At 40.2% G+C, this 109,733-nt stretch carries 94 protein-coding genes, 1 tRNA gene and 2 riboswitches (1 of these 97 only partly in view); of the genes, 33 read left to right on the top strand and 62 right to left on the bottom strand.

The features are described from left to right. Positions 1-116 precede the first annotated feature (116 nt). Together envZ and ompR are read right to left on the bottom strand one after the other, a co-directional pair. Positions 117-1,424, bottom strand: coding sequence for a two-component system sensor histidine kinase EnvZ (gene envZ / locus BTO22_RS18140; protein ID WP_105056700.1), 1,308 nt, complete (start codon positions 1,422-1,424; stop codon positions 117-119). Positions 1,425-1,886: 462 nt separating this feature from the next. After that, positions 1,887-2,606, bottom strand: a complete 720-nt coding sequence (gene ompR / locus BTO22_RS18135) for an osmolarity response regulator transcription factor OmpR (RefSeq protein WP_105056699.1) — start codon at positions 2,604-2,606, stop codon at positions 1,887-1,889. Positions 2,607-2,814: 208 nt separating this feature from the next. Between ompR and BTO22_RS18130 the strand changes: the two genes are divergently transcribed. Continuing rightward, positions 2,815-3,555 (top strand): ParA family protein, encoded by a 741-nt coding sequence (locus BTO22_RS18130; RefSeq protein WP_105056698.1) that lies wholly within the window; start codon positions 2,815-2,817, stop codon positions 3,553-3,555. Positions 3,556-3,576: 21 nt separating this feature from the next. On the opposite strand, the gene pyrE is transcribed toward BTO22_RS18130, so the two are convergent. Continuing rightward, positions 3,577-4,218, bottom strand: coding sequence for an orotate phosphoribosyltransferase (pyrE, locus tag BTO22_RS18125; protein ID WP_105056697.1), 642 nt, complete (start codon positions 4,216-4,218; stop codon positions 3,577-3,579). A gap of 236 nt (positions 4,219-4,454) precedes the next feature. Then, the gene (gene rph, locus BTO22_RS18120; RefSeq protein WP_105056696.1) at positions 4,455-5,171 is read right to left on the bottom strand and encodes a ribonuclease PH; all 717 of its coding nucleotides are present in this window, start codon (positions 5,169-5,171) and stop codon (positions 4,455-4,457) included. 172 nt (positions 5,172-5,343) lie between these two features. On the opposite strand from rph, the gene BTO22_RS18115 reads away from it, so the two are divergent. After that, positions 5,344-6,207: a YicC/YloC family endoribonuclease gene (locus BTO22_RS18115; RefSeq protein ID WP_060993371.1), complete on the top strand. Its 864-nt coding sequence runs from the start codon at positions 5,344-5,346 to the stop codon at positions 6,205-6,207. 81 nt (positions 6,208-6,288) lie between these two features. Here BTO22_RS18115 and BTO22_RS18110 read toward each other — a convergent pair whose 3' ends face one another. Further along, complete coding sequence (locus BTO22_RS18110) at positions 6,289-6,717, bottom strand: phosphate-starvation-inducible protein PsiE (protein WP_105056695.1); 429 nt, start codon at positions 6,715-6,717, stop codon at positions 6,289-6,291. A 241-nt stretch (positions 6,718-6,958) separates the two neighbouring features. Between BTO22_RS18110 and gmk the strand changes: the two genes are divergently transcribed. The 4 genes from gmk (at position 6,959) to trmH (ending at position 11,091) form a co-directional block, all read left to right on the top strand. Further along, positions 6,959-7,582, top strand: a complete 624-nt coding sequence (gmk, locus tag BTO22_RS18105; RefSeq protein ID WP_105056694.1) for a guanylate kinase — start codon at positions 6,959-6,961, stop codon at positions 7,580-7,582. A gap of 108 nt (positions 7,583-7,690) precedes the next feature. Beyond that, on the top strand, positions 7,691-7,963 hold the full coding sequence (rpoZ, locus tag BTO22_RS18100) for a DNA-directed RNA polymerase subunit omega (protein ID WP_005416998.1): 273 nt from the start codon (positions 7,691-7,693) through the stop codon (positions 7,961-7,963). A 51-nt stretch (positions 7,964-8,014) separates the two neighbouring features. Beyond that, positions 8,015-10,141, top strand: coding sequence for a bifunctional GTP diphosphokinase/guanosine-3',5'-bis pyrophosphate 3'-pyrophosphohydrolase (spoT, locus tag BTO22_RS18095; protein ID WP_105056693.1), 2,127 nt, complete (start codon positions 8,015-8,017; stop codon positions 10,139-10,141). Positions 10,142-10,401: 260 nt separating this feature from the next. Then, positions 10,402-11,091, top strand: a complete 690-nt coding sequence (gene trmH / locus BTO22_RS18090) for a tRNA (guanosine(18)-2'-O)-methyltransferase TrmH (protein WP_105056692.1) — start codon at positions 10,402-10,404, stop codon at positions 11,089-11,091. 319 nt (positions 11,092-11,410) lie between these two features. On the opposite strand, the gene BTO22_RS18085 is transcribed toward trmH, so the two are convergent. The 4 genes from BTO22_RS18085 to typA all read right to left on the bottom strand — a co-directional run bounded on the left by BTO22_RS18085 (position 11,411) and on the right by typA (position 16,034). Next, positions 11,411-12,310: a bifunctional GNAT family N-acetyltransferase/hotdog fold thioesterase gene (locus BTO22_RS18085; protein WP_105056691.1), complete on the bottom strand. Its 900-nt coding sequence runs from the start codon at positions 12,308-12,310 to the stop codon at positions 11,411-11,413. A gap of 320 nt (positions 12,311-12,630) precedes the next feature. Then, positions 12,631-13,065: a D-aminoacyl-tRNA deacylase gene (dtd, locus tag BTO22_RS18080; protein ID WP_105056690.1), complete on the bottom strand. Its 435-nt coding sequence runs from the start codon at positions 13,063-13,065 to the stop codon at positions 12,631-12,633. Further along, positions 13,037-13,969, bottom strand: coding sequence for a virulence factor BrkB family protein (locus BTO22_RS18075; RefSeq protein WP_105056689.1), 933 nt, complete (start codon positions 13,967-13,969; stop codon positions 13,037-13,039). The genes dtd and BTO22_RS18075 overlap by 29 nt, the downstream gene beginning before the upstream one ends. A gap of 229 nt (positions 13,970-14,198) precedes the next feature. Continuing rightward, positions 14,199-16,034: a translational GTPase TypA gene (gene typA / locus BTO22_RS18070; RefSeq protein WP_105056890.1), complete on the bottom strand. Its 1,836-nt coding sequence runs from the start codon at positions 16,032-16,034 to the stop codon at positions 14,199-14,201. Positions 16,035-16,592: 558 nt separating this feature from the next. Between typA and glnA the strand changes: the two genes are divergently transcribed. The 6 genes from glnA (at position 16,593) to add (ending at position 25,452) form a co-directional block, all read left to right on the top strand. Beyond that, the gene (gene glnA / locus BTO22_RS18065; protein ID WP_060993380.1) at positions 16,593-18,002 is read left to right on the top strand and encodes a glutamate--ammonia ligase; all 1,410 of its coding nucleotides are present in this window, start codon (positions 16,593-16,595) and stop codon (positions 18,000-18,002) included. Between the two features lie 370 nt (positions 18,003-18,372). Further along, positions 18,373-18,912 carry a DUF4124 domain-containing protein gene (locus BTO22_RS18060; protein WP_105056688.1) on the top strand — a complete coding sequence of 180 codons (540 nt, stop codon included), beginning with the start codon at positions 18,373-18,375 and terminating at the stop codon, positions 18,910-18,912. A gap of 121 nt (positions 18,913-19,033) precedes the next feature. Then, complete coding sequence (gene glnL / locus BTO22_RS18055) at positions 19,034-20,077, top strand: nitrogen regulation protein NR(II) (protein WP_105056687.1); 1,044 nt, start codon at positions 19,034-19,036, stop codon at positions 20,075-20,077. Between the two features lie 73 nt (positions 20,078-20,150). Then, positions 20,151-21,551: a nitrogen regulation protein NR(I) gene (gene glnG, locus BTO22_RS18050; RefSeq protein WP_105056889.1), complete on the top strand. Its 1,401-nt coding sequence runs from the start codon at positions 20,151-20,153 to the stop codon at positions 21,549-21,551. Positions 21,552-21,763: 212 nt separating this feature from the next. Continuing rightward, complete coding sequence (locus BTO22_RS18045; protein ID WP_105056686.1) at positions 21,764-24,316, top strand: EAL domain-containing protein; 2,553 nt, start codon at positions 21,764-21,766, stop codon at positions 24,314-24,316. Between the two features lie 134 nt (positions 24,317-24,450). Next, entirely contained in the window at positions 24,451-25,452 is a 1,002-nt protein-coding gene (gene add, locus BTO22_RS18040; protein ID WP_105056685.1) for an adenosine deaminase, read from the top strand. 140 nt (positions 25,453-25,592) lie between these two features. On the opposite strand, the gene BTO22_RS18035 is transcribed toward add, so the two are convergent. Beyond that, on the bottom strand, positions 25,593-26,228 hold the full coding sequence (locus BTO22_RS18035) for a bifunctional 4-hydroxy-2-oxoglutarate aldolase/2-dehydro-3-deoxy-phosphogluconate aldolase (RefSeq protein ID WP_105056684.1): 636 nt from the start codon (positions 26,226-26,228) through the stop codon (positions 25,593-25,595). 146 nt (positions 26,229-26,374) lie between these two features. Between BTO22_RS18035 and BTO22_RS18030 the strand changes: the two genes are divergently transcribed. Together BTO22_RS18030 and BTO22_RS18025 are read left to right on the top strand one after the other, a co-directional pair. Next, positions 26,375-27,391 carry a COG3650 family protein gene (locus tag BTO22_RS18030; protein ID WP_105056683.1) on the top strand — a complete coding sequence of 339 codons (1,017 nt, stop codon included), beginning with the start codon at positions 26,375-26,377 and terminating at the stop codon, positions 27,389-27,391. A 2-nt stretch (positions 27,392-27,393) separates the two neighbouring features. Then, positions 27,394-28,014 (top strand): tRNA-uridine aminocarboxypropyltransferase, encoded by a 621-nt coding sequence (locus tag BTO22_RS18025; protein WP_105056682.1) that lies wholly within the window; start codon positions 27,394-27,396, stop codon positions 28,012-28,014. Between the two features lie 12 nt (positions 28,015-28,026). Here BTO22_RS18025 and BTO22_RS18020 read toward each other — a convergent pair whose 3' ends face one another. The 4 genes from BTO22_RS18020 to ftnA form a co-directional block, all read right to left on the bottom strand. Continuing rightward, positions 28,027-30,513, bottom strand: coding sequence for a bifunctional diguanylate cyclase/phosphodiesterase (locus tag BTO22_RS18020; RefSeq protein ID WP_105056681.1), 2,487 nt, complete (start codon positions 30,511-30,513; stop codon positions 28,027-28,029). Between the two features lie 113 nt (positions 30,514-30,626). After that, positions 30,627-31,811 (bottom strand): BaiN/RdsA family NAD(P)/FAD-dependent oxidoreductase, encoded by a 1,185-nt coding sequence (locus BTO22_RS18015; protein WP_105056680.1) that lies wholly within the window; start codon positions 31,809-31,811, stop codon positions 30,627-30,629. Between the two features lie 50 nt (positions 31,812-31,861). Continuing rightward, complete coding sequence (gene uspB / locus BTO22_RS18010; protein ID WP_060993392.1) at positions 31,862-32,200, bottom strand: universal stress protein UspB; 339 nt, start codon at positions 32,198-32,200, stop codon at positions 31,862-31,864. Positions 32,201-32,304: 104 nt separating this feature from the next. Continuing rightward, positions 32,305-32,832: a non-heme ferritin gene (ftnA, locus tag BTO22_RS18005; RefSeq protein ID WP_105056679.1), complete on the bottom strand. Its 528-nt coding sequence runs from the start codon at positions 32,830-32,832 to the stop codon at positions 32,305-32,307. Positions 32,833-33,014: 182 nt separating this feature from the next. On the opposite strand from ftnA, the gene BTO22_RS18000 reads away from it, so the two are divergent. Further along, positions 33,015-33,440, top strand: a complete 426-nt coding sequence (locus tag BTO22_RS18000; protein WP_065594478.1) for a universal stress protein — start codon at positions 33,015-33,017, stop codon at positions 33,438-33,440. On the opposite strand, the gene BTO22_RS17995 is transcribed toward BTO22_RS18000, so the two are convergent. After that, positions 33,437-34,219 (bottom strand): class I SAM-dependent methyltransferase, encoded by a 783-nt coding sequence (locus BTO22_RS17995; protein WP_105056678.1) that lies wholly within the window; start codon positions 34,217-34,219, stop codon positions 33,437-33,439. The genes BTO22_RS18000 and BTO22_RS17995 overlap by 4 nt on opposite strands. Positions 34,220-34,371: 152 nt before the next feature. Here BTO22_RS17995 and asnC point away from each other — a divergent pair, with 152 nt between their 5' ends. Then, entirely contained in the window at positions 34,372-34,833 is a 462-nt protein-coding gene (asnC, locus tag BTO22_RS17990; RefSeq protein ID WP_105056677.1) for a transcriptional regulator AsnC, read from the top strand. A gap of 245 nt (positions 34,834-35,078) precedes the next feature. Here the strand turns inward: asnC and hemN are convergent, their stop codons facing one another. From hemN to BTO22_RS17965, 5 genes are all read right to left on the bottom strand, one after another. Next, complete coding sequence (hemN, locus tag BTO22_RS17985) at positions 35,079-36,452, bottom strand: oxygen-independent coproporphyrinogen III oxidase (RefSeq protein ID WP_105056676.1); 1,374 nt, start codon at positions 36,450-36,452, stop codon at positions 35,079-35,081. A 106-nt stretch (positions 36,453-36,558) separates the two neighbouring features. Beyond that, positions 36,559-37,050, bottom strand: coding sequence for a DUF2489 domain-containing protein (locus BTO22_RS17980; protein WP_105056675.1), 492 nt, complete (start codon positions 37,048-37,050; stop codon positions 36,559-36,561). A gap of 2 nt (positions 37,051-37,052) precedes the next feature. Continuing rightward, positions 37,053-37,607 (bottom strand): Der GTPase-activating protein YihI, encoded by a 555-nt coding sequence (gene yihI / locus BTO22_RS17975; protein WP_105056674.1) that lies wholly within the window; start codon positions 37,605-37,607, stop codon positions 37,053-37,055. Next, on the bottom strand, positions 37,607-38,248 hold the full coding sequence (locus BTO22_RS17970) for a class I SAM-dependent methyltransferase (RefSeq protein ID WP_060993400.1): 642 nt from the start codon (positions 38,246-38,248) through the stop codon (positions 37,607-37,609). The genes yihI and BTO22_RS17970 overlap by 1 nt, the downstream gene beginning before the upstream one ends. 153 nt (positions 38,249-38,401) lie before the next feature. Beyond that, positions 38,402-39,019, bottom strand: a complete 618-nt coding sequence (locus BTO22_RS17965; RefSeq protein WP_060993401.1) for a c-type cytochrome — start codon at positions 39,017-39,019, stop codon at positions 38,402-38,404. Between the two features lie 288 nt (positions 39,020-39,307). Between BTO22_RS17965 and yihA the strand changes: the two genes are divergently transcribed. After that, positions 39,308-39,955, top strand: a complete 648-nt coding sequence (gene yihA, locus BTO22_RS17960; RefSeq protein ID WP_105056673.1) for a ribosome biogenesis GTP-binding protein YihA/YsxC — start codon at positions 39,308-39,310, stop codon at positions 39,953-39,955. A gap of 403 nt (positions 39,956-40,358) precedes the next feature. On the opposite strand, the gene BTO22_RS20450 is transcribed toward yihA, so the two are convergent. From BTO22_RS20450 to recQ, 5 genes are all read right to left on the bottom strand, one after another. Further along, positions 40,359-40,406: a hypothetical protein gene (locus tag BTO22_RS20450; RefSeq protein ID WP_438616993.1), complete on the bottom strand. Its 48-nt coding sequence runs from the start codon at positions 40,404-40,406 to the stop codon at positions 40,359-40,361. Positions 40,407-40,645: 239 nt separating this feature from the next. Continuing rightward, positions 40,646-43,450 carry a DNA polymerase I gene (gene polA, locus BTO22_RS17955; RefSeq protein WP_105056888.1) on the bottom strand — a complete coding sequence of 935 codons (2,805 nt, stop codon included), beginning with the start codon at positions 43,448-43,450 and terminating at the stop codon, positions 40,646-40,648. 699 nt (positions 43,451-44,149) lie between these two features. Next, positions 44,150-44,821 (bottom strand): 7-cyano-7-deazaguanine/7-aminomethyl-7-deazaguanine transporter, encoded by a 672-nt coding sequence (locus BTO22_RS17950; protein ID WP_105056672.1) that lies wholly within the window; start codon positions 44,819-44,821, stop codon positions 44,150-44,152. 138 nt (positions 44,822-44,959) lie between these two features. Beyond that, positions 44,960-45,250 carry a DUF3630 family protein gene (locus tag BTO22_RS17945; protein WP_105056671.1) on the bottom strand — a complete coding sequence of 97 codons (291 nt, stop codon included), beginning with the start codon at positions 45,248-45,250 and terminating at the stop codon, positions 44,960-44,962. A gap of 3 nt (positions 45,251-45,253) precedes the next feature. Beyond that, complete coding sequence (gene recQ / locus BTO22_RS17940; protein WP_105056670.1) at positions 45,254-47,089, bottom strand: ATP-dependent DNA helicase RecQ; 1,836 nt, start codon at positions 47,087-47,089, stop codon at positions 45,254-45,256. Positions 47,090-47,269: 180 nt separating this feature from the next. On the opposite strand from recQ, the gene rarD reads away from it, so the two are divergent. Continuing rightward, on the top strand, positions 47,270-48,184 hold the full coding sequence (gene rarD, locus BTO22_RS17935; protein ID WP_105056669.1) for an EamA family transporter RarD: 915 nt from the start codon (positions 47,270-47,272) through the stop codon (positions 48,182-48,184). Between the two features lie 404 nt (positions 48,185-48,588). On the opposite strand, the gene uvrD is transcribed toward rarD, so the two are convergent. Next, the gene (gene uvrD, locus BTO22_RS17930; RefSeq protein ID WP_105056668.1) at positions 48,589-50,793 is read right to left on the bottom strand and encodes a DNA helicase II; all 2,205 of its coding nucleotides are present in this window, start codon (positions 50,791-50,793) and stop codon (positions 48,589-48,591) included. Between the two features lie 152 nt (positions 50,794-50,945). After that, positions 50,946-53,468, bottom strand: a complete 2,523-nt coding sequence (locus BTO22_RS17925) for a class I adenylate cyclase (RefSeq protein WP_181044703.1) — start codon at positions 53,466-53,468, stop codon at positions 50,946-50,948. A 256-nt stretch (positions 53,469-53,724) separates the two neighbouring features. Between BTO22_RS17925 and hemC the strand changes: the two genes are divergently transcribed. From hemC to BTO22_RS17905, 4 genes are read left to right on the top strand one after another with little or no spacing between them, the layout of a single operon-like run. Continuing rightward, positions 53,725-54,660: a hydroxymethylbilane synthase gene (hemC, locus tag BTO22_RS17920; RefSeq protein WP_105056666.1), complete on the top strand. Its 936-nt coding sequence runs from the start codon at positions 53,725-53,727 to the stop codon at positions 54,658-54,660. A 1-nt stretch (position 54,661) separates the two neighbouring features. Further along, on the top strand, positions 54,662-55,423 hold the full coding sequence (locus tag BTO22_RS17915; RefSeq protein WP_105056665.1) for a uroporphyrinogen-III synthase: 762 nt from the start codon (positions 54,662-54,664) through the stop codon (positions 55,421-55,423). Next, positions 55,420-56,643, top strand: a complete 1,224-nt coding sequence (locus tag BTO22_RS17910) for a uroporphyrinogen-III C-methyltransferase (protein WP_105056664.1) — start codon at positions 55,420-55,422, stop codon at positions 56,641-56,643. The genes BTO22_RS17915 and BTO22_RS17910 overlap by 4 nt, the downstream gene beginning before the upstream one ends. Then, a complete protein-coding gene (locus tag BTO22_RS17905) occupies positions 56,640-57,824 on the top strand; it encodes a heme biosynthesis HemY N-terminal domain-containing protein (protein WP_105056663.1) in 1,185 nt (394 codons plus the stop codon). Before BTO22_RS17910 ends, BTO22_RS17905 begins: the two co-directional genes overlap by 4 nt. A 73-nt stretch (positions 57,825-57,897) precedes the next feature. On the opposite strand, the gene fre is transcribed toward BTO22_RS17905, so the two are convergent. The 6 genes from fre to trxA all read right to left on the bottom strand — a co-directional run bounded on the left by fre (position 57,898) and on the right by trxA (position 64,078). Further along, positions 57,898-58,608 (bottom strand): NAD(P)H-flavin reductase, encoded by a 711-nt coding sequence (gene fre, locus BTO22_RS17900; protein WP_105056662.1) that lies wholly within the window; start codon positions 58,606-58,608, stop codon positions 57,898-57,900. Positions 58,609-58,705: 97 nt separating this feature from the next. Beyond that, positions 58,706-58,969 carry a 2Fe-2S iron-sulfur cluster-binding protein gene (locus BTO22_RS17895; protein ID WP_105056661.1) on the bottom strand — a complete coding sequence of 88 codons (264 nt, stop codon included), beginning with the start codon at positions 58,967-58,969 and terminating at the stop codon, positions 58,706-58,708. A gap of 182 nt (positions 58,970-59,151) precedes the next feature. Beyond that, positions 59,152-60,996 carry a 4-hydroxy-3-polyprenylbenzoate decarboxylase gene (gene ubiD, locus BTO22_RS17890; protein WP_105056660.1) on the bottom strand — a complete coding sequence of 615 codons (1,845 nt, stop codon included), beginning with the start codon at positions 60,994-60,996 and terminating at the stop codon, positions 59,152-59,154. Between the two features lie 99 nt (positions 60,997-61,095). After that, positions 61,096-62,091, bottom strand: a complete 996-nt coding sequence (locus BTO22_RS17885) for a hypothetical protein (RefSeq protein ID WP_105056659.1) — start codon at positions 62,089-62,091, stop codon at positions 61,096-61,098. Positions 62,092-62,252: 161 nt separating this feature from the next. After that, positions 62,253-63,512, bottom strand: coding sequence for a transcription termination factor Rho (rho, locus tag BTO22_RS17880; protein WP_105056658.1), 1,260 nt, complete (start codon positions 63,510-63,512; stop codon positions 62,253-62,255). Between the two features lie 239 nt (positions 63,513-63,751). After that, positions 63,752-64,078 (bottom strand): thioredoxin TrxA, encoded by a 327-nt coding sequence (gene trxA, locus BTO22_RS17875; RefSeq protein ID WP_005416871.1) that lies wholly within the window; start codon positions 64,076-64,078, stop codon positions 63,752-63,754. A 112-nt stretch (positions 64,079-64,190) separates the two neighbouring features. Here trxA and rhlB point away from each other — a divergent pair, with 112 nt between their 5' ends. Both rhlB and gppA read left to right on the top strand, forming a co-directional pair. Beyond that, positions 64,191-65,495 carry an ATP-dependent RNA helicase RhlB gene (rhlB, locus tag BTO22_RS17870; protein ID WP_060993418.1) on the top strand — a complete coding sequence of 435 codons (1,305 nt, stop codon included), beginning with the start codon at positions 64,191-64,193 and terminating at the stop codon, positions 65,493-65,495. Positions 65,496-65,527: 32 nt separating this feature from the next. Beyond that, positions 65,528-67,024, top strand: coding sequence for a guanosine-5'-triphosphate,3'-diphosphate diphosphatase (gene gppA / locus BTO22_RS17865; protein WP_105056657.1), 1,497 nt, complete (start codon positions 65,528-65,530; stop codon positions 67,022-67,024). Positions 67,025-67,299: 275 nt separating this feature from the next. On the opposite strand, the gene hemB is transcribed toward gppA, so the two are convergent. Continuing rightward, positions 67,300-68,313, bottom strand: coding sequence for a porphobilinogen synthase (gene hemB / locus BTO22_RS17860; protein ID WP_105056656.1), 1,014 nt, complete (start codon positions 68,311-68,313; stop codon positions 67,300-67,302). A gap of 135 nt (positions 68,314-68,448) precedes the next feature. On the opposite strand from hemB, the gene BTO22_RS17855 reads away from it, so the two are divergent. Then, positions 68,449-69,210 (top strand): TatD family hydrolase, encoded by a 762-nt coding sequence (locus BTO22_RS17855; RefSeq protein WP_105056655.1) that lies wholly within the window; start codon positions 68,449-68,451, stop codon positions 69,208-69,210. Between the two features lie 1,869 nt (positions 69,211-71,079). On the opposite strand, the gene tatC is transcribed toward BTO22_RS17855, so the two are convergent. The 7 genes from tatC to rmuC are packed head-to-tail and all read right to left on the bottom strand — an operon-like array spanning position 71,080 to position 77,129. Beyond that, the gene (tatC, locus tag BTO22_RS17850; RefSeq protein ID WP_061005007.1) at positions 71,080-71,835 is read right to left on the bottom strand and encodes a Sec-independent protein translocase subunit TatC; all 756 of its coding nucleotides are present in this window, start codon (positions 71,833-71,835) and stop codon (positions 71,080-71,082) included. Positions 71,836-71,837: 2 nt separating this feature from the next. Beyond that, entirely contained in the window at positions 71,838-72,215 is a 378-nt protein-coding gene (gene tatB / locus BTO22_RS17845; RefSeq protein WP_060993423.1) for a Sec-independent protein translocase protein TatB, read from the bottom strand. A gap of 3 nt (positions 72,216-72,218) precedes the next feature. Then, positions 72,219-72,470 (bottom strand): Sec-independent protein translocase subunit TatA, encoded by a 252-nt coding sequence (tatA, locus tag BTO22_RS17840; protein ID WP_105056654.1) that lies wholly within the window; start codon positions 72,468-72,470, stop codon positions 72,219-72,221. Positions 72,471-72,524: 54 nt separating this feature from the next. Then, positions 72,525-74,156 carry a ubiquinone biosynthesis regulatory protein kinase UbiB gene (gene ubiB / locus BTO22_RS17835; protein WP_060993425.1) on the bottom strand — a complete coding sequence of 544 codons (1,632 nt, stop codon included), beginning with the start codon at positions 74,154-74,156 and terminating at the stop codon, positions 72,525-72,527. After that, a complete protein-coding gene (locus tag BTO22_RS17830; RefSeq protein ID WP_061005014.1) occupies positions 74,153-74,776 on the bottom strand; it encodes a ubiquinone biosynthesis accessory factor UbiJ in 624 nt (207 codons plus the stop codon). Before BTO22_RS17830 ends, ubiB begins: the two co-directional genes overlap by 4 nt. A gap of 11 nt (positions 74,777-74,787) precedes the next feature. Then, positions 74,788-75,552, bottom strand: a complete 765-nt coding sequence (gene ubiE, locus BTO22_RS17825) for a bifunctional demethylmenaquinone methyltransferase/2-methoxy-6-polyprenyl-1,4-benzoquinol methylase UbiE (RefSeq protein ID WP_060993427.1) — start codon at positions 75,550-75,552, stop codon at positions 74,788-74,790. Between the two features lie 56 nt (positions 75,553-75,608). Further along, a complete protein-coding gene (gene rmuC / locus BTO22_RS17820) occupies positions 75,609-77,129 on the bottom strand; it encodes a DNA recombination protein RmuC (protein WP_061005016.1) in 1,521 nt (506 codons plus the stop codon). Between the two features lie 127 nt (positions 77,130-77,256). On the opposite strand from rmuC, the gene BTO22_RS17815 reads away from it, so the two are divergent. Further along, positions 77,257-78,153 carry a DMT family transporter gene (locus BTO22_RS17815; RefSeq protein WP_105056653.1) on the top strand — a complete coding sequence of 299 codons (897 nt, stop codon included), beginning with the start codon at positions 77,257-77,259 and terminating at the stop codon, positions 78,151-78,153. A gap of 154 nt (positions 78,154-78,307) precedes the next feature. On the opposite strand, the gene tsrA is transcribed toward BTO22_RS17815, so the two are convergent. Together tsrA and BTO22_RS17805 are read right to left on the bottom strand one after the other, a co-directional pair. Continuing rightward, positions 78,308-78,592, bottom strand: coding sequence for an H-NS-like global regulator TsrA (gene tsrA / locus BTO22_RS17810; protein ID WP_065594514.1), 285 nt, complete (start codon positions 78,590-78,592; stop codon positions 78,308-78,310). Between the two features lie 118 nt (positions 78,593-78,710). Beyond that, entirely contained in the window at positions 78,711-79,940 is a 1,230-nt protein-coding gene (locus tag BTO22_RS17805) for a multidrug effflux MFS transporter (protein ID WP_105056652.1), read from the bottom strand. A 97-nt stretch (positions 79,941-80,037) separates the two neighbouring features. Here BTO22_RS17805 and BTO22_RS17800 point away from each other — a divergent pair, with 97 nt between their 5' ends. The 3 genes from BTO22_RS17800 to BTO22_RS17790 all read left to right on the top strand — a co-directional run bounded on the left by BTO22_RS17800 (position 80,038) and on the right by BTO22_RS17790 (position 83,298). Beyond that, entirely contained in the window at positions 80,038-81,000 is a 963-nt protein-coding gene (locus BTO22_RS17800) for a LysR family transcriptional regulator (protein ID WP_105056651.1), read from the top strand. Positions 81,001-81,082: 82 nt separating this feature from the next. Then, positions 81,083-82,876 carry an aminopeptidase P family protein gene (locus tag BTO22_RS17795; protein WP_105056650.1) on the top strand — a complete coding sequence of 598 codons (1,794 nt, stop codon included), beginning with the start codon at positions 81,083-81,085 and terminating at the stop codon, positions 82,874-82,876. A gap of 35 nt (positions 82,877-82,911) precedes the next feature. Continuing rightward, positions 82,912-83,298 carry a hypothetical protein gene (locus BTO22_RS17790; RefSeq protein ID WP_258132688.1) on the top strand — a complete coding sequence of 129 codons (387 nt, stop codon included), beginning with the start codon at positions 82,912-82,914 and terminating at the stop codon, positions 83,296-83,298. 110 nt (positions 83,299-83,408) lie between these two features. Here the strand turns inward: BTO22_RS17790 and thiH are convergent, their stop codons facing one another. From thiH to BTO22_RS17725, 13 genes are all read right to left on the bottom strand, one after another. Further along, positions 83,409-84,521 carry a 2-iminoacetate synthase ThiH gene (gene thiH / locus BTO22_RS17785; RefSeq protein WP_105056649.1) on the bottom strand — a complete coding sequence of 371 codons (1,113 nt, stop codon included), beginning with the start codon at positions 84,519-84,521 and terminating at the stop codon, positions 83,409-83,411. A 22-nt stretch (positions 84,522-84,543) separates the two neighbouring features. Further along, positions 84,544-85,314, bottom strand: coding sequence for a thiazole synthase (locus BTO22_RS17780; protein WP_105056648.1), 771 nt, complete (start codon positions 85,312-85,314; stop codon positions 84,544-84,546). A 1-nt stretch (position 85,315) separates the two neighbouring features. Then, positions 85,316-85,528, bottom strand: coding sequence for a sulfur carrier protein ThiS (gene thiS / locus BTO22_RS17775; protein ID WP_181044697.1), 213 nt, complete (start codon positions 85,526-85,528; stop codon positions 85,316-85,318). Next, complete coding sequence (locus BTO22_RS17770; protein ID WP_105056646.1) at positions 85,521-86,363, bottom strand: HesA/MoeB/ThiF family protein; 843 nt, start codon at positions 86,361-86,363, stop codon at positions 85,521-85,523. The genes thiS and BTO22_RS17770 overlap by 8 nt, the downstream gene beginning before the upstream one ends. Next, on the bottom strand, positions 86,356-87,039 hold the full coding sequence (gene thiE, locus BTO22_RS17765) for a thiamine phosphate synthase (protein ID WP_105056645.1): 684 nt from the start codon (positions 87,037-87,039) through the stop codon (positions 86,356-86,358). Before thiE ends, BTO22_RS17770 begins: the two co-directional genes overlap by 8 nt. Positions 87,040-87,121: 82 nt before the next feature. Beyond that, complete coding sequence (gene thiC, locus BTO22_RS17760; protein ID WP_105056644.1) at positions 87,122-89,056, bottom strand: phosphomethylpyrimidine synthase ThiC; 1,935 nt, start codon at positions 89,054-89,056, stop codon at positions 87,122-87,124. Positions 89,057-89,247: 191 nt separating this feature from the next. Continuing rightward, a riboswitch (TPP riboswitch) is annotated at positions 89,248-89,358 on the bottom strand. Positions 89,359-89,627: 269 nt separating this feature from the next. Beyond that, on the bottom strand, positions 89,628-91,010 hold the full coding sequence (locus tag BTO22_RS17755) for a voltage-gated chloride channel family protein (RefSeq protein ID WP_105056643.1): 1,383 nt from the start codon (positions 91,008-91,010) through the stop codon (positions 89,628-89,630). A gap of 126 nt (positions 91,011-91,136) precedes the next feature. Next, a riboswitch (Fluoride riboswitch) is annotated at positions 91,137-91,203 on the bottom strand. A 101-nt stretch (positions 91,204-91,304) separates the two neighbouring features. Next, positions 91,305-91,499 (bottom strand): hypothetical protein, encoded by a 195-nt coding sequence (locus BTO22_RS17750; RefSeq protein WP_105056642.1) that lies wholly within the window; start codon positions 91,497-91,499, stop codon positions 91,305-91,307. Positions 91,500-91,603: 104 nt separating this feature from the next. Further along, positions 91,604-94,360: a M16 family metallopeptidase gene (locus BTO22_RS17745; protein ID WP_105056641.1), complete on the bottom strand. Its 2,757-nt coding sequence runs from the start codon at positions 94,358-94,360 to the stop codon at positions 91,604-91,606. Between the two features lie 418 nt (positions 94,361-94,778). Then, a tRNA-Trp gene (locus tag BTO22_RS17740) sits at positions 94,779-94,855 on the bottom strand. Positions 94,856-94,973: 118 nt separating this feature from the next. After that, positions 94,974-95,498, bottom strand: coding sequence for a menaquinone-dependent protoporphyrinogen IX dehydrogenase (hemG, locus tag BTO22_RS17735; RefSeq protein WP_105056640.1), 525 nt, complete (start codon positions 95,496-95,498; stop codon positions 94,974-94,976). 32 nt (positions 95,499-95,530) lie between these two features. Next, positions 95,531-96,988, bottom strand: a complete 1,458-nt coding sequence (locus tag BTO22_RS17730) for a TrkH family potassium uptake protein (RefSeq protein WP_105056639.1) — start codon at positions 96,986-96,988, stop codon at positions 95,531-95,533. Positions 96,989-97,041: 53 nt separating this feature from the next. Then, positions 97,042-97,656 carry a YigZ family protein gene (locus tag BTO22_RS17725; RefSeq protein WP_105056638.1) on the bottom strand — a complete coding sequence of 205 codons (615 nt, stop codon included), beginning with the start codon at positions 97,654-97,656 and terminating at the stop codon, positions 97,042-97,044. 243 nt (positions 97,657-97,899) lie between these two features. Here BTO22_RS17725 and fadB point away from each other — a divergent pair, with 243 nt between their 5' ends. From fadB to acuI, 3 genes are all read left to right on the top strand, one after another. Beyond that, the gene (gene fadB / locus BTO22_RS17720) at positions 97,900-100,080 is read left to right on the top strand and encodes a fatty acid oxidation complex subunit alpha FadB (protein WP_105056637.1); all 2,181 of its coding nucleotides are present in this window, start codon (positions 97,900-97,902) and stop codon (positions 100,078-100,080) included. 13 nt (positions 100,081-100,093) lie between these two features. Next, complete coding sequence (gene fadA, locus BTO22_RS17715; protein WP_105056636.1) at positions 100,094-101,257, top strand: acetyl-CoA C-acyltransferase FadA; 1,164 nt, start codon at positions 100,094-100,096, stop codon at positions 101,255-101,257. Between the two features lie 759 nt (positions 101,258-102,016). Then, positions 102,017-102,997 carry an acrylyl-CoA reductase (NADPH) gene (gene acuI / locus BTO22_RS17710; protein ID WP_105056635.1) on the top strand — a complete coding sequence of 327 codons (981 nt, stop codon included), beginning with the start codon at positions 102,017-102,019 and terminating at the stop codon, positions 102,995-102,997. A gap of 113 nt (positions 102,998-103,110) precedes the next feature. Here the strand turns inward: acuI and BTO22_RS17705 are convergent, their stop codons facing one another. Next, complete coding sequence (locus tag BTO22_RS17705; protein WP_105056634.1) at positions 103,111-104,052, bottom strand: LysR family transcriptional regulator; 942 nt, start codon at positions 104,050-104,052, stop codon at positions 103,111-103,113. A gap of 163 nt (positions 104,053-104,215) precedes the next feature. Continuing rightward, positions 104,216-104,407 carry a hypothetical protein gene (locus BTO22_RS17700; protein WP_105056633.1) on the bottom strand — a complete coding sequence of 64 codons (192 nt, stop codon included), beginning with the start codon at positions 104,405-104,407 and terminating at the stop codon, positions 104,216-104,218. Positions 104,408-104,591: 184 nt separating this feature from the next. Between BTO22_RS17700 and tusA the strand changes: the two genes are divergently transcribed. Further along, the gene (gene tusA / locus BTO22_RS17695; protein WP_105056632.1) at positions 104,592-104,843 is read left to right on the top strand and encodes a sulfurtransferase TusA; all 252 of its coding nucleotides are present in this window, start codon (positions 104,592-104,594) and stop codon (positions 104,841-104,843) included. A gap of 40 nt (positions 104,844-104,883) precedes the next feature. On the opposite strand, the gene BTO22_RS17690 is transcribed toward tusA, so the two are convergent. The 4 genes from BTO22_RS17690 to glyQ form a co-directional block, all read right to left on the bottom strand. Then, the gene (locus BTO22_RS17690; protein ID WP_105056631.1) at positions 104,884-105,144 is read right to left on the bottom strand and encodes a hypothetical protein; all 261 of its coding nucleotides are present in this window, start codon (positions 105,142-105,144) and stop codon (positions 104,884-104,886) included. A gap of 151 nt (positions 105,145-105,295) precedes the next feature. Further along, entirely contained in the window at positions 105,296-106,933 is a 1,638-nt protein-coding gene (locus tag BTO22_RS17685) for an alpha-amylase (protein ID WP_105056630.1), read from the bottom strand. 143 nt (positions 106,934-107,076) lie between these two features. Next, positions 107,077-109,158, bottom strand: a complete 2,082-nt coding sequence (glyS, locus tag BTO22_RS17680; protein WP_105056629.1) for a glycine--tRNA ligase subunit beta — start codon at positions 109,156-109,158, stop codon at positions 107,077-107,079. 2 nt (positions 109,159-109,160) lie between these two features. Beyond that, positions 109,161-109,733: the 3' portion of a glycine--tRNA ligase subunit alpha gene (gene glyQ, locus BTO22_RS17675; protein ID WP_060993456.1), read on the bottom strand. It continues 360 nt past the right edge of the window; 573 of the gene's 933 nt are visible here — the last part of the coding sequence; the start codon falls outside the window, past its right edge; it ends in the stop codon at positions 109,161-109,163.

Here is a 109,733-nt window from a genome sequence, read left to right as displayed (position 1 = left end):
TTAAGGGGAGGGAACTGTATTGCGCATGCTGCAAGCAAGGCGATCTAAATTCTAGCTCTTCCGCTTTTTCTCTCCCTCACCCCTCGAGCGAAGCGTCCTCGAATCTCGTCCCTACTCTATCTCCCCAATGGAAACTCAACCTGAACCTTCAAACCACCTTCTCGACGGTTCGACAAGTTCACTTCACCTTGATGCTGAGTTACAATACGCTTAACTATCGCTAAACCTAATCCTGTACCTTCACTTCCTCGGGCGGTATCTCCACGAGTAAAAGGTTCGAAGACAGATTCTAGCTGTGCTTCATCGATACCGGGACCATTGTCTTCAATAATTACCCATGCAGTTTTACGATCAGCAGATACTCTTGTCGTTACTGAGATTAAATCACCACCATAACGAATCGCATTAACGACTAAATTAGTAATAACTCGTTTTATCGCGATCCCATTACCATGGATAGGTTTTGGTATATCCACCAAGTTGGTTTTAATCTCTCGTTCATAACCACCCTCAGATAAAATCACTTCATTAACAATGGTATTAATATCAACATCAATAAAGTCTTGTTTCGCAACAGGCTTTAAATAATCCATAAATTGACCGATGATCTCATTACACTCTTCAGTGTCTTTAATCATGCTTTCTGCAAGATAATCATCTTGAGGCGACATCATTTCTGTAGCCAAACGAATGCGAGTTAATGGGGTTCGAATATCATGACTGACCCCTGCCATTAACAAAGCACGGTCTTGCTCTAGCTGTTGAATACCTTTGGACATTTGGTTAAAAGCTCGAGTTACTGCTTGAATCTCTGATGCCCCTCTTTCTGGTAATGGGTCAGGAATTTCACCTTTACCCACTTTACGAGCCGCAGTTTGAAGCGCCATGAGCGGTCTATTTTGAATTCGTATAAATGCCCAGCCACCAAGAATAACAAGTAAGGCTATGATTAAGCTGTTTCTAAATAAGGGGGCAAAGTCTTCTTCTTGTAATTCAGAAAGAGGAATTCGCATATAATATTCAGGCATAGCGTCACTCTTCATCCATAAAACATAGCTATCAGCACCTAAAATTAAACGAACTTCAGTGGGTGAATCTAACTCTTGTGTCATTTCTTCACTCAGAAAAGCGATTGGGCTAGCTTGGTAATATTCTCTTAGCTCAGGATCATTCTCAGAATGAATACTCACCCCTAATTGCTCTAATAATTGGCGACGTAAAGGCTGATCTAAATGAATATTTTCTCCATCATCCAAAGTAACGTCTTCTGACAGCATCAAGCGCACTTCATAAGCTAAGATCCGATTAAACTGCTGTAAACTTGGTAATAGTGCATAGTTAAACACAGCAAGATAAGAAAATATTTGACTAGCAATGAGAAGTGATGCGAGGAGTAATAGTGTTCTGGCGAAGGTACTTTTCATGGGAGTTCTCGTGGTTGTTAATTTGAAGAGAGCTAGAGACTATACGCTACGCTAGCTAGAAACTATAAGATCGAGTATGGGTAGTGTAGTAAATTCTAGGTTTCAGGGCGCTTCGCTTGCAGGTTTCAGGAAGAGCAGAGTTCATAGGTAGTGGCTTTTAGCTCCTCCCCCTTACTAAGGGGGAGGCAGGGAGGGGGTCAAGAACTAACAACAAATAAATAAATAAAGTTAACTATGAATAAAATCAACCTTCATCGCAATAACCCCTCCCTAGCCCTCCCCTTATCAAGGAGAGGGAACTGTATTTTACACGCTGCAATCACAACAATCGCCTCTGAAATCTGCAGGGAGCTTGCGACCGATCTGAACTCTGCCTTTGCTCTTTACTTCCTGAAACCTGTTTTTAACGCTCTTCCTCGCCCCTTAAGCGAAGCGTACTCGATTCTCGTCCCTGCTCTTGCTCTACGCTTCTGCCCCATCCGGCACAAACACATAGCCTAATCCCCATACCGTTTGAATATAACGAGGGCGACTTGGATCTTCTTCAATCATACGGCGAAGACGAGAAATTTGAACATCGATAGAGCGTTCCATTGCTGAATATTCACGACCGCGAGCCATGTTCATTAACTTATCACGCGACATTGGTTCTCGCATGTTCGTTACCAATGATTTAAGTACTGCAAACTCACCAGATGTTAGTGGCATCGGCTCTTCGTTGCGGAACATTTCACGCGTACCTAAATTTAGACGGAACTCACCAAACTCAACCATTTTATCTTCAGCACTTGGTGCTCCTGGTGCTTCAATAACTTGACGACGAAGAACAGCACGAATACGCGCTAACAGTTCACGCGGGTTAAATGGCTTCGGTAAATAATCATCCGCACCCACTTCTAAACCAACAATACGATCAATCTCATCGCCTTTTGCTGTCAGCATTAAAATTGGCAGCATATTATTATTACTACGCAAACGACGGCAGATAGATAATCCATCTTCGCCCGGTAACATTAAGTCCAATACCATTAGGTGGAACGTTTCTCGTGCCAACAGACGATCCATTTGTTCGCTATTTGCCACACTACGAACTTGGAAGCCTTGCTCTGATAAATAACGCTCTAATAAAGAACGAAGACGAGCATCATCATCAACAACTAAAATCTTATGGTTTTCTTGCATGGGCTTAACCTCAATATATGTCTTATTTCAGTTTACTCATAAGTGAGCGCAAAAGAAGAACTATTTCATGAAAAGTGAGAGGTGAAATTGTTACTTTTTATGTAACAGCTTCAAATTTTAAACATAGAACGCAGTACTATAGGTTATTTACATGGCATATTGATTGCTTAGTTAATAGATAATCAATAAATCTAGCAGGTTCACTGATATGTTAGTCGGATATAAACGAGCACAATGTAAAAAGGTTCTTGTCATCAACCGTAAAGGTGGTGCAGGTAAATCCACCTTTGCAATTGCAATGGCGTCTTTTTATGCTCATCAGAATGTGAAAACTGAAATCATCGATCTTGACCCGCAAGGAACCAGTCATTTTTGGGGAAGTAAAAACGATGGTGTTAGAACAACTAAGTTCTTACCCTCTTCTAATGTTCCTTTCTCTCTGGCTTTACGATTAGAGGCTGACACCAGAATTACGGTCATTGATTCTCCCTCTAACTTCAGCCAATTTGAAATGGAAAAATATATCTCGATGGTGGATAAAATCGTCTTTCCGGTTCAACCCTCACCGATTGATGTTCACTCTATGCTGGGGTTTATTAAAGACTTAATTAAATCGCCTGCTTTTAGAAACAATAAAGTTGAGTTGGCATTTGTTATTACTCGCTGCAAAGAAGATAAACAAGGCACTGAGTTTGTTCATAAAGTATTGCAACACATGAAGTACCCGCTATTAGGTACTATGTCTGAGAGTCAGGCGTATCAAAATATGTTTTCTGAAAAGAACAGTTTTTTGATTAACCATCCTGAATTAGATAAAGAACTTTGGCAGAAGATGAAACAATGGCTTAATGTCGATATGACGCCACCACAAACGCCAGCCCTAGAAACAAAAAAAGTGGCTGAGCCGAAGCCAACCACTTATCGTTCTTTACTTAAAAAACGCTATTAACACATTTGTTTGAATCTACAGTTAGATACCAAACTCAGCACGGTACGCTTTTACTGATTCAAGTTGATCGGCATTGCCGCCCTTCTCTTCTAAGAAAGAGATCAGGTCAGTTAAACTTACGATTGAGATAATTGAACAGCCAAAATCACGTTCAACTTCTTGAATCGCAGATAACTCACCCTTGCCTTTTTCTTGGCGATCGATTGCCACAAGAACACCAGCAAGATCAGCACCGTTTGCTTGGATAATTTCCATTGATTCACGGATTGCAGTACCTGCTGTGATCACGTCATCCACTAGCATAATACGACCTTCAAGAGCACTACCGACTAGGTTGCCACCTTCACCGTGATCTTTTGCTTCTTTACGGTTAAAGCAGTATGGCTTGTCTGTGTCGTGGTGATCCGCTAACGCTACAGCTGTTGTCGTTGCAATTGGAATGCCTTTGTATGCAGGGCCAAATAGCACATCGTAATCAATACCTGATTCAACTAGTGCTGCTGCGTAAAAGCGACCTAAACGCGCTAAATCACGACCGGTATTGAATAGACCAGCGTTGAAAAAATATGGGCTTGTACGGCCTGACTTTAAAGTAAACTCACCAAACTTTAATACTTCTTTCTCAAGTGCAAATTCAATAAACTCACGCTGGTATGCTTTCATTTTCATTCTCTCTTTTTGATATTGTGATATTTCAAATAAAAAACTATACGCTACGCTAACTATATTGCTTCGCTCTAGATACTATAAGAGCAAACATCGATATCTTAAACATTAGCACTCACATAATCAGTGCTCTTGCTTTTATAGTTTCTAGCTAGCGTAGCGTATAGTTTCTAGCTGTTTCTTTTTGACACATAAAAAAATAGCCCCTGAATCAGGAGCCATTAAAAAATCAATTATTCGGCCAACGCCGCTTTCTGCTTCTCAATGATATCATTGATTCCCTGTTGCGCCAGAGCCAACATGTCTAACAATTCTTGATGAGAGAACGGCGCTTCTTCTGCCGTGCCCTGCACTTCAATCATCTTACCATCCTCCATCATTACGACGTTCATATCGGTATCGGCTGCTGAGTCTTCTAAATACTCAAGGTCACAAATCGCTTCGCCGTTGTAGATACCAACAGAAACCGCAGCAACATGACCTTTCATTGGGTTTGTTTTTAACTTACCCGATGCAATCATGTGGTTGATAGCGTCTGCTAATGCAACACTTGCGCCTGTGATAGAAGCAGTACGTGTACCGCCATCTGCTTGGATAACATCACAATCGACCGTGATCATTTGCTCACCTAACGCTTCTAGGTCAACAGCAGCACGTAGGCTACGAGCGATCAGACGTTGGATTTCCATCGTACGACCACCTTGCTTACCACTTGCCGCTTCACGACGGTTACGTGTGTGCGTTGCGCGAGGTAGCATGCCGTATTCAGCCGTTACCCAACCTTTACCTTTGCCTTTTAACCAGCGAGGAACATTTTCTTCAACACTTGCAGTACAAATTATTTTTGTATTACCAAATTCAACTAATACAGAACCTTCTGCGTGCGCAGTAAAGTTACGAGTAAGAGTAATTGGACGGACTTGCTGAGCTGTTCTTCCGCTAGGACGCATGGCAGATACCTTAATTATGACAAATTGTCGGCGATTATACCCAAGTACAAGAATAAAGCATAGCGTCGGTTTCTTTGATAAGCGCCACTTACTTCCTAAAGCGCTTATCTGCTATAGTATGCCCAATATTTTTATTCATCATCCTTCCTATTGATGATTTGAGGACGCTTACATGATCTACAGTATGACAGCTTACGCACGCCGCGAAGTAAAAGGCGATTGGGGAACTGCTGTGTGGGAAATCCGCTCAGTGAACCAACGCTATTTAGAAACGTATTTTCGCATGCCGGAACAATTCCGCGGTTTAGAACCTGTATTACGTGAGCGTTTCCGTAAGCGTCTTGCTCGCGGTAAAGTGGAATGTCACTTACGCTTTGAAGCAAACAATGCAGCAAGCAGTGAATTAAGAATCAATGAAGACCTAGCTCGCCAAGTAATTAAAGCGGCGCAGTGGGTGAAAACAGAATCTGGCGAAGGCGGCATTAACCCTTTCCAAGTTCTTCAATGGCAAGGTGTAATGGAAGCACCAGAGCAAGATTTCGACTCTATCAATAAAGAATTATTGGCGGAATTTGAACTGGCTGTGAATGATTTTGTTGAAGCACGTGCGAGCGAAGGCGAAAACATGAAAGCACTGATCGTTCAGCGTTTAGATGCGATCACAGAAGAAGCAGCAAAAGTTCGCGCTCGTATGCCAGAGATTCTAGAATGGCAACGTAACCGTCTTCTAACTAAATTTGAAGATGCGAAAATTGAATTAGATTCTTCTCGTGTTGAACAAGAGCTTATCCTTCTTGCTCAAAAATCTGACGTAGCTGAAGAATTAGACCGTTTAGATTCACACGTAAAAGAAACCACTAATGTAATGAAGAAAGGCGGCGCTTGTGGCCGTAAACTTGATTTCATGATGCAAGAATTTAACCGTGAAGCGAATACGCTAGCGTCTAAATCTATCAGCACTGATGTAACGGCATCTGGCGTTGAGCTTAAAGTACTTATCGAACAAATGCGTGAACAAATTCAGAACATTGAATAATCAATTCTGATTGTTAACCATTAAAAAAGCCTCGTTGATATAATCAGAGAGGCTTTTTGTTTATCTAATGGTACCTAAATACTACTCGTCGTATTTTTTATTATTTTCATGGACCTCATACGGCCAATAATGATGCCCTACTCGGATCAATAATGTTGCCGCAGCAAGAATGAATGCTGCCAATGCCAACCATACAATTAATACCGCATCTAATTCTTTCATTCCAAGCGTAATGTAACGCGCGATAGCCATCATTGCGATATAGATAGGATAACGTACAGGAATTTTACCGTTCATCACAAATTGTTGCACCATAGCCAACACTTCGAGATAAATAAACATCAATAATATGTCGGTAAGTTGAATTTGTTGTTCTACAAAAACATGAACAAACTCATTCATCATGGCAAATAAAGTGGCGAGTGTTATTGCAACCAATAAAACCGCCTCTAAAATATGAAATACCTTTAAGAAAGGTTTACTAAACGACTTAGGTAAATGTGAAGGCATAAAGGGTTATCCACCGTTACTGCTATAATAAATATGATAATTAGTTGGTTACACTCTAATGATAGTGCTAAGACAAGTTAACACAAAATTATTATTTCAATTAGCGTATTTATTTCATTCAAATTGATTCTTGATTGTGCTATTCTTCGCCACCCAATTTTCTATGCTTCGCATCCATCTTTTTTTTACCTTTTAAAGTGTAACGTAAAGAGAAATGCCATAACTCCCAAGAGAATCTATCATGAGTAAAGGTACACTTTATATTGTGTCAGCGCCAAGTGGTGCTGGTAAGTCGAGTTTGATCTCGGCACTGTTAGAAAGCAACCCAACTTATGCTATGAAAGTCTCTGTGTCTCATACTACTCGTGGTATGCGCCCAGGAGAAAATGATGGTGTTCATTATCACTTTATTCAGAAAGAGCATTTTGAAGAACTGATTCAAAAAGGTGAATTCTTAGAATATGCCGAAGTGTTCGGTAACTACTACGGAACATCTCGAGTATGGATCGAAGAGACCCTTGATAAAGGTATTGATGTGTTCTTAGATATTGACTGGCAAGGTGCTCGTCAAATCCGTGAACAAATGCCTTTAGCAAAAAGCGTATTCATTCTGCCTCCATCAAATGGAGAACTAGAACGACGCCTAAATGCACGTGGCCAAGACAGCGACGCTGTTATTGCTAAGCGCATGAGCGAAGCAAAATCTGAAATTTCACATTACGATGAATACGATTATGTGATCATTAATGACGATTTTGATACTGCACAAATGGACTTCCGTTCAATTATCCGTGCAGAGCGCTTAAAGCAAGACAAACAAACAACGAAATATAAAGGCATGTTAGAAGCGCTATTAGCGGACTAATTTCTTCATATTTCTACGAGTATCTTGTAACCCTAGCTAGAAACTTATACGGGTTACTTGTATACTTTCTCATCATATAACTATTTTTGTTAATAAATTGGAGTCCTCATGGCACGTGTAACCGTTCAAGACGCAGTTGAGAAAATCGGCAACCGTTTCGATCTAGTACTTATTTCTTCTCGTCGCGCACGTCAAATGCAAACTGGTGGTAAAGATGCGCTAGTGCCTGAAGAGAACGATAAAACAACTGTTATCGCTCTTCGTGAAATTGAAGAAGGCCTAATCACTAAAGAATTACTAGATGCTCGTGAGCGCCAAGAGCAACAAGAGCAAGACGCAGCTGAATTAGCAGCAGTAAGCTCAATCACACACAATCGTTAATCTTTATAATCTCTTGTAGATTGTAAAACAGCAAACCTGACGGGGCGAAATTTGGATTTATTCGATAGCCTGAAAGATGTTGCCAAAGATTACCTGCCAGAGCCTCACATTGAGGCTCTTCGTCGATCTTATCTGGTAGCAAAAGAAGCCCATGAAGGGCAAACTCGCTCAAGTGGCGAACCTTATATCATCCACCCAGTAGCTGTGGCTCGAATCCTTGCAGAAATGAAGCTCGACCATAAAACGCTGATGGCTGCGCTGCTTCATGATGTTATTGAAGACACAGAAGTAAGCAAAGAAGAGCTCGCTGAGCAATTTGGTGACACGGTTGCCGAATTAGTGGATGGTGTTTCTAAGCTGGACAAACTTAAGTTCCGCGATAAAAAAGAAGCACAGGCTGAAAACTTCCGAAAAATGGTCATGGCGATGGTGCAAGACATCCGCGTTATATTGATCAAACTTGCTGACCGAACTCATAATATGCGCACACTGGGTGCTTTACGCCCTGATAAACGTCGCCGCATTGCTCGTGAAACTTTAGAAATTTTCTCTCCTTTGGCGCATCGCCTTGGTATCCATAATATTAAAACTGAGCTTGAAGAGCTAGGTTTTGAAGCCCTTTACCCAAATCGCTATCGCGTATTAAAAGAAGTAGTAAAGTCAGCTCGTGGTAACCGTAAAGAGATGATCCAAAAAATCCACTCTGAAATCGAAGGCCGTATTGCTGAAGCTGGCATTAAAGGTCGTGTGATTGGTCGAGAAAAAAACCTGTTCGCTATTTACAATAAAATGAAAAATAAAGAGCAGCGTTTCCATACCATTATGGATATCTACGCGTTCCGAGTGATTACTGACAATATCGATACTTGTTATCGCGCACTAGGTCAGGTTCATAGTATTTATAAACCTCGTCCAGGCCGTATTAAAGATTACATTGCTGTGCCAAAAGCCAATGGTTACCAATCTCTTCACACCTCAATGGTTGGTCCTCACGGCGTTCCAGTTGAAGTTCAGATCCGTACTGAAGACATGGAACAGATGGCAAATAAAGGCGTAGCAGCACACTGGTCGTACAAAGAGGGTGATAACTCTAGTACTACGGCACAGATCCGCGCTCAGCGTTGGATGCAAAGCTTACTTGAACTGCAACAAAGTGCAGGTAGCTCATTTGAATTTATTGAAAACGTAAAATCGGATTTATTCCCGAACGAAATTTACGTTTTCACACCAAAAGGCCGTATTTTTGAATTGCCTGTTGGTGCAACAGCGGTTGATTTTGCTTATGCCGTTCACTCTGATGTTGGTAACAGCTGTGTTGGTTCTCGTGTTAACCGTCAGCCTTATCCATTAAGTAAACCTCTTAAGAGCGGTCAAACGGTCGAGATCATCAGTGCTCCTGGCGCGCGTCCAAACGCAGCTTGGTTGAACTATGTAGTGACATCAAAGGCCCGCACTAAAATCCGCCAAGTTCTTAAGACAATGCGTAAAGAAGATTCTGTGATTTTAGGTCGCCGTCTACTTAACCATGCGCTTGGTCATAATGTATCGCTTGATGATGTTTCACAAGACAACATCAACCATGTTCTTTCTGATCTAAAACTTGCCGAGTTTGATGATTTACTCGCAGCCATTGGCTTAGGTGAGTTAATGAGCATTGTGGTTGCTCGCCGTCTTCTTGGTGATGCGGATGAACTAACAGAGCAAGACTCTTCAAGTATCGAAACGTCTACAGGTAAGAAATTACCAATTCGTGGTGCGGACGGTATTTTACTAACCTTTGCAAACTGTTGTCGCCCTATTCCAGGTGATCACATTATTGCTCATGTAAGTCCTGGTCGTGGTCTTGTGGTTCATATGGAAGAGTGTGCCAACGTTCGTGGTTATCAAAAAGAACTAGATAAATACATGGGTGTTGAGTGGGCTGATGAATTTGATCAAGAGTTTGCTACTGCATTAGATATTGATATTCAGAACCACCAAGGTGCACTAGCTGATTTAGCGAATGTAATCGCAGACACTGGCTCTAATATCCGCGGTATTACTACCGAGGAAAAAGACGGACGTTTGTATACTATAACTATTGAGTTAACGGCAAAAGATCGCAAGCATTTAGCTGAAATCATGCGCCGTATTCGTGTCATGCCACACGCACTTAAAGTTCGTAGACATAAGAACTAGAAGCAGAAAATGAAGGGACGAGGTTCGAGTACGGACTTCGTCCTTTTAGTAAGAGCTTACGCTGCGCTAACTAGAACGCTTCGCTCTAGAAACTATAAAATCAAAAGCATTACCCATTTAAGAATGACATTCAACTTTAGTCATATAATGCCCTTATAGTCTCTAGCTAGCGCTAGTGTATAGTTTCTAGTTCCATTTTGGCTACCTCTTTCTCGTCCCTAGAACCTAGTCCCTCTAACCTATTCCAAGAAATAAAAACCATGAACTTAGAACGCTATCAACGAATTACTTCTGTATTAAAATCTCGTCAAACTGACCTTACACTCTGCCTAGAAGAAGTGCATAAAGCCAATAATGTCTCTGCGATTGTTCGCACTGCTGATGCGACTGGCGTACATAAAATTCATGCCGTATGGCCAACAGAGCAAATGCAAATGTTAGGGCACACTTCGGCTGGAGCTCGTAACTGGGTTGATGTTGAAACACATAAAAATATTGATGATGCTTTTGCTGTGCTAAAAAGCCAAGGGATGCAGATCCTAGCAACGAATCTATCAGACACTGCGGTTGATTTTCGTGAAATTGATTACACCAAACCAACAGCTATTATTTTAGGCAGTGAGAAAACAGGGATCAGCAAGAAAGCATTAGCGATGGCTGATCATGACATTATTATCCCTATGGTTGGCATGGTGCAGTCTTTAAATGTATCTGTAGCTAGTGCGTTAATTTTATATGAAGCACAGCGTCAGCGTGATTTAGCGGGCATGTATGACCGTGAAGAGAGCACACTACCTGCAGAGTATATTAATCACGTACTATTTGAACGTGGTCACCCAGTTCTTGCCAAAGTAGCAAAGCGTAAAGGTCTTGCTTACCCTCAATTGGATGAGACGGGACAGATTGTTGCAGATGACGCTTGGTGGGCAAGAATGCAGGCGGCGGATTAAGAGCGAGATCTTAGGGTTCAGATCGGTCGCAAGCTCTCTTACTGGATTCAGGGGTGATCGTTGTGATTTCAGAGATTACAATACTGTTCCCTCCCTTTAATAAGGGGAGGGTTAGGGAGGGGTCATTGCGATACAGGTAAAATTGAGTACCAATCAACCTTAATTATACGCTGTTGGTTCTTGACCCTCCCAGCCTCCCCCTTAGTAAGGGGGAGGAGCTAAAAGCCAAAAATAAAGCCTCTGAGCTCTGCTTTTTTAGCTCTTCCTGAATCCTTTAGGACTAAGTCCGTCCTCGAGCGAAGCGATCTCGCCCCTGCTCTTACTCCCTCATCAACATAAACGTTCCTGAAAACTCGGCCGCAGGCTTATCCCCATTACACAAATCTACAGTTATTTTTACTCTTGCTCGTTTACCTGATTTCAAGCGATCAAAATCCCCTTGTAGGCAATTTAATGACGTAATGCCTTTTGGGGTTTCAGTGATCGGTTGTCGATAGCGAATATGACTATCCACTAACATGATGCTCGTCGTATCTAAACCCCGTTCTTTCAAAAGTAACCATACCATTCCCCATGCAGTTAGCGTCCCCATAGTAAAAATACTTCCTGCAAACATGGTGTTGTGAGGATTTAAATTGGCATTTAGTACTGCACCAACTTCAAAGCGATAACCTGTATATTGGATAATTTTAATGCCCATTTTATCACTGATTGGAATTTCACTTTCCCAACGGTCTTGTAGTTCTGCACACCAATCTGGACGGAGTAAAACATCTGCTAGAGGATCAAGTTGCTTAAGCATTTGCTGATGACGAATCGGACCTCGCTCATCATTTAGCTCGCCTTGGCTTTCAAACCCATTTCGCACATAAAACGGAATCGCTTCTTCACGAGCATTACATACTAATCGCTTTGCTCCTTCTTGCCGCGCATAAGACTCTAGAGCGACCATTATCAGTGCACCTATACCTTTCCCTCGATAATTAGAAGAAACCGCCATATAGCGAATTTGACCGTCATTATCAGGAGTTAAATATAAGCGCCCTACTGCTATCGGTTGACCCCTACCATCCAAAATCATTCGATGCTGACTCATTTCATCATACGCATCACGTTCTGAACCCACAGGTTGACGCCAAGGCTCACGCAATACTTGCCAACGGAAATGGTAGTAGGCATTAAGTTCAGCCTCTGTGGTTGGAGTGATCAATCGAAACATATAAATCCTTTTATTGTGATTAGGGGCGAGGGCGCTACGCTTCGAGATACAAGTACGGACTTCGTCCTCGAGGAAGAGCTGAGAGAGCAAGGGAGATCGTTGTCATTTCAGCATTCATAATACTGTTCCCTCCCCTTAATAAGGGGAGGGTTAGGGAGGGGTTATTGCGATACAGGTAGAATTTAATGCCAATCTACCTTGATTATACGCTGTTAGTTCTTGACCTCCTCCCAGCCTCCCCCTTATTAAGGGGGAGGAGCAAAACAGCAAACGCATCTAAACTCTCAGCTGTTACTCCTCCTAGAATCTAGCCCCTACTTTTAAACCTGCAACCAGAACGTCACTGGTCCATCATTCACTAGCGATACCTTCATGTCCGCAGCAAATCGCCCTCTTTGCGTATTTAATTTCTCTTCACAGAGATCTGAAAAATAATCATACAAGCGCTCTGCATCGGCAGGATGTGCGCCTTTAGAAAAACCTGGGCGCGTACCTTTTTTAGTATCTGCCGGTAAGGTAAATTGTGAAACTACAAGTACACTACCACTGACTTGTTGCACATTTAAGTTCATCTTACCGTCATCATCTTCAAAAATTCGATAAGTCAGTACACGCTCCATTAAACGCTTTGCTTTAGCTTCATCGTCTTCTCTTTCCACACCAAGTAAAATTAATAACCCTTGATTAATCTCGCCGGTGATCTCGCCATCAACTTTTACTGCGGCTTCACTTACTCTCTGGATCAGTGCTATCACTTTCTATAAATCCTTGCTGTTGTGTTAATGCTTTAATATCGGATTCCAATACATTGGAGCTAACTTTACCCGCTAACCATTCATCAAATTCACCTAAACTAGCGGTGATCTCTGCACCGATCAAAACAATAATCCAACACAAATAAACCCAAACAAATAAAATAGGTACCGCAGCTAGCGCACCGTAAATCACCTGATAAGAAGGAAATTGCGTAATATATTGAGCAAAACCCACTTTACTGATCTCAAATAAACAACCTGCAGACATAGCCCCGATAAGTGCATGCCTAATTCGTATTTTTTTATTTGGTACCAATAAATACAACCCAACAAAAGCTGAGAATGACAATATAATAGGCAACCATCCTAATAAAGTCCGATAAAAACTCGAGACGATTTCATCTTCCATTATATTTAGAGAGGTTACATACGAAGTCGCTGCAATACTTGCCCCAACCAATAGCGGACCTAAAGTTAGAATCATCCAATAAAGAGAAAAGGAGTACATTGGACGACGCTTTTTCTTCACTCGCCAAATGTAATTCAGGCTACGATCAATTGCTGATATCAGCATCACAGAGGCAACAAATAAGAATCCAGAGCCTACTGCTGTCATTTTACCTGTATTGGAAATGAATTCTTTTAAACTCCCTTCAACAGCATCACTGGCTGCCGGTACAAAGTTTTGAATCACAAATGCTTGAACCGTTTCTCCCGCCCCTGAAAATATAGGAAATTGAGAAAGCACAGAAAGTAATACGGTAATCAAAGGTACTAATGATAGCAACGTAATGTAAGCCATATAACCAGCACTAACGGTCAGCCTGTCATGAAGGATTCGCTGCTTTAAAAATAAAAAGTATGACCAGCTAATCCTTAGCGTATGTTTAAATTTCTCTTCCATCGATTTACTCTTAAAAAAATATCAGCTTTTACATATACCAATTCAAGTAAGTGTGTGTCCAGATAATTGCGTAGAAAAAATAGATTAGAACAAGCAAGAATGGTCACCAACTTATTTGGGTTGGTATTATCATAACAGATAAAAAAAATCCCTTCGTAGTTGCCTACAAAGGGATTTTAAATTTTATTCGATTTGTGATTTAACGAAAGCTAAATCTCTAAATCAATAATTATTTAGGTGCACGACCAGCACGTTTACGATCGTTCTCTGTAAGATGACGCTTACGGATACGGATGCTTGCTGGTGTTACTTCTACTAGCTCATCATCATCGATGAATTCTAGAGCTTGCTCAAGTGTGTACTTGATAGCAGGAGAAAGCGTTTGTGCTTCATCTGTACCAGATGCACGTACGTTAGTCAGTTGCTTACCACGTAGACAGTTGATAGTCAGATCGTTAGCACGGTTATGAATACCGATGATTTGACCTTCGTATACTTCGTCACCGTGCTCAGCAAATAGACGACCACGCTCTTGAAGGTTGAATAGAGAGTAAGTTACTGCTTTACCCATACCGTTCGAGATTAATACACCGTTAGCACGTTGGCCGATTTCGCCGCCTTTGTGTGGACCGTAGTGATCAAATGAGTGGTAGATTAGACCAGAACCAGACGTCATTGTTAGGAATTCAGTTTGGAAACCGATAAGACCACGAGAAGGCATCATGAAGTCCATGCGAACACGGCCTTTACCATCTGGAGCCATATCTGTTAGCTCACCCTTACGGATACCAATGCTTTCCATGATTGCACCTTGGTGCTCTTCCATAACATCGATAGTTACTGTTTCAAACGGTTCTGTTAGGTTACCGTTTTCATCATTTTTGATGATAACTTCAGGACGAGATACTGCTAGCTCGAAACCTTCACGACGCATGTTTTCGATCAGGATAGATAGGTGAAGTTCACCACGGCCTGATACGCGGAATTTATCTGGATCTGACGCTTGTTCAACACGTAATGCTACGTTGTGAACTAGTTCTTTTTCTAGACGCTCAAGGATGTTACGTGAAGTAACGAACTTACCTTCTTTACCAGCGAAAGGAGAGTTGTTTACTTGGAAAGTCATTGTAACTGTTGGTTCGTCAACAGACAGTGGCTTCATCGCTTCAACGTTGTTTACGTCACAGATTGTGTCTGAAATTTTCAGCTCACCAAGACCTGTGATTGCAATGATGTCACCAGCATTTGCAACTTCAACTTCGTGACGGTCAAGACCTAGGTAACCAAGAACTGTACCTACTTTACCATTACGTTGCTTACCATCAGCGCCGATGATAGTTACTTGTTGGTTTGCTCTTACAGAACCACGAGTAACACGACAAACACCGATAACACCAACATAAGAGTTGTAATCAAGTTGAGAAACTTGCATTTGTAGAGAACCTTCGATGTCTACGTTTGGAGCATCTACGTTATCAACTACTGCTTGGAACAATGGTTCCATATTTTCGCCAACTTCGCCTTCTTCCATTGTAGCCCAGCCGTTTAGAGCTGAAGCGTATACAACTGTGAAGTCTAGTTGCTCATCTGTTGCGCCTAGGTTGTCGAATAGGTCAAAGATTTGATCCATAACCCAATCAGGACGAGCACCAGGACGGTCAATCTTGTTGATAACAACGATTGGCTTAAGGCCGTGTGAGAATGCTTTTTGTGTAACGAAACGCGTTTGAGGCATTGGGCCGTCAACGGCATCTACGATAAGAAGAACTGAATCAACCATAGACATGATACGCTCAACTTCACCACCGAAATCGGCGTGTCCAGGAGTATCTACGATGTTGATGCGGTAATCGTTCCAGTTAATTGCTGTATTTTTAGCAAGGATCGTAATACCACGCTCTTTCTCGATGTCGTTCGAGTCCATTACGCGTTCTTCAGTCTCACCACGAGATGATTCTAGTGTGCCTGATTGTTGTAATAGCTTATCAACCAACGTTGTTTTACCGTGGTCAACGTGCGCAATAATTGCGATATTTCTTAGTTTATCAATCTGTGGAGTAGACATGGATTCAAATTCACTCAGAGCGTGTAGAGCCACCATTGGCGCTACTTTGGTTTAAAAACGGTCAATAATTTAACAGATTTTAGAGCAAAACCCACGAAATATGTGATTGAAGACACAATTTTTTTTCAATTAATTTAATAGAGCCCACAAAAACGACGAAAAAAAGAACAATTCAGTCATAATTTATTCGATTTTTTTCTTCACTTTATTTTTTGAAACAAAAAACAAAATTTATTTTATATCATACAGTTAATTAAATTATATTTAATTTAGCATACATTTTACAAGGAAATTAGATTGACAAATATACGATTTCACTGCTGAATAGCGATTAGAAGTAAATTAATGACTATTTATTTTTTATTTATCTCAGTTCAAAGTTGCACCAAAATAGTGCAAACAGAGATCAAGTTGGTGCAAAAATAAAACCCACCACAGAAGAATTAAATATAAGCCATTAATATTAAAGGATTATTACTTTTGGCACAGTTCTAGCTATATAGTAAATAACAGCTTAGCTGGCCAATATTTATATTATAACACTGGAGGTTATCCTACATGTCAGTAGAAAACGTATTAGCTCTAATTCAAGAGAACGAAGTAAAATTTATTGATTTACGCTTTACCGATACAAAAGGTAAAGAGCAACACATCTCAATTCCTTCTCATCAAGTTGATGCAGACTTCTTCGAAGACGGCAAAATGTTTGACGGTTCTTCAGTTGCAGGCTGGAAAGGCATTAATGAATCTGACATGGTAATGATGCCAGATGCAGCAAGTGCGGTTCTTGACCCGTTTACTGCTGATCCAACATTAAATGTTCGTTGTGATATTCTTGAACCAACAACAATGCAAGGTTACGACCGTGACCCTCGCTCAATCGCAAAACGTTCAGAAGATTACCTGCGTTCAACAGGTCTTGCTGATACCGTTTTAGTTGGTCCTGAGCCAGAGTTCTTCCTATTTGATGACGTTCGTTTCAATACTGATATGTCAGGTTCTTTCTTTAAGATTGATGATATTGAAGCAGCATGGAACTCAGGTACGGAATACGAAGGCGGCAACAAAGGCCACCGTCCTGGCGTTAAAGGCGGTTACTTTCCAGTAGCTCCTGTTGATTCATCTCAAGATATCCGTTCAGCTATGTGTTTAATCATGGAAGAAATGGGCCTTGTTGTTGAAGCGCACCACCATGAAGTAGCTACTGCGGGTCAAAATGAGATCGCAACACGCTTCAATACGCTAACAAACAAAGCTGATGAAACTCAAATCTATAAGTATGTTGTTCATAACGTAGCTCACGCTTACGGTAAAACGGCGACTTTCATGCCAAAACCTCTTGTTGGTGACAACGGTTCAGGCATGCACGTTCATATGTCATTGAACAAAGATGGACAAAACTTATTTGCTGGCGATAAGTACGGCGGCCTATCTGAAATGGCTATCTTCTTCATTGGTGGCATCATTAAACATGCTCGTGCAATCAATGCATTTGCTAACCCAACAACGAACTCATACAAGCGTCTTGTCCCTGGCTTTGAAGCACCTGTTATGCTTGCATACTCTGCACGTAACCGTTCAGCTTCTATCCGTATCCCTGTGGTACCAAGCCCGAAAGCACGTCGTATCGAAGTTCGTTTTGGTGACCCAGCAGCTAACCCATACTTAAGCTACTCTGCAATGCTAATGGCTGGTCTTGACGGCATTAAGAACAAGATCAATCCAGGCGAAGCAATGGATAAAGATCTATATGACCTTCCTGCGGAAGAAGCTGCTGAAATTCCAAAAGTTGCAGAGTCTCTAGATATCGCATTACAAGCTCTAGATTCAGATCGTGAATTCTTAACGGCTGGTGGCGTATTCTCTAATGACTTCATTGATTCTTACATCAACCTTAAAGCTCAAGATGTTGCTGCTATCAACACTGCAGTTCATCCACTTGAGTTTGAAATGTATTACTCAGTTTAATTCTGACGTAACAAATTGAAATCAAATCAATGTTTTTAGGCTCGCCTCACAAGCGGGCCTTTTTTATATTGGCAAAACCTCGTTTACGCGCAACACTAACTCTTATTCATACAATAAATAACTGACGTTTTATTGTATTGAATTATACCAATGTAACTAATTAGATGATCTATTTATTACGCAGAAAAATCACTTAAGAGTAAGACAAAAATGCTTATAAGTAGTTATTCTACAATAATTTTTAACATAGCTATTGAGTTATTTAACCAGTAATAATGATCAGATAATTAATGTATTACATAACCTAAACGAGATTTCATATATAAAGCCGTTTTGAAATCAAATAATAACCATCATCAATGGTGGAACTATGCTTCATACCTACATAATTCTTTTATTTGTTAGTCTTTTCTCTCTTCCAGCAATGGCAGATGCCGTATATACGTGGGAAGACAGTAAAGGCGTTAGGCATTTCAGTGATACTCCACCTCCTAGCAGTGTAAAATCAAAACAACTCTCATTTTCGTCAGAACCCAATGAAATTGAAAATATTCCAACACCTTCTGCATCGAAAAAAAACACCTCTAAAAAAGCAAAAAGTAAATCTAAAGAACCACTAGCTCCATTAGATATTTCTATAAGTAACCTTTCTCAAGAAGAAACTATTCGCAGTTCACGAGGCCATATAATGGTACTAACAGACCTTACTCGTAAACTTGTTGTCGGTGAAAAACTTCAATTAATTCTCGATGGCTCACCTTATGGTTTACCTCAGACTTCTAAAGAATGGAAGCTTACAAATATAGAAAGAGGTACTCACATCATTACCGTTATCGCACAAAAAGACGGCAAGAGAATTGCATCATCAAAGATACTGACTGTGCACTTGCATCGACCATCCAAACTATAAGTACATATAGTGAATAAGAGCGTATAAATTCACGTAATTTGGAGAGTCACTGCCTTTTAAGAAAGGTAACGATGCACTAGAATGGTGCATTCAAATGTGATGACAAGGATGTGGCTCGATTATGGATTTTTCAACGCAACTACTGGATAACCAAGTCACTGCTATTTTGCTGCTTGATGACCAACGTAATATTCATTATGCCAACCCTGCTGCTGAACAACTCTTTTCACAAAGCGCCCAGCGAATGGCCGCTCATGTTTTTGATGATCTTTTTCAGCACACTAAGTTTGCTCTATCGACGTTAATGCTGCCTTTAGATACAGGGCAAAGTGTTACTGATAGCGATGTTTGCATGAGCGTTAACAACTGTCCCTTATACATAGAAGTCACTTCAAGCCCTATTGAAATAAAGAAATCATTGTATCTTTTGGTCGAAATTCGCCAAATAGAACAACAACGTCGTTTATCTCAGGAAATTAATCAACACGCCCAGCAACAAGCAGCCAAAGTATTGGTACGTAGCTTAGCGCATGAAATAAAGAACCCATTAGGCGGTTTACGTGGCGCGGCTCAATTACTAGAGCGAATGCTACCAAACCCTGATTTACATGAATATACCCAAATAATAATCGAGCAGGCCGACCGATTACGTAATCTCGTTGATCGCTTGCTGGGTCCGCAAAAGTTGGGGCAAAAAAAGCCTGAAAACCTACACGCAATTATCGAAAAAGTACGCCAATTAATTGAATTAAATTCAAGCTATCAGGTTCGTATTATTCGAGATTATGACCCTAGCTTGCCCGACTTTGATATGGATGCAGAGCAAATAGAACAAGCACTATTAAATATCATCAGTAACGCAGCAGAGGTATTAAAAGATCAACCCGATGGTAGTATTACGCTACGAACTCGCACTGATTACCAAACTAACATTCACGGTCAACGTCATCGTCTCGCCGTCAAAATAGAAATCATCGACAATGGCCCAGGCATTCCAAATCATATCCAAGATACTCTCTTTTATCCCATGGTCAGTGCTCGTGAAGGAGGCACCGGTCTTGGACTCTCGATTTCACAAAACTTAATCGATCAACACAACGGTAAAATTGATGTCACCAGTTGGCCTGGAAAAACAACATTTACAGTTTACCTACCACTTAAATAATAAAAATAACCACCACAATGAAGATAAATTTATAAGTGACAACTATCTTGAAAAACACCGCGGAGAAGAATTTATGAGCAAAGGATTTATTTGGGTTGTTGACGACGACAGCTCTATTCGCTGGGTATTAGAAAAAACATTAACAAGCACCAATATGATGTGTGAAAGTTTTGGCGATGCTGAAAGTGTTATCCAAGCATTAGAACGTAATGTTCCTGATGTGATCATTTCTGACATCAGAATGCCTGGAATGGATGGTTTATCTCTCTTGAATCATGTTCAAGAAAACTACCCCGAATTACCCGTAATCATCATGACGGCTCACTCCGATCTCGATGCAGCTGTCAGCGCTTATCAAAAAGGCGCTTTTGAATACTTACCAAAACCATTTGATATTGATGAAGCACTCACTCTGGTTGAACGCGCGCTCGCCCATAGCCAAGAGCAAAAAAAACAAAGTACTAATAAACCAAATAAAGAGCATCATGTACCTGAAATTATTGGCGAAGCACCTGCAATGCAAGAGGTTTTTCGTGCCATTGGTCGGTTATCTCGCTCTTCCATTTCAGTACTAATTAATGGGGAATCAGGCACCGGTAAAGAATTAGTTGCCCACGCGCTTCATCGTCACAGCCCTAGAGCAAGTAGTGAATTTATCGCCCTTAATATGGCAGCTATCCCAAAAGATTTAATTGAATCGGAACTATTTGGCCATGAGAAAGGCGCATTTACTGGTGCAAATTCGGTTCGTAAAGGTCGATTTGAACAAGCAAATGGTGGCACCTTATTTTTAGATGAAATTGGCGACATGCCATTAGATATTCAAACAAGATTGCTTCGTGTGCTTGCTGACGGGCAGTTCTACCGTGTTGGCGGGTATTCACCAATTCAAGTTGACGTGCGAATCATCGCAGCAACACACCAAAATGTAGAAAAGTTGGTTTCTGATGGGGGGTTTCGAGAAGATCTATACCACCGATTAAACGTTATTCGGGTACACATTCCTGCCCTACGTGAACGTCGTGAAGATATAACAAAATTAACAGAACATTTCTTACATTTAGCCTCTAAAGAGCTAGGGATTGAATGCAAAACACTCAGCAAAGAAGCGAGTAGTAAACTCAGCGAATGCGCATGGCCAGGCAACGTCAGACAACTAGAAAACACCTGCCGCTGGTTAACCGTAATGGCAAGCAGCCAAGAGGTGCTTGCCTCTGACTTACCACTAGAACTATTCACAACCATCACCGCATCCGAACAAGGTACATCAGATTGGCAAGCCCAATTAAGTGAATGGGTAGAAGAGCAACTCGTTCAAGGAGAGGTCGATATTTTAAATAAAGTAATTCCTAACGTGGAACGTATTTTATTAGAAAAAGCCCTTCATCATACTCACGGGCATAAACAAGATGCAGCGAAACTGCTTGGTTGGGGAAGAAACACCTTAACCAGAAAATTAAAAGAAATTGAATAGTACTTTTTAAACAATAAGTTAATCAAACCACTATAACTAATAAAGAAGGAAACGCTCATATAACGTGATAACTCCACTGAAGTTTTCTTTATTGTCGTCGATAACTTACTTATACTTATGTAGATAGAAAGCGATGTAAGTAGACATAACTATCTTTGCATAGAATTAATCGTTCGCAATAAACAAAATTGGATGGTGTAAACAAAAGCGTTATGAATAATTTAACCACAAAAAAACAGTTTTCTTTAAGAACCGCCGTAATGCTCCCCTTCATTACGGTGTTACTGTTAACGCTCAGCGTGGTTTTTTACACCCAAAATAAAAGTTATGAAAAACTGGTTGATAATGTAAGCCAAAAAATACTCACCTCTTACACCCAAAATACTCATGCCGACCTTAATGTTTTCTTAAAAGCACCCTATGTCGCGGTTCAAAATATGGTTGATCAAATCCAGCGTTATCAAATATATCAACCAAATAATACTGAAAATATTCAAGACTACTTAAGACACAGCTTGAGTGAGGTATATACCGATTTAAAACAAATGGATGTACTTTCATTTGGTGGAGAGCAAAAAGAGTACATTGGTTTTCGTCGAAACAGTGATAACGGCCTATCACTCATGCTTCAGGATGAAAGAACGGATGACGATCTGATTATTTATCATGGTAATCAAGTATCTAACGATATTCGCTCAATTATACCTAATTACGACCCCCGCCAACGACCATGGTACACACCTGTTGTTAATTCCTTAACTTTAAGATGGTCTCAAATTTATACCAATGCTGACGAGCTTAAAGAAATAACCATCTCTACGATGCACCCTGTCTTTTATAAGAAAAATTTTGTCGGTGTTTTCGCTGCAGATATAAAATTAGACGCCTTTAATGACTTTCTCCAAAAAAAAATAAAAGACACAAAAGGTTCAATTTACCTTATCGACAATCAACAACGTCTTATTGCCCACTCTAATATTGATAGCGTCATTTCTCCAGGAACAAAGCAAAGCCCTTATGGTGCACGATTATTAGCAACAGAAAGCTCCGATATCGCAATACAAAAAAGCGCTGAATATATCCAAAAACACCAATTATTAAACAAGGAAATAGCTAACTTTTTTTATTTTTCTTACAAGGGTGAACGCTACTTTAGTCAAATTACACCATATAACGATAATCACGGCATCAACTGGTACATTATCACATCTATTGTCGAAAGTGATTTACTCGGCAACCTACAACAAGAGCAACGTAAAGGATTACTCTTTGGTATATTACTCGCCTTCGCTGGGTTACTTGTTGGTATCTACACTATTACTCAAGTCACTCAACCGATCTTTACAGCGGCTAATGCAGCCAGAAATATCGCCAAAGGGAATTGGAATAATAACGTTGAAGCCAAAGGCAGTATTTATGAAACCACCTTGTTAATAAATGCCTTCAATGACATGACTCATAAATTGCAATCTTCGTTTGAAACCATGCGCCAACAAATACTCTTTGATCCTCTAACTCAAGTACTCAGCAGGCAAGGTCTTATCGAACATAGTCGCACCATGCTTAGTACACAAAAAGAATACGAGCAAGGCTTATTATTAATTGGGATAGACAACTTTAGGGACATTAATGACAGTTTAGGTATCTTAGAGGGTGACCAATTACTACAACGCATTACTGAGCGCCTAAAAGCTAGCTTCCATACATCAAACATAGCGATTGCTCGTGTTGGTGGGGATGAGTTTGGATTATTCTTTTCCAATTTAAATAGCACTGAGCAATTACAACAACATGCGCTCGATGTGCACGCTTGCTTCATGACGCCTTTTCATATCAGCGCAAACCCTACATTCATTTCGATATCAATTGGGCTTGTCTACGATGATTTAAATTGCGATGCCATGACTCTATGGCTAAGAAATGCCAGCATTGCTTTAAGCCAAGCAAAGAAAAATAATTTAGATACTTCTCTTTACGCCCCAGAAATGGCAATAGCTTCACAGCACAAAGCGAACATTACAGCTGAGCTCGCTTCTGCAATAGAAAATAACGAAATGCTGCCTTTTTATCAGCCCATTATTGATCTTAAAACAGGGAGAATTATTGGCGCTGAAGCTCTTATCCGTTGGATGAATCCACGAAGAGGCTTAGTTTCTCCTTTAGATTTCATACCTCTAGCAGAAGACAACGGTATGATCATTCCAATAGGCACTCAAATATTAACTCAGGCCTGTTTGGATACAGTTGAGCGAATAAATAAAGGATTGTGGCCGAAAGATTTCCATATGCACGTAAACCTATCTGTCTGCCAATTAACCCAAGATGGTTTCTTAGATGAGTTAAGCAGCATACTCCAACAAACTAAAATACCAGCGCAAAACTTAACCCTTGAGATTACAGAATCTCGCTTAGTGAATCACGATACAAGTACTACCAATACCATGAAAAAAATTCGTGATTTAGGAATACAAATTGCCATTGATGATTTTGGTACTGGTTATTCTTCATTAGCCTACATCCATAAACTACCTTTTGATGTATTAAAAGTAGACCGCACCTTTATTAAAGATCTGACTGCTGAAAATGTTGAATCTTCCATTGCTGCAGCCGTATATAACATGACAAAAGGATTTAATATTACCCTTGTCGCCGAAGGAATTGAAACGCAAGAGCAAGCAGATCTATTAGCAAAATTAAACTATAACCACGCCCAAGGCTTTCTTTATAGTCGACCATTACCATTGACTGAGTGGCCAACAGAATAAGTAAACATCGCAGCGTAATCCCTAAAATTGCGCTGTTTTCATTCGTTTTACTGCTGACATAACCATCACGACTCTCTATACTTATTCTTAATATTTATACGCATTCACGTCTCCTTTGTAGGAATAGTTCAATAATGATAACTAAAACACTCCCTCTTACGGATCTTCACCGTCACCTTGATGGCAACATTCGCATTGAAACCATTTTAGATCTAGGCCAAAAATTTGGTCTTGCATTACCCGCTTATGACTTAGAAGCGCTACGCCCACACGTTCAGATCGTTGAAGCAGAGCCTAGCTTAGTGGCTTTCCTATCTAAACTTGATTGGGGTGTTGCTGTATTGGGCGATCTAGACGCTTGTCGACGTGTTGCTTATGAAAATGTACAAGATGCTATGAACGCACAAATCGATTACGCAGAGCTACGTTTTTCACCATATTACATGGCAATGAAACATAACCTGTCAATTGCAGGTGTTGTTGAAGCTGTTGTTGATGGTGTTGAAGCGGGTTGTCGTGATTTTGGTGTGAAAGCTAATTTAATCGGAATTATGAGCCGTACTTTCGGCCAAGATGCCTGTCAGCAAGAACTTGATGGTCTATTAACTCAAAAGAACAAACTGGTTGCTATCGACCTTGCTGGTGATGAACTCGGTCAACCTGGCGATCGTTTTGTTAGCCACTTTAAACAAGTACGTGATGCCGATTTACGTATAACTGTTCATGCCGGCGAAGCGGCAGGCGCAGAAAGCATGTGGCAAGCAATCAATGAGCTTGGGGCGGTTCGAATCGGCCACGGTGTGAAAGCCATTGAAGACCCTAAACTGATGGAATTCTTAGCTAAAAATAATATTGGTATCGAATCATGTTTAACATCTAACATCCAAACAAGTACAGTGGCTTCGTTTGAATCTCACCCAATCAAAACCTTCCTTTCTCACGGTGTTAAGGTTTGTTTAAATACAGATGACCCGGCGGTAGAAGGCATTGAACTGCCTCATGAATACGAAGTTGCGGCACCAAAAGTTGGTCTAACTCAGGAACAACTTCGTCAAATTCAAATTAATGGTTTGGATCTGGCTTTCCTATCAGATGCTGAGAAACAAGCATTGCGTGATATTGCAGCAAAACGCTAATAAAACAGGTTTCAGGGCGCTACGCTTGCAGGTTTCAGGAGCTTTTGCTTCTGAACTTCCTAAAGCCTGAGCCCTGAATCCTATCTTTTTTCCCTTGCTCTTATAGTATCTAGTTAGCGAAGCGCATGGCTTATCAATACTTACTTAATCAATTCAACCGCTTCTTTTGCAAGTCTCATCACTTGAGCCCAATCTTTATTAGCTATTGCTTCTTTTGGCAGCATCCAAGAGCCACCCACCGTCGCAACACAATCTAACGCAGTATAATCATTAACATTCTGTGGATTAATGCCACCGGTTGGGCAAAATTGAACTTGAGGTAATGGTGCTGCCATCGCTTTTAATACTGATGGACCACCAAATGCACTTGCAGGGAAAAATTTTAAGTGCGCATAACCAAGTTCGATAGCTCGAATTACTTCTGATGGTGTTGCAACCCCTGGAATCAATGGAGTGTCAGCGGTTTTTGCATGTGCTAATAAGCTTGGAGTAAATCCTGGTGAAATAATAAATTGAGCACCAGCCTCAACTGCTTGATCATATTGTTGAGTACTGATCACTGTACCAGCACCAACCAGTGCTTTTGGCATAGCTTTACGAATTGCGGTTATCGCCTCTAAAGCAACTGCAGTTCGTAAGGTAATCTCAAATACATTAATGCCACCAGCGGCTAATGCTTGAGCCATTGGCACCGCATCTTCAAGCTGTTCAATAACCATAACTGGAACAACTGGTGATGCGCTAAATACGTCTGAAGGCGAAAGGTTCCAACTCATATTGCTCTTAGCTCTCTTTGCTTATTTAAATAACCCCACCATTTTACGCTAATTTATTATCAATAGCTCTGATAAAGGTGAATTCCAATCTATTTTTAGTGTCATATGGCATACTAATCTTTATGTTAATCATGCAGGAAAATAGGATGAAAAAATCACTACTGGCTTTAGCTCCTTTATTATTTTTAGCTGGATGTAGCCAACAGTTTTCGGCGGGGGCATCCCACTCAGAACCTAAAAATAGCAATGCAAACGAACCAAAAGTCCCTCATACTTTTACACTGCGTGGCACTGTTATTATTGGGCATGAATCTCAAAGTATTCAACCTTGTGGCAGTGACCAACAATATTGGATAAACCTAACCCCAAAACAATGGAAGGCAGGTAATGATATCCAATCTACCCCTTACCAAGCGATGTATGGCGAATTAATTGGTCATTTTGAAGCACCACCTAAAGGTGGATTTGCTAATGATTATCCAGCTCGTTTTGTCGTCTCTCAAATCAACACATTGGTTGCTGGTGAAGGGGCTTCTTGTCAAAAGGGCATTCAACCAACCAAAGCGTTTGGTAATGAGCCGTTTTGGAATATTCAAGTAGTTGATGGCTCTTTAGTTTTCTCTGAAATAGGAAAATCAAAGCAGAAGCAGTCAATCACGGACCAAGAATTTTCAGTGAACAAACGTCACTACCAAAGTGATGATTTCTCATTAACGATGACTAAAGGGATCTGTAAAGACAACATGGTTGAATCAATTTACGGATGGAATTCCGAAGTGGTCATTCATGATAAAACATATCAAGGTTGCGCTACGCTTTCAGCTAAAGACACAACACTTAACTGGGCCAATACTTACACTGGAACAAGCATTTCAGGGTTAACTGTTGGATTAACACTCAATGCCGACCACTCAGCTATTACGACCTATGATTACAATACCGATGAGCCGCAACTCGTTGAAACTGGAGTGTGGCAAGCAACCAATAACGATAAAGTCCATGTTTTAATGAGTCGTCATCAGCGTCAATATATGATTTCAGAACGAACCTTTTCAAAAGATGAAAACAAACTATCCACCAAAAATGAAACAGTAAATGGCGTTACCTTTCCAATTCAATCAGGATTAACTCTCTACTCTACACCGACGGAATTAAATAAATAACAATGGACAAAAAAGATCCTTGCTCAAGATGTGGCTTTATACATAATTGCATCTGCGACCATCAACCAACCTTAAATTCACAGGTTGAATTTGCCTTGCTTTATCACGAAAACGAGATGAATAAACTGACCAATACGGGCCGTTTATTATTAAATAGCCTACCTAATGCCAAAAGCTATTTATGGAAAAGAAAAGAACACCCTGAAACTTTAATTAAAAAAATAAATCAGGAGGATACTGAAACTTGGTTATTATTTCCAAATGAGGTTTCTACGTTAAGCGGCGATTACCCAATTCGCCATTCTTCAAACAAGAAACAGCTTTTTATTTTTTTAGATGCTACATGGCAAGAAGCGAAGAAAATGGTCAATAAGACCCCTTGGCTTAAACACTTACCTTGCCTCGAAATACAGGCAACGACAACTTCTTGTTATCATTTACGTCGAAATCAAAGTGAAGGTAATTTGTGTACTTGCGAAGCAGGAATTGAAATATTAGACATGGTCAAAGAACCTGAACATGCTCAAGCGATTGCTCATTATTACGAACGCTTTCTAACCGTATTTCAAGCAGAACGCAGTGGGCATCAATTTCTCGATGCCCATAAAAAGTCAGAAGAGTAGCGTTCTATTATGTTATGACATGAGCGACTTAGGTGCACCTAAGAAGTACCCTTGTAAGTAATCAACTCCCATGTCTTCAACAATGTCACAAACTTCTTTGTTATGCACAAATTCAGCCACCACTTTGGCTTCTAGTGCATGACAAAGCTGTACCATTTGCTGAGATATCAAACGCTGACGCTTATCTTGATGTACATTCTTAATAATCGACCCATCAAGCTTAATCACTTGAGGCTCTAATTTCATGATCTCATCAACGTTAGAATAGCCCGAACCAAAATCATCAACAATAATACGAGCCCCTAAACGTTTAAAGTGATTACATACCTCAATCATACGGTCATAATCCTGAATTTGTTCTGTTTCTAATACTTCAAACCCCACTCGAAAAGGATTATCCAAACGAATGACAGATGATTCTAACAAATCCAATGTTCGGTCACTCATTAAGTCTTGAGGAGAGAGGTTGATTGAAAAATCCATATTATTCGATTGCATGATTTCAAACGTACGAGTGATCATTTCTCTGCTTAAACGGGTATAAAGATGAGTTCCCTCAACCGCAGGTAAAAACTGCCCCGGAGCAAACACCTGTCCATTTTCACAAATACGCATTAAACACTCTGTAGAGACTAGCTCATGGCTACCAGCACTAAAAATTGGCTGCCCATACACTAAAACGCCTTTCTGAGAAATCGCTCGGTTGACGCTTGTTAACCAATCTAATTGGCTTTGACGTAAACGTTCTTCTTTTAATAAATCACGCGCATTACACAGATGGCGATTTCTACGCATCGCAATTCGACGAGCTTCTACCGTCTTCAAAATTAATTCTTCTACGGCAGTGTTTATAAAATCTCGACGACTGATCAGACCGCCTGAAATAGAAACACTAAGATAATCGACATCACTAAGTCCATAAGGCTCAAAACTGAAGTGCTCAATATCTTCTATAAAATCAGTAATGTACTTACGAAGCACTTCACTATTAGTATCACTATTAAATACGACTCCCCATTCAGCAATACCAATACTATAAAGCTCTATTGGTGTATGAACTGCATCGGATAAGTGAGTATCTAAGTAATGACTTACGTCTTGCAGTAATTTATCCCCAACCTGATAGCCATACTTTTCATTCACTTGACTTAAATTAGTTAACTTAAAAGACAGTAAATGATCAGTTCGAGTAATGCTTTCAAGACGCTCTTTTAAAACCATTCGATTGAATAACCCCGTACGTCGATCCGTACGATAGGTATGCATTAAACGCATGGATTGGTCACTAATCTTTTTCTCCATCGCAAGCGTCATCTGGTCAACGTCTTGAATTGAGTTTTTTATTAATGAAAATAACGGCGTTAAATTATGCTCTCTCGGTGAATGAGAATATAAAGAGTCCATTGCTGTTAATTCGGATTCTCTTAATGCCAAATACGTTAAGCTATGGTGCAAAATTAATTGCTTATGAGAGCGGAAAAACTCCCCCATACCATAGATCCCTTGGCAAGGGCCAATATCAGAAAAAGTTTGTAGTTCTGTTGACTCAGAGCTGCTTTCTATTCGAGATTCACAATTATAAATGAAAATAGACTCAGGCTGCTTTTGGGCGAGCCTCATAGCTCCTTGATTTACTTGCTCTTGAGTTAGAGAAGGATGGTAATAGCATAACCTCACTTCTTTGCCGACAGGTACAGCTGAAGCAAATTTAAGGTAACCCTCTTCTGTTATTTCTTCAACCGCATTAATGTGACGCGCAGTATCTTCTTCTTGCATTAAAGGAAAGGCTTGGATTTGACTTAGCTGCGTCGATTTTTTATCTGAGAGATACTTGCAGTAAAAGTCATACGCTAAAATATTATCTATCGTTTTTACAACGTTACCTTCTGAGGAAGTAATGCGAAAGCGCTTACCAATTGGGTTCCATTCAACAAACGCCTCAGACCACGCTTGTAACTGCTCACCATGCAATGCAACGGCAACAATTTGGTCATGGTAAAATTGACCATTTAAAAATACCCACGTTCCTTTTCCAGTATCCGCAGCAACACCTCCAGAGACTGGTACTTGATTCTCATGCTCAGAAAAGGCATCAAAAAGAGGGTAATTGCTTGCTGAACCATGACAACCAAAAGCAATGATCGCTTTTGTTGCATCACCAATAGAGAGTCGTTTTAATAGATGATGACCGACGCGATTTTCATCTTGAGAATGGAAAACAGAAGCAGAAGTAAGCTGAGATACATTGAGAATAGAAACACTGATTACGGTTGAATCAGTAAAAATAGAAGCACCAATACTTGAATGAATGACGCTAAGTCCAATCACCTCAGAATTAGGGAAAAAATGCTGTAGGTAAGCATAATATTCATCAACAATCTCTGGTTGTTGAGAAGAAAATAGTTGAATTAAACACGCAGTTCCCAGCTCTATAGATAGGGAATCACACTCCTCTTTAAGTTGTTTAAGTCCTTGAACACTAAACGAGAGAGTTTGCATTGTTAATTAAGCCCTTATTATTGTAAACACCTGTTTAATACGCTGCACAAAAATAGGTACGCACCTCTACTTCCAGAATCAGTCAATATTAACTTAACAATAATTCGATAAGCTTACACATTGATCCCGGCAACGTAACCACTTGACCATGCCCATTGGAAATTATAGCCACCAAGCCACCCACTCACATCCATCACCTCTCCAACGAAGTATAAACCAGATACTTTTTTTGATTCCATTGTTTTTGATGACAATTCATCTGTATCGACACCGCCAAGAGTGACTTCGGCCGTACGATACCCTTCAGTACCATTTGGTAATACTTTCCATTGATGAATTAAAGAACACAATTGCTCTTGCTCTTTATGATTCACTTGCTTCAAAGAGCGTTCTTGAAAAATCGTCTTATTTAATAACGTTTCTACGACTCTTTTTGGTAAAAGCTTAGCTAATGAGTTTTTAACACTTTGATTTGGATGGACTTCACGCATCTTATCTAATTCTTCAGATAAGTCGTCATTAGGTAATAGATCTATTATTACTTTTTGACCTGCGTTCCAATATGAAGATATTTGTAAAATAGATGGGCCAGATAAACCACGGTGGGTAAAGAGTAAGTTTTCTTTAAAAGAATCACCACTTTCTGATTCTACAACAACAGGGATTGCTATCCCTGATAGCTCAGAAAAAGCCTCTTTATCTTCTTTATGAAGGGTAAATGGAACAAGACCAGCCGTTGTCGGTATCATAGCCAAACCAAATTGCTCTGCTAATTGATAACCAAACGGAGTAGCTCCAAGTTTAGGCATAGATAAACCTCCTGTTGCAACAACAAGAGACTCACATTCAATAGTATCGGTATCTAATTTTAATGAGAAACCAGAGTCTTTCTTAATAACGTCTGAGATAGCACAACGGTAACGGTAATTAACACCCGCCAATTCACATTCTTTAAGCAGCATATCGACAATCTCTTTCGCTGAATCAACGCAAAATAATTGTCCATGATCGCGTTCTTCAAATTCAATACCGTACTTAGAAATCAATGAAATGAAATCCCAGTTAGTGTATTGAGATAATGCAGACTTTACAAAATGCGCATTCTTACAAACATAGTTATGAGCAGTAACATCGTAGTTAGTAAAATTACAGCGACCACCACCTGAAATCAGGATTTTTCGGCCAGGTTTTTTAGCATGATCAACCACTAATACACTGCGGCCCCTCTTACCTGCTTCTGCTGCACAAATTAATCCCGCAGCACCGGCACCGATAACTACTACGTCTACTTTTTTCATGTCACTCTCAACCACAAATTCAATTGGCAGGGAGTGTACTATTATCGGCGCTAGATGCCCAAACTAATTACTAAGAAAAACACCGCTACACTTACGAGCAGCAACGCACTAGAGAGCATAAATAAATAACGTGCTTTTTCACATTTGAAGACAAAGAGTGTGTCGTAATGATCCAGGTACTCTTCTTGCCAGAGATACTGAAATAGTTTGGTTTGTTTACCGATGTTACCGTGAGTAGTAAAGAAACCTCGGCCATCCACCTGTTGGTATAGCATTGGGTGGGCTTCTTTCATCACAAAAAGGAGTGTTTTTAATGTGCTCAAATAACGAATAATATTGATACCCGTTACTGAAAATAATGCTAATAATATAAGGTCGCCACTTATCATAATCACCTCTGACATACTTGTTCTGTGTGCTTAGGAAAGTAACGACCCTATGCGCTTATGTATCTATAGAAGATATTACGCGCTTACTACATGTGGGGTGAAACTTACCCAGCAGTGTTATCCATAATAGATGTAGAGCCAGATTTTGCTAATACCGCTAAATCTTTATCGATAAAGAATAACGCTTTACCGTCTTCACCTACCAAGTCAATTTTATCTAAAATACCTTTGAATAATTTCTCTTCTTCATGCTGCTCTGCTACATACCACTGAAGAAAATTAAACGTTGAGTAATCTTGAGAAGTAAAGGCTACATGAGCCAGTTTATTGATCTCTTGTGTGATCATTTGCTCATGCTCTAGCGTGGTACGAAATACATCACCTAAACCAGAAAACTCTGATTGTGGTGCTTCAATCGCTCCTAAAATAGGCATTGCTCCCGTCTCACTTACATAAGTAAATAGACGCTGCATATGTTCCATTTCTTCTGTTGCATGCGCTCTAAAAAATGACGCAGCACCATCAAATCCTTTACCTTCACACCAAGCACTCATTTGTAAGTATAGGTTAGATGAGAAAAATTCTAGGTTAATTTGTGCATTTAGATGATCGATCATCGTTTTAGCTAACATATTCAGGTTCCTTTATGAGCTATTTACATTCAAAATTCATACAACTATAACATAACTCACCCATGACTTGATTAATCAATAATCATCAATCAGAACGAGATCTAAACGACAAAAAAAGAATAGATCTGGTGCTAATCTATGTTTATGAACAGATTCCATATTGGATTTATAGGAGAAACATCATGAGTTACCAACATATTCTTGTCGCTGTCGATTTAACAGAAGAGAGTAAATCATTGGTCACTAAAGCTGCGGGCTTAGCCAAAGCGCTAGAGGCTAAAGTTTCTTTTATTCACATTGATGTGAGCTATGCAGAACTATATACCGGCTTAATTGATATCAACCTTGCTGAAACACAGCACCAAGCGATGGAAGCCTCGAAAGAAGCAATGAAGCACTTGGTTGAGTTTGCTGAGTACCCTATTCATAAAACATTGGTCAGCAGTGGCGATTTAAGTAATGAATTATGTGAGGCTATTGATAATCTTGATGTCGACCTTGTCGTGTGTGGTCATCACCAAGATTTCTGGAGTAAGTTATTATCATCAACCAGACAAGTTATTAATACCTGCCCAATTGATGTATTGGTTGTGCCATTTAAAGACTAAGACTTCATACCTGCATTTACATACACGTCGAAACGGTTCTTTTTCGTTTCGATTGCCATTGATGGCTTTTGATTATCTAGCCATTCAGCGTAATCAGGTCGTTTAACAACAACACGTTTGGTTGCCATTAATAATGCCGGCGCTAACAATGCATCGGCATCATTATCTGCACCTACTAATGATTGAAAAACTCGCATCTCTTTTTTTACTAATGCGCTTTTCTTTTTGTTTTCTGGGTGCGGGTACATTGGGTCAAGGTAAACCACGTCAGGCTGAACAAAATCATCTTGAGCCATTAATTGAGCTAGTGCATCATGACTCGACGCATGCAACAAAGACATTCGCTCAGAAACCCACGCCCCAATATCTGCATCTTGTTTTGCACGGGCTAACCCATCATCAAGCAAAGCTGCAACCACAGGGTGACGCTCTACCATTTGCACTTTACAACCCAAAGAAGCTAATACAAACGCATCACGGCCTAATCCAGCCGTACCATCGAGAACAATCGGAGTTGCCCCTTTATTCAATCCAACTGCTTTTGCTATTGACTGCCCTTTACCACCACCAAATTTACGGCGATGCCCAACCGCACCTGAAACTAAATCTACAAATATTGCACCGAGTTTAGATTCATCTCTTTTTCGTAGCTCAAGCTGCTCTGTGGTTAATACCAATGCAAAAACATTCTCTTCGTCATGCGTTAACCCCCAGCGAGCGGCAATCGCCTCTAACTCAGGTTTACGGGTTTGGTCTTCACACAATAACACTATTTGCACAGGGTACTCCAACAGGCTCAATCAATTAGGAACAACAAGCGCCTATGGTAATAGATATTAATAAAAACGACTAGATAAAGTGCTCGCTGAACGCTTTATCTTAGGGTAGTTTAAATAGTTAGATACTTTTAGGTACAGGGATAAAGCACCTCATGAACAACACTAGTAAAATCGATGATCTTGACCGAGCAATTCTACAAGCCTTGATGAATGATGCTCGAACCCCTTACGCTGAATTAGCTAAGCGCTTTGACGTTAGCCCTGCAACTATCCATGTACGAATTGAAAAGATGAAATCGGCAAAAATCATCGAAGGCACTGAAGTTATCGTGAATCCTAAAACCTTAGGTTACGATGTGTGTTGTTTTATTGGTATTAATTTATACGCAGCTCGTGATTATCACTCAGCTCTCGCTAAATTAGATGCCTTAGAAGAAGTGGTCGAAGCGTACTACACGACTGGCGCTTACAATATCTTCGTGAAACTGATGTGTAAGAGTATTCAAGAGCTTCAATTTGTATTGATTGACAAGCTACAGGCGATTGAAGAAGTGCAATCAACAGAGACGCTGATTTCGTTGCAGAATCCGATCAGTAGGAATGTGAAGCCGTAAAGACTATACGTTGCGCTAACTAGAACGCTTCGCTCTAGAAACTATAAAAACAAAAGCACTGACGATGTAATAAAGGCGATTCACATCAACCGTACTAGCTCTTATAGCCTCTAGTTAGCGCAGCGTATAGTTTCTAGCTTCCAAAAAAAACCGCAGGTGCATCAACACCTACGGTTTCAAATTCTTAAACAAACAATTAGGTTTTCACAGGACCATAGGACCGCTCTTCACCGTTTTATCCGCTCTTAGATAACTCTAGAAAACTGCTGCTGACGCGCACGGTCTCGTAAGTACTTATCAAAACACATACAAATATTACGGATCAATAAACGACCGCGTAATTCAACATCAATACGCCCTTCATGCATTGTCACTAATTCATCGTTAATAAACGTTTGCAGCAATTTAATGTCTTCAGCAAAGTATTTATCAAAGTCTAAATTAAACTCCGCTTCAATCGCTTTGGTATCTAGTGTGAAATTACAGATAAGTTGTTTGATTACTTCACGACGAATTAAATCATCTTGGTCAAGCGCAACACCACGCCACAGAGCGTGACGTTTTTCATCAACCTGAGCGTAGTATTCTTTTAAGTCTTTTTTGTTCTGTGCATAGCTGTCGCCAATCATTGAGATAGCTGATACGCCCATCCCCAATAAGTCACACTCACCTTGAGTGGTGTACCCTTGGAAGTTACGGTGAAGAATGCCTTCACGTTGTGCAACTGCTAGTTCATCATCAGGTAGTGCAAAGTGATCCATACCGATAAACTGGTAGCCTGCGCCTGTTAAGTTCTCGATGGTTTCTTGCAACATGACTAACTTCTCAGCGGGTGCTGGTAAGTCAGCGTCTTTAATCTTACGTTGAGCGGCAAACAAAGTTGGCATGTGTGCGTAGTTAAACACAGACAAACGACCCGGTTCCATCTCAAGCACACGCTTAATGGTTAACGCTAAAGATTCTGCAGATTGCTTTGGTAGGCCGTAAATCAAATCAAGATTGGTTGAGCGGAAACCTAAGTCTTTTGCTCGTTGTACCATAGAGATAATAAAATCTTCATCTTGATCGCGGTTAACCAAAAGCTGAACTTCTTTATTGAAATCTTGTACACCAATACTTAAACGGTTGAAGCCTTCATCACGTAGATGATCAAGCATATCCAATTCAATTTCACGCGGGTCAACTTCAATGCTGATCTCTGCGCCTTCTTCAAAGTTAAACTCATCACGTAATAAATTCATAAGACGCGTAAATTGCACCTTAGTTAAAAAGGTAGGCGTACCACCACCAAAATGCAATTGCGTTACTTTACGTTCAGTAAACAGTGCTGCACGCTGACGGATTTCTAGTTCTAGTGAATCTAAATAAATATCCGCTTTATGGTGATGACGAGTAATCACTTTATTACAGCCACAGAAATAGCATAGCTTGTGGCAGAATGGGATATGAATATAAAGAGACAATGGGCGCTCAGGGTACTGAGTACACGCCATATCGAATTCAGCAGGAGTATAAGCTTCGTGAAACTCTAAAGCGGTTGGGTAAGAGGTGTAACGTGGACCTGAGTAGTTATACTTCTCAATGATCTCTTGGTCCCATACTATTTGTTGATTTGACATGACTAACTTCCATCTCTTTATATCTGCATTGACACTATTCCTGCATCATAAAGCATTTGCTTCACAAAGCCGATGACTTCAATGCAGTGATAAATAGAAGTGTCGATCAGATCATTTTAATATCAATTTTTTGATTCAGTGGCTTAATACGATCATGCAATTGTTGAATTTCAATTTTAATCGTATCTTGCAGACGAGCTTCCGCTTTAGTTCGAACTAAATTATCTTTCATTCGCTCTTGCTTAGCGAGTTCTTGTCTTGCATCACCACGTGGCATGTCTTTAACAACATGAAATAATTCAGATAAGGCCGGGTAATCTTGCTCTACATCAATACGGTCATCTTCTTGTAGATAATCCATAATGCTGTACAAGCGAATAGACAGCTCAGAGTAATCACATTGCTCTTGCATTCCTGCTTGGCAAAGTAAAACCACATTCTCAAAAATATTGGCGTTACGTTTTTGTATCGCCAATTTTCTGTGTTGTTCTTGCAGTTCCTTCTGCTTTTTTAACTTCATCAGTAAGCTGCCAGCATAACCAGCTAGCGCAAGAATAATTGCACCGCCAAGCAGTGCTAACAGGGTTACTGTAGACATAATTATTTAAAATCGTCCATATTGAAGTTATCGAATTCTGCCAGTAGATCATCATCGCTTTTCGCTTTACGATCTTCAAATTCTGGGAATTCTGCAATCTCTTCTTCTGATTCTGTTTCTTCGTCATCTAATAAGCCTAAACGACCCATTAAGTGTTCGATACGTGCTAATTTCTCATCTACGTATTTCTGAAGACCTGTACCTAGGTTTTCACCATTATCGATACGATCCAGAAGAACCATTAGCTGTGCATCATTTTCTAGCATTGCTAACTCTTGTTCGTTCGTTAGACGACGCTCTTGCTTACTTGTTTTCTTCTTCTCTTCAACAACAAGTTGAATTGGCTTTTTACTACCAATACGAGGATCTTTTTTCTGAGCGAAACGACGCGCTTGTTCTGCATTACTTTCAGCATTACGAGCACCGGCTTTTAGGCCTTTACGTTTTCTTTTACGCTTAATTTCACGACTGTCTACGTCACGATCGGTACGGTTACGTGTAACAACAACTGGCTCACTCGCCATTCCCGGAGTACGGGCTTTTTTAGTACGGCTCATTACTGGGTTTTCCTCAGTAAGATGACATCATTTCCAACAAACTCTAGGTCAAGTTGGTAGCGCTTTGCTACAAACTCAAACGTTTCTCTGCTGAAAAAGCTGACATGGGTTAAATCATTCTTGTAATGCCAAGTGGCAAACGCGCTTTCGTCCCTGGCTAGTTTCGTCATGATACCTAACCAACCACCAGGTTTCACCAAGCTCAATAACAATTCCAATTCGTTTTGAGGTTGATAAAAATGCTCAATCGCTTCTGTACAACTGACGAAGTCATACTGCTTAGTAAGCACGTGCTTATCTGGGGCGTAATAAATATCATAGAGTTCGACATGGTGACCCGCTTCTCTCATCATATGAGCAAGCAATGGTCCAGGGCCACATCCAAAGTCTAGTCCCTGTTGAGGTGTCTCACCAACACGCAATAACAAAGGCTCAGCAAATCGTGATAAGAAGGTTCTATACCCTTCATCGTCAAGATTGTTTTCATGGAGATCGTAGTGAGCTTTCTCTGTCTCTGGGTCTAAACGATCCGCCTCATCCACATAAACAAGATAACATTGCTGACAACGATAATAACGTCGACGCTTATCTTGATGGAAGTCATCAGCCTGTGAATGCTGACACAAAGGGCAAGATTGCATATAAACTCACTCCACTGCCTGAAAATTCTAGGGCGGGAAGTATACCCGATACTGGTGCAAAGATAATCGTTTTAACGCCTTTTTCATAAAAAAAAGCAGCTACGAGAGCTGCTTCTTCAAATTTGCTCTTAATTATCGAGCTTACATTAACAATTAATGTAGGCCACCAACATATTTAGATAATGTTGTAATATCTTCATCAGTCAGCTTTTTCGCGATATCGCGCATCATGCCATTCATATCATTTGCACGATCGCCCGCTCTGAATTTTTCTAACTGTGCCTTAACATAATCAGAATGTTGACCTGAGATTTTAGGGAACCCTGACAGTGATGTACCATTGCCACGAGGTCCATGACAAGCAACACACGCTGTAATTCCACGCTCCATATCACCCGCTAAATACAAAGCTTTGCCTTCTGGGATAGATTCTTCAGGCGTTGTATTATCGGCCATTGGTAAAGAAGCATAATACGCTGCGATGTCTTTTGCTCCTTGCTCATCAACACCCATTGCCATTGCACCCATTACAGGATCCATACGACCTTGTTTACCTTGAGTTTGCATGCCCAATTTAAATTCATTGATTTGCTTCTCAAGATAGCCTGCATGTTGGCCTGCTAAGTTAGGGTATTGAGTCAAAGTACTGTTACCTTCTTGACCATGACAAGCTGTACATGTTGCAGATTTTTGCTTTCCAGCTTCGATATCTCCTTGAGCCCATGTTGAGCAACTAGCTAGGAGAGTTAATATCAGCGCTAATTTTTTCATGACATTCCATTTTATTATTATCGTTCCCTCACAATGAGTTATCCTTGTAAACAGGATTTATTTACATTGTGTTGGATATTAAGCTTCCAGTACCGCTCTAAATTGGCTACAGCATGGTACAATGAGCGACCTTTACCGTTTTTATTACAAGTTTGTCACTACAACGTTAATTGTGACATCCTTACTGCGGTTATTTTACACATTTTCACAAAAAAGTAATCAGCTGACTACAATAATCCTACTTGGATCATTATCTACAGCTTGGTTTCCTTCGAGACGGAGTTAACAGTGAGCAAAATCATTCACTACCAAAAGACGCACTTCATTACGAGTGCACCAGATATTCGCCATCTACCTGAAGATGAAGGTATTGAAGTTGCCTTCGCTGGCCGTTCGAATGCGGGTAAATCAAGCGCATTAAACCGCTTAACAAACCAAAGAGGCTTAGCAAAAACGTCTAAGACTCCTGGTCGTACGCAGTTGATTAACTTATTCAAAGTTGATGAAAACTGCCATATCGTAGATTTACCAGGATACGGCTTTGCTCAAGTTCCTATTGAGATGAAGAAGAAATGGCAGAAGTCTTTAGGTGAATACCTACAAAAACGTCAGTGCTTAAAAGGCTTAGTAGTATTGATGGATATCCGTCATCCGTTAAAAGACATCGACCAACAACTTGTATTTTGGGCGGTTGACCAAAATATTCCAGTACAAATCTTGTTAACAAAAGCAGACAAACTAAAAAGCGGCGCGCGTAAAGCTCAAGTACTTAAAGTACGTGAAGCGGCAGTTGATTTTGGTGGTGAAGTGGTTGTTGATGCGTTTTCTTCATTGAAGGGCATTGGTGTTGATATTCTTCGCGCGAAGCTAGACACATGGTTTGCACCGGCTTTTGAAATTGATGAGGAATTCATCGAAGGTCTAGATGCTGAATAAAAAGCATACGTAGATACAGCCTGTGACAAAATAAAACCCCCACCTATAGCAGGTGGGGAAATGGGAGAAATAAAGAGGTGTTATTGTTTTTCTTCCGCGCATAATGCAACAATCTTCCCTTTGAAACAAACCCCTATAAAATTCAAATTCTCCTTCTAAGCCAATAACGCATTTCAAAGCTATAAATTCGCCTCAAAACCACTCATTAAAAATTTTATTTGTTTAAAAATAATGAGTTAAGATAATTATGTAAATTAATTATCAATATCATAACTTGTTGTAAAATTACAGAAAGTGAAAAATAAGAAGAAATAGAAAATGCAGAAAAAATTGGAAGATTAATTTTGAAGGGGCCAGAAAGAAAAAACGCCCCAGTCAAAAAGGTTGACTGAGGCGGTTGAATTTAGCCAAATCCAATAACGTGAAACAAAAGGTCTGAAAGATAGAACATCTTTACCTCTGTACCCTACGCAGATAAATGTACAACAAACGAGCAGTTTTGAAAACCTTTTTTTGTAATTTTTTTTCAGTTTTGTTCATAAAAACACAACAAACACCTGACATAGCTCACTTTATTTTAGGCAAAAAAAAGCCAACGCGTGCGCTGGCTCATAGTTTTAATTTCAGGTGTAACTGAATTACAATCTAATCAGTAACACTTTACTCATCTTTCATGATTAGCACTTTGGATTAATGTGCTTCGTCCCAGTTATCACCAAAATCACTATCTGCAATTAATGGGACATCTAACGTCACTGCTCCTTCCATTAATGCTGTCACTTGTTTAATAACTTCCTCTAATGCATCTTCTTTCACTTCGAATACTAATTCATCGTGTACTTGCATTAATAAGTTAACTCGACCATTACCTTCCGCTTCAATCCAGTTATCCACTAGAATCATCGCTTTTTTGATAATGTCCGCTGCAGTACCTTGCATTGGCGCATTGATTGCTGCACGTTCTGCAGCTTTACGTCGCATCCCATTACGAGCGTTAATTTCAGGTAGATGCAGACGACGCCCGTATAGGGTTTCAACATAACCTTGCTCCGTTGCTAGCAAACGAGTTTCTTCCATATACTGCATTACACCAGGATAACGCTCAAAATACACATTCATGTAATCTTGTGCTTCACCACGAGGGATGCCTATTTGCTTCGCAAGGCCAAACGCACTCATGCCATAGATTAACCCGAAGTTAATGGCTTTTGCTCGGCGACGATCTTCCGATGTCACCTCTTCAATCGGTACACCTTTTACTTCTGCAGCCGTTGCTGAGTGAATATCTTTACCTGCTGAAAACGCTTCTAGTAACGCTCTATCTTGAGATAAATGCGCCATGATACGAAGTTCAATTTGAGAATAATCGACTGCTAAGATTTTCCAACCATGAGGAGCCACAAACGCTTGACGAATACGGCGACCTTCTTCGTTACGAATTGGAATATTTTGTAAGTTTGGATCAGTCGATGATAAACGCCCCGTCGCTGTTACCGCTTGATGATAAGAGGTATGTACACGACCCGTAGACGGATTTATCATCTTCGGTAGTTTATCTGTATAGGTTGATTTCAACTTGGCTAAACCACGGTATTCTAAAATCAGCTTAGGAAGTTCATACTCTAAAGCCAATTCTTGCAGTACTTCTTCATTGGTTGATGCAGCACCTGATGGCGTCTTTTTAATAACTGGTAGTTCCATTTTCTCAAATAGAATCGCTTGAAGCTGTTTTGGAGAGTTCATGTTGAACTCTTGTCCTGCAACTTCATACGCCGCTTTTTCTAACTCATCAAGACGCTGGCCAATCTCAAGTGATTGTGCAGAAAGCAGCATGTCATCAATATAAACCCCTTTTCTTTCCATACGAGAAAGAACAGAAATCAAAGGAAGCTCAATATCAGTAAAGACGGTATTTAATTTTTCATCCGCTACTAATTTTGCGTGCAATACATTATGTAGACGCAGTGTGATGTCAGCATCTTCCGCCGCATAAGGTGCCGCTTCATCTAATGCAATTTGGTTAAACGTAAGTTGTTTCTTACCTTTACCTGCGATCTCTTCAAATGAAATCGTATTATGCTGTAAGTAACGCAGTGCTAGGCTATCCATGTTGTGCTTACCAGCGACGCTGTTATAAACGTATGACTCCAACATGGTATCGAATTTAATGCCTTTCATTTCGATATCATAACGCGCCAATACACTTGCATCGTATTTTAAGTTTTGACCCACTTTTGCTTTGCTGTCATCTTCTAAATACGGTTTTAATTGCTCAAGAACCCAATCACGATCAAGTTGCTCAGGGGCATCAAGGTAGTCATGAGCAACAGCCACATACGCCGCTTCACCTTCTTCGATGGCAAATGACAGACCAATTAGGTTAGCCACCATGTAATCTAGACTGTCAGTTTCTGTATCAAATGCAGCCACTTCAGCATTGTTTAATTTTTCTAACCACGACAAGAAAGCGTCTTGGGTCAAGATAGTTTCATACTTTGAGCGATCAACTTGAGCTGCAACAATTGTTTCTTCTTCAGCTTCATTAGCGCTGTCTGATGATGAGCTTACCGCTCGATTTGCTGATGTTTCATGTGAAACGATCTTGCCATCACTGCCGTCCAGCATTTCCGTAAGCCAACGCTTAAAATTCATTTGACCAAACATCTGAATTAACTCATCCACATTTGGCTCTTGTTTTACAAGATCTTCAGGGGTTTGCTCTAATTCAACATCAAGCTTAATCGTTGCTAGTTCATAAGAAAGGTAAGCCCCTTCTTTATTCTCTTCTAACTTCTTCGCCATGCCTTTTGAGCCACGGAAGCCTAATGGTGCTATATCATCAAGGTTGGCATAAAGCGCATCTAAGCCACCCACACCTTGCAATAGTGCTCTTGCTGTTTTGTCACCAATGCCAGGAACGCCCGGAATGTTATCTGAGGTATCACCCATTAGTGCGAGATAATCAATAATCAGCTCTGGTGGAACGCCGAATTTCTCTTCAACGCCTTCAGGCCCCATGATCACATTTGTCATGGTATTAATAAGTGTTACGTTTTCATCAACCAGCTGTGCCATATCTTTATCACCAGTACTGATCAGTACTGGAATACCCGCTTTCGATGCTTGAGATGCTAATGTACCAATCACATCATCGGCTTCTACACCTGAGATAGAGATCAATGGTAGGCCCATTGCTTTGATCAATTTATGTAAAGGCTCTATTTGGCAACGTAAATCATCTGGCATTGGCGGACGATTTGCTTTGTATTCTGGATACATATCATTACGGAAGGTTTTTCCTTTCGCATCAAAAATAACCGCAACACGATCCGTTTCAAATTGTTTAAGAAGACTACGTAGCATGTTGATAACGCCATACACCGCACCCGTTGGTTGGCCGTCGCCATTAGTAAAATTAGGCGCTGCGTGATACGCACGGAAAAGATACGAAGAGCCATCCACTAAGATGAATGGATTATCAGGAATTCTTGCCATAGTCGGTATTATCCAGAAGTTATTATGATCAATGAGTTTCATTTTATACCCAAGCCACATCAAAATGCTGCTCTTCATTCCTTTTTTCTCATTTTATTTATCAAAAGTTCACATTACATTTATAACTCATCTGTGGATAACTCTGTTTGTAATTATTTTTCGCGCAATTAATAACTATTTTATCAGTTCAAAAAAAGCAGATTAAAAACCAAAAAATCAAAAACTTAGTTCAACTAAAACGATCAACAAAGAGATCCTCACTTGATCATCCCTTGTGGACAATAATATTAACCATGACATTTACTATTAAAAAACTGATCATTTAAAAGCGTATGTTTTTCTAAAAAATGGGCTAACAACTCAAAAAAAAGACAAAAAAAAGCGGCGTCTTCGTAAAGAAGCGCCGCTCAGCAAAAAGAGAATAATGGCAGTCGTTAACTTAGAAACGTCACCACTACTCATATAGCTGATTTACACTGGAAGCAATGTGAGCAATGTCGTGCCTTCTTGAAATAGTGCGGGGTAACTTGTGTTTGCGTTATTCCCTGAAGACAAGGTAATAATAACCATTCTCACTTGCATTGCAATGGTTAAATGAGAAAAGATCTCACTTAATTTTTCAACACATTAATAATCAATAAGATAGAAAATAAAAAAGGCCAGCAAATTGCTGACCTTGGTATACATTTTAGTGAAACTCTACGACTGAGAAGGCTGAGTTGCTAATTGATGCCCTTCTGACGTTAACTTACGAATCAAGTAATTCAGTAGCACACCATACATTGGAACAAATAAGCCTAAGCTAATCACTAATTTTACACCGTAATCAACCAGCGCAATTTCAGTCCAGTGTTCTGCCATGAAAGCATCAGGGCTGTGATAAAAAGCAATAGCAAAGAATGCTAAGGTATCTATCGCATTACCAAACAATGTTGAACATGTTGGAGCAACCCACCACTGTTTTAGCTGACGAAGACGGTTAAACACATGAACATCTAATATCTGTCCAAGTAAATAAGCCATAAAGCTTGCGATCGCAATACGAGCAACAAACAAGTTAAATTCACCCAGTTGTGAAAAACCTTGATATTGACCTTCAAAGAAAATAACCGATAAGAAATAAGAGACCGCTAATGCAGGCAACATAACAAAGAAGATGATACTTCTTGCCATTTTTGCCCCAAAGATACGAACCGTTAAGTCTGTTGCTAAGAAAATGAAGGGAAAAGTAAATGCACCCCATGTGGTGTGAAACCCAAACAAAGTGAATGGGATCTGAACCAAATAGTTACTAGATGCAATAATTACAAGGTGGAATACTACAAGGAAAGATAAAGCGTTGCGCTGTTGCGCGGGCGTAAATGTACTCATATAAGTACCTTTTTGTCATTGGGGGCGAGGGAACCCAAATTAAACACAAAGCTAAAATCACCGTTTATTTACGTAATGACTCTAGCCAATTTTCAGGGCGGTGATTATACATTAACCGCTTTTGATCACAAGAGCCGCTTAAAACAAACCTGCAATAAACGCCAACTCTTCTTGATGTTCGGTGCAAGCTAAGGCTTCAAGCCATACCGAATTCGAATAATGCTCAGCGCGTAGCATAAATTGTGCGCCTTCAAAGTCGATTAACCAAGAATGTAAGTCTGCATCCATCTGTTGTTCTGTGACTTTGGCATCCATGGCGCTCACTAACTGCTTACCTATCGTCTCAAAAGAATCAAAATCAAACTCTGGAATAGAAAAGATGATCCGTCCTGCGTCTTTATCAAACTCAACCACTGAAAATAGACTCATGACTTATCCTTGTCCGGTAATGTGCATTTCAATTAAATCCAAGAATGGATCGGCGTATTTTTCTAGTTTCTTTTGCCCTACGCCATTAACCGCCAACATTTCACCATACGAGGTCGGCGTGATATCAGCCATGTCCATTAAGGTTGCATCACTGAACACCACATAAGGAGGCAGATCATCACGATCTGCAATCGATTTACGCAATTTTCGTAACTTGGCAAACAGCTGTTTATCATAATGACGATTATTTAATTTCTCTGACTTAGCCGTTTTCGCAGCAGTATCTAATCGCGGAACGGCAAGTTCTAACGCTTCTTGCCCCTTTAAAATTGGGCGAGCTTCTTCGGTTAATTGCAGTGTCGAATTTCGGGTAATATTTTGAGCTAATAAGCCTTTATGAATCAATTGGCGAATAATACTAACCCAGTACTCATGACTGTGTTCTTTACCAATACCATAAGTCGATAACTTATCATGACCATGTTCACGGATACGGGCGATTTTTAGTCCCCTGAGTACTTCCACCACATAACCAACACCAAAACCTTGGTTTACTCGATATACACAAGATAATGCTTTTTGCGCCGCTTCTGTGCCATCAAATTGTTTTGGTGGGTCTAAACACACATCACAGTTACCGCAAGGCTTAGCGCTGTATTCTCCAAAGTAGTTTAAGAGTACTTGGCGACGACAAGTTTGGGCTTCAGCAAAGGCGGTCATGGCATTTAACTTATGACTCTCTACCAGTTTTTGTGGCCCTTCTGGCTTCTCTTCTACCAGTTTTCTTAGCCATACTATATCTGCAGGATCATACAACATCACCGCTTCAGCAGGCAGACCATCACGTCCTGCTCTACCAGTTTCTTGGTAGTAAGATTCAATGTTCTTAGGAATATCAAAGTGTGCGACAAAACGGACGTTTGATTTATTGATCCCCATACCAAAGGCAACCGTAGCAACAACGATCTGAATATCATCACGCTGAAATGCTTCTTGAACATAATTTCGCTCATCCAAATCCAAACCTGCATGATAAGAAGCTGCACGAATGTGGTTATTGCAGAGTTTCTCAGTCAGCATTTCTACTTTTTTACGACTGCCACAATAAATAACACCACACTGATTTTTCTGCGTGGCAAGATAATGAACAATTTGGCTAACTGGTTTGTGTTTCTCTAACACGGTATAACGAATGTTAGGGCGATCAAAGCTACCCAAATATTCATGAGGATTAGGTAATGAGAGACGATTTAAAATATCTTTACGAGTAGCTTCATCAGCCGTCGCCGTCAGTGCCATAATTGGAACATTAGGAAAACGCTGTTTTATTTGTCCAAGTGACGCATATTCTGGACGGAAATCATGCCCCCATTGTGAGATACAATGCGCTTCATCGACCGCTATCATGCAAAGATTTAAAGATTCAAGACGTTCCATGAAATCACGCATCATCACACGCTCAGGCGAGACGTATAACATCTTAACTTGGCCTGAATTAATACGATTCCAAATCGCGATCTGCTCATCACGACCAATCGTCGAGTTCAAACACTCCGCTTTGACGCCATCAGCCTTAAGTTGATCAACTTGGTCTTTCATTAATGAGATTAATGGTGAAATAACTAACGTTAATCCATCAAATACCAATGCTGGAATTTGATAACACAGTGATTTACCACCACCAGTAGGCATAATAACCAAGCTATCTTGACCATCAAGGACAGCATTGATGACTTCTTCTTGCCCAACACGAAATTCTTGATAGCCAAAAACGTCTTTTAAAACAGTGTAACTCTGCGATACCTGTTTCATTGGCTGCTCTGCGATAATGCTGGACATAAAAAACTCATCAATACTATGGGAGGCTCATTCTACCTATGCTTATTGGTGAGGAAAAGAGCAATAGGAAAATACTAGGCACATTCGACACTGACCTCTATACTCCCCCAACAACAATTCATACAAGGTGTGATCATAAAAACACCTTTTTTATTACATTACTTCGTTAAGAATTTGCTTATGCCTACCACTGAAATCGAACAACAGCGCACTCGTCAGGGTGTTTTTTTTGCTCTTAGCGCCTATACCATGTGGGGCATTGCACCTATTTATTTTAAAACCATTAGTGAAGTTTCTCCTTTTGAAATCTTGAGTCATCGTGTTATTTGGTCTTTCTTTTTTCTTGCTGGACTATTATGCGTATCTAAAGGCTGGAAAACCGTTGCTAATACACTAAAAGATAAAAGAAAAATGGGTTATTTGATGACAAGTAGCGTATTAATAGGAGCAAATTGGCTAATTTTTATTTGGGCAGTAACCGCAGACCACATGCTTGATGCCAGTCTTGGTTATTTCATTAATCCTATTTTTAATGTCATGTTAGGTATGCTGTTTTTAGGGGAAAGGCTACGAAAACTACAATGGCTTGCTGTAATTTTTGCTGCTATTGGTGTGCTAATCCAACTAGTAACCTTTGGCTCAATCCCTACCGTGGCATTGGCGCTAGCTTGTAGCTTTGGTTTTTATGGCTTATTACGAAAAAAAGTCGCTATGGATGCACAATCAGGCTTATTTATTGAGACCTTAGTTCTATTGCCGATAGCTACAACTTATTTATTATTTATCGCAAATTCTCCGACTTCTGATTTCACAACGAATTCCACAAACCTAAATTTGCTATTAATTGCTGCAGGTATTATCACAACCGTCCCTTTACTTTGCTTTACTGGTGCTGCGACTCGATTAAAACTAACCACATTAGGTTTCTTTCAATATGTTGGACCAAGCTTGATGTTTATTCTTGCGGTTGGTTTATACGATGAAGTTTTTAGTGCAGATAAGGCCACTACCTTTGGATTCATTTGGTGTGCATTGATTATCTTTACAACTGATGCATTTATCATCAACAAAAAGAAAAAACAAATACAACCCTAGTGCAAAAACAATAAACAAACAAAATTACAGCATTTACACTGTGTTTTTTCGATTTATGTTTTATTTTTGTCATTTTAACAAAGAAAACCAAACCTAGCCGTGAAATTTACCCCTTAATATGTGACACTAAGCCAATAATAATATTATAAATAATTGATAGTATTGTAAATAGGTTGAAACTATGACTAGGTGTAAAAATTGTAAAGCGGAATTACCGTTATTACCATCTAAAAGAAGCTTTGTAGAAAGACATATAACACAACGCAACACAAAGAAATTTAAATGTCATGAATGTAATGAATTACAATTTACGAGTCCCTTTGATTCAGTAAAAACAGACATGGCAAAATAAAAAAAGAGAGCGAATTCGCTCTCTTTTTTTATACTCTACGTATAACTTTATATTACATTGACTCTAACTTCGCATATTGAGTAACAAGCCATTTAATACCTTCGCCATTAAAGGCAACTTGTACTCTACCTTGTGCACCTGCACCTTCGAAGTTAATGATCGTACCTTCACCAAACTTAGGATGTTTAACTCGTTGACCTAGTGCATAACCGGTTTCATTAAAGTTATTATTAATCGCTTTTTGACCAAATCGACCCTCAGATGAACTTTCTTGAGAACCATAACTACCGTAAGAACCCGTTCGGCTTACTTTCGCCTTCATACGAACTTCTTCAACACAATTCGTTGGTAGTTCTTTAATAAAACGTGACGGCTTATGGTATTTCTCTTGACCATATACACGGCGAGTTTCTGCATAAATAATGTATAGCTTTTCCATCGCACGCGTCATACCAACATAACAAAGACGACGCTCTTCTTCTAAACGACCCGCTTCTTCTGCCGACATTTGGCTTGGGAACATACCTTCTTCAACTCCGACCATAAATACTAATGGGAATTCCAACCCTTTAGCACTATGCAAGGTCATCAGTTGAACTGCATCTTCAAATTCATCCGCTTGACCTTCCCCCGACTCTAATGCTGCATGAGTTAGAAAAGCCGTTAAGTCAGTCATCTCTTCCGCTTCTTCTGGCTTATCAAACTGACGAGTCGCCGTTACCAATTCTTCCAGGTTTTCAATACGTGCTTTTGATTTTTCGCCTTTCTCTTGCTCATACATGGTAAACAGTCCTGAGCTTTTAATCACTTGGTCCGTTTGTTCATGTAAACGACAATCACGAGTATCGTCTTCTAATGCATTAATTAGTTCGATAAAACGGCTTAGCGCCCCCGCAGCACGACCCGGTAATACTTGCTCTTCAATCAAAGCAAGGCTGGCTTGCCACATGGTCGTCCCACGTTCACGCGCAGCAAAACGTACCGTTTCTAATGTTTTATCACCCAAGCCACGCGTTGGTGTATTTACAACACGCTCAAAAGCCGCATCATCATGGCGATTGTTCATTAAACGAAGGTAAGACAAAGCATCTTTGATCTCTTGTCGTTCGAAGAATCGCATACCACCATAAATTCGATACGGTAATCCTGCTTGAATTAAGGCTTCTTCTAATACACGAGATTGGGCGTTATTACGGTATAAGAATGCAGAATCTTGCAGAGTGCCACCGTTATCGCGCCACTCTTTAATTTTACCTACAGCAAAACGAGCTTCATCCATTTCGTTATAAGCAGAATAAATAGAAATCAAATCGCCATCAGCATCTTCAGTCCATAACTTCTTACCCATGCGCTCAGTGTTATTACTGATCAGTTCATTGGCGGCGTTTAGGATGTTAGCTGTTGAGCGATAGTTTTGCTCTAAGCGAATGGTTTTTGCTCCCACAAATTCATCTAAGAATTTCTGAATATTTTCGATCTGAGCACCACGCCAACCATAGATAGACTGATCATCATCACCCACGATCATCACTTTACAATCAGCACCCGCCATCATACGTAACCATGCGTATTGGATGTTGTTGGTATCTTGGAATTCGTCGACCAAAATGTGCTTAAAACGCGCTTGATAATGCTCACGAACGTGTTTGTGATCACGCAGTAATTCGTGAGCACGAAGTAAGATTTCAGCAAAATCAACCAGACCTGAACGATCACACGCTTCTTGATAAGCGGTATATACTTTTAACCATGTTTGAGCGATAGGATCATTAAAGGTATTAATCTGATGAGGACGTAATCCTTCGTCTTTCTTGCCATTAATAAACCAAGCTGCTTGACGCGCAGGCCAGTTCTTATCATCCAAGTTCTGAGCTTTGATCAAACGTTTCAATAAACGTTGTTGATCATCAGAGTCTATAATTTGAAAGCCTTCAGGTAATTTCGCATCCAGATAATGTGCACGAAGAATACGATGACAGATACCATGGAAAGTACCGTTCCACATTCCGCCCGCACTGCCATGCATTAACTCTTCAATACGACCACGCATTTCTGCTGCCGCTTTGTTAGTAAACGTCACTGACATAATAGAGAAGGGAGAAGCTTGCTCGATTTGCATTAACCATGCGATACGATGAACAAGTACTCGAGTTTTACCACTACCAGCACCCGCAAGTACAAGCATGTTTTCTAACGGAGCGGCTACGGCTTCGCGCTGTTTGTCATTAAGACCATCAAGAAGAAAAGAAACGTCCATCACATCACACTGGTTATTTATACATGTGAGTGAAGTATATACTGAAATGAGGTGAGACCCAACCTAGAGGTCAGATTTGCTTTTGAATTGAACAAAGCTAAGACTGACTAGCAGCCTAACTTTGTTTATTTTATGCTTTATTTAGAGATAAATTACACTTGCTTTGATTTACATTGTTGCTGTCCACTGCGGTAAGAAAGCACTGACGCTTCTTTTATATCACTGTAAACCACTTCATAAAATTGAGGTAAATTAAAGTTCACTTTATCTGGGAATTCTAAATCAATATTATTACGACTTGAGGTGTAGTAATGATTAATACTATTCACCATGTCATCTTTGCTGCCGTAGCACTCATGATAAATTTCAATCTTATTATCTTCATCTAAGACGTAAATATTAAAACCATCATCATTATAGTCTGAGGCATCAAAGAAGAACTGAATGAGTCCTTCACTCGCAAATGAATCCACGACATCAGGAATAACAACACCACTATTATCACCTAAAGGTATTGTCGTTGAACCAATCGCTTTATTAGTTGAAATACTTGAATAAAATTGTACTGAATCTTCTAATTTCTGAATAGATACACCACGACGCTCAAAGAACAAGCCATACATAGTCGATCCAATTTTAATGCCCTTAAAGCGACGACGCTTTTCGTTATTTTCGACAGGTTTTAAACGAAGTTCGATACATTCAGCCAATAGTTGGTAAATGTTGTTACGGATAATGCCACGCATTTGTTTGCTATAGCAAAAAACATCAACCGATTCAGGACGAGCTGCATCTTGATGCATTTTGCATAATACCGTTTTCAGAGCATCAAGAATTGCCGTCTCACCACTAAAATTAAGCGTTCTAACTTCATGCCATGAGTTTCGATATACTAAATCCACGCTACCAATAAGATTGTTCTGCTCGCTACCGCAACTAAAGATATCTGCATCCGTCTGATTCATACGCTCAGGCTTCATCTTCAATGTTTCAGTAGGATCACTTTCTAAATTGATAAATATTGATAATTGGCGAACCTCACATGGGCTACCTAACTCTTCTTTGGTCGGCTGTGGCATATGCACAGAAAATGTATTTCTTAAGTCGCTTACCATTTGGTAAAACTTATCAATATTCAGGTCGGCTTGGCGTACAACCGCATCTAATCGTGTTGATTCTGTCAGCAACCCATTAAAGAATGCCCACGCCACCAATTTACTTAAGTATCTATTATGCTCTAATTGCTTTGCACCCATCAATTCTTTAGCGATTAATGGTTGTTTATATACATACCAACCCGCTTTATTAACGCTAGTATCTTGCACTTCAATAAAGCTTAAATCAGCTTCATGCAGATCAGGGGAAATTTGTGGATTAAGTAAAGTAACCTTACCAGGAAGCTCTTCAAATGCAGCGTAAAGCTTACGAGCAAGAATACTGATATCCTCGGGGCTAATCGACGATGTTATGTCATTATTACGCGCAAAACGGATCAAGTTACGGTAACTTTGCATTAAGGCTTCAAGCAAATCATTATGTGATTTTTTAACTTGCTCAACCTTCCATGTACGACGAGAATCAAGCTCAACTATCGTTGCTTGAGACCACCCCCATTGTGATGTTAGCTCTGTTAACACCTTACGACGCCACTCAACTGAACCTTGTCCTTGCTTACGAGACAGTTTCTCATGAGTTTTTAAATAAAAGCTACGACGTACAAGTTCTAAACGAGCCATATCATTGGTTCGCTCAAGGTACCGCGTTACTTTTTCTAGCATTAAATAATACGCATCCATACCATAGAGATCTGGCTCATCGGCAAAAAAACGACGTTTACTATCAATACTTAATAATTGAGTGTGTGGGTATTCCCAAGAATAGGCTTCCAATAAAATCGCTTTTAATACCGATTTGAACGGTGAGTCGATACTTTTATAAAGTTGCCACAAGCTCGACCCAAAATACTCTTCAGCAGGGATATGATTTAGACGACCAAAGTCAATCCACTCTTCTTTTCTAATTACACCTTGCTGACAAAGCTGATCAACATATTCGTCATAGCTTTCTTCCATTTCTGGAGGAATGATCTGCCATAATAATTGTTGCCCACCAAGACATACTGCGGTTCGATAAAACTCATCAAGTAACAACAGATGCTGTGAAGACCCACAGTTATCTCCTGTCATTTCTTCAGAATAAGTGTCACGGAAACGCGTTTGTTCCATCAAGAAAAAATTTGCTTCAATATAAAACTGCGCAGCCCACTCAGTCAGAGCATCGCATTTTTGTTGCAAGAGGATTTTTTTCTCTGCTGGAAGGTGCTCTGGTATACACACCCAAATATCAAGATCACTGGTGACAGTTTGTCCGATAGATGAAGTACTGCCCATTGAATACAAACCAAGAATATTGCCTTGGTTAGAAGTAGAAAGAGGATAACGAAGCGTCAGTTGAGCCATCCACTCACGCTGTTTCTTATTTGCATGAAATTGTTTAATACCACTAGGTGCACCTTCAATAAACCCCGGAAGCTCCGAGTGATTGAAATGCAGCAGCAATGGCAATTGATGGAAGATCTCTTGCCCAAGTGGTTTCATTAATGCTAACGCGCGATCTATACGCTGTTCAGTAAGACGCTGTTGTCGGGCGATTAATGTTTCAATATAGGTTTGCAAATAGAAAGCCTGGCTCATCTTTGTCATCAATGATGACGATTCATATTGAACATAACTCGTCCAATACCGACTATAAAACGTGATCAAGATAACATTTTTCATTACTGGCGTAAAGTTTACGCATTAAGCGCAATCCTAGGTCTCCTAGTAATTGCGGTGTTGTTTTTAACCTATAATCACACTGTTGTCATCCTGTATTTTCACCTCACCCTCAAGTAGTGGTAGGATAAGGTAATTATTTTGATCGGATACTACTATGTCACAGCAATTACCAGTTCGTATTGCCACTCGTAAAAGCCCTTTAGCTCTATGGCAAGCTCATTTTGTTAAAGACGCGCTACAGTCTCTTCACCCTGGTTTGGAAGTAGAATTAGTTACCATGGTAACTAAAGGTGACATCATTCTTGATACACCATTAGCAAAAGTTGGCGGAAAAGGATTATTCGTAAAAGAACTTGAAGTTGCGATGCTAGAAGGTCGCGCAGATCTTGCGGTTCACTCAATGAAAGACGTGCCCGTTGAGTTTCCTGAAGGATTAGGTTTAGTCACAATTTGTGAGCGTGAAGACCCACGAGATGCATTCGTATCTAATACTTATACTTGTATTGAAGACTTACCACTAGGTTCAGTTGTTGGTACTTGTAGTTTACGTCGCCAATGCCAGTTACAAGAAGCGCGTCCAGATTTAATTATTAAAGAACTTCGCGGTAATGTAGGTACTCGTCTAAAGAAATTAGACGATGGTAATTATGACGCGATCATTCTTGCCTGTGCAGGTCTTATTCGTCTTGGTCTAGAAGATCGAATCAAAAGCTCAATTGAACCAGAGCAATCGTTACCTGCTGTTGGCCAAGGCGCTGTCGGTATTGAAACTCGCCTAGATGACACTCGTATTCGTGCTCTACTTGAACCACTTAATCACCCAGAAACAGCACATCGTGTATTGTGTGAGCGAGCAATGAACAACCGTCTTGAAGGTGGCTGTCAGGTTCCGATCGGTAGTTATTCATTAATTGACGGTAACCAGATTTGGTTACGCGCTTTAGTTGGAGAACCGGACGGCACTATCATGGTTCGTGGCGAAATTACGGGGCCAGTGTCAGATGCTGAAGCATTAGGTACGCAATTGGCTGAGCAACTACTTAACGATGGCGCGAAAGATATTTTAGATCGCCTATACGCAGACGCTTAATATGACCATATTGGTGACTCGCCCTGAGCAAGAGAGCCAAGCATTGTGTGATGCCCTGAAAGCATTAGGGCATCATGCTATTTCTCATCCTCTTTTAACTATTCACCCAGGAAAAGAACTCCCTCTGTTACCATCGCTTTTTTCTTCTTTGTCTGATGGTGATTTTATCATCTCAGTCAGTCAACATGCCGTTGAACACGCACAAAACTTCCTTGAAAAACAGAACAAAAAGTGGAAAAAAGGTGTTAATTATATAGCGGTTGGTCAAAAGAGCGCTCAACAGCTCAAAACCTATATCTCAGATCCAGTACACTTTCCAACACCAAGCGACAGTGAACATTTACTCGCACTTCCTGTCTTAGAAAACGTTACTGGAAAAAGAGCTATAATTCTAAGAGGCAATGGTGGACGAGACCTTATTTATCAAGCACTCGAAGGCCTTGGGGTAAAGGTTACTTATTGTGAAACTTATCAACGACAACTTACGTCATTTAATGGTTCAATAAAAACCAAAGAGTGGCAAGTGAAAAACGTAGATACATTGGTGGTAACCAGTGGTGAACAACTCACTTTTTTCACTTCACAATTTACCAACACAGACTTAAATTGGGTATTAACGTGTCGATTATTAGTGCCTAGCGAACGAATTAACCAAATTGGACAACAGCTTGGTTATCAACATATTGAAACGGTTGGCGGAGCCTCTAATTCCGACTTGCTGCACTATCTCAGTGAGCATCATCATGATGGGACTTTCAAATGACAAAAAATAACAATAAGCCACAGCCTGCCGAAGAAAACGCAGCGCCGGTTATCGCGTCTTCTTCAGTTGCACAAGAGCAGAGAAAAACAGAACCAACTACGCATTCAACTTCTGCCGCGACACCTAAAAAACAAGAAAAACTTGTTGATAAAAAAGGACGTCGTTTAGGCACTGTTGCGATTATTATTTCGATCTTATTAAGTGGTGGTGCTTTCTTAGCATCACAGCAACAAGTAACCCAACAACAAATAAAAATTGCTCAGTTAGAACAAAAACTAATCAGCGCTGACAGTACTTTTGATGCAAAGCTGGTAACAGCAGAGCAACGTATTACAGGTAAAGCAGATGAAATCGTACGTAAAGCGACGGTTTTGATGCAACAACAAGATAAAAGTATCGCTAGCCTTCAGTTAGCAATTGCTGACGTTAAAGGCCGTCGTCCAAATGATTGGTTGCTAGCAGAGGCTGATTACTTAGTAAAAATGGCAGGTCGTAAATTATGGCTTGAACATGATGTCGTCAGTGCGACGCGTTTGATGGAAAATGCCGATCAACGTATCTCCGCACTTAACGATCCAAGCCTAACGCCTCTTCGCCGTGCTATGGCAGACGATATTGCTACGTTAAAAGCTATTCCATTAATTGACCGTGATGGCTTGGTGTTAAAACTGAATAGCCTAGAACAACAGATTAATAAACTGCCTCTTGCTAGCGCTGTACTCCCTGAAGCTGATGCAGTAGAACAAAAGAAAGTGTCAACTAACATTAATGATTGGCAATCAAACTTAATGCAGTCTCTGGATGACTTTGCTGGTCATTTCATTACTTATCGTGTCCGTGAAGGCAATGTCATTCCTTTGCTTAGTCCCGAACAACATTTTTACCTAAAAGAGAACATCAAAGGAAAACTACTGCTTGCTTCTAAAGCGCTATATCGTGAACAAAGTGAAGTTTATGCGACCTCACTAGAGAGCGCTAAGCTATGGTCTTCTCAATACTTCCAGCAAGATGATCCCGCGGTTAAGAGTTTCATGGCGCAATTAGACTCACTAGCAAAATTCAAGGTTGATGTTCGCTACCCACAAAAAATGGAAACACAGGCTTTATTATCAGACTTCATTTCTGAGCGCTTACGCCGAAATGTTCAAGCCGTTGGGTCCGATCCAGTCAAAGCAACGCCAACAAAAAAAGCTGAAATGGTTGAAGGAGATAAATCATGATCCGATTACTTCTTCTGGCAATAGTCTTAGTCGGTGGATTAATCGTGGGAACGACGTTCGCCGATCAACAAGGTTATGTATTAATTTCAGTCGCAAATACAACCGTTGAAATGAGCTTAACAACGTTAGTTCTCTTTATCGGTGCGCTAATCGCCGGATTATTCTTATTAGAAATAGTAGTTAAACGTATTCTCTCTGTCAGTAATTTTACCCGTGGTTGGTTTAGTGCTCGTCATTTACGAAAAGCACGCTACAACACGTTCAAAGGTATGATTAAACTGCATGAAGGTGAATGGAAAGAAGCGGAACGTCTAATCACTAAAGGCGGTCGCTACAACGACTTTCCATTATTGAATTACCTTGCAGCAGCAGAAGCCGCACAAGGTCGCCAACAAATAGAACAACGTGATCGCTACTTACAATTAGCCTCAGAGCAAGCTGATAGCACACTCGCTGTTGCGCTCACTAGTGCCAAACTGCAAATGCGCGAAGAGCAATATGAATTGGCTCTTGCTACACTCCAATCTGTAAAAGTCGATTACCCTCGCAACCCTGTTTTATTAGAGTTGCTTAAAGAATGTTATTTAGCCTTAAATGAATGGCAAGCATTGAAAAACATCATCCATCCATTAACCAAAGCCAAGTTAATCTCTGAGCAGCAAGCCTTAGAATTAGAAGAGAAAGCTGAATGCGGATTGATGGCCTTTATTGCGGCAAACAAAGGCACTGCTGGCTTATTAGAACATTGGAACTCTTTACCTAAAAAACTAAAGAAGCACATTCCTATATTGATATGTTTAATTAAACAATTACATGCTCGTAAAGCCGATTCTGAAGCGTATATTATCTTGCGAGATAACCTAAAAAAACGCAGTGATGATCGCTTAGTTGAATTATTACCGACTCTAAATCTTGCAGATTATCACCCTGCAACGATATTGCTTGAAGACATGGCAAATTACGATGTTCGTAACCCTGTGATTCAAAGTACACTTGGCCAGCTTTATATGCGGACGCAAAAATGGCAGCCTGCGCGTGAACATTTCGAAGCTGCATTGGAAGTACGTGAAAATATGTCTGATTACGCCTACCTTGCACGAGTGCTAGATAAACAAAACCGCAAGCAAGCGGCGGCTGATCTTTCTCGTAAAGCATTAACTATGGTTGATGATAACAACTAATTATACTTAAATACTGTTCATAAAAATGCCACTTCAAAAGTGGCATTTTTATTTGTATTAACTAAAGCTAAAATTAGATAAAAGCGAATGCATCACCAAACAATTGCTCTTTCTTCGCTTGTTTCTCTGTTATGAACTGTTCACGCGCAGCGCCTGCCATTTCAAAACGACCAGCAATATAAATATCCATTTCCGCTAAAGAATTAAAATCGGCTTTTACCGCTTCAAGTACATTACCTGTTTTTCCTGCCCAGTTTTCTGCTTTCTCAACAACAGGTACAAACGTAATGTGTTCATGTGCTGCGGCAATCGCTTCAATCTCTGCTTTAGCATATAACTGACATTCATCACGGCCACCCCAGTATAGGAAGATTGGCTTTTGAATATTTTGGCTGATGCTATGATCTAAAATTGAGCGCACATAACTGAAACCTGTACCGCCAGCAATTAACAGCATTGAGCGCTCACTGTCTTCACGGATCCATGCTTCACCATGAGGCGCATCAATTTGAATGTCTCCGCCATTCTCTAGCGCGGCTTTCATTGATTCAACCACTTCTCCCGCATAAGCATTGTGCTCTGCTGCACCAATATGAAGCTCAATTTCGCCTTCATTGCGGCAAGGGCTACTAGCGATTGAGAATGGGCGTTTGTCTTTCTCTCCCATAACAACCATTAGATATTGACCCGCTTTAAAAGCAATGGGCTGTTCTGGGTGAAGTAATATTTGAAAAGTATTACAAGCCAATGGCTCGATAGACTTTACTTTGCAATTGATTGACATGACTTTCCTTTTTCAGCTGATACCTATTTAAAATGGTATTTATACGCTGTAATTATTATGTGTATTGAGCATTAAGATCTAATTATACGGGGAGGATTTATTCTAACAACAGCACTAAATCACTTTTTGCTGTTGCCTGACACGCAAATACCCACCCTTCTTGTTGTTCTTTGTCGGTTAGAAGCGGTTCTAAATCGTATTCTATTTCCCCTTCTAACTTTTTACATAAGCACATGGCACATGCACCTACTTGGCATCGATTTGGGTAGTTTATCCCCGCTTCTAATGCCGCATCTAAGATGGTTTGCCCTTCTTCGATGTTAAATTCTTTTTGCTGTGGGAGTAAGGTTATTTTTTTCATCACACCTTTCTTTATCTTTTTCAGAGCTTAATGAAATACCTTTTCGTTTACTTTATCCAGTGAAATGAAATGTCTTTCCGCAAAAGCAGAATGGATTTAATTAGTGTTGATAGCTTATCGATAACAACAGCTGTTTTGCTACAAGACATTACACTTCACTAAAATATGTAGTAAACCAATACTTATTTGAAAATACCTAATTCATCCCAAATAGCATCGATTTTAGCAACAACTTCTGGGTCTTTCTTGATTGGTGTACCCCACTCACGAAGGCACTCATCTTCCCATTTATTGGTCGCATCTAGCCCCATTTTTGAATGACTAATTCCGTTTTGTAAGAACAGCGTATCTCTTGCTGGATCCATTCGAGTGGTGACCGCCCAAATAATGTCGTTCCAATCACTCACATCAACATCGCCATCACATACAATAACAAACTTATTCTCATCAAATTGAGACCAAACAGCCTCCATGACCTTTTTGCCATTACCTGAGATTTGTTTATCAATAGACACCACTACCATGCTCGCATTGTCATTCTGCAAATGAATATCAATGATTTCAGGGCACGTTTTAGTAATTTCAGCCAGACAACCTTCAATATTTTCTTTATTGGTTAGTAAGCATTCAACATCTGGTGACAGCGCTAATTCAGCATCCCACTTCTTAGTAAGATCTAAGCCCATTTTTGAGCCTAAACCAACGACTGGCGAAGCAAAGTCTAATGAGTCGATTGGTGTGTTCTCTATCATCAAACTATCACGTGATGGGTCCATATGCTGAGACATTGCTGCTGTCACTTGTGACCAATCTCGTGCATTCACCTCTTCATCACACACTAATACAAATTTGGTATACATAAATTGACGTAAGAACGACCACACACCCATCATCACGCGTTTTGCATGGCCTGGGTATTGTTTCTTCATCGTCACTACCGCCATGCGATACGAGCAGCCTTCTGGTGGTAAATAGAAATCAATAATTTCAGGAAACTGCTTTTGTAAGATCGGCACAAACACTTCGTTTAATGCCACACCAAGCACAGCTGGCTCATCTGGCGGACGGCCTGTGTAGGTGCTGTGATAGATAGGATCTTTACGCATGGTGATATGCGTTACGGTAAATACGTGATGCTTTTCAACTTCGTTATAGTAACCGGTGTGATCGCCATAAGGACCTTCATCGGCAAATTCTGTTGGGTCGATATAACCTTCAAATACAATTTCAGCACTGGCTGGGACTTCTAAGTCATTACTAATAGATTTGGTGATCTCAGTTCGACTACCACGCAAAAGACCCGCAAATGCGTATTCAGATAAGGTATCAGGGACAGGCGTTACTGCGCCAAGAATAGTGGCAGGATCGGCTCCAAATGCGACAGAGACAGGGAAAGGTTCACCAGGATTGGTTTCCATCCAATCACGTAAATCAAGCGCACCACCACGGTGAGCAAGCCAACGCATAATGACTTTGTTTTTACTCAGTTTCTGTTGACGATAAATACCTAAATTCTGACGTTTCTTATTTGGGCCTTTAGTGATAGTTAAACCCCAAGTTAATAGCGGGGCAACATCATCTGCCCAACAACTCATTACGGGGATTTTATCTAAATCAACCTCATCACCTTGCCAAACAATCTGCTGGCAATTTGCCTTGCGAATATTCTTAGTTGGCATATTCAATACTTGCTTGAATACAGGCAATTTATCTAGTGCGTCTTTAAAACCCTTTGGTGGCTCAGGCTCTTTTAAATACGCCAGTAATTTACCCACTTCACGCAGTTCAAGAACGTCTTTACGTCCCATACCTATCGCAACACGTTCAGGTGTACCAAATAGATTCGTTAATACAGGAATATCGTAACCGATAGGATTTTCAAACAACAATGCTGGACCACCCGCACGTAAAGTACGATCGCTGATCTCTGTCATTTCATAATGAGGGTCAATGGGGTGTGAAATGCGTTTTAACTGTCCGATCTCTTCCAAGTGATCGAGAAAATCACGTAAATCCTTATATTGCATCGCTATCTACATGTAGTGAAGTTTGGATAGATTATACCCAAACTCCCTCATATCCCCAACCTACTTCAAAGCCATTAACTGGAGTTAAGTCTAATTACACTAACGTTGTGATAATGCTAAACGTACATGTTGTTGGCGTACCTTGTTTCTCGTTGTTGATAAACTCTCTAACCAAGGAACATGACCGTAATTCGCCAGATGCATAGCAACCGCACCACCATCTTGTATATGATCAATCTTAGCTAATAGAAAAATTTGAACTTCCTGAGGAAGCGGATGAAGCTTTGCAAGCGAGGCAAACGCACTTTGTTTTAACGAAGGGTTATTCGTTGCAGCCATTAATTGTTGAGTCGCAAATGGATCTGGCGCGGCATTCGATAAACGCTCCAATTCAGAAATACTGTATTGATCTGTACGCATCTTCCATAAGATTTTATACATATCATTACTTTTAGATAACTGTGCCAAACGCACCATCACCTCTGTCGTTGGTAGCCATACTGATAATGGATCACCAGTAATTTGAGAAACTAAATTGTCCAATGCTTCAGGCGTTAAACTGTCTAACTCTGCCAATACAATAGATTGACGAACTCGAACCTCATGGGGTTCACCTACTAGCCATTCAGACAACACTAAACGATGCTCTTCTGATGCAAGAATAAAATCTAAAACTTGTTGGTCTTTCGACATTTGGCTTAACACACGAGAAACTATACTCGAATAATCAAAAGCCAGTTTAGTCACGACATACCCATTGCCTTGCTCTTTAATTGTATACGTTGGGTGAATAGATAATTGTTCTTTTAGCCAGAGAGTGACTTTGGGATCTAAAACTAAATTTTGTTGCTCTATTTGCTGTAGCAACATAAAACGAACCGCTTCTTGTTGCGGCATTGAAAGGCGGTTAAGAGAAAAGTTGAGAGTAATGATATCTCCATCAATCAAATATTGATGTAGTTCATCCACCTTCTTATTAAGTTGCTGATCAACTAATAAACTTTGTGCAAAGTTAGGTTGAATTTCTGACGCTGATACGTGACCAACCAGCAAACTTGCAGAGAGGAGGATCGATGCTAACAGTCCTTGTCGCATATGTTGCTCCTTTAGATAAACTAAGCGGACATTCCTATTCCAAAGCTTAGTACAGATGATGATGCCGTCAAATTAACAAATAAGCAACAAAAAACGCCACCTAAGTAGGCAGCGTTTTATTATTTATAGAACTAAGTATCAATTACTGAGTAAAGACTCAATTATTGACGACGCATCGCATCAAAGAACTCATCGTTCGTTTTTGTCATTGATAATTTATCAATTAGGAATTCCATTGCATCTGTTTCGCCCATTGGGTGAACAATTTTACGCAGAATCCACATTTTTTGTAGCTCATCCGTCTTAGTCAGAAGCTCTTCACGACGAGTACCTGAACGGTTAAAGTCGATTGCAGGGAATACACGTTTTTCCGCAATTTTACGGTTTAGATGTAATTCCATGTTACCAGTACCTTTAAACTCTTCGTAGATAACTTCATCCATTTTAGAGCCAGTATCAACCAATGCCGTTGCAATGATAGTTAAACTACCACCTTCTTCAACGTTACGTGCTGCACCAAAGAAGCGCTTAGGACGGTGCAATGCGTTTGCATCCACACCACCAGTAAGCACTTTACCAGACGATGGAATAACGGTGTTATAAGCACGAGCAAGACGAGTGATTGAATCCAGTAGGATAACCACGTCTTTCTTGTGTTCAACAAGACGTTTTGCTTTCTCAATAACCATTTCAGCAACTTGTACGTGACGAGATGCAGGCTCATCAAACGTTGATGCAATTACTTCACCTTTAACTAGGCGTTGCATCTCAGTTACTTCTTCTGGACGTTCATCGATAAGTAAAACCATTAACTCACACTCAGGGTGGTTATAAGCAATACTTTGAGCAATGTTTTGAAGTAGCATTGTTTTACCCGCTTTTGGCGGAGCAACAATCAAACCACGTTGGCCGCGGCCAATTGGAGATGCTAAGTCAAGAACACGTGCTGTAATATCTTCAGTTGAACCATTACCACGCTCCATACGTAAACGATCGTTCGCGTGTAGAGGAGTAAGGTTTTCAAAAAGGATTTTATTACGAGCATTATCAGGACGGTCATGGTTAACTGCGTTTACTTTAAGAAGGGCAAAATAACGCTCGCCATCTTTAGGTGGACGAATCTTTCCAGAAATCGTATCACCTGTACGCAAGTTAAAGCGACGAATTTGGCTTGGAGAGACATAAATGTCATCCGGACCAGCCAAATAAGAACAATCTGCTGAACGAAGGAAACCAAAGCCATCTTGAAGAATCTCAAGAACACCATCTCCAAAGATGTCTTCACCGCTTTTCGCATGTTGCTTAAGGATGGAGAAGATGATGTCTTGTTTTCTTAGACGAGCTAGGTTTTCTAGGCCCAATGATTCGCCAAGAGCAACAAGATCCGATACAGGTCGGTTTTTAAGTTCAGTAAGATTCATAGTGGTAGGTAGTTGTTTAGTCAAAATCAGATTCTATCTTTAGTTGATTTAAGAATGAATGACCTTCGAGCTCGGTCAAGAAATGAGATCGTATAAAATACGCCAGATAAATTATCACTTATTCGCATTTGAGTCTAGGGCTTGGCCCTGATTTCTAAGCTTAGCTTAGCTCAGATAAAACAAAACCGCACATAATTTCTCATTATATACGGTTCTATCTGACTTAATTGCACCCTATATTATAGGTTTGCATCAAGAAACTCTTTAAGTTGAGTTTTAGAAAGTGCACCCACTTTCGTTGCAGCTACGCCACCATCTTTAAACAAAAGAAGCGTTGGAATGCCACGGATACCAAACTTTGGTGGTGTTCCTGCATTCTGATCGATATTTAATTTACCAATCGTTAGCTTACCTTCGTACTCGTCTGCGATTTCATCCAGAATAGGAGCAATCATTTTACAAGGACCACACCATTCTGCCCAGAAATCTACTAGTACTGGGCCTGCAGCATTGATCACACTTTCTTCAAAACCGCCATCTGTAAGCTGCAAAATTTTGTCGCTCATCGTCAACTCCAACGTTAAATTTAAAGGCTGATTTGATGATAACCAGCAAATTGATGCCCTATTTGAATGGAATACGTTTCGTATTGCAAGCTTTAACTGATATTCTATAGCAATGAAAAAGACGCACATCACAGAGCAAAAGTTTGCCGACCTAGGTTTAGAGCCTCAGGTCCTTGATGGTTTGAATGCAAAAGGGTTCATTAAATGTACTCCTATTCAAGCTAAGGCATTGCCGGTACTGCTCGCCGGCCAAGACATTGCAGGCCAAGCCCAAACGGGTACAGGTAAGACGCTAGCGTTCCTTACTGCTACTTTTAATCACCTATTAACGACACCTGCTCCTGAAGGTCGTAAAATTACGCAACCGCGTGCCATTATTATGGCTCCGACGCGTGAACTTGCGATTCAAATCTTCAATGATGCAGAGTCACTAATCGCAAGCACTGGCCTAAAAGCCGCGTTAGCTTACGGTGGCGAACGTTATGAAAAACAACAGCAAGTCATTGAACAAGGTGTTGATATTTTGATCGGTACTACCGGTCGTATCATCGACTTCTATAAGCAAGGTCACATTGACTTTAAGATGATTCAAGTGGTTGTCCTTGATGAAGCCGATCGCATGTTCGATCTCGGTTTCATTAAAGATATTCGCTTCATCTTCCGTCGTATGCCAGCGCCAACAGAACGTCTAAACATGCTGTTCTCTGCAACGCTATCTTACCGTGTACAAGAGCTTGCTTTTGAACATATGCAAGAGCCAGAGCACGTTGTTGTTGAACCAGACCAAAAGACAGGTCATCGTATTCAGGAAGAATTATTCTATCCTTCAAACGATCATAAAATGGCACTTCTGCAAACATTAATTGAAGAAGAATGGCCTGACCGCGCGATCATTTTTGCTAATACTAAACACAAATGTGAATCTGTTTGGGGCCATCTAGCCGCTGACAAACACCGTGTTGGTCTTCTTACTGGTGACGTCCCACAGAAGAAACGTGAACGCATCCTAGAAGAGTTTACAAAAGGCGATGTTGATATCCTTGTTGCTACTGACGTAGCCGCTCGTGGTTTACACATCCCACAAGTAACTCATGTATTTAACTTCGATCTACCAAACGAAGCTGAAGATTACGTTCACCGTATCGGTCGTACAGGTCGTGCTGGTGAAAGTGGTAACTCAATCAGCTTCGCGTGTGAAGAATACGCAATTAATCTTCCAGCAATCGAAGAATACATTGAGCATTCAATCCCACAATCTGATTACGACTCTTCAGCATTATTAGAAGATTTGCCTGCACCATTACGTCTACAACGTCGTCCGCAGCAAAATCGTCGTAACGGCAACAACAATGGTCAACGTCAAGGCGGAAATCGTAAATACTCTCGCCCACGTCAACCTCGTAGCCCTCAGGCATAATCTGAGTTCTACGGAAAAATTAAAAGGATGTTATGAAAAGTTCAACGATATCACCTATGTATGCCGCCATTGATTTAGGGTCCAATAGCTTCCATATGCTTGTTGTGCGTCATATAAATGGTAGTGTGCAAACCATGGCCAAAATTAAACGTAAAGTTCGTTTGGCTTCTGGATTAGATGAAAACTACACACTCAACCATGAAGCTATGCAGCGTGGGTGGGATTGTTTGAGCTTATTTGCAGAACGCTTGCAAGACATCCCAGTAGAAAACATTCGCATTGTAGGCACCGCAGCATTGCGCGTCGCTACCAATGTGGATGTATTCTTAGAAAAAGCCAATAAAATCTTAGGTCATGACATTAACGTAATCGAAGGTGAAGAAGAAGCTCGCACTATTTACCAAGGAGTTGCACACACTTCTGGTGGTAATGGCCGTCGCTTAGTTGTCGATATAGGCGGTGCAAGTACAGAACTTATCATTGGTGAGGGTTTTGAAGCACAGGCACTCACAAGCCTAAAAATGGGTTGTGTTACTTGGCTTGAAGGCTACTTTAAAGACCGTGCATTAACCAAAAATAACTTTGATGCGGCCATTGCTGGCGCAAAAGAGACGTTAGCTCCAATTTTACAACAGTATACCGACCTTGGTTGGCAAACCTGTGTTGGAGCAAGTGGTACGGTTCAAGCATTGCAAGAAATTATGTTGGCGCAAGGCATGGATGAGGTTATTACCTTAGCCAAGCTTAAGCGCCTTCAAAAACAAGCAATGCAATATGAACACCTAGAAGAATTAGATATCGATGGATTGACTCTTGAAAGAGCACTCGTGTTCCCGAGCGGTTTATCCATCCTTATTGCTATTTTTGAATTATTAGACATCGATTCTATGACGTTAGCTGGCGGCGCTTTGCGTGAAGGTCTGTGCTACGGCATGATCGATGAATTGCAGCACGATGAAGTGTGTCAACGTACGATTAAAAGCGTTCAACAACGCTATCAGCTAGATGTTGATTACGCACAACAAGTGACAGACTTATCTACCCAACTCGTTCAACAGTGTGGTGATAGCTGGCTTGTTGAACCTCAAGCATTGCCTTTACTAACGGCTGCAACTCAACTGCATGAAATTGGTATGTGTATTGATTATAAAAAAGGTGGAGATCACTCTGCCTATTTAATTAATGCGCTTGATTTACCAGGGTTTACCCGCGCTCAAAAACATTTACTTGGTGAACTATTACGCCGTTACCGTGAATCGTTTTCAGCAATGCCTGCCCAACATGCTGTTTCAGATACCTCTGCGCAACGTATGCTACGTATACTTCGTTTAGCACTGATATTAACGCATCGTCGCGATGTAAATTTAGCACCTGCTGTCACTTTGTCTGAAAACGACGATGTTCTGTCGCTGACGATTGATGCCACTTGGTTGGCTGCCAATCCTCTAACAAGAGCTGAACTAGAAATTGAAGCGGATAAGCAGACCAATATTGGTTGGGATTTGGTTATCGACGCTAAAAGCGAATAAGAGCCTATACGCTGCGCTAACTAGAGGCTAGAACGCTTCGCTTCTATAAGAGCAAAAGCAAGAGCCTTACTGGTACTAATTTCAGGATTCAGAAAAAATAAAAGCATGATGATTAACTAAAATCATCATGCTTTTTTGTTTTTTTAGGATTAAAGAACTTACAAGATTCTCGCTCTTATCGTTTCTAGTTAGCGCAGCGTATAGTCTCTAGTTAACACCAAAACCCACCACACTCACCCCTGAAACCTTTAAGCGAAGCGATCTGAACCTTACTCTTATTTCTCTTCCGCCAACCACTCAGCGACATCTTTCGCAAAGTAAGTCAAAATGCCATCAGCACCTGCGCGCTTAAAGCATAATAAAGATTCCATCACCGTATCACGCTCACTCAACCAACCATTCATAATAGCGGCTTTGTGCATCGCGTATTCACCCGATACCTGATAAGCAAACGTAGGAACTTGAAGTTCAGTTTTAACACGACGAACGATGTCCAAATAAGGCATGCCTGGTTTCACCATTACCATATCTGCACCTTCATTGATGTCCATTGCAACTTCATGAATTGCTTCATCACTATTTGCTGGGTCCATCTGGTAGTTTTTCTTATTACCACCTTTTAAGTTAGACGATGAACCGACTGCATCACGGAACGGGCCGTAGTAACAAGACGCATATTTTGCAGAATACGCCATGATTTGCGTATGAACATAACCCGCTTTCTCTAGCGCTTTACGGATCTCACCAATACGGCCATCCATCATATCTGACGGAGCCACCACATCAGCACCGGCTTCAGCATGCGATAACGCCTGCTTAATTAGAACTTCTGTCGTTACGTCATTCATCACGTAACCATTTTCATCAATAATGCCATCTTGACCGTGAGTCGTGAATGGGTCTAATGCCACATCAGTAATCACACCTAGCTCTGGTACGTGAGCTTTTAATTCTTTCACAGCACGCTGAACTAAGCCTTCAGGATTGTGAGCTTCTGCTGCACATAAGCTTTTAGCATCTTGAGAAACCACTGGGAAAAGTGCAATCGCAGGGATGCCTAAATCATATAAACGCTGTGCTTCTTCAAGTAGTAAATCAATCGATAAACGCTCAACACCTGGCATTGAATCTACGGTTTCACGACGATCTTTACCCATAAGCACAAACATTGGGTAGATTAAATCATTTACGGTTAATTGGTTCTCAGCCATTAGACGACGGCTAAATTCATGCTTACGCATACGACGCATACGACGGTTTGGAAACGCACCTTGAATGGATACAGACACACTGAGCTCCTTTTGTATTTATGATGCGATCAATATATACCCATCGCCTTTTGAATCCAAATTTTCTTAGAGATCTGATTTTTACGATTAACTTGGTATGATAGAAAATATAATTTTAATAAAAGAGCCTTAATTATGATTGATACTCATGCTCACATATATGCAAAAGAATTTGATGAAGACCGAGATTTAGTGGTTCAACGCGCCTTAGCACAAGGTATTGATCTAATTTTATTACCAAATATCGACTTAGAATCTATCGAACCTATGCTAAAAACCGAGGCTGCCTACCCTGATATTTGTCGCTCGATGATGGGATTACACCCTTGCTATGTGAATGCTGATGTTAAGCAAACCCTAGCGACAATCCACTCTTGGTTTGAGAAACACAACTTCATTGCGGTAGGTGAAATAGGTATTGACCTATACTGGGACAAAACCTTTAAAGCTGAACAAGAGATGGCTTTTATCACCCAATTAAATTGGGCAAAAGAGATGAAACTGCCTGTTGTTATTCATACTCGTGATTCTATTGAAGAGACATTAACCCTTCTTGAACAAGAGCAAGATGGCTCGTTATCAGGCACTTTCCATTGCTTTGGTGGTTCAGTTGACGAAGCTAAAGCAATTAATGATTTAGGCTTTCATCTTGGTTTAGGCGGTGTTTCTACCTTTAAGAATGGTGGTATGGATAAAATAATCCCTCATCTTAATATGGATTACTTAATTCTAGAGACTGATTGCCCATATTTAGCCCCTGTACCTCATCGTGGTAAGCGTAATGAGCCTGCATATACACAGTTAGTTGCTCAACGTGTGGCTGATTTACGTGAGATGAGTCTTGCGGATGTGGATGCGATTACAACAGCGAATGCGAAAAGACTTTTTGGGATTTAAGAGAAAACAATAGCGTTCAGATCGCTACGCTCGAAGGGTTCAGGTTTCAGGAAGAGCCTATACGCAGTGCTAACTAGAGGCTAGAACGCTTCTCTTCTATAAGAGAAAAATCTGATTCTTCAACATTGTTATTCCAACGTAACAATACTCGCTCTTATAGTATCTAGTTAGCGCAGCGTATAGGCTTTTACTTTATTCCAAACAAGAAAAACCCCGCTAGACTCTCGTCCAACGGGGTTATAACTTTACTCGCAGCAATCCGGCTACTAATGGTGCTCCATGCATCAAATCCTTGATAGTATACTGATTCCTTCAGTGCATTCCTTTCTCGCTATCCTAGCGGTGTCCTTGATCTTATCCTGATCCGTTAACAATCCGTAGTTAACTCTCCTTCGCTTGTTCCTTGAGCGGTGTCCCTTACATCATCCTGATGTGCAATCCATTTTCCTCAATCCTAGAGGTGTCCATCGTCTTTCCTTAGTAGCAACCATCCTAGTTACTATTGCGTCCATTCAATGTCCATTTGCTATCCGTGCCAATTACTAATCCTAAGTAACCGAGTGCTTCATCCTGAAGCGTACCAAATCCTTGGCTAATTCCTGTTCCGTGTCAGCATCCTTCCGACACCAATAAGATTACGCTTTTCATTATTTTCAGCAATAGACTAAATTCAAACTTTTGCAAAAAGAATTATCCTACTTTTACCACCACAAACTTAGCTCTTTATTATCAATAACTTATTTTACAATGAGTTCAATTTAGATATGAATAAAGAGAAAATGCGCACTTGTTTGTAAGAGATCTCGCACACGGGTCGTGGCGTTTTGGTAATAAGGATTCAGATCGCTTCGCTTGAAGGTTTCAGGAAGAGCCTATACGCTTCGCTAACTAGAGGCTAGAACGCTTCTATAAGAGAAAAATTTGATTCTTCAACGCTGCTATTCCACCGTCAAAACACTCGCTCTTATAGTATCTGGTTAGCGAAGTGTATAGTTTCTAGCGAATATAGATAAACTCATCACACATCCCCCTGAAACCTTTAAGGGAGCTTGCGACCGATCTGAACCCTGCTTTTTTACTTTACCCCAAACAAGAAAAACCCCGCTAGACTCTCGTCTAACGGGGTTATAACTTTACTCGCAGCAATCCGGCTACTAATGGTGCTCCATGCATCAAATCCTTGATAGTATACTGATTCCTTCAGTGCATTCCTTTCTCGCTATCCTAGCGGTGTCCTTGATCTTATCCTGATCCGTTAACAGTCCGTAGTTAACTCTCTTCGCTTGTTCCTTGAGCGGTGTCCGTTACATCATCCTGATGTGCAGTCCATTTACCTCAATCCTAGAGGTGTCCATTGTCTTTCCTTAGTAGTAACCATCCTAGTTACTATTGCGTCCATTCAATGTCCATTTCGCTATCCGTGCCGATTACTAATCCTAAGTAACCGAGTGCCTCATCCTGAAGCGTACCAAATCCTTGGCTAGTTCCTGTTCCGTGTCAGCATCCTTCCGACACCATTGAGATTACGCCTTTCACCTATTTCAGCAATAGACTAAATCCTAATTTTTGCAAAAAAAATATACGTTATTTACCACGAAAAACAAAAGTATTAAATTTCAACAGGTTAACTAAAAACCGATAATTTTCGACTACAAATAAAGCGCCAAATCTCACTAACTTGTAAGAGATCTCGCACACGGCTTTTCCATTTTATCTCTACTATCTCTCATGCCTTAAAAATCTAACCGTGATACTGATCACTCTATAGCCGAATAAAATAAAATAACGCCCTATTTATGGCTTAAAAAAGAATAAAAAAAAGCGCTGATATAGTATCAGCGCTTTCAATTTTATTTATTCTAACAAGTATTATGCTTCGTCTTTTTCCATGTCATCTTCATTTTCTTCCCTTACATAAAAACGAGAGAAGAACAAACCGAACTCAAACAGAATACACATAGGTACTGCAAGTAGGGTTTGAGAAATAATGTCTGGCGGTGTTAGCATCATACCCACAACAAACGCACCGACAACAATGTATGGACGTTTTTGCTTTAAGGTTTCAGGTGTTGTTGCTCCTGTCCAACATAATAAAATGATGGCGACGGGAATTTCAAACGCGATACCAAAGGCAAGGAATAAAGCTAAAACAAAATCAAGATAACTGGCGATATCCGTAGCAACTTGAACGCCTTCCGGTGCAATGTTTGTAAAAAAGCTAAACACTAACGGAAAAACGATAAAGTAAGCGAAAGAAACGCCTGCATAAAACAACATTGAGCTTGAGAACAATAACGGCATGATCAGTTTCTTTTCATGCTTATACAGTCCAGGAGCTACAAATGCCCATACTTGATAAAGAATCACTGGAACAGCGACAAATATCGATGCCACCAAAGTCAGCTTTATAGGCGTGAAAAATGGTGACGCGACATCAGTTGCTATCATCGTTGCACCGGCTGGTAATCTTTCTACCAACGGCGCTGATAAGAACTCATAAATGTCATTAGCAAACCAGACCAGACCTAAAAACACCACGATTACGGCAATTAATGCCTTTAATAGACGGTTTCTTAGCTCTAATAGGTGAGTTAACAACGGCTGAGAGTGTTCAACTGATGACATAATTACTCTGCTTTTGTTTTAGAAGTTGAATCAGATGTTACCGGCGTTTCTGTATCTACTTTTGGAGTATCTACAGTTTCTTCTGGTTTTGCATATGGGCGAGTGACATCAGCTGCCGCTTGCTTTAACTCTTCTACTGATTTTTTAAGATCAGGCGCTAAGTCTTCCATATTCATCTGTTCTGCTTTACGCAAATTTTCTTGTAACTCTTGTATCTTCAGCTCTTGTGTCAGCTCATCTTTGACGTTATTCGCCATGCTTTTTGCTGCCCCAACAAACTGAGCCACAGAGCGGATCGCTTTTGGTAAACGTTCCGGTCCTAATACAACGAGTCCAACAACAGAGATCAGTATCAGTTCCCAAAAACCGATATCAAACACGTGTTATGCCTGCTCTTTGTCGTTTTGCTTTTGTTTTTCTACTGTCTCTGCTTCTTTTTTCTCTAAGTTTTGAGGAGCAACAAAATCAGCGTCTTTTTTCGAATCTTTTGCTGTATCTTCTTCACTTATCGCTTTTTTAAAGCCTTTAACTGCAGAACCCAAATCACTGCCTACACCGCGTAATTTTTTCGTACCAAATAACAGAACGATAATTACTGCAATAATAAGAAGTTGCCAAATACTAATACCACCCATGCTTGTTTCCTCAGCGTGTTAGGGTTAAAAAATTGCTAATCAGAATAACGCTTATCAACGATATGCTCGCCAGCTTAATAGCCAAAACGTGATTCCTGTAGCAGCACTAATTGATGCTAACGCAGTAATGTTACTGGTTAATAACACCGCAGAACAAATCAGCAGAGTTGCTCCAACATTAAATAGGAATTGTCCTTTCGCTTGTTGACGCTTACTTTGACGATACCCTGCGTAGAGTTTATCCATTCGTTGATTGAGAACTTTGCCCTGGCGCAAACTGTCATAAACTAAATCTGGTAGTTCTGGCAATTTTTCAGCCCAAAATGGCGCTTTCTCACTCAAAGCAGTCACGAAGGCTGCCGGTCCAATTTGTTTTGCCATCCACGTTTCTAAAAACGGTTTGGCGGTTGCCCATAGATCCAGTTGAGGGTACAGCTGTCGCCCTAATCCTTCTACGTACAACAATGTTTTTTGCAATAGAACCAATTGCGGTTGCACTTCCATATTAAAACGACGTGCTGTATTAAATAAATTCAATAATACATGCCCAAAAGATATCTCACCTAATGGCTTTGCAAATATTGGCTCACATACCATGCGGATCGCAAATTCAAATTCTTCGACATTAGTGTCCGCCGGAACCCAACCTGAATCAACATGTAATTGTGCGACTTTACGATAATCACTATTAAAAAAGCCTAATAAATTTTCAGCTAAATAGCGCTTATCTTCTTTATTGAGTGTTCCAACAATACCACAATCTAATCCAATCCATTGTGGATTATCTGGATTATCTGGATTTACAAACACGTTCCCTGGGTGCATGTCCGCATGAAAAAAGCTATCTCTAAACACTTGAGTAAAGAAAACAGACACACCACGTTCCGCTAATAGCTTCATGTTGGTGTTATTTCTTTCTAATTGTTCAATATCAGAAACTTGAATACCATAGATACGCTCAGACACCATCAAGTTTTCAGAGCTTAAATCTAAAATAACTTCTGGTACATACAACTCTTCACTGCCTTCAAAATTACGGCGCAGCTGCATTGCATTACTGGCTTCTCTTCTTAAGTCTAGTTCATCAAGTAAGGTTTTTTCGTATTCTTCAATAACTTCAACAGGCTTTAAACGACGAGCTTCTGGAATGTGTTGCTCAACTAACCCTGCCATTCGATACATTAATCGAATATCAGCTTCAATAACTGGACGAATATCAGGACGAATAATCTTAAGTACTATTTCTCGGCCTGACTCTTTTAGCTTTGCTGTATGTACTTGAGCAATAGAGGCAGAGGCTAAAGGAATAATATCAAACTCAGTAAACCAATTTTCTAATGGCCCACCCAGTGCAATTTCCATTTGATCTTTAGCTAATTGGCCATCAAATGGAGCGACTTGATCTTGCAGTAATGCCAGTTGATCGGCTAAATGAGGAGGAAAAAGGTCACGACGAGTTGACATCATTTGACCAAATTTAATCCATACAGGTCCTAACTCTTGTAGCGCCAAACGTAAGCGTTCACCTAATGGTTTCTCTGGATATTTATTTTTTATCCAGAAAAGCCCTCGACGTAAACGCTTTGGTAGTTGAGTTAACGCGTGATCAGGCAGCAGTTCATCTAATCCATACTCAAGCTGAACCTTGGTGATGTGATATAAACGCTTTAGCTCTGATGGTGTCATGCGCGCTCCATTGGATAAGCATTCAATAATCGCGTTAAACGAACATCAAGATCCGCAAGTTGAGTATCAACATCAGAAACTTGATCACAAAAATGCGCAATTTCTAACGGCGCTGGTGCAATTTTCCATTCTTCAGTTAACACTTCTGCCGCGTGACGTGTTTGACGAGAAATTTGTTTCTTTACCCAACACGCACTGTTTTTTACACCACTCACTAAAGTATGAGCAACAATATCACCAGTATATTGGGAAAGTTTCTCTTCCACATCCGGTTTAAGCTCAGTTAATAACGCAGAGAATTGTTGTGCGAGGTTAAGATCACCTTCAAGCACCAACTTATCTTGTTTTATTAATTGAGTTATGTTGTTTTTCTCACGCAGTTGCGGCAAAACAGAAAGGTTTAAAGCAAGGTAGCAATCGACCTCACCTTCAAACTTTGACAGGATATCTACTTGCTGCTGACTAAAAATAAAATACAAATCTTTGTTCACTTCATTTAAATGAACATGAATGATTTTTTCTTTTAACCTAAGCAGCGCAGCTTTGCTATCAGGTGATTCTTTTAACAGAGTATTTAACCCTGTTTCCATTACGCCTGTTACAAACGGTTCTAATGGCATTATTTTATCCTTTAAAACTTATAGCCACGGTGCAACGCAACGATACCACCAGTAAGGTTGTAATAGTTTGCTTGCTCAAAACCAGCGTCTTCCATCATGCTTTTCAGTGTTTCTTGATCTGGGTGCATACGGATAGATTCAGCTAAATAACGGTAGCTATCTGCATCGTTCGCGATTAACTCACCCATTTTAGGTAATAAATGGAAAGAGTATGCATCGTAGATTTTTGATAGTGGTTCAAGAACTGGCTTGGAGAATTCTAAAACTAACAAACGACCACCCGGTTTTAATACGCGGAACATCGAACGTAATGCTTTATCTTTATCTGTAACATTACGAAGACCAAAGCTGATAGTAATACAATCGAAATGATTATCAGGGAATGGCAGCTCTTCAGCATTTGCTTGTACGTAGTTTACGTTACCAACAATACCCATATCACGCAGTTTATCACGACCAACATTCAACATTGAGTTGTTGATATCAGCTAGGATAACTTGACCTTTTTCACCGACAATACGAGAAAACTTAGCGGTTAAGTCACCAGTACCGCCGGCTAAATCAAGAACTTTATGGCCAGGACGTACGCCACTGCAATCAATAGTGAATCGTTTCCAAACACGATGTACACCACCAGACATAAGGTCATTCATGATGTCGTATTTTGCAGCTACAGAGTGAAATACTTCTGCAACTTTCGCGACTTTTTCATCTTTCGCGACTGTAGTGAAGCCAAAGTGCGTTGTTTCTTCAGCAATGTTCATCTTGTCCGTCATTTTTCGTCCTCTAGAGATTGTTCGCTGAATCCCTACACTCTGAATTCAACAGCGCTCTAGTCTACTTTATCCAACCCATTATCACCAAGTGTTTGCATCGTATCTGCTTCAAAAGATTGTTCAATAAGACGACGATTTATATCTCGCTTTACCTCAACACCCAATTCTTTAAAGCTTTCAGCCTGACGAATAATGTTGCCACGCCCTGTTGCTAATTTATTCATTGCACCTTGATAGCTTTGATTCGCTTTATCTAACGCACCTCCGACGGCTTCCATATCATCGACAAATAAACGCATTTTGTCGTATAACTTACTGGCACGATCGGCGATGATTTTTGCGTTCTGATTTTGTCTTTCATTACGCCATAAATTACTGATGGTTCTTAGCGCTACAAGTAACGTCGTTGGACTTACGATGATAATATTTTGCTCCATCGCGTCCGAAATTAATGATGGATCGGCTTCAATTGCAACTTGGAATGCCGGCTCTACAGGAATAAACATTAATACATAATCTAAACTGCGTAAGCCATTTAATTTGTGGTAATCCTTTTTACTTAATCCACGTAAATGCGCACGAATAGCCATTAAGTGTTCATCAAGTGCTTGCTCTTTTTGATTAAAGTCATCGCTATTAAAAAATCGCTCATACGCAACCAAGGTCATTTTTGAATCAACCACGACATCTTTCTCATCAGGTAAGTGAACAATCACATCGGGATAAAAACGTTTGCCATCTTCATCATCCATACTGACTTGAGTGTCGTATTCATGACCTTCTCGTAAGCCTGATTCTTGTAAAACTCGCGCAAGAACAACTTCACCCCAATTGCCTTGTTGTTTATTGTCACCTTTTAGCGCGTTGGTCAGGTTTACCGCCTCCTGTGTCATTCGCTCATTAAGTTGCTGTAAGCTTCGAATTTCATGAACTAAGGTGTGGCGTTCTTTCGCCTCAAAACCAAAACTATCATTAACCTGTCTTTTAAATCCTTCTAACTGCTCTTTCAATGGTGACAGCAAACCTTCTAAACTAATTTTGTTCTGCTCATCGACCGTTTTGGTTTTTTGTTCAAACAGCTGGTTAGCTAAATTTTCAAATTGTTGTTTTAAGCGTAGTTCAGCACGCTCTAATAATTCCATTTTTTCTAAACTGGCTTTGCGCTCTTCTTCATGACGAGCTTCCTGCTCTCGTAATTCAGCTTCGATATTTGAGTTTGCTTGGCGAGAAAACTCCAGTTGCTGTGTAAGAAATTCTTTTTCTTTTTGAATTGCTTCAAAATAACGAAGTTTTTCCATCGCTGCCATTAAACGGCCATGTGATTGCTTTTGTTCTTGCGCTAACTGATCTCTTTCACCATCTAACTCATCGAGTTCTGTTTGCTGTTTTTCTAATTGCTGGGTTAATTGGCTCAATTGATTATTGTTGAGTTTTTTTTCTGATTCTAATTCATGCTCTAACAACGCTAATTCTTGCTGATTTCGGCTATTAGCCAACACATGAGCGACAGCATAAGCAATGCTTGCTCCAACAAAACCAAACAATAAATGGCCACCAAATTGATTCAAAAATTCCATAACTCACTCAATACAAAAACTTATTCTTATAGGATATTTTGATACTGGATAAATGTCCAGTTAACACTATTTTACAAGCACAGGTAAACTCCTGCCTTAAATGGATTTCTAATTGAGAATAATAACAATGAACGAACGTCGCGCTTTAGGATTTGGCATCGCTGCGGTTCTATTATGGTCAACCGTCGCCACCGCTTTTAAAATTACATTGGAGTTCTTTACCCCAACTCAAATGCTGACAATTGCTAGTGCAGTATCTATCCTTGCTTTAGTTGCTGTTGCTGCCTACCAAAAAACATTATCTAAACTCGTTGATACTTTTGTTGCCAACCCTTTGTATTACATTTTACTTGGCGCAATTAACCCTCTTGCTTATTACTTGGTGTTATTTAAATCTTATGATTTATTACCCGCATCTCAAGCTCAGCCTCTAAATTACAGCTGGGCAATAACACTCACATTAATGGCTGCGGTTTTTCTTGGTCAAAAAATCAGAAAACAAGATTGGATTGCTTGTGTGTTGGGTTATTTAGGTGTGATAGTAATTGCAACCAAAGGTAACGTCTTGGCGCTAGAGTTTGATAGCCCACTAGGCGTGGGGTTAGCGTTGTTTTCAACACTGCTTTGGGCTGGGTATTGGATACTGAACACCAAGAATAAAGCGGACCCAATTTTAGGATTACTGCTCGGTTTCTTAGTCGCGCTTCCAGTAGCAATAGGTTTAAGTTTTTATGAAGGTGCTCCTTGGGCTCATATCCCAATGAGTGGTTGGTTGGCCGTGTCTTATGTTGGGCTATTTGAAATGGGGATCACCTTTGTTTTATGGCTATCTGCATTACGTTTAACTCAGAATACCGCCCGTATTAGTAACCTGATTTTTGCTTCTCCTTTTATTTCTTTATTACTACTCGCGAATATTATCGGTGAAGAAATACATCCATCAACTCTAATTGGTTTAATTATGATTGTATGTGGATTATTGATACAGCAATTCTATGGTAAGAAAAAGAACAAGCGAAAGTAACAGAAAGATAACACCATCCGAACTCAAACGTTAGGCATAAAAAAGCAGCGATCGCTCGCTGCTTTTTTTATTTATACCAATGTAATTAATTAGATGATCTATTTAACCAGTAAAATGAACAGATAATTAGTGAAATTGGTATTACTAAAGTAACTTATTTGCTTGCTAGATAAGCTTGGAAGTCTTCTAAAGAAACCCCTTCTTTTGCCATCTCTTCAGCTAATTTCTTTGTTGTTTCGCCTTTGCGCTCTTCAATTACCACTTGAAATTGGTAAATAAGATCACGCAATGTAGGAACAGACACTTGGCGCGCAGCACTTCTTACGCGCTCTTGGCTTTGGTTTCCTAACTCAGATAAGAGCTTACCAAACATTAATTTTTCTGGTGACTCTTCCATCTGCTCTAGAACACGAGCCATTTCAATAATAGACATCGACATTGCGTGTTTTGCCTTTCAATCGTCAATATTAGTAATAGTGCTGAATATACACTGAAAGTCACATTAACTGAATATATTAAGAAACAAAATTGCTCCTTTTCTGTTCAATTTATAGGAATTACTTCTCAGTAACACCTGAATGCCAACGTTGACCTGTTTTCGTTAATAGGATCAGCAAGCCTGGGATAAGAAGCCACATCATTAGCGTTAAGAGTTGTGCAGAAGGGAGTGCTAATCTTTGCATTGTGCCAACAATGACGCCTGCACCACTCATTTGAAATAACCCTAATAATGCCGCGGCTGTACCCGCTCTATCACCAAACGGTGCTAACGCTTTGCCTGCCGCAGAACCTAGCACTGATGCATAGCCTACAGAAGCAAAGAATATTGGGATCATAAATGCCCAAGCTTGCTGAATATGTTGAAAACCTAACATTAAGCCACCAGAGATGACTAATACGAATAAACCAAATAATAAAACATTCTTCGTGCCAAATTTGAGCATGAATTTAGGCGCGATAAAACACACAGCAATGTTAATCACAGCATTAACCGCGAACCAATTGGTAAACTCTCTCATTGTTAATCCTAATTTATCAATCAGGAATACAGGAGCTGAAGTTACATAGGCTAAAATAACACCCATCGATAACATGCATAATGTCGCGTGCAGTAAGAAGGTTGGATGTTGTAATACAGACCAATAACGTGATGGGCTGATCAAGCGCCCCGTTTGTACTGTCTCTTTTGGTTTTGTTTCTTTGTAATTAATAACGATCAACGCTAAAGCCACTAATGCGAAACCAGCCATAAAACTAAAGTTTGAACGCCATCCAAAATGAGCTGTTAAGTAACTGCCTAAAATTGGGGCTAATGCAGGAATAAAACAGATTGCGCCATTAAGGTAGCTGATCATTCGTCCACTTTTCTCTGCACCAAATGAATCACGAACCGATGCAAATGCTGCAACTGCTGTCGCACATGCACCGAAACCTTGCAATAATCGAGCAATTAATAACATTTCCATTTCTTGAGCCGAGTACGCTAACGCAGCACTCAAGCCATAAATAATAATCCCCGTTAATGCTATTGGTCGACGGCCATAACGATCAGCTAATGGGCCTGCAAATAACTGTCCAAGACCCATACTAAACATGAACCACGTAATAGTATCTTGACCTAATGTTGGATCAACTTGAAATTCGCTGACCATCATAGGCAAAGCAGGAAGATAAATATCAATGGCTAATGGACTGAATAAAACCAAGATAACCATTAGAGCGATAATCTTTTTATCTGATTGTTGTGTTAGCGATGTCGCTGATTGAGCTGAAACTGGCGTGTGCATGTGTAACTCCTAAAATAGTTTGAGAAGTGTACTTAATTAGAGATATGAACAGAAATGGTTTATATTCAAATCTAACATTCTAATTTGGAATATCTCTATGTTCTTTGAAAAGTTGGCTAAGATCGATCTCAACTTACTTTTGACTCTGCACCTATTATTAGAAGAAAAAAGCGTTACTCGGGCATCTCAACGTTTATGTTTAAGTCAGTCCGCAGTCAGTAAAAACTTAGCGAAATTACGAGAACAATTTAATGATCCCTTATTTACTCGTACCGCTTATGGTCTGCAACCCACTGCCAAAGCGCGCAACCTGCAAGGTCAACTGCATACATTATTAAGTCATTTAGAAACCATTACTGAAGCATCCAGTTTTGAACCTCAGCACAGCCATTATCGATTCCGATTAGGGCTAGTGGAGAGTACTTATCCATTATTACTGCCACACTTCATGTCTTATATTTTAAATAAAGCCCCTAATGTCATGTTAGATACTCACCCTTGGGACATGACAACCTTAAAAAAATTACAATCAGGTGAGATGGATATTGGAATTACGGGGAAAGACCTCGACCCTAAATACGCGAATATCACAATGCAGATGCCAGAAGATATTCGAGGGCAAGAGATCTACCGAGACAGTCAGATGTGTTTGGTTAGACCAAACCATCCCGTATTAACTCAAGAGTGGACCTTAGATGCTTACCTTCAACAGCGCCATGTTCAAGTTCGCTGTGATGGCAAAGATCAATGGTTACTTGACTATAAATTGGCTGATAAAGGACTTGAACGCAGTATTGGTATCATTGTGCCTGACTTTAATAGTGCAGCAAGTTTATGCACTCATACCGATCTCATTTTCACTGCACCTAGTCACTTTATTAAGCTGATAGCAAAACAACTTAATTTGATTGTTTTACCTTTGCCTACCGAGTTACCGCAAATGGCTTATACGCTTTTCTGGCATCAACAAAAAGAGAGTGATGCTGCAAATTGCTGGCTGCGCAATACCATAATTAATCGCTGTAAAGATTTATCAGCATCAACAATTGCAGATGCGTGATAAAAACGCTAGGTTATAACTCAAATAATAATCCCGCTTCTGCCTTGCCATATATGGACAGAACACTAATAAGGATACTCAGATGCACCCACAGACTTCTCAACGCATTGAGCAACTTCGCTCATGGCTTGTTAAACAAGATTTTGACGCACTTATCATTCCACATGAAGATGAGTTTTTAGGCGAGTATATTCCTGAACATAATGAACGTTTATTATGGGCAACAGGATTTACAGGCTCTGCTGGTGCAGCGGTGATAACCAAAGATAAAGCTGCAATTTTTGTTGATGGTCGCTATACAGTTCAGGTTCGTAAACAAGTTCCAGCGGATGTGTTTGAGTACCGCCATTTACATGAAGAACCATTATTAGAATGGATAAAAGATACGCTTGCTACTAATTCAAAAGTCGCAGTAGATCCTAGAATGCATACAGCGCAATGGTTAAAAAATGCAACGATAACGGTTGATGGTTTTGTTTCTTTAGAAGTAATTACAACTAACCCTATTGACCTTTCTTGGGCAGACCGCCCAGAAGTAAAAGTGTCAGATGTTCGTTTAATGCCTATTGACCTAGTTGGTCAATCAAGCACAGATAAACGTAAACAAATCGCGCAAGCAGTCGCAAAGAAAAACGCGAATGCTGCTTTATTAACGCAATTAGATTCAATCTGCTGGTTATTGAATGTACGTGGTTTAGATGTATCTCGCCTACCAGTACTTCTGTCTCACGCCATCATTCATTCCGATGAAACTGTCGACTTCTTCTTAGATCCAGGTCGTCTTCCTGTAAATTTCAGTGAGCATGTAGGCCAAGGTGTGCGAGTTCATCACCCAGAAGCACTGCAATCAATTTTAGAATCACTAACAGGTAAAAAAATATTGGTTGATTCTGCAACGTCAAACGCGTGGATGTCATTAGTACTGTCTGGTGCTAGTGCCGATATTATTGAAGCATCTGATCCATGCTTATTGCCAAAAGCGGCTAAAAACGACACCGAAAAAGCAGGCATGAAAGCGTGTCATGTTCGTGATGGTGCTGCAATGGTGAAATTTTTAACGTGGTTTGATACAGAAATCGAGGCCGGTAATCTACATGACGAAGCGATACTTTCTGATAAACTTCAAGGATTCCGCGAAGAAGATGCAAGTTTAGCTGATTTAAGTTTTGATACCATTTCAGCCGCCGCAGGCAACGCCGCAATGTGCCACTATAATCATGAAAACCAACCTGAGCCAGGTAAGCTACAAATGAACAGTTTGTACCTCGTTGATTCAGGTGGCCAATATCCAGACGGAACAACAGACATCACTCGAACTCTTGCGGTTGGCACACCAAGTGATGACATCAAACAGCAATTTACCCTGGTACTAAAAGGCCATATTGGTTTGGCTTCTGCTCGTTTCCCTAAAGGTACATGTGGTCATCAACTAGATATTCTTGCTCGTCAACATTTATGGGCACAAGGCTACGATTATGATCATGGTACAGGACATGGAGTTGGTCACTTCCTAAGTGTTCACGAAGGGCCACAACGCATAGCTAAAGTGGTAAACAATACCGCGCTTCTTCCTGGTATGGTGCTATCAAACGAACCAGGCTACTACCGTGCAGATGAGTTTGGTATTCGTATTGAAAACCTAGAATTGGTTGTTGAAATTGAAACTAAAGGTGACTTTTCAGTGCTTGGTTTTGAGTCACTAACTCGTTGCCCGATTGATAAACGCTTAATCAATATTGATATGTTGAACCGTCCAGAACTTGCTTGGTTAAACAATTACCATCAAAAAGTATGGGACGAAGTTAGCCCATTAGTTGATGGCGAAGTAAAAGAATGGCTTAAACAAGCGACCACTGAATTAAGTTACGAAAGTTAATTCATAACTAGTTACTATACAATCAATATGAAAGATTGAATCGTTTTGCTGACGCCGTTCCTGTAGAAAGCTTTGCAGTACTAGGTATGATGAAACTTGCAGAAACAGCAGTAAATAATAAGGCTGATTTAAAAGCGCTACAGCAGCACTATCAAACTGTTCTAAATAGTGCACAAACATCAGAGATGATCTTTAAAAACAATATCGCCTCTCTTGATACGGCACCATTAGCGACAAAACATATTGAAGTAGCAACAGCAACATTAGGTGTTATTCAAGAGCTTGAAAAAGGTAAGAAGCCAACATCAAAGCAACTGGATAATCTATTAACGATCACTACCAATGCATCAGGAATGTATGATGAGATGATCGTAGCCATTGTTCGTCCAACCGAAGAACTGATACGTCAGCTTCGTAAATAACATCTATAAAAGATAATCATTAAGGTTCATAAAAGCAGAACACCACTTAAACTTAAGTGGTGTTCTTGTCATAATCGCTCTCACTACGTATACAGGTTTCACGTGAAACACTAGTTAGAATAACTCCGTTCCCAATCTTTCCAAACAGGTTCAAACCCCCTAGCCTGAACCGCTTCTGCAACCTTAGCTGCTGAACGATCATCACTGATAGCAAACTGTTCTAATTCTTCGTCATCATTAGCATAGCCACCCGGCTGAGTTTTTGATGCCGCAGACACAGATGTAATCCCTAGAGGTAATACGTTATCTCTGAAGTATTCCGATTCACGGGTAGACAATGATAATTCAACTTCAGAGTTTAATAATCGATAAGCACAAATGAGTTGAACAAGTTGTTTATCACTCATGATTGATTTAGGTTGCAAAGCCCCTTCACACGGGCGTAACCGTGGAAAGGAAATGGAATATCTTGTTTGCCAATAAGTACGCTCAAGATAATCTAAATGTGCAGCAACATAAAAACAATCCGTTCGCCACTCCTCCAAACCAATTAACGCCCCTATGCCAATTTTATCAACCCCCGCTTTAGCTAATCTATCCGGTGTTTCTAACCGGTAGTTAAAATCCGTTTTATTGCCTCGAAGGTGATGCTCTGCATAGGTAGATGGATGGTAAGTTTCTTGATACACCATCACCGCATCTAAACCCAAGATTTTCAATTCAGCGTATTCAGATTGATCAAGCGGTTGCACCTCCATAGCTACGTAATTAAAACTGCGCTTTATTTGCGGAAGTGTTTGACGAAAATAATTCATCCCAACTTTAGTTTCATGCTCACCAGTTACCAACAGCACACTATCAAAATTCATCGCTTTAATTGCTGTAATTTCTTGAGCTATTTCATCTTGATTAAGTGTCTTTCTCTTAATGCGATTCTCCATAGAGAACCCACAATACGTACAAGCATTCGCACACAAGTTCGATAAATAAAGAGGTATATAAAATCCCATCGTATGACCAAAGCGTTGGCGAGTTAAGCGCGCTGATTCTTGAGCCATCTGCTCTAAATAGGCTTCTGCTGCAGGAGAGATTAAGGCTTTAAAATCCTCTAAATTACGCTTTGACTTATTTAATGCTCTTTCTACATCATGTGTTGTTTTACTATAGATTGAGAGCTTTACCTCATCCCAATTCAAGTTTTTCCATTCTTTCGTAAACGTCATCGCCTTTCCTTAAATTAGGTTGCTAGTCCAAAAATGCCGTTAACGGACTTGATGCCACCGCTTGAGAACTCACAGACGCCAAACCATTTTCATACGCTAATCGTCCAGACTGAACAGATAACTTAAATGCTGTTGCCATTGCCACTGGATTTCTTGCTGCTGCAATTGCGGTATTCACCAACACAGCATCAGCACCAAGCTCCATAGCAAAAGCCGCATGAGATGGCGCACCAATCCCGGCATCAACCACAACAGGCACTCTCGCTTGATCGATAATAATCTCTAAAAAATCACGACTCACAATCCCTTTATTTGAACCGATGGGTGCACCTAATGGCATCACAGCAGCACAACCCACCTCTTCTAATCGCTTACACAAAACCGGATCTGCATGGCAATAAGGCAAGACGATAAAACCTTGGCGAACAAGTTCCTCTGCTGCTTTTAATGTCTCAATTGGGTCGGGCATCAGATACTTAGGGTCTGGGTGAATTTCTAATTTTAGCCAATTAGTTTGCAATGCTTCTCTGGCAAGTTGAGCGGCAAAGATAGCTTCTCTTGCGTTCTTTGCTCCTGACGTATTAGGCAATAAATTAATACCAGCATTAACGATTGGCTTTAAAATATCGTCTTCTGGATTACTTACATCAACTCGTTTTAATGCCATTGTTGCTAGCTCTGAACCCGATTCAATTAAGGCCTTTTGCATTATTGATGAATTAGGAAATTTTCCCGTACCAGTAAACAAACGTGATGAAAAAGATTTACCGGCAATGATTAATGATTCGTTCATCTTAGCCTCCTGCTATTGCTTGAAATAAAGAGATTGATTCGCCATTAGATAAACCACGTTGCTGCCACTCACTTCTTGGAACAATTTGTTGGTCAATAGCTAAAGCACACCCTTGGGTATCTATCTGCTGTTGAGATAGAAACGCAAATAAAGTGAACGTCTTATCGACTCGATACTTCACACCGTTTAGTTCAATACTAATTAAATTATTCACTGACCAATACTCTCTTGTTATATGTTTCACATGAAACATCTTGTAAATCAGTTAGCGACCCACACACAGGACAACTATGATCTTTAGGGATATGAATGGTTGCCCATGCCAGAGTTCTTCCATCAAATTGATAAAATGAATTCCACGTCATCCATTCAGGTTGGGTTAAGTACTTAATCGTTTCTAATGCTTGTAGATTACCGACCATACCAACCACAGGGCCAATAATTCCAAAAGATTGACAGTTTTGAGTTTGTTGACTTTGAGCGAATGGAAACAAGCAGTGATAACAGGCTGATTGTTTTGTCTCAATAGTTGGTTGATTGGAAAACAACATCAACTGTCCTTGCCAACCAATTGCTGCTCCAGAAATGAGTGGGATTTGTTGCTTAACACAAGCAGAGTTTATCTCATGGCGAGTGGTTAAATTGTCCGTGCAATCTAGGACAACATCGACCTGATTAATAAAGCGAGATAACTCAGGTTCAGTTAAGCGATGATTAATCACCTCCACATTCACTTGGCCATTTAGCTCTTTTATCTGTTGTGCCATCGCAATGGCTTTATTTTGTTTAAGGTTTGATTTACGGAAAATAACCTGTCGTTGCAAATTACCAAGATCAAGATTATCTCCATCAGCAATAATTAACGTCCCGATACCTGCAGCGGATAAATACATGCCAACCGCAGAACCAAGTCCGCCACAACCAATCATCAACACAGTGCTATTTCTTAGTAATAACTGTCCTTTATCACCAAACTCAGGCAGCATTATTTGACGGCTGTAACGCAAGAAGTCTTGGTCATTGAGGCCTTCCATTAACAGGTTACTCATCCATCACCTCTACGTCGCTCATCGCTTGGCTTTCCCTCTTTGGTTCAGATCTAGATTGAGCCAAAATAGAATTAAACTGAGCCAAGGTGCCCTCAATATTACTTGCTTGAGTGATAGCTCGAACGACAGCAATACTGTCTATTCCGGTTTGCCATACTACTTCAGCGACTGATAGATCGATTCCACCAATGGCAACGGTTGGTGTATCTCCAGCGAGTTTTTGATTGTTTGCAAGATTATCTAAACCTTGAGGTTGAGATGGCATATCTTTGGTTGGTGTTGGAAATATATGACCAAGCGCTAAGTAACTTGGGTTTAAGGCTTTTACTTTTAATAACTCACAGTCATCGTGAGTTGATAATCCTAAACAAATACCAGCATCCGATATTGCTTGTAAATCCGCTATCTCTATATCTTCTTGACCAAGATGAATACCAAAGGCTTGATGCTTTATGGCCAATTGCCAGTAATCATTAATAAATACTTGTGCGTTATAGTAACGACCAAGTTCTATTGCTTTGGCTATCTGCTGCTCTAAGTCAGGTTGACCTGCATCTTTAATACGTAATTGGACAGTCTGAACATTGAGCTTTAATAACCTCTCAATCCATAACACATCATCGACGACCGGATACAATCTAAATTTCTTTTTATCTATTGAAGGAAACGAATACATACTGCTATCTCCAAACGGTGTTTCACGTGAAACACCGGTCTTAATAAATACGGTTTAATGTAATAATAAAAAGGACATAGCCCTATTCGGCTTCCACCGCAGGATGATAAAGTTCAGAACCTGACGCTTTAAACTCTGCTGATTTTTGACGCATACCTTCGAGTGGATCATCAATCATTTTGATCTCAATCGCTTGGTCTAATGCAACTTGATCAATATCTTTGGCGTACTCTCGAACCTCCTGAGAGATTTTCATAGAGCAGAATTTAGGCCCACACATTGAACAGAAATGAGCAACTTTGCCTGATTCTTGCGGTAAAGTTTCATCATGAAATTCACGAGCGGTGATGGGATCAAGTGATAGGTTAAATTGGTCCTCCCAACGGAATTCAAATCGTGCTTTTGATAAAGCGTTATCACGAATTTGTGCCCCAGGATGACCTTTAGCTAAATCCCCTGCGTGTGCGGCTAATTTATAAGTAATCAATCCAATCTTAACGTCTTCTTTATTTGGTAAGCCTAAATGCTCTTTTGGCGTCACATAACACAACATGGCACAGCCATACCAACCAATCATGGCGGCACCAATACCTGAAGTGATATGGTCATAACCAGGAGCAATATCTGTGGTTAATGGACCTAAGGTATAAAATGGTGCTTCATGACAATGTTTAAGTTGCTCGTCCATGTTCTCTTTAATCATATGCATTGGTACATGACCAGGGCCTTCAATGATGACTTGTACATCGTAATCCCATGCAACTTTGGTTAGCTCACCTAACGTTCTTAATTCAGCAAATTGCGCTTCGTCATTAGCATCAGCTATTGACCCCGGACGAAGTCCGTCACCCAAAGATAAGGCCACATCGTACTTAGCACAGATTTCACAAATCTCGCGAAAGTGCGTATATAAAAAGCTTTCTTGGTGGTGAGCCAAACACCATTTAGCAATAATTGAACCGCCACGAGAAACAATACCGGTCACTCGCTTTGCTGTCATAGGAACATAACGAAGCAGTAAACCTGCATGGATGGTAAAGTAATCAACCCCCTGTTCAGCTTGCTCGATTAAAGTATCTCGCATCACTTCCCAATTTAGTTCTTCAGCAACACCATTCACTTTTTCTAACGCTTGATACATTGGAACGGTGCCAATGGGTACTGGGCTATTACGTAGAATCCACTCACGGGTTTCATGAATATTTCGGCCAGTGGATAAATCCATGACAGTATCTCCACCCCACCGCGTCGACCAAACCAGCTTTTCTACTTCTTCTTCAATTGATGAACTGACAGACGAGTTACCAATATTGGCGTTAACTTTAATTAAGAAGTTACGACCGATGACCATTGGTTCTGCTTCTGGGTGGTTTATGTTTGATGGGATAATAGCGCGGCCTTCTGCCACTTCTTTACGCACAAATTCAGGAGTAATTTCTTTAGGTAAGTTAGCCCCAAAACTGTGTCCGGGGTGTTGATGATTTAACTGCTCATCTGCAAACTTTTGACGTCCCATGTTTTCACGGATCGCAATGTATTCCATTTCGGGAGTGATAACGCCTTGGCGAGCGTAATGGAGTTGAGTAACGCACTGGCCTTGTTTAGCCCGGCGAATTGTTGGTAGGTTTCCATAACGAAGTTCATCTAAGGTGTCATCGGCCAATCTTTCTTGAGAATAAACCGAACTAACACCATTCAGCATTTCTGTATCAGCTCGCTCCTCTATCCAACGCTCACGTAATTTTGGCAAACCTTGATAAACATCTATCTCATAGCTTGGGTCTGTATAAACACCAGAAGTGTCATAGACTTGAATAGGTTCATTTGGCTCAAGAATGGGGTTGTCTTTACTGCCACCGACTAAACTATCAGCCAGAGAAATTTCACGCATAGGTACACGAATATCGGGACGAGAACCTTCGATATAAACTTTACTTGAGTTTGGGTATGGTTGAATCGAAAGCGATTCGATATTAGTTTTAGCATCTAAACGTGCTTGTTTACGACTTGACGACATAGCAAAATTCCTTGATTAAAATAGAATAATTGCTTGTCGGATTTGAGTTGTAGCAAGAGGATTCTTAGTTTTAGATACAACAGCAGATAAACCTACATATCTATATGTTATGAATTACACAAATAAATTAAAGCTAAAATTCAGCTACGATTTATCATTAAATAATTCGGCTAGTTACTAATAAACTAAGAGTTAAATTATCTCTTGTTCCCTTCGCAGGTATTAGCCTGATCAGGTTCTACGGATCCCGCAATGCGGTCTCAGCTCGTACTATAAAATACTAAGCACTCCGACAAGTTTCTTTCAGGTTTTTCTAATGAAAAACCTGAATGTGTTCGGAGTATAAAGAAAGTACAGAAGAAATGAAATGGCAGAAAAGGAAGTTATCAAGTGGTTGGCTGAGTTTGTGAGTGAACGCATATTGAGCTTTGTATATAACAATTCATATTGAACCTTGTGTGCTTCGTAGCAAAAAAATACCTTTGTCATCCATAGTTCTGACACTATCAAATGCAATATTCTTTTTTGTGGAGAAGCACACTAGATTCTAATCTAGATGTTTCACGTGAAACTATTTGTCTTCTTTTTTCGTCAACTTTTTAGCTAGATGTTTTAGCCACGAAGAATGATGCTCACGGTAAGAACCAATTTTATTAGAGCCATCATGATCACGACCGTGCTCTAATGTTTTTGATACAGCAACACGCTGAGAAGAATAAATTCCCGTATGGCCGCTAAAGTAATACGCGATATAACACGCTAACGCAAAATACGGTAAGTAATCAGCTCCAAACAACTCAACTCCCATAATAGTACAAGCTAAAGGTGTATTAGTCGCAGCAGCAAACACAGCTAAAAAACCTAGTGCGGCAAATAGATCAACCGGAGCCCCCATCGCCCAAGCAAGGAAATTACCCAAGGTCGCACCAACAAAAAATAAAGGTGTTACTTCACCACCTTTGTATCCTGCTGCTAATGTGATCGCGGTTAGTAATAATTTTAAAATCCAACTATACCACTCTGCACCACCCGCAGAAAAAGCAGAGGTAATACTTACACCACCATCACGACTTGGATAGACACCAATACCAATGTAGTCGTAATTACCAATTAACTGTGTAATTGCGATAACCATCAAACCACCAACGACCACAATCAAATATGGATTTTTTAGTGTGGCATTAAATAGGTCTTTAAAACCATGTGTTAATTCACCAAACAGATAACCAGCCAAACCAAACGCAATCGCCGCAACAATCACTTTCGCCATCAAGACTAAATCGATATCAACCGCATGGCCAAACAGAGTGCTAACCTGGTCAAAACTAATTAGATAATGCGTATGATGCGCACCCAATGCCGAAGCAACAGCATTTGCTAAAATTGCCGCTAATAACGCAGGAATAATTGCATTAAATTTAATACGCCCAATAAATAACACTTCAAGCGCAAAGATAGCTCCAGTAAATGGCGTGCCAAAGATAGACGCAAAGCCCGCAGCAACACCTGCAGTTAGCATCATTCGACGGTCTTGTTCGGAAAGTTTAAACACCTTAGAAAGCCAATCAGTAGTCGCCCCACCAATTTGAACGGCTGTTCCTTCACGACCCGCTGAGCCACCAAACAGATGAGTAATTACCGTGGTTATCAAAACTAAAGGTCCCATTCGGACTGGAACCCCTTCTCCTGCTTGATTTATTTCATCCATAATCAGGTTATTACCTCCCGCAGAGTTCTTACCCCAGTTACGGTAACTGTAGACAATCACTAATCCAGCAAGAGGTAAAAGGTAAATTAACCAAGGGTTGTTGATCCGAGTCTGAGTTGCTTCACTGAGCAACCATAGAAAGAAGGCATTAAATGAACCAACAAGCAAAGCAACCGGAAGTACAAGTAAAGACCAACGGAATACTTGAAAAAGGTTTTGAAAATTTCGATTTAAAGGATGTACCATGAATATCTATCTTTTAATAATGGTTAATCAAAAGGATAGACTATCTTAGAAGAGAAGAGAAATAACAAACAACTCTACTATAGACGGATCTATCCCAATAGAATCAGAATCATCTGATCAGGATACGCTACAGTAGGAATCATTATCTCTAAATTAGAGCGGTTAAAGGTGGAAATCCATCACCTGAGATCGACGATAACACCAATCAATGAGAGAAATGCTACTCCTATCATTTATAAATGGCAAATAAAAGGCGATTAATTATTTAAGCGCCTTTTATCATTTCGTAAATACTTACCAAGTCAGCACTGGAGTGTAACCACTCACCGCGTTAACCATCTTAGTATTTACGCTTTCGAATCCTTTCCAAAGTTTTTTTATTACCGCTGTTTTTTTCTTTCTTGATTGCTGTTTGCCATACATTTCTTCGTTTAGCATATTCTTTGCAGCAAGTTGACCAAGATATACAGCACCTAAATCGTAATTCATTGTTATAAAACCTTAGAGATTAATTAAGCAGCAAATTGTACTGCTTACACCCCAAAAAACAAGATATAGATCACGTTTTTTTATTTTCATAACAAAGCAAGAAATTATCGAATTGTTGGCGTTGCTAGATATGTTGACTTGCGAACCCCTTCTCCGAATGTGCTCTGAATTAATGCAGTCATCTCCAGTGAATGTATCGAATCTGCCGTCTTTTGAATATTCAATAGCGCATCAATTCCATAACCATGTATTGTGTATCGCGTAAATAGCCAAGCTTGTTGTGATGAGTTATTTTTCATCGGAGATAAATCAACCACTAACTGTTTTGCAGCAGAACGGGTTTCCTCCTCAGATACTCCCCCTAATAAATCGCTAATCACTTTGTCTATCGCTGACTCAATAAGCTCTGCATTTTTTGGAGCCACCTGAGCACCAACAATCCAATTGCTTCGTAATTCACCATCAGAGTTGATAATTTCGGCATAAGGCGCATAGTCTAAGCTTAACTCTTCACGCACATAAGACATCAAACGTTTAGAAACAATACGCTGCAGCATATCTTCCATAAACAAGGATTTTGCAGATTGATTCTCATCAACCTTATTCGCAATAAAATGAGCGATATAATGACTATTATTTTCGGTATTAACTGCCATTGTAAAGCTAGGTTTAAATGATTCTTTATAGCCAGCAGCATAGTTAACAGGTTCAGAGTTAGCTAATTGGATACTCGCAACATACTGACGTAATAACGGTTTTAACTCTGTGGGTTTAAGATCAGCAACAATCACTAATTGATAATTTCTATTCTGTTGGAATAATAATTGGTGAATTTTTTTTATTTGTTCATCAGTTACATCAACCACCCCATCACCTTCCTGTAATCGATGACTGCTCGTTACTACATACGTATTATGGTTAATCGCTTGAGTAAATTTACCCAATGGTGTTTCTAGGTATGCACTGCGATTTTGATTAAACTCTTGTTTTACCGCTTTAAGCTGATCTGCATCGACTTTAATCTCAGACATCAATGTTGATAAAACAGCAAAACTTTCAGCAACCCCTTCTCTATCAGTGAAAATCTCAATACCATGATGAGTAAAGTTAATATATGGATAAAGCTCAATATCATTACGTCTTAAATGTGCATCTAGCTGAGATCCAGTAAGCTTGCCTAACCCACTACGACTAGCAACAGGAATTGCAATGTTTGCTGCCGGAATAAGGTTTGGAGTCAATGCTGCCATTCCCCCTTTGCTCGCTAACGAAATACTGATGTCATCCCCAGAATTTGCATCTCTTAAATACAATACGTTTATACCATTATCTAACGTCCAGCTTGTTAGGTTTCTTTCACTCGGTATCAATTCTTCAGAAAGAATGCCTCCAGCCGTAGCAGGAACAGGGAAAGCAGAGGTTATATTATTAAGCAAAGGTTTATTACCCTTCTTATTATACAGAGACCTTAACTCAGGGATCCTTAGTTTCGTGGCATTAATACTTTCACTCGCACCTAAGCCAATACCAAACTGGTAAGAGCTTGATAGGAAATCATGCATATGTTGATTAACAACCTTAAGGTCGACCATAGAAAGAAAAGCTTCCAAACTTTCCTTATAATCTAAAATAGACTGACTTGGTTGTTGGTTAACAATATTCATTGATTTAGTTTCTGCATGATTAACAGCGTTCAAATCATCTTGGTTTTTAACAATATAATCTAATTCATATTGATAGTATTTTACTATGTCTTCTAGCTCATTAGCCGTTGCACCAAAATCACGCAAAGAAGCCAACACCTCTAAAAATTGCGTTTCGCTTTGATCTCTATAACGTGCCGGGAATGATACTGAAGAAATGGAGTAACGACTGTCTGAAACAAAATATTCCGTTGAATAAATCCATTGAGCAGGCATTGCTGCATCTAAAAATGCAGCATTCATTCTTTGTTTAATTAATTCTTGAGAAATATAATCTAACCAAAGTTGATGTTGCTGTTCTCTGCTTTGAATATTCGAATTTCCACGATCAATAACCATGTTAATACTTGGAGCTTCACCACCCGCAATATAACCAATAAAATCAGAGGTATTTAATACTTCCTTTTCCATTGTCGTTACCGTGGTAGTTCCTTTTTCCCATGAAGAGAAATGTGTTTTAACGAGCTCAGTCGCTTGTGCTAAGGTAACATCCCCCGTAATCACTATTTCTGCTAATTGCGGTTGATACCATTTCTTATAAAATTCTCTTAATGTTTCTGAAGACGCTGAAAGAACAGATTCTTCATTCCCAAGAGGATCATAAGCATCATATGAATTGTTAGTCATATGCTCATAAAACTGTGTCGATACATCTTTCTCTTCAAGTCTAGAATATCTAAACTCACCAAGAATAACGTCTTTCTCTTTTTCTACTTCTTGGGAAGAAAGCTCAATACCATCTCCAATATCTCGCATCCAAGTGAGTGCATTATTTAATTCACTATTATTGGGAAGATCTAGTTTATAAACGGTTTCCTCATAAGAAGTATACGCATTAATATCAGCAGCAAAGCTAAGCCCTGCATTTTCAAATAAAGAAATAACGTCATTTTGAGAAAAATGTTCACTTCCATTGAAAGCCATGTGCTCTACAAAGTGTGCATACCCTTTTTGATCTTGTGTTTCTTGAAATGAACCAGCGTGAATAATTAGCCTCACAGAGACCTCTTTTTCGGTATCTGGATAGATATGATAACGAAGCCCATTATCAAGTTGTTCACTGACCCAGTGAGGGTCTGCTTTTATTGGTGTAACGGAGTGAGTTGCGCAGCCTGTAACGAATAAAGAAAAAGCTATTGGTAACCAATAAGTTTTCATAATGCATCCTAGTAATTATATTTATATTTTATAAGGTTCTGATCTAAATATAAATAATGTATAAATGCAAGGGCATTGTCTAAATGATTATTATTCTCAATGTTTTTTTGTTACTTGCGAAATTAACCACACTTTTCTAAACCCAAAAGATCATGCTTTCTAAATATGGCAAAGGTAAAGAAACTCAAACTCCCAACATGCGTGTTCTTATGGTGGGGGAATCCGCGGCTCTTTTCTCAAACCGCAGATAGCAAAAAGGCTCATACCTTTCGATATGAGCCTTCTCTAAATATGGCAGGGGTGGAGAAACTCAAACTCCCAACACGCGCGTTCTTATGGTGGGGGAATCCGCAGCTCTTTTCTCAAACCGCAGATAGCAAAAAGGCTCATACCTTTCGATATGAGCCTTCTCTAAATATGGCAGGGGTGGAGAGATTCGAACTCCCAACACGCGGATTTGGAATCCGCTGCTCTGCCAGTTGGAGCTACACCCCTGTTGTGCGTGCTATTGTAATGACTTCCACAATAAAATCCATACTTTGCACGCTAAAAATATGAATCTAAACTAAAAATTCTACTTCTATCGCACTATTTTACTAAAAACGAATAGAATTTAACCGAGTTTTATCTTATCAACAAATTGATCTACTCGTTTCCAGTTCGTATATTCAACTTCTTTCGTCGGATCGGTCTCTCCACCGGTCATTCTCATGATTAGTTGAATCATAAATCTATCAAAGAAGTTATAACGAGGATAAAACAGCGCCCCGGCAAAGGTATCTTGTAGGACAGGAACCCATGGTGATTTTAATAAGAACTTCTTAAAATAAGCACTGGTTTCTGGTGTATCTTTCCCTTCTTTTCGAGCCGTCAAATTCACAATAAAAAATGAAGCCTTGGCTTGCTCTAAAGCCACTTGATGCTGAGCGATAAATTGATACAGTTTCTTGTTCAAATGACCGTAACGAATAGAAGCACCAATCACAACACGATCATAATCTGAAAATGATACCGTTACTGGTTGATGTAAATCAACCAACTGGCAATCAACATTACTTCCTAACTTAGTCGCAATGTAATCTAATATCTTAATCGTTTGACCTTCACGGCTTGAGTGAAGAAGTAATACTCTTTCCACAGTAACCTCTTAAATCTTTTTAATACTAAAAACTAACTACGCCAAAACGTCGGCGTGAACAAAATAAGTAACGTAAATACTTCTAAACGACCAAATAGCATTGAGATAATTAAAATCCATTTTGCTGAATCATTTACTTCACCAAAATGTACCGCAACCTCCCCCAATCCCGGACCTAAGTTATTTAGTGTCGCAGCCACCGCTGAAAACGCGGTTAATTCATCAATGCCGGTCGCAATTAATGCCAGCATACAAACAACGAACACCAATGCATAAGCAGAGAAAAACCCCCACACAGCATCAACTACTCGTTGAGGTAAAGCTTTTGTCCCAATCTTAATCGTAAAAATAGCTCTTGGGTGAATAAGGCGTTTTAGTTCACGCATCCCCTGCAGAGAAAGTAACAATATACGGATAACCTTCATCCCGCCACCGGTTGACCCAGCACAACCACCAATGAACGAAGAAAATAGCAATAAAACAGGTAAGAATAATGGCCACTCAGAAAAACTGGTTGTCGTAAACCCTGCCGTTGTTGAAATAGATACGGTTTGGAATAATGCTTGGTCTGCTGCTGCGCCAATTGAATCGTAAGTACTGTGCTTTAATAACAATAAAAAGGTAACTAAAAATAATAATACTTGGATAAAGATAAAGGCTCTAAACTCTGGATCTTTCCAGTAATATTTTGGATGAACACCGCCGGAAGCAAACGCTGCAAAATGCAGCGAGAAGTTACAGGCCGATATAAGTAAAAAGACAACCGTAATGGCATTAATTACAGGACTGTTAAAGTGTCCCATACTCGCATCATAGGTAGAAAAGCCACCAATAGCTATAGTTGAAAAGCTATGAGAAATCGCATCAAACCAATCCATTCCTGCCGCCCAAAACGCTAAAGTGCAAGCAATAGTTAACGTTAGATAGATGTACCAAAGCACTTTTGCGGTTTCTGCAATTCTTGGTGTCATTTTTGAATCTTTTACTGGCCCCGGGATCTCAGCACGATAAAGCTGCATACCACCGATGCCTAGCACCGGAAGAATCGCAACAGCTAAAACAATAATACCCATACCGCCAAACCATTGAAGAAGTTGACGATAAAATAGAATCGCTTTAGGAAGATGATCAAGACCAGTAAGAACTGTTGCACCTGTTGTCGTTAACCCAGAAAAAGATTCAAAAAAGGCATTAGTTACCGAAATATCAGGTGTTCCTGATAGCAAAAATGGAAGCGCACCAGCACTACCGATTACCATCCAAAAGAGAACAACAATCAGAAAACCATCACGAGATTTTAACTCTTGTTTATGTTGGCGGTTAGGGAACCAAAGCGCACCGCCTCCAGCTAACAATAGGAAAAAGGTAATAACAAACGGCACACCAGCACCGTCACGATAAATAAACGCGACAAGAGCCGGAGCCAACATAAAAAAACTAAAAACCGCGAGTAAGGTACCCACGATTCGAATAATTGAACGAAACTGCATGATTTATTGAACGCTTTGCGTCACTCACATCCTAATGGTTTATATGAATTGAACTACTTTGTTGGAAATTCAATTTTGGCACCGCTTTTATTAATCACCGCGGTTTTAAATTCAGTAATGACACGTTTTTCTAATTCTAATGTCATTACAACTTTATCACTATAATCCGCCGTCACCTGTTGTCCTTCATATTGGTACAGTAATGTTTCGACCAAACTCACTAAGTTATAGTCACAATGCAAAATAATATGAGCAGTAATGCGTTTTTCTTCCGTTTCTATCAATTTCAGGGCCTGCTGAACTCCGCCACCATACGCTTTAACAAGACCGCCAGTACCGAGTTTGATACCACCTGAATAGCGAGTCACTACCGCTGTAATTTCACCAATACCACAGCCACTTAATTGAGCAAGTATCGGCTTTCCTGCTGTACCTGAGGGTTCACCATCATCACTAAAGCCCCATTTCATCGAATCTTCTGGCCTTCCAGCAACAAAGCCCCAACAATTATGTCTAGCATCAGAGTGCTTCGCTTTTATTTCTGCCACAAACGCTTTTGCCTCATCAATCGATGCGGTTCTAGCAAGGTAAGTAATAAAAACGCTCTTTTTTATCTCTTCTTCAAATACTGCCATCGCTTTTGGGACTTGATATGGCTGATCACTCATAGACTACACTGATACTAAAAACGGAACCTTAAAGTGTATCACTTCTGGTGACATTTACGCTTTCTATGCTGATATTTATTCGCCAACCGAAGAAAGAAAATTTGTGATCAACCAAGATAAACGTAAATAAAATGTTAAGTTTAATTTGATATCTGTTTACTTTAGCACCACTATTAACTGGTCAAACCAGATTATTATAATAACGAATACTCGGATCTGGTTTTTATTTCATGGAGATAGAAAATGATTTATCAAGGTGAAAACCTCTCTGTAGACTATATCGAATCAGGCATTGCTCACTTAGTGTTTAATGCGACAGGCAGTGTTAATAAGCTCAACCTTGCCACTATACCATCGCTTGGCGAAGCCATTGATGCACTTTACGAACAGAAAGAATTAAAAGGACTCTTACTCTCATCTGGTAAGAATACTTTTATTGTGGGTGCGGATATTACTGAGTTTCTTGGGTTATTTGATACTCCGCCTGAAGAGCTCAGCGCATGGCTTCATCAAGCCAACGTTATCTTTAATAAACTAGAAGACCTTCCTGTCCCTACGCTAACCGCAATTACTGGATTTGCTCTTGGTGGCGGTTGTGAATGTGTACTTGCTACCGATTTCCGTTTAGCGGATGAAACCGCATCGATCGGATTACCTGAAACACAACTCGGTATTATGCCTGGCTGGGGCGGGTCTGTTCGTTTACCTCGCTTAATTGGTGCCGATCCTGCGATGGAAGTCATCACGACAGGTAAGCCAAAACGTGCTAAAGACGCATTAACATTAGGTATGGTTGATGGTGTTGTTTCACGTGAAACCTTGATAGACGCATCTGTTTCTATGCTTAAGCAGGCGATAAGTGGCCAACTAAATTGGCAACAACGCCGCGAACAAAAGAAAGCCCCATTACAACTATCACCATTAGAAGCTGCGATGTCATTTAATGTCGCTAAAGGCATGATAATGAAAATGGCAGGGAAACATTATCCAGCGCCAATTACAGCGGTTAAATCGATAGAACAAAGTGCTGGTATGAGTCGTGATGAAGCTCTAGCGATTGAGAACAAGCACTTTGTTGCTCTAACTCGTACTGATGTTGCTAAATCACTCGTAGGCATTTTCTTAAACGATCAGTTCGTGAAAAGCAAAGCCAAACAAGCGGTTAAAAACAGTGAACCCGTAACTAACGCTGCGGTTCTTGGTGCTGGCATTATGGGCGGTGGTATCGCTTATCAATCGGCATCGAAAGGTGTGCCTGTTCTAATGAAAGACATTGCTCAAGCATCATTAGATCTCGGAATGAATGAAGCCTCTAAACTGCTTAATAAGCAATTAGAGCGTGGCCGTTTGTCTGGTTTAAAAATGGCACAAGTGCTCTCTTCTATTACTCCCTCTTTAAGCTATGGTGGCATTGAGAGCAAAGACGTCATTGTTGAAGCTGTGGTTGAGAATCCAAAAATCAAAGCGGCTGTTTTATCAGAAGTAGAAGGTGAAGTTAACGAAAATGCAATCTTAGCGTCGAATACCTCAACTATTCCAATTTCGTTATTAGCAAAATCACTCAAGCGTCCTGAAAATTTCTGTGGTATGCACTTCTTCAACCCTGTTCATCGTATGCCATTAGTTGAAGTTATTCGTGGTGAGAAAACCTCACAACAAACCATTGATCGCGTCGTTGCTTACGCCTCTCAAATGGGTAAAACCCCAATTGTTGTTAATGACTGCCCAGGGTTCTTTGTAAACCGTGTTCTTTTCCCTTATTTTGCAGGCTTTAGCTTATTACTCCGTGATGGTGGTGATTACCAACAGATCGATAAAGTGATGGAAAAAGAATTTGGTTGGCCAATGGGACCAGCTTACTTACTTGATGTTGTCGGTATTGATACAGCTCATCACGCTCAAGCGGTGATGGCACAAGGTTTTCCAGAGCGCATGGCTAAAAACGGTCGTGATATTATTGATGCGATGTTTGATGAAAGCCGCTACGGTCAAAAAAATGGGACTGGATTTTATGCTTACACCGTAGATAGAAAAGGTAAACCAAAGAAAAGTGTGGATGATGGCACCAGTGCGATCATTGCAACAGTAACAGACACAACTCAACCTTATACCTCAGAGCAGATCAGTGCTCGTATGATGATCCCGATGATTAATGAAGTCATTCGCTGCTTGGATGAGGGTATTATCGCCTCACCTGCTGAAGCCGATATGGCTCTGGTTTATGGACTCGGTTTCCCTCCATTTAAAGGCGGGGTTTTCCGTTACCTTGATTCTATTGGATTGCCGACCTATTTAGAGATGGCAAAAGAGTTTGAGCAACTTGGCACGGTTTACCAAGTACCAGAAAGCATTAAACAAAAAGCGGCGGCAGGAGAATGTTATTACCCAGCCCCTAAAGCACCCTCTGTATCGGCATCACTCTAAGGAAGGATTTATCATGAAAAATGTAGTTATTGTTGATTGTATCCGTACTCCGATGGGTCGCTCTAAAAATGGGGTATTTCGTCATACTCGCGCCGAAGATTTATCAGCGCACTTAATGAAAGGCTTAATAGAGCGAAATCCAAACGTCGACCCGAATCAAATCGAAGACATCTACTGGGGTTGTGTTCAGCAAACGTTAGAGCAAGGCTTTAATATTGCTCGTAATGCCTCATTATTAGCAGGCCTACCAAAATCTATTGCTGCGACAACAGTTAATCGCTTGTGCGGTTCATCTATGCAAGCACTGCACGACGCTTCACGCGCCATCATGGTTGGTGATGCTGACATCTGCATTATTGGCGGTGTTGAACATATGGGCCATGTACCTATGAATCACGGGGTTGATTTCCATTCTGGTTTATCAAAAAGTGTGGCTAAAGCCTCTGGCATGATGGGGCTAACGGCAGAAATGCTAGGTAAGATGCACGGTATTACTCGTGAGCAACAAGATGCCTTTGCACTAGCTTCACACCAAAAAGCATACAGAGCGACGGTTGAGGGTCATTTTGATTCTGAAATATTACCCATTGAAGGTCACGATGAAAATGGTGCTCTCACCTTGGTAAAACATGATGAAGTCATTCGCGCTGAAACTACACTTGAGGGGTTAGCTGCACTGCGACCGGCCTTTGATCCTGCGAATGGTACCGTAACAGCAGGTAGTTCATCCGCTCTTTCTGATGGCGCTTCAGCAATGTTAATCATGAGCGAAGAGAAAGCTAATGAACTCGGTTTAACCATTCGTGCTAAAGTCCGCTCAATGGCGGTATCGGGTTGTGACCCATCAATAATGGGTTATGGACCGGTACCCGCAACTCAAAAAGCACTAAAGCGAGCAGGTTTGTCGGTTGATGAGATTGATTTGTTCGAATTGAATGAAGCGTTTGCAGCTCAATCCCTACCATGCATTAAAGATTTAGGCTTAATGGATGTAATGGAAGAGAAAATTAACTTGAATGGTGGGGCTATTGCACTAGGGCACCCATTAGGTTGTTCTGGATCTCGAATTGCCACAACGTTAATCAATAACATGGAACGTACTGGGGCTAAACTTGGTGTTGCGACTATGTGTATTGGCCTTGGTCAAGGTATCGCAACGGTATTCGAACGACCTTAGACAAAACATTCTAAACCGTAAAAACTAAAAAAGTCGCCTTCTTGGGCGACTTTTTTCGAGTTGATACCTAATTTGGTATCGCTTTTATCATCTTATTTTTTAGAGATGATTTTTGTATCACGCGCTTGGTGGAACCAAAAACGCTTTCTGCCTGTTGATTTAGACATGAGATATCCTTCTTAACTTTAGTATAAACATGCATCAATACGATGCGCTTGTTTAGCCTGAGAAGAGATATTTATCTTATGTAATTTATACATAGAGAAGTTGTACGTTCTTTACCTCATCAATCTATTTGTCTTTAGAACAATAGATAGCCCAATAACGATATTAGGTATAAAGCCAACGCATTTTCACAACTTCGATAGCACACGGTCATATTACATTATAAATAGATCCAGTTAGGCTTATTCGTTGCTAACGATCTGCTGAAATGTTCAATTATTAATGATTGGAAAAGTGAAATGAAACACGGAGATAATAGCTTTTTCGAAGATATTTTTCTGAGGGTTTTACTTGTACTTATTGCTTGTATTAATAACTCTATACATCAGAGCAAGGATGAAAAATAACACGATCCAATAAAAAGTAAAGATCTTATTTGCTTTTTTTAAAATTTTTTTAATAACACCATCTATGCATAGAATGCATAGTTTCCATGTTTAAGTATCATTTTTTTTCTAAAAAAGCCTCGCCTATACTTAACTCATCAATCAAATGCAAAATTTGATTCTCTATTTAATCTCATTGGAGTTTATTATGTTTAAAGCACTCGTTTTAAATCAAGAAGAAAGAAATACTATTGCTGCTGTTACTGAGATCGATGAATCTCAACTTCCTGAAGGTAACGTAAAAATCAATGTTAGCTACTCTTCTTTAAACTACAAAGATGGCTTAGCGATTACTGGTAAAGGGCGTATTGTTCGTAATTTCCCTATGGTACCAGGTATTGATTTAGCTGGTGTTGTTTCTCAATCAGACGATGCTCGTTATAAAGCAGGCGATGAAGTTGTACTTACTGGCTGGGGCGTTGGTGAAGGTCATTGGGGTGGCATGGCTGAAAAAGCAAGCCTAAATGGTGATTGGTTAGTACCAATGCCAAAAGGCTTAGACGCTAAAAAAGTCATGTCGATTGGTACAGCAGGCTTCACTGCTATGTTATGTGTTCAAGCGATTGTTGATGCAGGTATCAAACCAGAAGACGGTGAGATCCTAGTCACAGGCGCAAGCGGTGGTGTAGGTAGCGTATCTATTACTCTTCTTAACCAACTTGGTTATAAAGTTGCAGCGGTAACAGGCCGAGCTTCTTCAAATGGTGAATTGCTTAAATCATTAGGCGCATCACGCATTGTTGAGCGCAGTGAACTAGAAGAACCAGCAAAACCATTAGAAAAACAGCTATGGGCTGGCGCAATTGATACGGTTGGTAGCAAAGTATTAGCTAAAGTCTTAGCGCAAATTGATTACAACGGCGCGGTAGCAATATGTGGTCTTGCGGGTGGCTTTGATTTACCAACAACAGTAATGCCATTCATTCTACGTAATGTACGCCTACAAGGTGTTGACTCTGTAATGTGCCCTCGTGAAAAACGCATTAAAGCATGGGAGCAACTTGCCGAACTTCTGCCTGAGTCGTTCTACACTCAAGCGACTAAAGAAGTCTCTCTTGATGATGCGATTCAAGCAGCAGAAGACATAACTAACGGTCAAATCACGGGTCGTGTAGTTATCAAAATTTAGTCTTACTCGCTAAAAGAATTTAATGCTGAGCCCTACCTAGCTTAGCGTTAATGTGAAAACATCAGTAAACCAAGGCAGCTTAATCACTGCCTTTTTCTTATCTAAAGAATAAGTTATACAAACCCAATATCTTCAATACGTTTTTCAATTAACTTACCGCATTCTTCTTTTACTACGCGTCGAAGCCACGTTTGTGCTGGCGAAGAATCACAACGAGAATGCCAAATTAAAGAATAATCAAATGGGGTAAATTCAAACGGTAAAGGCTTAATCACTAAGTCATAACGATCTGCCATTAAATAAGCGAGATCTGCAGGAACGGTAATCACTAATGGCATTTTATCAACGATAGCTAATGCCGCTTCTAAATGATACGCCCTCAATACTTGCCTTCTCTCTCTCTGCCCTAATAACGCATTATCCAATAACGCTTTTACACCATCACTAATTGCAATCATCGCATGAGGTAATGACAAATAATCATCTAAGGTTAAGCGAGAGCCTGAAAGCGGATGATTTTTTGAAAGTAAGCACAGTACCCCAACTTGGCCTAACACATCCTGTTTTAATGGAGACACAGATCCTATCGGACGACAGATCGCCATATCCACCTTTTCCGTACTCAGTTGTTTAAACAAATTCTCATGATTTAGAGAGGTAAATTCTAATGAAATATTCGGCGCTTGCTCATAAATTTTAGGTAACGCATAAGGCAAGATGGTTTGCATTGCGTAGTCAGTGGTTGCAATCAAAAAGTGTTGTTCGCAATGCATTGGTGTGAAATCACTTGGAGTAAGCAATTGGCGAAGTGACTCTAATGGTTGATTAATTTGAGTATTAATCTCCAAAGCTTTTTGTGTTGGGACTAAATGTTGTCCCTGACGTGTAAATAATGGGTCACCAAGCAAGTCACGTAATCGACCTAATACTCGACTCATTGCCGATTGACTTAAATTCAATCTGATCGCAGCTTGGCTTACGCTGTTTTCTTCTAATAAAACTTTGAGTGCGATAAGTAAATTTAAATCACGGCGATACACTTCTTCTAGTTCCATTACCTAACCTATATCTGAAATAACCGAATGGTCGAATAAGTAGTTTAACGGTTTTTAAAATAAAAAAAATCCCGCAATTTATTCACTTCTTAGTTTGGGGTTAAGAATGATAAAGAGACGGGAAAATTAAGTGTGTGTTATCTTTTATTGTATTAATTCTGGATTAATAATCTTGCTCTTCTGCTGCTTCACTTTCTGACCATGTTTTTAGTTCGATAGTAAGAGCAACCATAACGGAGGCAAGGCTAATTAAAGGGAAAAGGTTAATATCTTCTGGTGTGCGCAGCACTAACGAACAAATCGTAACAAAACAAAGAACACAATAAATAGTTAAGCGATCTATTTGAGTAAGCATAATGGCGATCCTTCTATTACTTTTTCTATAACCAAGAACATTTAAAACAATACGTTAACCGTCAAATGTTAATGTATTGTTAATAAATAAATTACTCTCTTTTCAGTTCTTTGCCAATGTGTATTGATTATTTTTTTTACAGCAGTATGATCTTGGTCGCCTTTAATTGTAAAGAGATACAGCAATGACCATCAACTTTGATACAGCAACCCAAACACTAGAAGCGGAAGGATTACGCTGCCCTGAGCCTGTCATGATGGTTAGAAAAACAATCCGACAGATGCAAGATGGCGAGACTCTGCTAATTAAAGCAGATGACCCATCCACCACTCGTGATATTCCAAGCTTTTGCCGCTTTATGGATCATGAGTTACTTGCAGAAGAGACAGATACCCTCCCTTATCGATTTTTGATCCGAAAAGGATTATCAGTTTAAGAAGCAATAAAGGCGACCGCATTGATCGCCTTTATTCTATTTATTGAGTTTGCGTACTGATGTCTCGAACTTGCTTTTGAATGCTTTCTATTTCGTGTTGCAAATTGCGCATTTCTTTTTTCATTGGCAATACATAATGAACACGGACCCAAGCATCAACAGAAAGCCCAGTTGTCACAATAGCCCCAACCACCATAGGTACCCACATATCAGTTAATACCATACCCAATAAATTAAGTCCTAACGCTACGGTAAATAGATAACACTGACTTTGCGGTGAGATAGCTAAAAAACGAGTCATGATAAGCTCCTATCCTTTAAGAAACATCTACCAATACAACTAATTCTAGCTCTAGATTATCACCTCTACATCAAAAGCTATGTGTCTAGTATCACACTCTGATCCTGATGTTATTAAACTTTGATGACACAAGAAATACAGCATGAGAGTTCTACTCTCCCGTATAAACAACCATCACTTTATCAGTATCGTTTTTACGTATAAAAGCATAGTAAGGCTCTTGCTTAATAACCTGGCTTTCACCTTGTGAAATAGAGGAATGATTGCTTCTAAATGTAAGTAACTTCTTCCAGTGAGCCGCTAATGTCCTGTTTTTTCCTGTCATTTCATCCCAGTTCATCATGCTATACAAATCTCCAGCTTTAGCGCTTTCATCACCATACCACACAGAAACACGGCCTTTAGACAACAATAAGGTTGATGCAGCATCGCGATATTGAGCGTAATTCTCAGAGCTTAATTCTGGTTTTTTATCTTTATCAAACCATGTTAATGTTGATACATCATTTTCCTCTGAAGTACCAATTTGATAATTTAATGACGTTAAACATTGTTTTTCAGCAGGATTAATTGACTGTTTTTGATGGATAAAATGGTTATTATTTTCTAAATCGACCACAATAAAAGAAGCCCCTTCAAGCGCTTTATATTGATTGTCTTTCTTCCATGCTTCAAATGCCTTACTGCCTTGTTCTTCAAATTGTTTTGTTAACTTAGGCGTTGATTGAGCTAAAACAATGCCATCAATACCAAACTTGGTTACCCATTCAGTCACCCATTGTGTTAATAATGTGTATTTATCCTGACTGACTTGGCTCACTGCAGTTGTCGGTTTATTAGTAAAGAAGATTGGTGTTGACACTACCCCTTCATAATTTAGATTAAACCAATCAGAAGACCACCATTGTGGGACCTGACCATCTTCACCTTTAAATGCATCTAAATAATGCGTTAGATTCTGATCTTCTTTTGGATGCCAATCATTCCAGTAACTTGGCAGTTCACTGCTGTCTTTAGGTTGAATAGAGAATTGCTGTAAATCGGCAAGGCTTGGTTGAGAAGGAACGGTATCAATACTCCACACCACTCGCATTCCCAATTGATGAGCTGAATCGATAAAGGTTCTCATCTCTTGCTCTGATCCCATATTTGTATCAAGCTGTGTCCAATCTAATGTGGCACCACCTGCGTATGGGTATTCTGGTGTATTGCCATTTTTTCCAGGAAGCCAGCCATGAACTTGCTCTAATGGTGTCGAAAGCCAAAGTACATCAACGCCTAGCTCAGCTAAGTAATCCAGTTTTTGCGTTAACCCTGCAATATCACCGCCTTTAAAACCTTGTGCTGAGGTTTGACGACCATAACTGTGGTCATTCCAACTGTTTCCATTATAAAAACGATCAGTTGCGATATGATAAAACGTGGCACTCTTCCATTGGAAATGGTTCTTCTTTGCTTCAACTTCCTGTACCGAGTTTGATTCTAATAACAGTAATCCACCACTATGACGGCTTGGTGTTAGTGTTATCTGACCATCCTTCACTTGAGCAATGTTGCCAGAGTAAGCATCTGTGACGACCGCGCCTTCTGACCACAATTCTGAAACGGTAACCGTCACAGGTTGAATGCCCAATGAAGGACATACACTGACTTGATTCGTCGAATCACTTGAGACTACAGGAGTATTCTGTGAAGAAGAATTTGCATTATCCGTAGATGGTAATAAGGTACTTTGACACCCAACCATAAGAGAAAGGGAGATAAGCGTTGCGCACACAGATAATTTCATCGAAATCAGCAGCCTAATATAAAGAGAAGAATGTCAATTGTAGTCACTGTTCGCTATATAATTAACCTCTAATTTTCGAAAATTCGATATTTAGACAAAAAATACCTCGCCAGAGCGAGGTATTTCATCAGATATATGAATTTCTATTTTTGAAGAAGAGAAATATCAGCAATATCTAAGAATAAGTTACGTAGTTTGTTAAGCAATGTTAGGCGGTTAATCTTAAGCGCTTCATCATCAGCCATAACCATCACACCATCAAAGAAAGCATCAACAGGCTCACGTAGCTCAGCTAAGCGGCTTAATGCTTCTTGGTAGTTACCAGCCATAAATACAGGTTCTAGTGCTTCCGCTAGGATCTCAACTTTCTCAGCCAAGACTTTCTCTGCGTCTTCTTGAAGAAGAGCAAGATCGATTTCTTGAGCCAGTTCGCCATCGAATTTCGCAAGGATATTACCTACACGCTTATTCGCAGCCGCTAAAGATTCAGCAGCGTCTAGTTCACGGAAGTGAGATACTGCTTTCACACGCTTATCAAAATCAGCAGGCTTAGTCGGACGACGAGCAAGTACCGCTTGGATGATGTCTACGCTGAAACCTTCATCTTGGTACCATGCACGGAAACGACCTAGCATGAAATCAATTACGTCAGTGTCTACGTTTGCATTCGTTAGCTTAGTTGACCCATCTTCTAGCGCAAATAAAGATTGCGCTTTAGCCACTAGATCAACTAGGTCTAAGTTGTAATCTTTTTCAACGATGATACGTAGGATACCCAGTGCAGCACGACGAAGTGCAAATGGGTCAGAACCTTTTGGTGCTTGACCAATGCCGAAGATACCCACAAGTGTATCTAGCTTATCTGCCATTGCTACAGATGCAGATACATCAGTACTTGGTAGATCATCACCAGCAAAACGAGGCATATATTGCTCGTAAAGCGCTAATGCGACTTGAGAATCTTCACCATCATGTGTTGCGTAGTGCATACCCATAACACCTTGTGTATCTGTAAATTCAAATACCATTGATGTCATTAAGTCACATTTAGCAAGTAGACCTGCACGTTGAGATTTCTCAACATCTGCACCGATTTGCTCAGCGATGTAGCCAGCAAGCTCAGTAATACGGTCTGTTTTGTCTTTGATTGTGCCCAATTGCTTCTGGAAGATAGCTTGCTCTAGTTCAGGCAGACGGTCGATAAGCGGACGCTTACGGTCTGTATTGAAGAAGAATTCAGCATCAGCAAGACGCGGACGAACCACTTTCTCATTACCTTCGATAATGTGACGAGGCTCTTTAGATTCAATGTTAGTAACAAAGATGAAGTTAGGAAGTAAGTTCTTCTCTTGATCGTATACTGGGAAGTACTTTTGATCACCCTTCATTGTGTAAACTAGCGCTTCTGAAGGAACGTTTAAGAACTCTTGCTCGAACTTAGCCGTTAATACAACAGGCCATTCAACCAGAGACGTTACTTCTTCAACTAATTCATCTTCTAGATCCGCAATACCACCCACTTCTTGAGCTGCTTTTTGAGCATCAGCAAGGATGATCGCTTTACGCGCATCGTAGTCAGCCATTACTTTACCGCGCTCTTCTAAGATCGCAGGGTATTGGTCAGCAGAATCAATCGTAAACTCGCTTTCACCCATGAAACGGTGACCACGGATAGTACGAGCAGAAGCAACACCTAGGATAGAACCTTCAACTAATTCATCACCCAATAGGATAGTCAGTGTTTTCACTGGACGAATAAATTGAATGTCTGAGTTACCCCAGCGCATCGCTTTAGGAATTGGTAAGCCAGCAAGTGCTTTTGCTGCTAGTTCAACAATAAGCTCTTGTACCGGTTGACCTTTAACTGCTTCTTTATGAAGTAACCATTCGCCTTTGTCTGTTTTTAGACGCTCAGCTTGTTCTACAGTAATACCATTACCACGAGTCCAACCTTGAGCTGCTTTAGTCGGATTACCGTCAGCATCAAATGCAGACGCAATTGCAGGACCACGTTTTTCAACGATTTTGTCTGCTTGGCCTTCGTCTAACTCAGCCACTTTAAGCGCTAAACGACGAGGCGTTGCATACCATTTAACACCTTGGTGTGCTAAATCAGCCGCTTTAAGGCCAGCTTCAAAGTTAGCAGCAAACGCTTCAGCTAATGAACGAAGTGCTTTTGGTGGAAGCTCTTCAGTACCTAATTCGATTAGAAAATTCTTCGCCATGATTACTTCTCCTCAGTTGCTGTCGGTTTATTAGAACGACACATAGGGAAGCCTAGCGCTTCACGTGATGCATAGTATGCTTCAGCAACCGATTTAGTTAGGTTACGAATACGAAGAATGTAACGCTGACGCTCAGTTACTGAGATAGCTTTACGAGCATCTAACAGGTTGAATGCATGACCTGCTTTTAGAATGCGCTCGTACGCTGGAAGAGGTAGCGGCTTTTCAAGCTCAAGCAATTCTTTACATTCTTTCTCACACTGATCGAAGAAACCAAATAGGAAATCAACGTCTGCGTGTTCAAAGTTGTAAGTCGATTGCTCAACTTCGTTTTGGTGGAAAATATCACCGTAAGTAACTACACCTTGAGGACCATGGTTCCATACAAGATCGTAAACCGAATCTACTTCTTGAATGTACATAGCAAGACGCTCAATACCGTAAGTGATTTCACCAGTAACTGGTTTACACTCAAGGCCACCAACTTGTTGGAAGTAAGTAAATTGCGTTACTTCCATACCGTTTAGCCAGATTTCCCAGCCTAGACCCCAAGCGCCCAATGTTGGGTTTTCCCA

Origin of the sequence: Aliivibrio sifiae (assembly GCF_002954705.1) — a bacterium.
Taxonomy (GTDB): Bacteria; Pseudomonadota; Gammaproteobacteria; order Enterobacterales; family Vibrionaceae; genus Aliivibrio; species Aliivibrio sifiae_A.
This window is presented reverse-complemented; position numbering and strand designations above follow the sequence as displayed.

Coding starts and splice junctions, on each gene's coding strand:
- envZ (WP_105056700.1), bottom strand. CDS start 1,424: ATGAAAAGTACCTTCGCCAGAACACTATTACTCCTCGCATCACTTCTC.
- ompR (WP_105056699.1), bottom strand. CDS start 2,606: ATGCAAGAAAACCATAAGATTTTAGTTGTTGATGATGATGCTCGTCTT.
- BTO22_RS18130 (WP_105056698.1), top strand. CDS start 2,815: ATGTTAGTCGGATATAAACGAGCACAATGTAAAAAGGTTCTTGTCATC.
- pyrE (WP_105056697.1), bottom strand. CDS start 4,218: ATGAAAGCATACCAGCGTGAGTTTATTGAATTTGCACTTGAGAAAGAA.
- rph (WP_105056696.1), bottom strand. CDS start 5,171: ATGCGTCCTAGCGGAAGAACAGCTCAGCAAGTCCGTCCAATTACTCTT.
- BTO22_RS18115 (WP_060993371.1), top strand. CDS start 5,344: ATGATCTACAGTATGACAGCTTACGCACGCCGCGAAGTAAAAGGCGAT.
- BTO22_RS18110 (WP_105056695.1), bottom strand. CDS start 6,717: ATGCCTTCACATTTACCTAAGTCGTTTAGTAAACCTTTCTTAAAGGTA.
- gmk (WP_105056694.1), top strand. CDS start 6,959: ATGAGTAAAGGTACACTTTATATTGTGTCAGCGCCAAGTGGTGCTGGT.
- rpoZ (WP_005416998.1), top strand. CDS start 7,691: ATGGCACGTGTAACCGTTCAAGACGCAGTTGAGAAAATCGGCAACCGT.
- trmH (WP_105056692.1), top strand. CDS start 10,402: ATGAACTTAGAACGCTATCAACGAATTACTTCTGTATTAAAATCTCGT.
- BTO22_RS18085 (WP_105056691.1), bottom strand. CDS start 12,310: ATGTTTCGATTGATCACTCCAACCACAGAGGCTGAACTTAATGCCTAC.
- BTO22_RS18075 (WP_105056689.1), bottom strand. CDS start 13,969: ATGGAAGAGAAATTTAAACATACGCTAAGGATTAGCTGGTCATACTTT.
- typA (WP_105056890.1), bottom strand. CDS start 16,034: ATGTCTACTCCACAGATTGATAAACTAAGAAATATCGCAATTATTGCG.
- glnA (WP_060993380.1), top strand. CDS start 16,593: ATGTCAGTAGAAAACGTATTAGCTCTAATTCAAGAGAACGAAGTAAAA.
- BTO22_RS18060 (WP_105056688.1), top strand. CDS start 18,373: ATGCTTCATACCTACATAATTCTTTTATTTGTTAGTCTTTTCTCTCTT.
- glnL (WP_105056687.1), top strand. CDS start 19,034: ATGGATTTTTCAACGCAACTACTGGATAACCAAGTCACTGCTATTTTG.
- glnG (WP_105056889.1), top strand. CDS start 20,151: ATGAGCAAAGGATTTATTTGGGTTGTTGACGACGACAGCTCTATTCGC.
- BTO22_RS18045 (WP_105056686.1), top strand. CDS start 21,764: ATGAATAATTTAACCACAAAAAAACAGTTTTCTTTAAGAACCGCCGTA.
- add (WP_105056685.1), top strand. CDS start 24,451: ATGATAACTAAAACACTCCCTCTTACGGATCTTCACCGTCACCTTGAT.
- BTO22_RS18035 (WP_105056684.1), bottom strand. CDS start 26,228: ATGAGTTGGAACCTTTCGCCTTCAGACGTATTTAGCGCATCACCAGTT.
- BTO22_RS18030 (WP_105056683.1), top strand. CDS start 26,375: ATGAAAAAATCACTACTGGCTTTAGCTCCTTTATTATTTTTAGCTGGA.
- BTO22_RS18025 (WP_105056682.1), top strand. CDS start 27,394: ATGGACAAAAAAGATCCTTGCTCAAGATGTGGCTTTATACATAATTGC.
- BTO22_RS18020 (WP_105056681.1), bottom strand. CDS start 30,513: ATGCAAACTCTCTCGTTTAGTGTTCAAGGACTTAAACAACTTAAAGAG.
- BTO22_RS18015 (WP_105056680.1), bottom strand. CDS start 31,811: ATGAAAAAAGTAGACGTAGTAGTTATCGGTGCCGGTGCTGCGGGATTA.
- uspB (WP_060993392.1), bottom strand. CDS start 32,200: ATGATAAGTGGCGACCTTATATTATTAGCATTATTTTCAGTAACGGGT.
- ftnA (WP_105056679.1), bottom strand. CDS start 32,832: ATGTTAGCTAAAACGATGATCGATCATCTAAATGCACAAATTAACCTA.
- BTO22_RS18000 (WP_065594478.1), top strand. CDS start 33,015: ATGAGTTACCAACATATTCTTGTCGCTGTCGATTTAACAGAAGAGAGT.
- asnC (WP_105056677.1), top strand. CDS start 34,372: ATGAACAACACTAGTAAAATCGATGATCTTGACCGAGCAATTCTACAA.
- hemN (WP_105056676.1), bottom strand. CDS start 36,452: ATGTCAAATCAACAAATAGTATGGGACCAAGAGATCATTGAGAAGTAT.
- BTO22_RS17980 (WP_105056675.1), bottom strand. CDS start 37,050: ATGTCTACAGTAACCCTGTTAGCACTGCTTGGCGGTGCAATTATTCTT.
- yihI (WP_105056674.1), bottom strand. CDS start 37,607: ATGAGCCGTACTAAAAAAGCCCGTACTCCGGGAATGGCGAGTGAGCCA.
- BTO22_RS17970 (WP_060993400.1), bottom strand. CDS start 38,248: ATGCAATCTTGCCCTTTGTGTCAGCATTCACAGGCTGATGACTTCCAT.
- BTO22_RS17965 (WP_060993401.1), bottom strand. CDS start 39,019: ATGAAAAAATTAGCGCTGATATTAACTCTCCTAGCTAGTTGCTCAACA.
- polA (WP_105056888.1), bottom strand. CDS start 43,450: ATGGCAAGAATTCCTGATAATCCATTCATCTTAGTGGATGGCTCTTCG.
- BTO22_RS17950 (WP_105056672.1), bottom strand. CDS start 44,821: ATGAGTACATTTACGCCCGCGCAACAGCGCAACGCTTTATCTTTCCTT.
- BTO22_RS17945 (WP_105056671.1), bottom strand. CDS start 45,250: ATGAGTCTATTTTCAGTGGTTGAGTTTGATAAAGACGCAGGACGGATC.
- recQ (WP_105056670.1), bottom strand. CDS start 47,089: ATGTCCAGCATTATCGCAGAGCAGCCAATGAAACAGGTATCGCAGAGT.
- rarD (WP_105056669.1), top strand. CDS start 47,270: ATGCCTACCACTGAAATCGAACAACAGCGCACTCGTCAGGGTGTTTTT.
- uvrD (WP_105056668.1), bottom strand. CDS start 50,793: ATGGACGTTTCTTTTCTTCTTGATGGTCTTAATGACAAACAGCGCGAA.
- hemC (WP_105056666.1), top strand. CDS start 53,725: ATGTCACAGCAATTACCAGTTCGTATTGCCACTCGTAAAAGCCCTTTA.
- BTO22_RS17915 (WP_105056665.1), top strand. CDS start 54,662: ATGACCATATTGGTGACTCGCCCTGAGCAAGAGAGCCAAGCATTGTGT.
- BTO22_RS17910 (WP_105056664.1), top strand. CDS start 55,420: ATGACAAAAAATAACAATAAGCCACAGCCTGCCGAAGAAAACGCAGCG.
- BTO22_RS17905 (WP_105056663.1), top strand. CDS start 56,640: ATGATCCGATTACTTCTTCTGGCAATAGTCTTAGTCGGTGGATTAATC.
- fre (WP_105056662.1), bottom strand. CDS start 58,608: ATGTCAATCAATTGCAAAGTAAAGTCTATCGAGCCATTGGCTTGTAAT.
- BTO22_RS17895 (WP_105056661.1), bottom strand. CDS start 58,969: ATGAAAAAAATAACCTTACTCCCACAGCAAAAAGAATTTAACATCGAA.
- ubiD (WP_105056660.1), bottom strand. CDS start 60,996: ATGCAATATAAGGATTTACGTGATTTTCTCGATCACTTGGAAGAGATC.
- BTO22_RS17885 (WP_105056659.1), bottom strand. CDS start 62,091: ATGCGACAAGGACTGTTAGCATCGATCCTCCTCTCTGCAAGTTTGCTG.
- rho (WP_105056658.1), bottom strand. CDS start 63,512: ATGAATCTTACTGAACTTAAAAACCGACCTGTATCGGATCTTGTTGCT.
- trxA (WP_005416871.1), bottom strand. CDS start 64,078: ATGAGCGACAAAATTTTGCAGCTTACAGATGGCGGTTTTGAAGAAAGT.
- rhlB (WP_060993418.1), top strand. CDS start 64,191: ATGAAAAAGACGCACATCACAGAGCAAAAGTTTGCCGACCTAGGTTTA.
- gppA (WP_105056657.1), top strand. CDS start 65,528: ATGAAAAGTTCAACGATATCACCTATGTATGCCGCCATTGATTTAGGG.
- BTO22_RS17855 (WP_105056655.1), top strand. CDS start 68,449: ATGATTGATACTCATGCTCACATATATGCAAAAGAATTTGATGAAGAC.
- tatC (WP_061005007.1), bottom strand. CDS start 71,835: ATGTCATCAGTTGAACACTCTCAGCCGTTGTTAACTCACCTATTAGAG.
- tatA (WP_105056654.1), bottom strand. CDS start 72,470: ATGGGTGGTATTAGTATTTGGCAACTTCTTATTATTGCAGTAATTATC.
- ubiB (WP_060993425.1), bottom strand. CDS start 74,156: ATGACACCATCAGAGCTAAAGCGTTTATATCACATCACCAAGGTTCAG.
- BTO22_RS17830 (WP_061005014.1), bottom strand. CDS start 74,776: ATGCCATTAGAACCGTTTGTAACAGGCGTAATGGAAACAGGGTTAAAT.
- ubiE (WP_060993427.1), bottom strand. CDS start 75,552: ATGACGGACAAGATGAACATTGCTGAAGAAACAACGCACTTTGGCTTC.
- rmuC (WP_061005016.1), bottom strand. CDS start 77,129: ATGGAATTTTTGAATCAATTTGGTGGCCATTTATTGTTTGGTTTTGTT.
- BTO22_RS17815 (WP_105056653.1), top strand. CDS start 77,257: ATGAACGAACGTCGCGCTTTAGGATTTGGCATCGCTGCGGTTCTATTA.
- tsrA (WP_065594514.1), bottom strand. CDS start 78,592: ATGTCGATGTCTATTATTGAAATGGCTCGTGTTCTAGAGCAGATGGAA.
- BTO22_RS17805 (WP_105056652.1), bottom strand. CDS start 79,940: ATGCACACGCCAGTTTCAGCTCAATCAGCGACATCGCTAACACAACAA.
- BTO22_RS17800 (WP_105056651.1), top strand. CDS start 80,038: ATGTTCTTTGAAAAGTTGGCTAAGATCGATCTCAACTTACTTTTGACT.
- BTO22_RS17795 (WP_105056650.1), top strand. CDS start 81,083: ATGCACCCACAGACTTCTCAACGCATTGAGCAACTTCGCTCATGGCTT.
- thiH (WP_105056649.1), bottom strand. CDS start 84,521: ATGACGTTTACGAAAGAATGGAAAAACTTGAATTGGGATGAGGTAAAG.
- BTO22_RS17780 (WP_105056648.1), bottom strand. CDS start 85,314: ATGAACGAATCATTAATCATTGCCGGTAAATCTTTTTCATCACGTTTG.
- BTO22_RS17770 (WP_105056646.1), bottom strand. CDS start 86,363: ATGAGTAACCTGTTAATGGAAGGCCTCAATGACCAAGACTTCTTGCGT.
- thiE (WP_105056645.1), bottom strand. CDS start 87,039: ATGTATTCGTTTCCTTCAATAGATAAAAAGAAATTTAGATTGTATCCG.
- thiC (WP_105056644.1), bottom strand. CDS start 89,056: ATGTCGTCAAGTCGTAAACAAGCACGTTTAGATGCTAAAACTAATATC.
- BTO22_RS17755 (WP_105056643.1), bottom strand. CDS start 91,010: ATGGTACATCCTTTAAATCGAAATTTTCAAAACCTTTTTCAAGTATTC.
- BTO22_RS17750 (WP_105056642.1), bottom strand. CDS start 91,499: ATGAATTACGATTTAGGTGCTGTATATCTTGGTCAACTTGCTGCAAAG.
- BTO22_RS17745 (WP_105056641.1), bottom strand. CDS start 94,360: ATGAAAACTTATTGGTTACCAATAGCTTTTTCTTTATTCGTTACAGGC.
- BTO22_RS17730 (WP_105056639.1), bottom strand. CDS start 96,988: ATGCAGTTTCGTTCAATTATTCGAATCGTGGGTACCTTACTCGCGGTT.
- BTO22_RS17725 (WP_105056638.1), bottom strand. CDS start 97,656: ATGAGTGATCAGCCATATCAAGTCCCAAAAGCGATGGCAGTATTTGAA.
- fadB (WP_105056637.1), top strand. CDS start 97,900: ATGATTTATCAAGGTGAAAACCTCTCTGTAGACTATATCGAATCAGGC.
- fadA (WP_105056636.1), top strand. CDS start 100,094: ATGAAAAATGTAGTTATTGTTGATTGTATCCGTACTCCGATGGGTCGC.
- acuI (WP_105056635.1), top strand. CDS start 102,017: ATGTTTAAAGCACTCGTTTTAAATCAAGAAGAAAGAAATACTATTGCT.
- BTO22_RS17705 (WP_105056634.1), bottom strand. CDS start 104,052: ATGGAACTAGAAGAAGTGTATCGCCGTGATTTAAATTTACTTATCGCA.
- BTO22_RS17700 (WP_105056633.1), bottom strand. CDS start 104,407: ATGCTTACTCAAATAGATCGCTTAACTATTTATTGTGTTCTTTGTTTT.
- tusA (WP_105056632.1), top strand. CDS start 104,592: ATGACCATCAACTTTGATACAGCAACCCAAACACTAGAAGCGGAAGGA.
- BTO22_RS17690 (WP_105056631.1), bottom strand. CDS start 105,144: ATGACTCGTTTTTTAGCTATCTCACCGCAAAGTCAGTGTTATCTATTT.
- BTO22_RS17685 (WP_105056630.1), bottom strand. CDS start 106,933: ATGAAATTATCTGTGTGCGCAACGCTTATCTCCCTTTCTCTTATGGTT.
- glyS (WP_105056629.1), bottom strand. CDS start 109,158: ATGGCGAAGAATTTTCTAATCGAATTAGGTACTGAAGAGCTTCCACCA.